The sequence below is a fragment of the Stutzerimonas chloritidismutans genome (assembly GCF_038562055.1).
Classification (GTDB): domain Bacteria; phylum Pseudomonadota; class Gammaproteobacteria; order Pseudomonadales; family Pseudomonadaceae; genus Stutzerimonas; species Stutzerimonas chloritidismutans_A.
Genome location: NZ_JBCFXD010000013.1, coordinates 1 through 112,107 on the forward strand (window position 1 = coordinate 1; position 112,107 = coordinate 112,107).

The window sequence follows — 112,107 nt, forward strand, 5'->3', positions numbered from 1 at the left end:
GATGTTACGTCGACGCCGTGGCCTGCGGATATTCCCACGACGCCGACTCAACATAACCCCGAGCCCCATTATGCGAACTTTTAGCGGCCCCGTGAGCTGCCGTGGTCTGTTCAGCGTCGCTGCACAATCAGCCCCACGCTGTTATCGCCTGAGGCCTGCCGATCAGTTTTTCCGACAGTGACCTTTTAAAGAATCAAAGTCGTCCGATGCGGCGCGCACCGCCTGATGCAACACTTCGCAATCCAGCATGGGCTGCTCAACTTGTGGACCTGTGCAGCCGACCATGGTCCCGGTCGACAATCCCAAACGGACTAAGCGAATCAAGGTGGCTCCTTTGTCAGCGCAAATAAGATGCTTAAGGCGTTGCGCCTGTGAAACGGGCTGCACAAGTCCAGAGCCCCCTGCCGAGGATACTTCGCCTGCTGCGCCATAGGTCAGGGCGCTACTTTTACGCTCGTTCCGGGTCGCCTCATCAGGTGTTCGATAGCGTTGATGAGCGGAATGCCCCCGTACGTCCGCTGGGTGCAGTCAACATCCTAGTCCAGCGGCTGACATACCGCTTAGTCCTGCAGACCGTTCGCAACTAGCTACGCTTCCGCCCAAGCATCAGCATGGACATCACGGCGAAACGCCTACAACTTAGGAACATGACTGACCAACGCTGAGCTAGCGATAACAAATGAAGGAATCATGCCGCGAATTTTCAGTACAACCGTTGATAAGAATATTGACCCGGATGATGACGGTGAAACGACATTCTCTGGATATTCATCCGTCATGCGTGTCTATCTAAAGGGTTCAATCTCCGGTGCCATCCTTAGCCTCCGGCATAGATTAGGGCGGTTGCTGCACTGTCTACCGGCGTTGACGTATGGGCAGCCCTGGTTCACGACTGCCCACCGAGCCGCCAACGATGCAGCCGGGCCGCCCAGGTCTGCGGACGTTTGGCGGTATGTGCACGGCGCCAAGCCTCGGCAACGGCGAGACTGGCTTCGGCCAAGGTCGGATTAATGTGTACGGTACGGCGTAGTTTGTTCAGACCCAGTTTGTGCTTCATCGCCAACACAAACACGGCAAGCGTTTCACTCGCGCCGTCCCCGACAAGCGTGACGCCAATGATGCGGTCACGCCCGCGCTCGGTGAGCACCTTCAGGAAGCCGCTGTTACCAGCGCTCATCTGCGCCGCCTCAAGCGAATCGAGATCGAGCATGGTTACCTCGTATTCCACTTCAGCCAACTTCGCCTGGGCCTCAGTCAGACCCACGCTAGCAATCTCGGGTGAGGTGAAGGCCACACGGGGGACCACTCTGTCACTGACCATGAAACGGCGGAAACCGCTAAATAGTCCATTAGCGACGGCGTACCAGGCATGGTGTTTGGCGCTTTGAAATGAGCTGTCCGGACCTGCCACTGCGCCCACGGCATAGATGTTCGGGTAGCGCGTAGCCAGGTATTCGTCCACTTCCAGACTGCCGTTATCGCGAATGTTCAACTCCAGCCTTTCGAGCCCCAGATCATCCAAATGGGCTTTGCGTCCCAACGCCAAAAGCACCTGATCGAATGCCAGGGTAGATGTTTGCTCGTCAACCAAACAAATCAAGCGGCGCTCGTTCTCGACCACATCGAAATGCTGAGCTGAGACCTTCAACAGAACCTGAACCCCATCGGCACCAAGCGAATCATGAACAGCTTGGCGTGCCTCTGGTTCGGCCGACACCAGCAAACTGTCACCTTCGACGGCCAGCGTTACCTGACAACCGAGGCGCTGAAACGCCTGGGCCAGTTCGCAGGCATTGGCTTCGCCTCCCATGATCAGCAGCCGCTCTGGCCGTTGCTGTAACTCCCAGACGTTCTCGCAGGTCAGCGGCAAGACGTTTTCAAGGCCCGGTATGGGCGGGATCACGGGCTGGCTTCCCGTAGCGATGACGATGGCGCGACTGCGAAAGGTACGATCGCCTACCTGAACCGACCAGGGTGAGGTCAGTTGCGCTCTACCCCGGATCACCTCGAAATCGGTGGTTTTGCAGGATTGTGCCTTGACCTGTTCTTGCGCCTCGTCCAGCGTGCGGCGCACCTGCCTCATGACTTCAGCGAAGTCGACTTCGGTGTGCAGGCGAATGCCCAGCGTACTGCCCTGGCGCAGCGCGTAATTCATGTTGGCTGCCCGCATCAGCGCCCTCGCCGGAACGCTGCCGCTGTGCAGCGCCGCACCGCCGAGGCGCTCGCACTCGACCAATGCCACCCTGGCCTTCATCGACGCTGCAATCCGAGCTGCGGCCAGGCCCCCGCTGCCGCCACCGACGACCAACAGGTTGTGTTCAAAGCTCTTCGGCTTTTGCCAACCGCTATAGACCTTGCGCGCTTTATAGAGCGTCAGCAGCTTGGTCGCGGCCAGCGGAAAGATGGCAAGCAGGGCCAGCGTCCCGATCAAGCTCGGTGAGAGAATGTCGGAAATTTCCCGAATACGCGCCAGTTGGCGCCCGGCACCTACGTAGATCGCGTGCCCCGGCAGCATGCCGGCCTGGGTAGTCCACCAGAACGTCCACATGCTCACGCGCGTCAGACCGAGCGCAGGATTCAATAGAACGAAGGGCACGAGCGGGATCAACCGCAGCGAGAACAGGTAAAAGGCGCCGTCTCGCTCGAGTCCCCGATTGATACTCGCAATCTGTTTGTTGAATCGTCTCTGAATCCAGTCGCGTAACAAAAACCGGCTTATGAGCATCGCGACCAGCGCGCCGATATTGCTGGCGAAGGACACCATCAAGGTCCCGCCAACCAGTCCGAACAAGGCTCCGGCGAGCAGCGTCAGCACCACTGTGCCGGGGAACGACATGACCGTCAGCGCCACGTAAGCGGCAAAGAACACCGAACCGGTCCACCAGGGGTGCGCCTGAACCTCGTCTCGAAGCGCCCCACTCTTCGCCTGGATCGTTTCCAGCGTCAGGTATTGCTCAAGATCGAACCAGAAAAAACAAACCGTCGCGACCACGAAAAACAGCACGATCAGCCAGCGAGTGAGCTTCATGGATGGCTGTGCTCCGCGGCACGGCTGAAGCATATGCGGCTAACAGGCGGACAGGTGAGACGAGCACGAGGCATCGATAGCCTAGGCAGGCAGTTGCAAGGGAAATGGCAAATCATCGGAAAAACTCTAACCAGGGCCTTTAGTTGGAGCTGACTGGTCCAAGGATGTTCCGAATTGGCCGACGATCAGCCTGAGCGAGTCACCTCATACCCAGCTGCACCCGCATCTCATGGGTGATGTGCTGGTCCGCCTCGTCAATCCCCGTCCACGGGTCGTCATCGCCCTGCTCTTCCAAACGCGGAATCAGGTTGCGGATGGTCCAGATGTTGGCGCCCTTGAGATCGGCCAGTTCGTCTCGATGGATAGGCACAGAGACAGCGAGCCCCTCGCGTGCACGTACCGAATAAGCCGCGACAGTGCTCGCGCCCTTACTGTTACGCAGGTAGTCGATAAAGATGCGCCCGACTCGATTCTTCGGCCCGCTGACTGCAGAGAAGTGCTGCGGCATCAACTTCGCCATGTACTGCGCAATCGCCTGGCTGAACGCTTTTACTTCTTTCCAGTTATGTACGGGTTTTAGCGGCACTATGATGTGCAACCCCTTACCACCGCTGGTTTTCAGGTACGACTGCAGTCCGATCTCGTCGAGCAGGGTCTGAGTCAGCTGAGTGGCTTCGAGCATGCGTTTCCAGGGCAGCGCGGGGTCAGGGTCGAGATCGAGCACAAAGCGATCCGGGTGGTCGAGCACCGGCGCCACGGCATTCCAGGTGTGCAGTTCTATCGTGCCCATCTGCGCCGCACTGACGAGCGCTTCAGCTGTGTCGATGGTCATCAATGCTGCATGGTTGGGGAACAGCGAAGTGTCAAGCTGAGTGACATGCGGGATGCTCAGCTTCTCGGTGTGCTTCTGAAAAAACAGCTCGCCGTCGATTCCCTCTGGAGCGCGGACCAACGCAAGCGGACGCTTACTCAGGTGCGGCAGCGCCCAAGGCGCGACCTCGGCATAGAAGCGCGCCAGCTCCATCTTGGTCGCACCGATGGACTTGTCGATGATGCGCTCGGGATTGGAAATCTTGATCTTGCCACCCGCCGTGTTCGGGGCCGGGTTGTTTTTAGCCTTCGCGGTGCCGGTTGCCTTGGCCGCTTTCGCAGCGCGTTCATGGGTGATTGCTTTGGCCGGTTTATCCGAGCGCAGGCCATGAAAGACCGAATGGCGAACCACGCCCTGGCGGGTCATCTCCGCATAGGCGACCTCGCACATCAGCTCGGGCTTTAGCCAGTGCGCGCCACGAACATCGGCGGCGGGCGGTGCTTTGGCTAACGGGCTTTTATCGACCTCTAGCGGCTTGAGCTTGGCGTGCAAGCTTTCCAGGGTGGCGTGGTTGAAGCCTGTTCCTACTTTTCCCGCGTATAGCAACTGATCTTGCTTATCGTGGAGCCCCAGCAGGAGCGCGCCGAACCCGCTGCGGGCGCCCTTGGGATCGGTGTAGCCGACGATGACGAACTCCTGCCTATTCTTGCACTTAATCTTGACCCAGCTGTTGCTGCGCCGGGAGACGTACGTGCTCCCCGCACGCTTGCCGATCAGTCCCTCAAGCTTCATCTGGCATGCGCTTTCAAGCATGCTCTCCGGCTGATCCGTAAAGTCAGCGGAGTACCGCAGCAACTCACTCTCGTCAGCCTCCAGTACTTGATTCAGAGCGACCCGGCGTTCCTCCAACGCAACCTCGCGCAGGTCCATGCCATTCAGATAGGGCATGTCGAACAGGTAATAGATGATCCTGCCGCTGCGCCCTGCTTCGAAGGCGTTCTGTAGTGCCTGGAAATCTGGCGTGCCGTCTTCATCGGGCACTACCACTTCGCCGTCCAGCCAGGCCGACGCCAGACCTAGCCCGGCCAGCGCTTCGGCTTGCTGTGGCATCTTGTGCGTCCAGTCATGGCCGTTACGCGTGAATAGCTGGACCTTGCCAGCCTCGATGCGCGCCGTGATGCGATACCCGTCGAATTTGATTTCATAGCGCCAGTCACCGTCAGGCACCGAGTCAACCAGCGTAGCAAGCTGCGGTTTCAAGCTTTCCGGCAATGGAGCCTGTTTGGCGCCGGACAGCGTCGCGTTTGGTTCATCCTTGCGGCTGCGCCGAGGAGCAGGCGTCTTGACGGCTTTGGTTGCCGCCGGGGGCTTGGCTTTACCTCGCTTACGGGGAATCACGGTTCGATCGCTCAGCACACTGTTTGGCTGCTCTTCGACGATGTTGTAATCGCTCTCTGGCTTGGCTGCATCATCATTGGATTTGATCAGAAACCACTGTTCCTTCCCGCCCTCCATGCGGGTGCGAACCAGATTCCAGGTGCCGCTGAGTTTTTCCCCTTCAAGGCTGAACTTGAGCTTGCCTTTGCGATAACCCTCTTGCGGATCTCCCTCCGGAACCCACACGCCGCGATCCCAGACGATGACATCGCCCGCGCCGTAATGCCCTTTCGGGATGCTGCCTTCGAACGTTGCGTATTCGAGGGGATGATCCTCGACATGCACGGCCAGACGCCGGGATTTCGGGTCGAGCGAAGGCCCTTTGGGAACAGCCCAGCTTTTCAGCATCCCGTCGAGTTCCAATCGGAAGTCATAGTGCAGCCGAGTCGCGTCGTGCTTCTGGATGCAATATTGCAAGGCATGGGCTTTGCGGCGTTTGCCAGTACCGCTCTCACCGCCAGGCTCGGGGGTCGCGCTGAAGTCGCGCTTTCTGTTGTATTCGTCCAAGGCCATGGCAGCGACTCCATTATCGTTTTGGTCGAGCGGCACGCCTTCTGCCAAGCGGTTGCGCTAGGGTGTTTACATCTCGGCGAGGCCTGCTAGCGTTTGTAGAGGTTGAAAAACCAAGCCTGCGCCGACTCGGCGCGAGCCATTCACCACATGCGGACATCGATGGGAGAAAGGATCATGGGTACACGTCTACCTCTACCCACCATAGAGAACATCCTTCGAGACTATCTCCACCCTTTCCGCTGTGACTGTCATGCGCAGGAAGATAGCCATCTCACCGTGCGACTCTATGAAGACATCGCTGAGGGTGAAGAACTCACGGTGTTCGGCATTACCGACGACCAGTGCCGGGATGCCGCAAACCTGGTCCGCCTGGCTCAGGAGCTGCGTTTCGAACTCTATGCCACCCGCAGCGGTATGCCGGTCGCTGCGGGTGTCGCCAAGGCTGTCGGCAGCTAGCCATTCGGCATCGCATCACCGACATTCCGGCGGCCTGCGCTATCAGCGCTTCGCTTCTGCATGCGGTTCGGCAGATCGGGTCAGGTAGGCCTGAGTCAGTTCGGCCAGGTGGCTGCGCATCCACTCGGCCATGGCAACTTCTTCACCAAGGATGCGGGTGCAAATGTCGGCGGTATCGGTGTCGCCAACCGCCTTGGCTGCAGCGATGAGGATCTCGTATGAGGCGATTTCAAGGTTCTCGAAGACGTAGCCCATTTGCGCGCCTTTGACGATTTCGTCATTGACCATCATGCCGCCCATGGCTTGCCCCATCGCCATCATCTTGCCGCCCAGATCCTTGAAACCTGAGTAGGACTTGTCGTAACGCTGGAGGCAGCTCTCGATAAGCTTCGCCTGATTTTGCGTCTCGGTAATGTGCTGCTCGATTCGCGCCTTGAGCTGCGGATAATGCTCGATGCGGCTGGCCTGCTTGTTGAGCATCGTTTCCGCCTGCGCTTCCATGGCATGCGCGTCGCGAAGCCATTCGATCAATCGTTCAATGCGGACGTCATTTCCCGTCTGAGCGCTTTGCATGTTTCTCTCCCATTGGTTTGGATAGCCATCAGGGCGTTATCGCCGCCCTGTTGTTATGTGTGAGAGATGGCCGGCCAGGGGAGTTCCGCGGACCCGACTGGCTGCACTGCCATGAACTTTGCATAGGGCAACCAGTCCCTCATGCAACGATTAGACGGAGCTGAACTCATCGAATTTCTAGATCCACTCTTTCAATGGGAAAACTACATCACCGAGCCGGCTCTACGCACGGTGCTGGCGTCCGCCTTTGTCGTGGTCTTGCTTAGTGTCTTCAGTAGGGTGCTGACGGCCGTGATGCTGCGGTTGGGCCGTGGGTTTCTGTTTACAAAAGCCGTGTCGGAGCAGCTGGAAAAGCCTATCCGCGTATTGCTGCCGTTGCTTGGCCTGCAAGCAGTGCTGGCGGCGGCCAGTGACGAATTGACCTTGATCAGCCTGGCTCGTCGACTTACCGCATTGGTCATGATCGCCTGCTTCACCTGGCTGGCCATGCGACTGATGCGCGGGCTTGAACAGGCCGTGCGGCTTAGAAACCCCGTCGACGTCAGCGACAACCTGCGTGCGCGCCAGATCCAGACGCAATCGCGGGTGCTGTTGCGGACGCTGAGCTTCTTCATCCTCTTGATCGGTGCCGCCGGAATGCTCATGACGTTTCCGGGTGCTCGCCAGTTCGGCGCCAGTCTGCTCGCGTCGGCAGGCCTCGCCGGCCTGGCCGTCGGCTTCGCTGCGCGTCCGGTGCTGGCCAACCTGATTGCCGGTATACAGATCGCAATCACTCAGCCAATTCGCCTGGATGACGTGGTGATCGTTGAAAACGAGTGGGGGCGGATCGAGGAAATCACCGGAACCTACGTCGTGGTGCGGATCTGGGATGACCGCAGGCTGGTGGTGCCACTGCAGTACTTTATCGAGAAGCCCTTCCAGAACTGGACACGCCGTAATTCCAGCATCATCGGCTCAGTGTTTCTCTGGGTCGATTATTCGCTGCCACTGGAGCCTGTGCGCGAGGAGCTGCGCCGCCTGTGCCGTGAGGTGCCTGAATTATGGGATGGGCGCGTGATCGTGCTGCAGGTAACCGACACCAGCGAAAAATCAATTCAAGTGCGGGTACTGGTCAGCTCACCAGACTCATCGCGTGCCTGGGACTTGCGCTGCCACCTTCGCGAGGCCCTAATCCACTTTATCCAGCGCGAGTATCCCGGCTGCTTGCCGCAGTTGCGCGCCGACCTCAACGTTGGCCGGAAAACAAATGTCGAACATCCCGTTCCCGACCATATCGAGCCCGAACGTCAGCCGCCGGTCTGACCGCAGGGTTCGTGACGACAGCGCTCCAATATGGGGCGTTTTGTTACGGACTGATATCTGTCGGTGCGCGTAGGAAGTCAATGCGAAGTCATTCACGCTCGCGCAGTTTACGCAGCAGCTGTTCGTGCTTGCTCGGCAACTGCTCTAGCCCGTAGCGAGCTGCCTGTTTACGAATGGCCGCGCGGTCTCCTTCGAACTGAACGGTCTCGCTGATGCTTACTTGGCGCTCCCCTTGCATCAGTGCATAGGCGTAACACTGTGTGCCGCCGGCATCCTCTCCGCTGTCGTCGGCCACACCGGTGTTGGCAATGGCGATATCGGCAACGCTGGCGTTCAGCGCGCCGATGGCCATTTCGGTGGCGACCTCTTCGCTGGTAAGGCCAAAGGTTTCGATGGTTTCGAAACTGACGTGCAACAGCTGGTTCTTCGCCTTTGGCGAGTACACAACGAATCCGCTGTCGAGCACTCTGCCACAGCCCGGAATGTCGCCTAACAAGGAGGCCATCAGGCCGCAGGTGCAGGATTCCGCAGTGGTCAACATCATCTGTTTGTCACGAAGAAACCGCACGATTTCAGCAAGGTCTTGCATGGTCTTGTCTCCGGCTTTCGACTCGAAAATTGCTACCTTCGGTCAGATTTCCGAGGCGATTCCTGAATGCAAAGTTCCAACGCCCCGCATTCCGCCTAAAGACGAGAACTATTTCACGGCGTCCGGGTCTTGTTTCAAGGTAGGGCCAACGCAGCTCTACGCCGCTCCTAGCGCGGCCTCAATACAGATAATTCAGCTTTGTCGTGCTCATGGTTTGCGGCGCCCCGCAGGTGCTGCATGGAAGAAACGTGCTTGTAGCAGGCTTGGCAAAGAGGCCGGCCGCATGGGGAGAGGTAAATTATGAGTATTGCTGCTGTCAACGCCCGGCCCGTCAGATTGAACACCGCACAACGACTGGCACCGCCAGCAGAGCGTCCCCTGTTGCAATTGCGTAGCACCCAGGACGACAAGAAGAAAATTCTTTTCGTGACGTCCGAGCTGACCGACCTGATCAAGACCGGCGGCCTGGCTGATGTGTCTGCAGCCCTCCCCCGAGCCCTGAGCGATCGACACGACGTGCGGGTGCTCATCCCCGGCTACACCCAAGTGATGCAGTGCGGCGAGCCGATACGGATTGTGGGCAGCGTAATTTCCCACGCTGACCTGCCGCCGAGCCGCATCGGCCGGCTGGACATGCCTGACGGCCTGATCATCTACGTGGTGATCTGCCCGGAACTCTACGAGCGTGACGGCCTGCCGTACGGCGATGAGCATGGCCAGGACTGGCCGGACAACCCGGTGCGCTTCGCCCGCCTGTGCATGGCAGCGACCGATATCGCCGACGGCACGGCGGGCATTCGCTGGACGCCCGATTTGGTCCATGCGCACGACTGGCCGACCGGGCTGACACCGGCCTACATGCACTGGCGCGGCCTCAGCACGCCCAGCGTTTTCACCATTCACAACCTGGCGTACCAAGGCAACATCGACATGAGCCTGCGCCGCTCGCTGGCCATTCCTCTGGAAGGCTGCGGCCCCGAGCGCATGGAGTTTTACGGCTCGCTGTCGCTGCTCAAGGCCGGCATCGCCTATGCAAACCAGGTCACCACCGTCAGCGCGACCTATGCCCATGAAATCACCACGCCGGAGTTCGGTTGCGGCATGGAAGGTTTCCTCAGCATGAAGGCACGCCAAGGCCTGCTCAGCGGCTTACTCAACGGCATCGAAGAAAGCTGGGAGCCGCGCAGCTGTTCTCATCTGGTCAGCCCGTTCGGCCCGAACGACTGGTCCGGCAAGCAGGCCAATGCGGCGCACGTTCGCGAACTGTTCGCCCTGGACGCAGGTGATGGCCCGCTGTTCTCGGTGGTTTCTCGTCTGGTGCACCAGAAAGGTATCGACCTGACCATCGCGGTTGCCGAAACCATTGTGGAGCGCGGCGGCCAGCTGGCCATCCTGGGTCGTGGCGAGCCCCTCATCGAAGACGAAGTTCGCCGCCTGGTCGAGCGTTTCCCCGGCCGTGTCGGTGCGCATATCGGCTTCAACGAGACCGATGCCCGACGCCTGTTTGCCGGCAGTGACTTCCTGCTCATGCCATCGCGCTACGAGCCGTGCGGCCTTAGCCAAATGTACGCACAGCGCTTTGCTTCGTTGCCGATAGCCCACCGCACTGGCGGCCTAGCGGACAGCATCGACGACGGCGTCACCGGGTTCCTTTTCGGCGAAGCCACCGTAGACAGCTATCGCGGCGCAGTCGAACGCGCCCTGGCGGTGCATCAGAACGCCCAATTACTCAATGCGATGCGTTGCCGTGCCATGAGTGGGGGATTTTTCTGGAGCCACGCGATCGAACCCTATGACCGGTTGTACCAACGCCTGCTGTGCGGACGACGCGAGGTCAGTGCCACTATCTAACGAGGTTGATCAATGCAGAATAGGCCTGCCCGCAACGGGCAACACGGACCGGTGCTACTGGAAAAGTCCCGTACCCGGTTCAGGCTCTGGGCGCCAGACGCGCAAAGCGTCAGCCTGGTGATAGTTGGCAGCGATCCGCTGCCAATGCAGGAAGGTAAAGACGGCTGGTACAGCATCGAGGCAGATGTCGGCGCCGGCACTCACTACAGTTTTCTCATCGACGGTGAACTTCAGGTGCCCGACCCTGCGTCCCGGGCGCAGTCGGCTGATGTGCACGACCCGAGCGTAGTCGTCGATCCTGCAGCCTACACGTGGCGCAACGCGGGTTGGCAGGGCCGCCCCTGGCACGAAACCGTACTCTACGAGCTGCACGTCGGCACTTATGGCGGGTATGCCGAGATTGAGCAGCGGCTTCAGGAACTGGCGAATCTTGGCGTAACGGCCATCGAACTGATGCCGCTCGCCGAGTTTCCTGGCAACCGCAACTGGGGCTACGACGGCGTTCTGCTCTACGCGCCAGAGGCGTCCTACGGCACACCCGATCAGCTCAAGCATCTGATCGACACCGCCCATGGTCTGGGGCTGATGGTGTTCATCGATGTGGTCTACAACCACTTCGGGCCGGACGGGAATTACCTGCACAGCTACGCCAAGCACTTCTTCCGTCACGACCAGCAGACGCCCTGGGGAGACGGCATCGATTTCCGTCGTCGCGAAGTGCGCGATTTCTTCATCGATAACGCCCTGATGTGGCTGATGGACTATCGCTTCGACGGGCTGCGCATGGACGCTGTCCACGCGATTCCAGACCCAACCTTCCTACCCGAATTGGCCGAACGCGTTCGAGCGGAGGTCGAGCCGGGTCGCCACGTGCATCTGGTACTGGAGAACGAACACAACCTTTCCAGCCTGCTCTCCGATGATTTCACCGCCCAGTGGAACGATGACGGCCATAACGTCCTGCATACCCTGCTCACCGACGAAAGTCAGGGCTACTACGGCGATTACCACAACGACTCAACCAGCAAACTGGTGCGCTTTCTCGGTGAAGGCTTCGTCTATCAAGGGCATGAGAATCGCCGTGGTGAATCGCGCGGCGAGCCCAGCGGTCATCTTCCCCCGACTGCCTTCGTCCTGTTTTTGCAGAACCACGACCAGACCGGCAACCGCGCCTTCGGCGACCGGCTGACCAACCTGGCGCCACCCGATGCACTGAAAGCCGCGACCACCGTGCTGCTACTTTCGCCCATGGTGCCGCTGCTGTTCATGGGCGAGGAATGGGGCGCACGCGAGCCCTTCCTGTTCTTCACCAGCCACCACGGCGAGTTGGCCGATGCCGTGCGTGAGGGGCGTCGGGGTGAATTCGCGGAATTTGCCGAATTCGCCGACGAGCACACCCGTGAGCGTATTCCCGATCCAAACGCGGTCGAGACGTATGAGGCTTCCAAACCTGACTTCAGCAAGCGCAACGAGCCTAAGCATGCCGAATGGCTAACCCTGTATCGCCATCTGCTGCAGCTTCGCCACACCGAAATAGTGCCGCGGCTGGAAGGCTCGCGATTCCTCGGCGCTGAAGCCTTGGGGGAAGCCGCTGCGATGGCGCAGTGGCAATTGGGTGATAGCAGCCAATTGCGTCTGGATCTCAACTTGAGTGGCAACGACCTTGCCGTTACGCCCCCTGCCTCGACTGCGCGCTTGCTGCACAGCAGCCGTGAAGGCGACTCAGGCGGCACCGACACATTACCTGCGCGCACCGCCAGGATGTATTTGCTCGAATCAGCAGGAGTGTCTCAATGAGCGATGAACGACTGAACCGCCTGGCAAAGGCGGCTGGCCTGTCCATCGAATGGGTTGATGCGGATGGCAAGGATCAACGGGTCAAACCGGATGTCTTGCGCGCCGTGCTCGGCGGGCTGGGGCTGCCAGCCGCTAGCGACGAGGAGATAGAACGCAGTCTGGAAAAACTCGACGCCGGCTCGGGGGCAGCCGGCGTGCCACCGCTGCTGACGCTGGATCAGGGCGCACCGCTGGATCTGAGCCAGTATTTCGAGCCAGGAGCACCTTACAGCCTGACCCTCGAGGACGGTAGCAAGCACGACGGAAGCCTGGATAGCCAGTCGCGTCTTGCGGCCATCGATACGCCCGGTTACCACCGGCTGAATATCGCTGACCAGCAGCTCACGCTGGCCGTATCCCCAGCCGCCTGCCCCAGCGTAGAGGACGTGGCCGGACCGGGTGCATGGGGCGTTACGGTGCAGCTTTATGGATTGCGTCGCCCCGGTGATGGCGGACTCGGCGATACCCAGGCGCTTGAAGCGATGGCGCGTAATGCAGCTGCACATGGCGCTGACGCGCTGGGCATCAGCCCGGTGCATGCGATGTTTACCGGCAACAGCGGCCAATACAGCCCGTATTCACCTTCCAGCCGGCTGTTCTACAACATTCTGCACAGCGCACCCGGCACCGTGCTGGGTGAGAAGCCACTGCGCATGGCAATCGAGTCCTGCGGCCTTGCCGAGGAGATGCAACGCCTGGAGGCGCTCGAGCTGATCGACTGGAGCGCCGCCTCGCACGCTCGCCAGTGCCTGCTGCGCACGCTCTACGAAGATTTCACCACCGGTGGTAACGCTCAGCAGGCGGATTTCGACAGTTTCCGCGATGCCGGCGGCGAAGCATTGGAAAACCATTGTCGCTTCGAGGCTCTGCATGCAGCCCTCCTCGGCCCGGAAGGTTTCCCACAGCACTGGCGTAACTGGCCCGATAAATACCGCACGCCCCAAAGCCCCGCCGTTGAACAGTTCGCGCAAGAAAACGCCCATGAGGTGAGCTATTACGCCTTCTGCCAATGGCTGATCGCCCGTGGGCTTGAGCGTGCCCAGATTGCCGCCTGCAGCGCGGGCATGAAGATCGGCCTGATCAGTGACCTGGCCGTGGGTGCCGATGGTGGCGGCAGCCAGGCGTGGAGTCGCCAGGATGAAGTACTGGCTGCGCTAAGTGTGGGTGCACCGCCCGATGTCATCAATCGCCAGGGACAAAGCTGGGGAATCTCCGCGTTCTCCCCATGGGGCCTCAAGGCACACGGTTACCGCGCGTTCATCGAAATGGTTCGGGCCAACCTGGCGCATGCCGGCGGTATACGCATCGACCATGTGATGGGCTTGATGCGTCTGTGGGTGATGCCCGCAGGTGCCGGCCCCACCGAAGGCGCCTACCTCAATTACCCCTTTGACGACCTGCTGCGCCTGCTCACGTTGGAAGCCTGGCGGCGCAACGCTGTGGTGCTGGGCGAAGACCTCGGGACGGTGCCCGAAGGGCTGCGCGACAAGCTGGCGGCACGCAGGCTACTGGGCATGCGCGTGCTGTTTTTCGAACGCGACAACAACGGCACTTTCAAACCGCTCGATGAATGGCCCGACAGTGCGATCGCCACGTCCACCACGCATGACCTGCCGACCATCGAGGGATGGTGGACTGCCCATGACATTGACTGGCGTATCCAGGTCGGCCAGCACCGCGAGGACGAACGCCCGGCACAGTTGGAGGAACGCGAACGCGAGCGTGGCGGGCTACTCAGGCTGTTACGTGAATACGCACCGAGCATCGAGGGCGATCTCACCGATCCAGACGTACTCGCCGACGCTTGCGCCGTATTCCTCGGCCGCACGCCGGCTCCGCTGGTGCTGTTGCCGGTCGAGGACGCCCTGGGCCTGCTCGAACAACCGAACCTGCCCGGCATCATCGACACCCATCCTAACTGGCGCCGACGCTACCCCAGCGACAGCGCCACCCTGCTTGATGACCCCGCTTGCTCGCACCGCCTGGAGCTGCTTTCCAGCGCACGCAAGCAGGCCACTGGAAGTAAACATCGATGAGAGACCTTAGCGCCACGTTGCGACTGCAGTTCCATCGTGACTTCACCCTCGACGATGCCACCGCGCTGGTCGACTACTTCGCCGACCTTGGTATCAGCCATCTGTACGCGTCCCCGCTGCTGACGGCGCGGCCTGGCTCAATGCATGGCTACGACGTCATCGACCCGACCCGTATCAATCCAGAGCTGGGCGGTGAGCCGGCGCTGCGAAGACTGGTCGATGCACTGCGCGCCAAGGGCATGGGCCTGATACTGGACATTGTCTCCAACCACATGGCGGTTGGCGGCTCCGGCAACGCCTGGTGGCTCGACGTGCTCGAGTGGGGGCGCCGCAGCCCCTACGCACAATTTTTCGATATCCAGTGGAATTCCCCCGATCCACTGCTGGAAGGCCAGCTATTGGTGCCTTTCCTTGGCAGTGACTACGGCGATGCGCTGCAGGAAGGCAAGATTCCCCTGCGCCTGGATATCGAAAATGGCGCTTTTTACGCCAAGCACTACGAGCACCGCTTCCCCATTTCGCCACCCACTTACGGCGAGATCCTGCGCCTGACCGATCAACCTGAGTTGCGTAGCCTGGCGCAGCATTTCGATGCCTTGAAAACCGAGCCGGCGCCTTATCAGACTGCGCGTGAATTGCGTGCCGACCTGGCCCGACTGCTGGAGGACAGCAATACTCGGCAAACGCTGGAACAAGCAATCAGACACTACGACTCGACCACCGAAGAAGGCTTCAAACGCCTGCATGGTCTGCTCGAACGACAGAACTATCGCCTCGCCAGCTGGCGTACCGCGGGAGACGACATCAACTGGCGGCGATTCTTCGACATCAATGAGCTGGGCGGTCTGCGCGTCGAGCGCCCCGTTGTGTTCGAGGAAACCCATGCCAAGATCTTCGAGCTGATCAGTGAAGGGTTGGTTGACGGCTTGCGCATCGATCACATCGACGGGCTGGCCAATCCACGCGGTTACTGCCGGCGCTTGCGGCGTCGTGTCGATCGACTCAATGCCGCGCGGCCCGAGGATGCGGAACAGGATCATGTGCCGATCTACGTCGAGAAGATTCTCGCTGAGGGCGAACATCTCCATGACGACTGGGGCGTCGACGGCACTACTGGCTACGAATTCATGAACCAGCTGTCGCTGCTGCAACACGACCCGGCCGGTAAATCCGTGCTGTGTACGCTGTGGAGCGAAACTGCCGAGCGCCCGGCCGATTTCATGGAGGAAGTCCGGCAGGCGCGACAGCTGGTGCTGACCGGACCGCTGGCCGGCGACTTCGAAACCGTTGCCCAAGCGCTGCTGCAGGTCGCGCGCCATGACGTGATGACCCGCGATATCACACTCGGCGCGATCCGCCGCGGGCTGCTCGAGTTGATCGTGCATTTCCCGGTGTACCGCACCTACATCGCGGCCCGCGGCCGACGCGAGTCTGACGAGCCATTCTTCCAGCAGGCGCTGGCGGGAGCGCGCACCACACTTGGCGAAGCCGACTGGCCGCTGCTGGATCAGCTTGATCGCTGGCTCGGCGGGGAAGACCTGCGCTCCTTACCGCCGGGACCTGCACGGCGGATTCGCCGCTATGCCTGTACCCGCTTCCAGCAGCTGACCTCGCCTGCCGCCGCCAAGGCCGTGGAAGACACCGCCTGCTACCGCTCCGGCACGCTGCTGTCGCGCAACGATGTCGGCTTCGACCCGCAGACCTTCAGCGCACCGGTCGACACCTTCCATGCCGAGTGCCTTGAACGTGCGGAGCACTTCCCGCGCAACTTGCTGACCACGGCTACCCATGATCACAAACGCGGCGAAGACACCCGTGCGAGGATGACGGTGATCAGCGAACGTGCCGAATGGTTCGCCAGCAAAGTCAAACATTGGCGTCAGCTCGCCTACGGCCAGCGCCAGGAGCTGCCGGAGGGACCAGCGCCTTCGCCGGGCGACGAAATGTTGCTGTATCAGGTGCTGCTCGGCTGCTGGCCGCTGGACCTGAAGGCGGACGACAAGTCGGCCATGGAAACCTTCTGCGAGCGGATGATCCAATGGCAGGAAAAGGCTGTGCGCGAGGCCAAATTACGCAGCACCTGGACCGATCCGAACAGTGATTACGAAGGCGCCTGCCAGCACTACCTGCGCGCCCTGCTTCTGGGGGACGAATGCAAGACGCTGCGCGACGACATCGCCGCAGCTGCCGCCGAGCTGGCCCCTGCCGGCGCACTCAACAGTCTTACCCAGACTTTTCTGCGCATGACCACGCCGGGCGTGCCCGACCTCTATCAGGGCGCGGACTACTGGGACTTCAGTCTGGTCGACCCCGACAACCGCCGTCCCGTCGATTTCGACCGTCGTCGCGCTACCTTTAGCCTGGACGCACAGCCAGCCGAGCTCATGGCGAACTGGCAGGACGGTCGCATCAAGCAATGGCTGATCGCGAACACACTGAAACTGCGTCGTGCGCACCCGCGTCTGTTTACCGAGGGCCGCTATCTTCCTTTGAAGGTCGAAGGCGAGCATGCCGAACGTGTGATTGCCTTCGCTCGTGAGCTCGACGGCCACTGCGTGATTGTGATTGCCGCACGTCTGGCCTACGGCTTGCTTGGCGACAGCCAGACACCACAGGTTCCGATCGAGCGCTGGGGCGACACACATGTCCGATTGCCCGATGCGCTGAGCGGTAAAGCAATGGAGCGACTTTTCGACGGAATGACAGTCAGACCCAAACAAGAAGGTTTAAGCGTGCCCGATGTTTTGCAGCACCTGCCCTTTGCGCTTTTACAGCTAACAATGAGTTCAACAGGAGAATCAGAACGATGACCAAACAAGAGCAGCGCATCCGCGAGTTGGCCTACGACATTTGGGTTTCGGAAGGCCGCCCGCACGGGCAGGACGAACGTCATTGGGAGATGGCCCGCAAGCTGGCTGAAGCGGAAAACGATACCTCCGAATCAAAGCCGGCAGCCCGCGCGCGTAAAGCAGTCACAAAACCAACGGATGCCACCCCTGCTGACAAACCCGCCAAAGCGACTAAGGCAGCCAAGCCTGCGAAGGAAGCCAAGGAGCCAAAAGACGTCAAGCTAGCCAAGCCTGCGGTCGCTCCGGCCAAGGGGACTGCACGTCCCAAAGCCAAAGCAGGTACCAACGCAGCCGAGGGCACCCCGGAAGGCGTGAAAAAACCTCGTGCACCACGGGTCAAGAAAGACAGCTGAACGACACCGCGCCATGCCACCGAGCCGGCTCCATCCGGGAGCCGGCCAGTCGTGGTCCTTCATCGCCCTGCACAGCCATTGGGCAGAGTAGCCATCGGAGATTTCATGAGTAGAAAAAAACCTGCGGCGCCTCAAATTCTGGTGCCTTCGCGTATTCGCGAGGGACAGCCCTTCCCGCTTGGCGCCACCTGGGACGGATTAGGGGTCAACTTCGCGATCTTTTCCGCGAATGCCACAAAGGTTGAGCTGTGCCTGTTCGATGCCGATGGCGAAACCGAGCTCGAGCGCATCGAGCTGCCGGAATACACCGACGAAATCTGGCACGGTTATCTGCCCGATGCCCATCCAGGGCAGATCTATGGCTACCGCGTGCATGGCCCGTATGCGCCGGATGCCGGACACCGCTTCAACCCGAATAAGTTGCTGATCGACCCCTATGCCAAGCAACTGGTCGGTGGGCTGAAATGGTCCGAGGCGCTGTTTGGCTACACCATTGGCCATGCCGATGCGGACCTGAGCTATGACGAACGCGACAGTGCGCCCTTCGTACCGAAGTCCAAGATCATCGACCCTGCTTTCACATGGGGGCATGACCGCCCGGTACAGGTACCCTGGGATCGCACGATCATCTACGAAACCCACGTGCGGGGTTTCACAATGCAGCACCCGGCTGTTCCCGAGGACATGCGCGGCACCTTTGGCGGTTTCAAAACGCCGGAAGTGATCGACTACGTGCGCAAGCTCGGTGTTTCATCCATCGAGTTTCTGCCGATCCACGGTTTCGTGCAGGATCAGCATCTGCTCGAAAAAGGGATGAGCAACTATTGGGGTTACAACAGCATCGCCTTCTTCGCACCGCACCCGAAATATTTGGCGAGCGGCAAGATCAGCGAATTCAAGGAAATGGTCGCCCACCTTCACAACGCGGATCTCGAGGTCATTCTCGACGTGGTCTACAACCACACCGCCGAGGGCAACGAGCTGGGCCCAACGCTTTCCATGCGCGGCATCGACAATGCCTCGTACTACCGGCTGATGCCCGACCAGAAGCGCTACTACATCAACGATTCAGGCACCGGCAACACGTTGGACATGAGTCACCCCTGTGTCCTGCAAATGGTGACTGACTCCCTGCGCTACTGGGCCGAAGAGATGCATGTCGATGGCTTCCGCTTCGATCTGGCGACCATCCTCGGCCGCGAGCACGACGGTTATGACGAACGCCACGGGTTCCTGGTCGCCTGCCGTCAGGACCCGGTGCTGGCAAAAACCAAACTTATCGCCGAGCCCTGGGACTGTGGCCCCGGCGGTTATCAGGTCGGTGGCTTCCCGCCGGGCTGGGCCGAGTGGAACGACCAGTATCGCGACACCGTGCGCGCGTTCTGGAAAGGCGACGAGGATCAGCTGCCGGACTTTGCAGCGCGCCTGACCGGTTCTGGGGACCTGTTCAATCAGCGTGGCCGCCGCCCATTCAGTTCGGTGAACTTCATCACCGCGCATGACGGCTTCACCCTGAATGACCTGGTGTCGTACAACGACAAGCACAACGAGGCCAATGACGAAGACAACCGTGACGGCAGCAGCAACAACATCTCCTGGAACCATGGCACGGAAGGCCCGACTGACGATCCGGAGATCAACGAGTTGCGCTTCCGTCAGATGCGTAACTTCTTCGGCACGCTGCTGTTCTCCCAGGGCACGCCGATGATCGTGGCCGGTGACGAGTTCGCGCGCACCCAGAACGGCAATAACAACGCGTATTGCCAGGACAGTGAAATCGGCTGGGTCAACTGGGATATTTCCGAGGATGGCCGCACGCTGCAGGCCTTCGTGCGCAAGCTGATCCGGCTGCGTCAACGCTATCCGATGCTGCGTCGCGGACGTTTCCTCGTCGGTGCCTATAACGAAGAACTGGACATCAAGGACGTCACCTGGCTGGCGCCACATGGCGAAGAAATGACCATCGAGCACTGGGAAGATGGCAACAACCGGTGCATGGGCATGCTGTTGGATGGGCGTGCGCAGCCCACCGGTATCCGCAAGGCCGGCTCGGACGCTACCCTGCTGCTGATCGTCAACTCCCATCACGACGTGGTCAATTTCACGCTACCCGAGGTGCCTCAAGGCATCTACTGGAACCGCCTGATTGATACCAACAACCCCAACGCCCGGTCCGAGCGTTTCGACTTCAACAACGAGTACGCCCTCACCGGCCGTTCGCTGTTGCTGTTCGAACTGATCAAGGAAGAGGAATAACGGGCGAGCAGGCACCGACCTGACCACTATTGCTTTCAAGGCCCCGGTTTCCGGGGCTTTTTTGTCTCTGAGGCAGAACAACCGCGCCATTACTCAACCGTTCGTTTGAACTCGACGTGCGGTAGTGAACCCCGCCAAGCGACTCCAGTCCCAACCCACAGCGCGGCGTTCATGAACCTACGGATTTGTTCCTGCCAGTCGCGGGCAGAGTGTCCCTTCCGTGACGGACCACTTCTTTATGCATCTCATTCGGCTGATCATTTCCTCCGTTCTGCTGACCTTCTGCTCCATCGTTGCCCTGCCCTCACATGCCGGCGGCACCATCAGTAATGCGACGTTGCCCGCCACCAAACCGGGCACCGTAAAACTGTTCGTCAACCGCATCGGCTCGGGCAAAGCGATGGACGTTCGCAACGACACCGACGTTCCGGTCGAAGTCGTGTTGCGCCTGACGCACATGGTCAACGTCACTGGCGTTGGCAAAGGCGTAGTCCGCAAGACAGTGCCAGCACGGACCCGTATGCGCGTCGCCACATTGCGCAAACGCCAGCCCGGCTATCCGCTGATGTACCAGCATTCGTTCAGCTACTCGCTGATCTACTCACCTGAGCCGGGCAAAAAGGGTTCCGTTGGCGGTTATGCCTATGCCCTGCCCTGGAAAGGCGGCCCGTTCTCCATTTCGCAGGGCGCAGGCGGGGACTACAGCCACACGTCGCCCAAGGGCCGTTATGCGGTTGATATCGCCATGCCGCAGGGCACCCCCATCGTGGCGGCGCGTGCGGGAACGGTGTTGAAGGCTCATGATGGGCAGCACGGGCGGATGCCCAACCCGGCCGGCAACTACGTGCGAATCCTGCACGACGACGGCACGCATAGCGCATACCTGCACCTGAAGCGCGGCTCAGTGAAGGTCAAGTCGGGGCAACAGGTAAAAGTCGGCAGTCTGCTTGGCCAGTCCGGCAATACCGGCCGTAGCACCGGCCCACACCTGCATTTCGTCGTGCAAAAAGCTTATGGCGACTCGATGCTGTCGATTCCTTTCCGCTTTTCACAACCGGTCAGCACGCTGCCTAACTTCGCCAGCAACAACTGATCGCGACAGCACCTCAGCGCTGCCAGACAAAATTGAACGTCTCGTCGGCTGACATGCGCTGCAGGTGGTCAGCCACAACGGCTTCCATCCGCGCCAGCTGTTCATCGTTCGTGGTCTGCAAGGTCGCGGTCAGGCTGCTTTCTCCGGCCGTCAGCGAGCACTGAGTGTCGCCCGAGTCGATATGGCCATGTCGGTCATCGAAATCCACCTCGAACTTGTGCCTCCAGTGTTTGCAGAGCCTACGGATCAGGCGGCTGGGATCGGATGTCTGGATCTGTACGGTAGATTTGTGCATGAAGAGACCTCTCTGCTAAATGGACTGATGGATCAGTCAAACCGGTAGGCCGACAGCGTCGTATGCATGACGCGATCGGTGAATACCTTGCGTCCCGCCCCGTCCGCCGCAGCGCCAGCCGCCACCATCAGCGGCAATAGGTGCTCTTCGCCACGGGGCGGATGGCAGAGCCGCGCTGAAGGCGCCTGCTCCCAACGTTCCAGCAGCGCTTCACGATCACGGGGCGGCGCGCTGACGGCAGCGCTCAACCAGTGATCGAACGCATCCGATATTGGCGCGAAACGCGGATCGCCATAGCCCCGCATGTTGTGAAAGCTCATGCCACTGCCGACGATCAACACGCCTTCGCCGCGCAGCGGGGCGATGGCGCGACCGATAGCGAGGTGGGCATCAGCGTCCAGATCGCGTTGCAGTGACAACTGCACAACCGGCACGTCTGCCTCGGCAAACATCAGCTTCAGTGGAATGAAGGTGCCGTGGTCGTAGCCGCGCTGCCCGTCCTCGCCCGCTGCAATGCCAGCCTCACCAAGCAACTCGACCAGCCGTGCCGCCAACGTTGGATCGCCTGGTGCCGGGTATTCCAAGGCATAGGTGTGCGCGGGAAAACCGTTGTAGTCGTAGATGAGTTCAGGTCGTGCATTCGCCGTAACCATGACGCGGGGCTCCAGCCAATGCCCGGAAATCAGCACGATCGCACGGGGGCGCTGCGGCAACGTTGCGGCGACAGATTTCAGAAAAGCAGCCATCTCATCCCATGCATCGGCAGGGTTCCAGTCCATGAAGAAACACGGTCCGGCACCGTGCGGCACGAACAGCGTGGGCATCCTCATATTGGCGTGGTTCTGCATGGCATCTTGATCCTGAGGGGGCGGACGCACAGTATGGATTACGGTTGTTTTGAGCTGAACAAGGCAATCTAGATCAACAGTTTCAACTGAGAGTAGGAGCTGTAATGCTCGACCGAATCACAGGAATGCGAGTGTTCACCCGTGCAGCCAGTGCTGGCAGCCTGTCTGCCGCTGCGCGTCATCTGGGCTTGTCACCGGCCATGGCAACCAAGCATGTGGATGCGCTGGAAGCACGCCTTGGGGTCAAGCTGTTCCACCGCAGCACCCGTCGGCTAAGTCTCACGGCCGCAGGCAACAGTTACCTCGAGGCGTGCCTGCGGATCCTCCCGGAAATCGACGAAGCCGAGGCCAGCGTCGCCTCACAGCGGGTCGAGGCCTCAGGCCTGCTGCGCATGAACGTGCCTCTGTCGTTCGGTACCCGTTTCATCGCGCCATTGATGCCGGACTTCAGTCAGCGCCACCCAGCGGTCAAAGTCGAACTGGGGCTCACCGACAGCCAGGTCGACCTGATCGATGGGAGCTGGGACATGGCCGTGCGAATTGGCCGGCTGACCGACAGTCCGTTGCAGGCCAGGCGCCTGACTGACTGCCGGATGCAGGTCTGCGCCTCGCCCGGCTATCTGGCTCGGCATGGCGTGCCAAAACGGGTAAGCGATCTGTCGCACCACAATTGCTTGGGTTACAGCCTGTCGAACCTGCTGGGCGGTCGAGAATGGGCATTCGGTCTTGAGGGTGAATTCCGCGTACCGATTCAGGGCAACTTGGTGGCTAACAACGGCGCAGCGCTGGTCGCGGCCGCCGTGGGTGACCAAGGGCTGATCTATCAGCCTCAGTTCATCGTAGCGGCGGCCCTCAGCCGAGGTGAGCTGGAAATCATCGAACTCGATCAGCCGCCGCTGGGCCTCGGCGGGATCCATGTCGTCTACCCGCCAGATCGCCGTCCGCCCGCGAAAGTACGCGCCATGATCGACTATCTGGTCGAAGCGTTCGCGGGCGAGCTGCCATGGGAGCGCCCGTTTCGTTGACCCCGCGGTGCCTTTCACCTCGGCACCGCGCTTTCAACAAGCGGTAACTCCCGATACTGAGCGGTCCCGGCTGCGCTGCAGCGGAAAAAAAGATGAACCGGGCAAGCCGCCGTCAGTCCGAATGAAGGGAGCAGATTGCGTAAGCAGCGTGCTGTGGATCGCGCCGCCCGCACAGGCAGGCGCATGCCCAAGGATTCTTCAGCCCAGCTGCTCCAGCCCGGCTGATCTGCTGGATGTCACCCATCATTCATTCAGACCAATCGAAGCCCGGCCAGGCGCGATTGGACCGTTTATGGAGACGCCCATGAAAGCTGTTGTCTATCACGGTGTCGGCGACATACGCCTCGAAGACGTGCCCGATCCCAAGATCGAAGCCCCGACCGACGCCATTGTGCGCATCACCGCCTCTGCCATCTGCGGGACGGATCTGCACTTCGTGCGCGGCACCTTCAGCGGCATGAAACCCGGCACCATTCTTGGCCATGAGGCTGTCGGCATCGTTGAAGAGCTCGGCGAGGACGTGCGCAACCTGCAGATCGGCGACCGCGTGGTGATTCCCTCGACCATCGCTTGCGGCAATTGCTCGTACTGCCGCTCGGGCTATTTCGCCCAGTGCGACGTAGCCAATCCAAACGGTAAGGAAGCCGGCACGGCGTTCTACGGCGGCCCTGCGGCCACAGGCCCGTTCAATGGACTGCAAGCCGAAAAGGCACGCATTCCCTTCGCCAATATCGGGCTGGTGAAGCTGCCGCCGGAAATTAGCGATGACCAGGCAATCCTGCTCTCGGACATTTTCCCGACCGGCTATTTCGGCGCGGAGATGGCCGAGATCGAAGCCGGCGACACGGTAGCCGTGTTCGGTTGCGGTCCGGTTGGCCAGTTCGCCATTGCCAGCGCCAAACTGCTGGGTGCCGGGCGCATCTTTGCCATCGACCAATACGACGACCGGCTGCGCATGGCCCAGCGTCAGGGGGCGGAGATCATCGATTTCAATCGAGAGGACCCGATCGAAACGCTCAAGCGTTTGACCGGCGGGATTGGCGTCGACCGCGTGATTGATGCCGTGGGCGTCGATGCGGAACACGGTTGCTGCGGCGGCAAACCTGCCGACGGCGCCAATGCCGATCAGAACGCCAAGTGGCAACCGGGCGATGCCCCCTCACAGGCGCTCGAATGGGGCGTGCAGTGTCTGGCCAAGGCCGGCACCTTGTCGATCATTGGCGTCTACCCGCCGGATGCCACGACCTTCCCCATCGGCATGGCGATGAACAAGAACATCACCATGAACATGGGTAACTGCCACCACCGCAAATACATTCCCCGGCTGATCGAGATGATCCAGGCGCGGCGCATCGACCCGACGAAGATTCTTACCCAGGTCAAGCCGATGAGCGATGTCATCGCAGCATTCGAGGCGTTCGATCGGCGCGAAGGCGGTTGGATCAAGGTCGAGCTGAAGCCTCAACGAGAGGGCTCGAACGTGCACGGCTCGGAAGAAACGCTGGTCGACGAAGCGGTGGCCGACACCTTCCCAGCCAGCGACCCAACCAGCATGCAGAACCCCCGTTAGGCCACAGGAGCAAGCGATGGCAGCCATCCATATAGGCATTTCCGGCTGGCGCTACGCACCCTGGCGAGGCGACTTCTATCCCAAGGGTCTCGTCCAAAAGAACGAGCTGAAGTTCGCCTCGCGCGCCGTGAGCAGCATCGAGATCAACGGCTCGTTCTACTCGCTGCAGAAGCCAGAGCTCTACGCCGGCTGGTATGACGAGACACCCAAGGGCTTCGTTTTCAGCGTCAAGGCGCCCCGCTACATCACCCATGTGCTGCGCCTTCGGGACGTCGAGAAGCCCATTGCCAACTTTCTTGCCTCCGGTGTTCTTGCGCTCAAGGACAAGCTCGGTCCGATGCTGTGGCAGTTCCCGCCTTCGTTCAAATTCGACCCCGAGCGTTTCGAAACCTTCCTCAGTTTGCTGCCGCATGACACGGCTGCGGCGTTGGAAATGGCAAAAGGCTGTGAACCACGCATGGAGGGGCACAGTTATCTGCAGATTGACCGCAAACGCTCCCTTCGCCATGCGGTCGAAATACGTAACGAGAGCTTTGTCGATCCGGCGTTCGTAGCGCTTTTGCGCAAATACAAGGTTGCACTGGTTGTAGCCGACACGGCCGGCAAGTGGCCATACCGAGAGGATCTCACCAGTGATTTCGTCTACATCCGCCTTCACGGGGCCGAACAGCTCTACACCAGCGGCTACACCGATGAGGCGCTGGATAACTGGGCCCAGCGCATCACCCGCTGGAACAATGGCGGCCAGCCTGACGACGCTCATCTGATCAGCTCCATCAAGCCTCCGGCGCGCAAGCATCGCGCCGTTTATTGCTATTTCGATAACGATGTAAAGGTCCGGGCGCCCTATGACGCGCGACAGCTGTTGCGCCGGCTCGGACTGGATAAAGACCTGGAAACCACTCCAGGCCAGTTGGAAGGAGCATTGGCGTGAATCTGGACAAGACCCACCCCCTCGACAGCCGCGACCTCGACGCGCATATGTCCACGGCCGTCAGCACGGTCCGCCTGCTGACCGTGAACACACATAAAGGCTTCACCGCGCTCAACCGGCGTTTCATCCTTCCGGAGCTGCGCGAGGCAGTCAGGGCGGTATCGGCCGATATCGTGTTTTTGCAGGAAGTCCTCGGCACTCATGAAAAGCATGCCTTGCGCTTTCATGACTGGCCCAAGATGTCGCAGTACGAGTTCCTGGCTGACAGCATCTGGACCGATTTCGCCTATGGCCGCAACGCCGTCTACCCTGACGGCGACCACGGCAATGCCCTGCTCTCTAAATTCCCCATCACGCGCTACGAGAACCTCGACATTTCCATTGCTGGCCCTGAGCGTCGCGGCCTGTTGCACAGCGTGCTGCAGGTACCGGGGCATGACGAGTTCCACGCTATCTGCGTGCACCTGGGCTTGCGCGAAGCTCATCGTCAGCAGCAATTGCGCCTGCTCTGCGACCTTCTTGATTCGCTGCCAGCCGATGCCCCGGTGGTGGTCGCCGGGGACTTCAACGACTGGCGACTCAAAGGTGCTCAGGTGCTGGATCGCTGTGCCGGTATGCACGAGGTTTTCGCGGTAGCACAGGGCAAGGTGGCGAAAACCTTCCCGGCGCGCTGGCCGATGCTGCGGCTGGACCGGATCTATGTGCGAAATGCCACGAGTCACAAACCGAGAATATTGGGTAACAAACCCTGGACACACTTGTCCGATCATCTGCCCTTGGCGGTGGAGATACACCTATGAATTTTCACTGGAGAGACGGGAATCGTCTTCAGTTGCTGGAAAACGGCGAGGAATTCTTTCCCGCTGTGTTCGAGGCCATTGCGGCCGCGGAAAAGGAAGTCCTGTTGGAAACCTTCATCTTTTTCAAAGACAAGGTTGGGCAGGAGCTGCAACAGACACTGATCGCGGCAGCAGAGCGCGGCGTGAGCGTGGACGTGACCGTAGACGGTTATGGCTCGGCTGACCTGGATGGCGATTTTGCTGCGGCGATGGCGCGGGCCGGTGTACGCGTCCACGTATTCGATCCGGGCAAGCGGGTGTTGGGCAAGCGTCTGAACGTATTCCGCCGAATGCACCGCAAGATTGTCGTCGTGGATGGCGATCTGGCTTTCATCGGAGGCATCAACTTTTCGGCTGACCATCTAGGCGATTTCGGCCCAGCAGCCAAACAGGATTACGCGCTTCGGGTAGAAGGCCCGGTCGTACACGATATCCACCGCTTTTCACTCGCGAACATCACGGCCACTTCGACGCACCGACGCTGGTGGCATCGGCGACAACGGACTCAAAGCAACGGTTTTGTCGGCGTCAGCCGAGGAGAAGCCCGCGCTCTGTTCGTGACCCGCGACAACAACGACCACAGCAACGACATCGAGCAGCATTATCTGCAGGCGATCCGCGATGCCCGCTCGCGGCTGCTGATCGCCAACGCCTATTTCTTCCCCGGTTACCGAGTGCTGCGGGAAATCCGCAACGCCGCACGGCGGGGCGTCAGGGTCCGGTTGATTCTGCAGGGCGAACCGGACATGCCGATTGCGAAGTTCGGCGCGCGAATGCTGTACAACTACCTGATGAGAGACGGCGTAGAGATCCACGAATACTGCCGCCGGCCATTGCATGGCAAAGTAGCGTTGGCCGACTACGAGTGGTCCACAGTGGGCTCGAGCAATCTCGATCCCCTGAGCCTGTCGCTCAATCTCGAGGCGAACCTGATCATTCGTGATCACACCTTCAACCGCCAATTGCACGAGAACCTGGACCGACTGCTGCAACAGGACTGCCGCCGCATTCCGTTGGAGCGCATCATCCGTGGCTACTGGTGGCGAGCACCATTAGCTTTCATCATTTTCCACTTTTTGCGTCACTTCCCTCAGTGGGTGGGCCTGTTGCCGGCCCATAAACCAAGGTTGCAGCTGCTCGACCCGGCGCCACTGGAGCCCAGCCCCGCCCCCTTGCAGCGAGAACAGCAATGACAGAGCGACACCACCAGCCACAGAGCGGCTGGCGCCGCCGATGGCCGCTGATCAAGCGGATCCTGACCTACTGCTTCTTCATCCTGGTCGCCGGGCTGTTGATCGGTTTGGCGCGCAACGTCAACTGGAGCGAGGTCTACCAGACACTGCGTAGCTACAGCGCCAAGACCCTGTGGCTGGCCGGCGCAGCCACCGCGGTGAGTTATGCGGTGTACTGTTGTTTTGACGTACTCGGCAAACGCTATGCCCAGCACGACATGCCAATCCGGCAAATCCTCCCGGTGACCTTTGTCTGCTACGCCTTCAATCTCAACCTGAGCGCCTGGGTCGGTGGGATCGCGCTGCGCTATCGGCTCTACTCGAGGTTTGGCCTGCGTACCTCGCAGATCACTCGGGTGTTCACCATGAGCGTGCTGACCAATTGGCTCGGCTATTTGTGGCTGGCGGGGCTGATCTTTTCCCTGGGTTGGATCACGCCGCCCGCTGACTGGGAAATAGGTCATACCGCATTGCGTGTACTGGGCGCTGGGCTGCTGCTGGTCTCGGCGGTCTATCTCTGGGCATGCGGCTTCTCCAAACGTCGCCACTGGACGATCCGCAAGCACGAGATCTATTTGCCGAGCCTGCGTCTGGCTGTGGTCCAGATGCTGCTCGGTGCGAGCAACTGGGCACTGATGGCGCTGGTGGTCTATTTCATGCTGTCGCAACAGACGCCCTATCCCATCGTGTTGGGCATTCTGATGATCAGCAGCGTTGCCGGCGTGATTGCCCATATCCCGGCCGGGCTTGGGGTAATTGAAGCGGTGTTCGTGACAATGCTGGCCGGCGGCGAACTCAGCCAGGCGAGCATCGTTGCGGGGTTGATTGGCTATCGAGTGGTCTACTTTCTAATCCCACTGTTGTTCGCCACGATGGTTTACGTGGCGCTGGAACTACGAGCCAAGAAGCTGCGTTCTCGTGGCCAGGCGCAAACTGACGAAGACCCGCAAGAGGAGCACCCGTCTACAGCGACTTGATAGTGTTGATAATGATCGCGAGTTTGCCCTTTCCTAGGCCACGGCAAGCGTTATAAACAAAAAAGCCGGAGCGATCATCGCTCCGGCTTTTTTGTACCGGCGTCTGGCATCAGGCGCCGGTCTCCAGCCGTTACACCTGGGGTCGAAGGATGATCACACCCAGCGGCGGCAGGGTCAGCGCCAGTGACACGTCCTGACCATGAGCAGGAATCTGCTCGGCCAATATGCCGCCGCCATTACCCACGTTGGAGCCGCCATAGCACTCGGCGTCACTGTTGAAGATTTCCTCCCAGCGACTGTCGACTGGCACGCCAATGCGATAGTTCTCGCGAACGACCGGCGTGTAATTACCCACGATCAACAATGGGTTCCTGTTGGAATCCATGCGCAGCCAGGCAAACACGCTGTTGGCACGATCATCACCAATCAACCATTGAAAGCCGGCAGGATCGGAGTCGAGCTCATGCAGCGCAGGTTCTTTGCTGTACAGATGATTGAGATCGCGCACCAGATTCTGCGCGCCGCGGTGGTCGGGCTCTTCCAGCAGGTGCCAATCCAGCTCGCGGTCATGGTTCCATTCACGCCACTGGCCGAACTCGCAGCCCATGAACAGTAGCTTCTTGCCGGGGTGCGTCCACATGAACGAAAGATAAGCCCGCAGGTTGGCGAATTTCTGCCAGCGGTCGCCTGGCATCTTTTCGATCAACGAGCCTTTACCGTGCACCACCTCATCGTGGGAAATCGGCAGGACGAAGTGTTCCGAGTAGGCGTAGACCATGCCGAAGGTGAACTTGTCATGGTGGTACTGCCGGTTGATCGGGTCTTCCTCGATGTACTGAAGCGTGTCGTGCATCCAGCCCATGTTCCACTTGTAGGCAAAGCCGAGCCCGTCCTCGGACGTTGGCTTGCTCACGCCGGGGAATGCAGTGGACTCCTCAGCAATGACCAGCGCACCAGGGGTTTCCGTCGCCACGACATCATTCAGATGACGCAGGAAGTCGATGGCTTCCAGATTCTCCCGGCCGCCATGACGGTTGGGAATCCACTCACCCTCCTTGCGCGAGTAGTCGCGATAAAGCATCGAAGCCACTGCATCCACTCGCAGTGCGTCGACGTGGAATTCGCGTAGCCAGTGCAGTGCCGAGGCAAGCATGAAGCCATGCACCTCGGTACGCCCCAGGTTGTAGATGTAGGTATCCCAGTCCTGATGGAAACCCTCGAACGGGTGCGCGTATTCGTATAGCGCAGTGCCATCGAACTCGCCCAAACCATGAGCGTCTGTCGGGAAGTGGGCTGGAACCCAATCGAGAATCACACCGATACCGGCTGCGTGGCAGGCATCGATGAAGGCTGCGAAGTCGTGCGCCGATCCATAACGCGCACTGGGCGCGAACTGGGACAGCAGCTGGTAACCCCAAGAGCCACCGAAGGGGTGCTCCATGATGGGCATCAGCTCGATATGGGTGAAACCCAGATCGACCACATAGGGAATCAGCCGCTCGGCCAGTTCATGCCAGTCGTACAAGCGACCGTCGTCGCCGCCGTCGCGACGCCAGGAACCGGCGTGCAACTCGTAAATGCTCATCGGTGCTTTCACCGACTGTTGCTTTGCTCGCTGATCCAGCCAGGCCTCGTCTTTCCATTCGTATTCGAGCGGGTGCGAGACTACCGATGCAGTGCCTGGCGGCAGTTCGGTAGCCAGCGCAATCGGATCGGCCTTCAGTGGCAGGATGCCGTGCGGGCCGAGAATCTCGTATTTGTAGGCCTCGCCCGGCTGCAACCGCGGGATGAAGATCTCCCACACGCCTGACGGAAAGCGCAAGCGCATGGGGTGCCGACGCCCGTCCCAACCGTTGAAGCTGCCAACGACCGATACGCGGCGAGCGTTAGGCGCCCACACTGCGAACCGAACACCTTGAACGCCATCGACCTCCATGGGCTGAGCGCCGAACACGCGGCCGATTTCCCGATGGTTGCCCTCGGAAAACAGGTACATGTCCATTTCGCCGAGCTGGGGACCAAAGCTGAAAGGGTCTTCGGTGACTTGTTCGCCACCCGCCCAGCGGATCTTCAACAGATACGGCTGTTGATTGGTCAACCGGGTGAAGAAAAAGCCCGGCACCTGGCCTTGCTCCATGGCCGCCAGCACCCTTCCCCCGCTGCGTTCGAGCACTTCGACGCCCAACGCATTAGGCAAGTAAGCGCGTACGACCAGCCCATCACCGTCCGGGTGCGGGCCAAGAATGGAAAACGGGTTGCCATGTTCGGCGCGCACCAGCGCATCGACATCAGCATCGGTTGGTAGCAGGTTTTCACCGGGCATTGTCACGGCCGGACGATCATTCATTGGGAACCTCCATCGGAAATCTGTTGTGCCAGCGTCGCCAATCCCTGAAGCGGGACGGTCAGCCAAGCCGGGCGGTTCTCTGCTTCATAAGCCACTTCATACGCGGTCTTTTCCAGACTGAACAGGGCCAGCGCCGCATCAGCACCGGCCGAGTCCTTCCAGGCGTGGGGCAACTCGGCCGTTGCCTCGCGATAAGCTTCCAGGAAAACCGCACGTGCGCTGTGTTGATAGGTGTCGGAAATGTTGCGGCGAGCCTGGTCGGCAACATCCGAGCTGTCGCTCGCCTGGGCATTGCGCAGCGTCATGGCGGTGGCGTACTCAAAAGAGCGCAGAACACCGGCCACGTCCTTGAACGGGCTCAGCTTGCTACGCCGCTCCTCGAGCGAGCGCGCGGGCTCGCCCTCGAAGTCGATGAAGTAGGCATCACCCTGCGCAACCAGAATCTGGCCAAGGTGCAGGTCACCGTGAACACGCGTCCGCAGACCACCCAGCGTGCGGTTGGCCAGCCGCTTGACCTCAGCAAGCAGCTGCTTGCGTTGGTCAAGAAGCTGATCAACCTGAGCGGTAGTTTTACGATCCAGATCGCCACGGCGAGCCTGCAGCAGATCAAGCGCGTGTTCGACCTGCCCTGAGATCATCTGCGTCCATTCTTTTGCATCCGAAGCCGTGGTCGGCTCGGCAGCAAAGGCCTGGTTCTCAGTCTGGACCGCCAAGGTCATGTGCATCTCGCCCAAGCGTTGACCCAGCAGCCGGTTGAATGCTTCCAGCTCTTCCAGTGCACTGAACTGGTTTTCATGCAGCGAAACGCCGCCAGCGATCTGGTCGCGCACAGCCCTATCCAAGGTGTTCAGCGTCCACTCCCAGGCGTCGCCTTGGTTGTCGAGGAAGCGCTGCACAACCATCAAGGCATATTGCTCACCGTTCTTATCGAAGCGGCTCACCTGTCCCAGCATCGCAGAGATATGGGTGAAGCCCTGTTCGGTCAGGAAGCTGCCCATCTCCAGTTCCGGGTGCATCCCTGCCGAGACGCGGCGCAAGACCTTGATCATCATGCAGCTGCCAATGATCGCCGAGCTGTTGGATTGTTCGGCAGTCAGGTAGCGCACTTCCGCCTCTGCTGGTAATTCGATTTCAGCGAGCTGCGCCATGGGCTGAAAACGTATTTCGCCTTCGCCGCACGGCAGCACCTGCTCCTCGCGCAACCCCTGAATGACGCCGAGTACGAACTGCTTGAGCGCGAAGGCATCGGTCAGGAGCCCCACTTGTGGCCCGCGACGAACCCGCGCCATTGCCAGTTGTTGGGGCAGCGCAATATCGAAGTCACCTTCATCGAGGAAGCCCAATGGCAACTGATAGCGATCGCTACGTCCGCCTGCATCGACCGCGATCTCACTCAGGAGCACGGGGCGTTGCGGGTCGCCGAACGGCACGCTGTAGCAGATCTTGATCGAATTGATCGTCGCATCCTTGCTGGCGAACCAGCGACGCTTCGGCAGGTACGCCGGCAGCGATTCGGTTTCCAGAATCCGTTTGTTGGCCGCATTGAGCGTATCCAGGCGCTTGAGCACCAACGTTTGAAAATCAGGCATGGTTTCCACCGGTTCTTGGTGCCAGCTCGGCATCTGGTGACTGGTTGCCAGCTGGAACCAGTAGAAGCCGTAGGGGGGTAAAGTCAGCAGGTACGGCAGTTGGCCAATCGGCGGGAAGGCACTGCCGCCCACCATTTCCACCGGCACCATGCCGGCGTAATGCGACAGCTCCAGTTCTGCGGCCTGTGCCGAGCGCGACACGTTGGCGACGCAGAAAATCACCTCCGTCTCGCCGGTTGCCGTCGTGAACTCGCGGATATAAGCAAGAATGCGTCGGTTGCTCGGCGCCAGCATTTTCAGGGTGCCACGGCCGAATGCCTTGAACTGCTTGCGGATCGAAAGCAGCCGTCGCGTCCAATTGAGCAGTGAATGCGGGTCACGCTGCTGAGCCTCGACGTTGATCGCCTGATAACCGTAGAGCGGGTCCATGATCGGCGGCAGCACCAGGCTGGGCGGGTCGGCGCGGGAAAAACCGCCGTTGCGGTCGACCGACCATTGCATCGGCGTGCGCACACCGTCGCGGTCACCGAGGAAAATGTTGTCGCCCATGCCGATCTCATCGCCGTAATAGATCACCGGCGTACCGGGCATCGAAAGCAACAGGCTGTTGAGCAGCTCGATCCTACGGCGGTCCCGTTCCAGCAGTGGCGCCAGGCGACGTCGGATACCGAGGTTGATTCGCGCGCGCTTGTCCGAGGCGTAGTAATTCCAGAGGTAGTCACGCTCCTTGTCGGTCACCATTTCCAGCGTCAGCTCGTCATGGTTGCGTAGGAAGATCGCCCACTGGCAGTTCTCGGGAATGTCCGGTGTTTGCCGGAGAATGTCGGTAATCGGGAAACGGTCTTCCTGAGCGAGCGCCATGTACATGCGCGGCATTAACGGGAAATGGAACGCCATGTGGCATTCGTCACCGAGCCCGCCGTCCTCGCCGCCGAAGTACAGCTGCGTGTCTTCCGGCCATTGATTGGCTTCGGCCAGCAGCATGCGGTCGGGGTAGTTGGCGTCGATCTCGGCGCGGATTTTCTTCAGCACCACATGGGTTTCGGGCAGGTTCTCGTTGTTGGTGCCGTCGCGCTCTACCAGGTAGGGAATCGCGTCCAGACGCAGTCCGTCGATGCCCAGGTCCAGCCAGTAGCGCATGACACTGAGAACGGCCTTCATCACCTGCGGGTTGTCGAAGTTGAGGTCCGGCTGGTGAGAATAGAAACGGTGCCAGAAGTACTGCTGTGCCACCGGGTCCCAGGTCCAGTTCGACGCCTCGGTATCGAGGAAGATGATTCGCGTGCCGTCATACTTCTCGTCAGTGTCGGACCACACGTAGAAATCGCGTGCGGCTGATCCCTTCTTGGCCTTGCGCGCACGCTGAAACCAGGGGTGTTGGTCGGAGGTGTGGTTGATGACCAGTTCGGTGATGACCCGCAATCCGCGCTTATGCGCCTCAGCGATAAAACGGCGGGCATCGGCCATCGTGCCGTAATCCGGATGCACACCGCGGTACTCGGCAATGTCGTAACCATCGTCACGACGCGGCGAGGGATAGAACGGCAGTAGCCAGATGGTGTTCACGCCGAGGTCGGCGATGTAATCGAGCTTGTCGATCAACCCCTGAAAGTCGCCTACACCGTCGTTGTTTGAATCGAAAAAGGACTTCAGGTGGACCTGATAGACCACCGCATCCTTGTACCAAAGAGGGTCCTTGATAAAGGCAGCAGGTTTGCGCGCTCTGGCCATGGTCTCGTTCCTTTCATCTGCCTCCTGACTGACCCACACAAATGGCCAGCAGAGGCGGAAAAGTAAGCCAGCTAGTCTATAAACGAGATGAGCTAATGTTTATAAACAACTGATAAATAGCTTTTTCATACCCCTCTTAATAAATCACTTTAAGTCAGGATCCATGGCATCCGAACTGATGCGCCAAATGCCGAAGGGCAAGTGCCAGGGCTCAATCCGCATAAACTGAGTCTTGCCGTACCAGGTCCAGCGATGCCCGTTCATCAAATCTTCGCCTCGCGTCTCGCCATCGTCCGGGAGCCCCATCTCCCACAGCGGCAGCTCGAAATGCGCTTCCTGCGCGTTATGCGGATCGAGGCTGACGGCAATAAGAATGAAATTCTTGAGATCCGGCGTACGCTTGCCAAAAAAGAAGATGTTGTCGTTATAGGCCGTATAAGCCTTGAATCCCAGATGGGTCTGCAGGGCCGGGTTTTGCCGGCGAATTCGGTTGAGCTGCGCAATCTCGGCCACGATGTTGCCCGGTGCGTGATAGTCCCGAACGCGAATCTGATACTTCTCGGAATCCAGGTACTCCTCCTTGCCCGGAATCGCCGCCGACTCACACAGTTCAAACCCCGAGTACATACCCCACAGCCCGGAACCCATGGTCGCCAGCGCCGCGCGAATCAGGAACCCAGCGCGCCCGGAGTCGTGCAAGAAGAACGGGTTGATGTCCGGCGTGTTGACGAAGAAGTTAGGCCGGTAGCAATCGCGAAGCGGATGCTCGTTGAGCTCGGTGAGGTATTCGCTGAGCTCCGCCTTGTTGTTACGCCAGGTGAAGTAGGTGTAGCTCTGGTTGAAGCCGACCTTGCCCAGCCGAGCCATCATCGCCGGCTTGGTGAAGGCCTCGGACAGGAACATCACGTCCGGGTCGCGCTCGCGGATATCGGCAATCATCCACTCCCAGAACGGCAGCGGCTTGGTGTGAGGGTTATCGACGCGGAAGATCTTCACGCCCTGCTCCACCCAGTGCCAGATCACATCGCGCAGGGCGATCCACAGATCGGGCATGGCGTCTTCGGCATAGAAATCGACGTTGACGATGTCCTGGTATTTCTTCGGCGGGTTCTCTGCATAGCGGATGGTCCCGTCGGGTCGCCAGGAGAACCAGCCCGGATGCTCGCTGAGCCAAGGGTGATCCTGGGAACACTGAATCGCAAAGTCGAGTGCGATTTCCAGACCGTGCTCCTGAGCAGCGGCGACCAAGGCGCGGAAATCGTCGAGCGTACCCAGCTCAGGGTGTACAGCATCGTGCCCGCCGGCTTCGCTGCCGATTGCATACGGGCTGCCTGGATCATCCGGGCCGGCATGCAGAGTGTTGTTCGGGCCTTTGCGGTGCTGTCGGCCGATGGGGTGAATCGGCGTGAAATACAGGACGTCGAAGCCCATGTCGCGGATCGACGGCAAACGCTTGTGCACGTCATGGAAGGTGCCGTGACGGTTCGGGTCATCGGTTTCGGAGCGGGGGAACAACTCGTACCAGCTGGCAAACAGTGCAAGCGGTCGCTCAACCTCCACCGGGTAGACATCGCTCTGGCTGCAATGCTCACGTGGGTCTGCATCCGCCATGGCCGCGGCGGTTTCACTGGCCAGCATCACCGACACGCGCTCGTCGTCCAGATGCGCCGCGCTCAGGCGGTGCAGCAGATCCTCCAGGATGGCCTTGGTTTCGCCCTGCGCGCGCTGGCTGGCGCGTTCGAGCAGCAGTCGTCCTTCTTCCAGCTCGAGCTGCACCGGAACGCCTGCAGTGTGCTTCTTCGAAAGCTCGTAACGGTAGGTCTCGTAGACATCCCACCAGGCTTCGATCATGAACTCATGTGATGCAACCTGGGTTGGGGTGAACTGCCCCTCCCAACTGTCGTTGCCGATCAACTTGAGCCGTGCGCGGCGCCAAGTGGTTTCATCCTTGGTCCGCCAGCAGATGGTTGCAGCGAGCTGATCGTGCCCATCGGAGAAGATCTTGCTCGTGACGTTGATCGGGTGCCCAATGGTTGCCTTTGCGGCGAATCGCCCCCCTTCCAGGACGGGTTGGGTCGATTCAATGGCAATACGCGGCATCCGCAAGGCCTGTTCTAGTCGGGGGTGAATCACCGGATGGGGCTTTGCATCGGTCATCGAACGGGGCTCCTAAGCGAAATGACAGCGAAACGGCAAAACCTCCCCGCTCGGGATTGGCAATCGAGCGGGACTGGCTATACCGGCGGAAAACCTTCACGCGGGCTTTCTCGGGCTCTGTTCTTTCCGAACCAGAGGAGGCCTGAAAAGTTCAGCAAGAAGGCCGCTACCACTTGTCACGGCCAGCGCTGTGATTGTTTTCAGGCAAACGCCGGACAGAAGGTCCGGCGCGTGGATGCGTTGCTCCAACAGGAGCCGGTTTGCGGGCGGCCCGATGCGCATTTGATGTGCCTGCTGCTCCCATAGGTGCACGTCTGAGGCATAGCCCGGTGCGCTAGTCACCACCGACGATCAGCAACGGGTTGTAGCCGCTACGGTCGTATTCGCCCTGCTCGGCCAGCAGCATATCGAGCGCAAGGCTGGCAATGTCGTCTGCCACCGGGTCAGCGCGCCCGTGCTCCTCGCGCAACATGACCTTGAGATAGCTGTGACATTCGCCGCACGACTCCGCCTGAACCGGCATAGCCGGCTTGCCTTGCTCGTTATCCAACGTCACGTACAGCAGCTTCGCACCGCTGTCACAGACACTGCACTTGAGTCGCTCCAAATGCCACTCAGTAGCGCACAGCGAGCAATGCAGATAACGCACGCCTGCGCGGTTACGTTCGTTGTGAATGACGCTGGCGACCGGTGGGGAACCGCAGCACGGGCACACCCCTTTCGCTTCGCCCACGGGTTTTTCGGGGGGCCGAGGCAACGCCATCGCCAGCCTCATCCAACTGATCTGCAGGGCGGCGGCGACCAGTGGCAGCAACGGCCGGCTTGTTTCATCACCGGGTCGGGCCTCGAGAACGTCGTCCGCCAACGCATCGAGCTGCTCACGCGAGGATTCCCGGAGTCTCTTGAGCAACGGTCGTTGAATCTCGCCTACGTGAAGCTCCATCGCATCAAGCATCGACAAGAGGTCTTCATGCCAGGGCACGTCACGCTTCAAGGCCTGAAAGCCGAGTGGCGGCAGCCCATGCTTCAACGCTTGATCGAATGCGTCCTCAGCCGGACGCCAACCTGGTTCACGCTCAATCAGTACCTGGTGCTGGGCTTGCACCAAGCGCGCCATGAAGGCGAGAAACTCATCCAGCGGTGGAACCTGCTGGACGAGTTCCCGCAGCCGCGTTGCACGCTTGCTGAACACTTTGGCGTTCGGCAACACCACATTTGGCGCCTCCATGATTCCCGATGGCGCACTTCCAAAAGAGTGGTTCACTGCAGCTCCTTACGTTCGTTTCGAAGGTACGTCCCGGTTGGGCGACAGACCGCCCGGATCCTCATGCCCTCCCTTGCGGCGTACCTCGTCATACCAGAGACCGTGGTGGTGACGCGCCCAGGCGTGGCTTACACGTCCCTGCGTCATCGCGCGTATAGACCCCTTCACCCAGATCGCCGAGTAGATATGGATCACCAGTGTGATGATGGCAATGAAGGCGGTGTAAGCATGGATGGTGACCGCCCAGCGCAGCGCCCAGACCGGCATGTCATCGGCGATCCATGGGCGCCAGAGAACGATGCCGGTGATCAGCAGCACCGGCACAGTGGCGAGGAAGATCCAGTACACCAGCTTCTGCCCGGCGTTGTTCTTGCCTACCGGCGGCAGCCGCTCGTCGCGGTTGGCCAGCACGTCGCGGACCTGCTTCATCCATTGCACATCGTGACGACGTATCAGGTTGTCGCCAAAAAAGCGCACCGCCTGGATGACGAAGAACAACGACATGAACACGCCGATGTACGGGTGCACGATGCGCGTCGGCTCAGGCCCGCCGAACAGCGCGGTCAGGCCGAAGAAGAACGGGTAGAACAACGCCAACCCGCTCAGCACGAGCAGCACGAAGCTGATCGCGATGAGCCAGTGATTCACCCGCGTCCACCAACTATAACGCAGGATGCCGTGTTTGACATTCGAGTGGCTCATAGCCGGTCCTCCCCGCGCTTGTCGATTTCACGGGCATCACTGGCTTTATCCGGCTCAGGATCGTCTTCCGGCTCCTCTTTCGGCCCCTTCATCACGTAATGGAAGAAGCCCGCCAGCACGGACATGCCCAGCGCCACCGACATGATCGGCTTGGTCACCCCTTTCCACAGTTCGACCGTGGGCGCGATATGGGGATCACGAGGCAACCCGCTGTAAAGCTCCGGCCTGTCGTTGTGCTGCAGCACATAGACCACGTGAGTGCCGCCAACGCCTGGCGGATCGTAGATTCCGGCGTTTTCGTAACCACGCCCCTGCAGGTCCGCGACCCGGTGAGCGCCGTAGTCGAGCATGTCTTCCTTGGTGCCGAACATGATGGCCGAGGTCGGGCAGCTCTTGACGCAGGCCGGCTCCAGACCGTTGTAGACCCGATCCGAACACAGGGTGCACTTGTACGCCTTGTTGTCCTTTTTCGAGATTCGCGGAATGTCGAACGGGCAACCCGCCACGCAATAACCACAGCCAATACAGTGCTCGGAATTGAAATCGACGATGCCGTTGGCGTACTGCACGATGGCGCCGGGTGACGGGCAGGCCTTGAGACAGCCCGGCTCGGCGCAATGCATGCAGTTGTCCTTGCGGATCAGCCATTCGAGGTTGCCCTGCTCGTCCTCGTATTCCGAGAAGCGCATGACTTCGAATGACTCCGGCGAAAGGTCCTGAGGGTTGTTATAGGTACCGTCGCACTCGCCAACCTCGTCGCGCAGGTCGTTCCACTCCGAGCAGGCCACCTGACAGGCCTTGCAGCCAATGCAGACCGATACGTCGATCAATTTGGTGACCTTCTCCACACCCCCATGGCGTACCTGTGGCGAAGGCGTGGTCGTCGCCGAACGCGCGATGATGTTCTGCAGATTGATCTGGTCGCCTCTCATCAGAGGAGCCCTCCGACTTTTTCCACGTTCACCAGGAACGACTTGAACTCTGGCGTCTGCGTATTACCGTCGCCCACGAACGGAGTCAGGGTGTTGGTCAGATGCGCCTTCTTCGCCACACCCTTGAACCCCCAGTGGATCGGGATGCCGATCTGATGCACGGTGCGACCGTCGATCTGCAGCGGCACCAACCGCTTGGTGACCACCGCCACGGCGGTGATATAGCCGCGTTTGGAGCTGACCTTGACCCGATCGCCGGCCGCAATGCCCAGTTCGCCGGCGAGCACCTCACTGATTTCAATGAACTTCTCTGGCTGAGCGATCGCATTGAGCCGCGCATGGGTGGTCCAGTAATGGAAGTGCTCGGTCAGGCGATAGGTCGTCGCCGCATAGGGGAATTCCGTGTTCGAACCGAACGAGTCGCGGTCCTGCTCGAACACCCGGGCGATGGGGTTATGCAACGCCAAGGGGTTGTCCGGGCTCAGCGGATTGCGGTCGATCGGCGTCTCCATGGGCTCGTAATGCTCAGGGAAAGGCCCTTCGTTCAACCATTCGCTGGCGAAGAGATGCCCACGTCCGGTCTGGGTGACGATAAACGGACCCACCCCTTGTGAGGGCGGCGAAGTCACAGGGAAGTCGGGCACATCCGCGCCTGTCCAGCGCTCGCCGTTCCACCAGATGAACGCCTTGTTCGGTGCCCATGGCGTACCGTCGGGGCGCGCCGAAGCGCGGTTGTAGAGCAGCCGCCGATTCATCGGCCAGGCCCAGGCCCAACCCAGGGTATTACCGGTGTTGTAGGGGTCCGAATTGTCGCGACGGGCCATCATGTTGCCCTGTTCGGTCCAGGCGCCGGAATAGATCCAGCAACCACAGGCGGTCGATCCGTCCGCGCGCAGCTCACTGAAATCCTGTAACTGCTCGCCTTTGCGCCGAATGACCTTGCCGCTGTCATCGGTAATGTCCGCCAATGCGCGACCGTTGTACTCCATGGCCAGTTCGGACGCTTTGGGATACTGCGGCACCTTGTAGTTCCAACTCAGATTCAGGATCGGATCGGGGAAGGCACCACCTTCCTCCTGGTACATGAGCTTCAGGCGCAACATGAGCTCACCGAGAATTTCGGTATCGGTCATGGCTTCGCCTGGGCCAGGTACAGCCCGCTCATGCCATTGCAACCAGCGCGCACTGTTGGTGATGGAGCCGTCATCCTCCGCAAAGCAAGTGGTCGGCAACCGGAACACCTCGGTGGGGATCTGTGTCGGGTCGACATCGTGGTATTCGCCGAAGTTTTTCCAGAACTCGCCGGTCTCTACGGTGAGCGGGTCCATGATCACCAGGTATTTAAGCTTCGACAGACCGTCCATGACCTTCGCCTTGTTCGGGAACGCCGCCAGAATGTTAAAGCCCTGACAGAATGCGCCGGTCATCTTGCCGAGCGTCATGTCGTTGATGGCGTACAGCACGTCATAGATGGGTTCAGACAGTTTTGGCAGCCAGTCGTAGCACCAATTGTTTTCCTTGGTTGCCACATCGCCGTACCAATCCTTCATCAAACTGACGAAGAACCGCTCATAGAACTTCCAGTAGGAGACTTCGCCTTCGAGCAGCGGCAGCTTGATGCGGGTCTTCATGTAGTCCTCGTAGGACTGCAGGTTCACCGACGGCAGATTCATGTAGCCGGGGAGCAGGTTGGACAGCAACCCAATGTCCGTAAGCCCCTGAATGTTCGAATGCCCCCGCAGCGCATTCACGCCGCCGCCCGGCATTCCCATGTTGCCCAGCAGCAGCTGCACCATGGCCCCGCAGCGGATGATCTGCGAGCCGATGGTGTGCTGTGTCCAGCCCAGGGCATAGAGGATGGTCATGGTCTTGTCGGGCGCTGAAGTGGTCGCCATCAGGTCCCAGAGCTCAAGCACCTTGGCCTTGGGTATGCCGCAGATGTTTTCGACCTGATCGACGCTGTAGCGGCTGTAATGCTGACGCATCAATTGCAGGACACAACGTGGATGCTGCAGTGTGGGGTCGGTCCGGGCAAAGCCGTTCTCGTCCAGCTCGAAATTCCAGGTTTTCCGGTCGTAGGTACGATCAGCTGGGTTATAACCGGTGAACAACCCTTCCTCGAAGCCAAACCCTTCGGCCACGATCAGGCTGGCGTCGGTGTACTCGCGCACGTACTCATGGGCATAGCGCTCGGTTTCGATCAGATAGTTGATGAAACCACCAAGGAACACGATATCCGTGCCAGTACGAAGCCAGGCGTGATAGTCCGCCACCGCCGTGGTGCGGTTGAAGCGTGGGTCAATCGAAATAAGGACAGCATTGCTGCGCTGTTTGGCATGCATGACCCAGCGGAAGCCCACCGGATGCGCTTCAGCCGAATTGCCGCCCATCGACAAGATGACATTGGCGTTGGCAATGTCGGTCCAGTGATTCGTCATGGCACCGCGACCAAATGTTGGGGCAAGACCTGCCACCGTTGGTCCGTGTCAAACGCGCGCCTGGTTGTCTATTTTGAGGATGCCGAGCGCTCGGGTGATCTTCTGCGTGAGATAGGCCGTCTCGTTGGTACAGGCCGAAGCCGCTACCATCGATGTGGTCATCCAGCGGTTGACCAGCCGGCCCTGCTCGTCATGCGTCTCGAAATTCCGGTCGCGGTCTTCTTTCATGTGCCGGGAGATACGCGCGAAGGCTTCATCCCAGCTGATGCGCTTCCACTCATTGGTGTAAGGCTCACGGACCTCGGGGTATTTGACCCTCGATTCGCTCTTGATGAAGTCGAGTACACCTGCGCCGCGTGGGCACAGCGAACCGCGGCTGACCGGGTGATCCGGATCGCCTTCGACGTGGTAGATCTCATCGATCACGTTGATCGCGCCATCGCCACGGGAGTAAAGCAGCATGCCGCAGCCTACCGAGCAGTAGGTGCAGATATTGCGGGTCATTTTTGCGCCGGTCAGCTTGAAGTGACGTATCGACGCGAAGGCTTCATCAGGCGCAAATCCCATCATGGCCATGCTCGAGGCGCCTACACCAGCCGCACCGAACTTCAGGAACTGTCGCCGGGATACTCGCACGGTCATCGGTATCTCCTGTTACTTATTGTGTCTGTCCATCTAACAGGTCGACTGGACCGCTCTGGAATGGTTCCTCCAAAGGAACAGGCGGGCCTCACAGTCGCTACGCTTGAGAGGCTAGTCCAGGACCTCGGCCATCGACAGGTCACCCGTCGCGTCACTGGCGCGCAGCGAGGTCTTTCAACAGTCGGGCGGAGAGGGTTTGACGGGTCGCAGGGTAATCGGCCCAGGGATCGCGCTTCAGGTTATCGAGGCGCTCATGCAGGTTGAGGATATTCCACTGATCGGCGCCGTTGATCTGCTGCAGTTCTTCCCGAGCGATGGGTACGGAAACCGGCAGACCGGGCCTCGCCCGCGCGGAAAAGGCCGCGACCGTGCTAGCGCCCCGCTGATTACGCAGATAATCGACGAAGATCTTGCCGACCCGGTTCTTCGGCCCCATTTTTGCGACGATTTGCTCAGGCGCCTCCTTTGCCAGCCGGACCGTAACGCCACGGGCAAATTCATTGGCGCAATCCCAGCTGTGACGCCGATCGATGGGGACCACGACGTGTACGCCCCGGCCTCCGCTGGTTTTGAGGAATGCCCGAAGGCCGAGTTCGTCGAGCAGGTCGAGGGTCATGCAGGTGGCTTGCACCATGTTCGACCACGGCAGTTCCGGGTCGGGATCAAGATCGAAAACGACCCGATCCGGCTTGTCGATCCGATCGCTACGCGCATTCCAGGTGTGGAATTCTATGGTGCCCATCTGCACCGCCTCGACCACGGCAGTCACGCTGTCCGCCTGAATCAGACGGGCGTGTTCGGGATCGAGTGATTTATCCAGCACGCGCATGTGGGGCATTTTCAGGCGCCCACAGTGACGTTGGAAGAAGCTGTCTCCTGCGACCCCCTCTGGTGCGCGAACAATCGACACGGGGCGCTGGGCCAGATGAGGCATTAGCCATTGGCCAACTGCCAGGTAGTACTCAGCGAGCTGCAGCTTGGTGGCGCCGCTGGCCGGGTCGATGACCCGCTGCGGATTACTGATGCCTATACCGCCCACGTCGGGGCGGGTCTTGGCCTTTTTCTCAGCCATGCGCACTCCCCCGTGAGCTCAGCTCGCCTTCTTGCTGCTGGATTTGCTGGCTGCCGGTTTGCTGCTGGTCTTGCGCGCCGTCGAGGTTTTGCTGGTCGTGCTTTTACTGGCTGTCGACTTGGCAGGAGCCTTGGCCTTGCTGGCGGCACTTTTGCTCGTGGTCCGCTTGGCGGGTGCCGCGGCCTCTTTGCTGTCATCGTCATCGACGTCTTCGGCTGGCGCAGCTTTCTTCGCTGATGATTTACCCGCCAGGCTGCGCTTGAGCAGCTCGGTCAGGTCGATGACATCGGCGCTGCGACGATCCACGGACTCCTCTGGCCCGCCCACCGTTTCGAGCTTGCCTTCGCGTGCCTTGGTCTCCACCAGATCCATGATCTGATCTTGAAAAGTGTCCTTGTACTGTTCGGGGTTCCACTCCTCGCTCATGTCTTCGACCAGCCGTTTGGCCATGTCCAGCTCCTTTGGATTGAGGTCAGGGTTGAGCGCCTCGTCCTTCATCTCGAGGTATTCAACGCCGCGGACCTCATCCGCCCAGCGCAGGGTATTCATGACCAACGCCTTGCCCAGCGGCATGACCACGGCCAGATGCTGTTTGTTGCGCAGCACGACGTTGGCAATGCCGACCTTGCCGGTCTGAATCAGGGTCTCGCGCAGCAGCGCATAGACCTTTTCACCCCGTCGATCCGGGGTGAGGTAGTACGGCGTGGCGATGTACAGGAAGGAAATATCCTTGGCGTCGACGAAAGCAACGATGTCTACCGTCTGCGTGGCTTCCGGGTGCGCCGCCTTGATTTCCTCGTCGCTGATAACGACGTAATTGCCCTTTTCGTACTCCACGCCTTTGACGATGTTCTCGCTGTCGATGTCTTCACCGGTGGTCTTGTTGATGCGCTTGTAGCCGACCCGGTCCATGCTGCGCTTATCCAGCCAGTCAAAATCGATGCCCGAGCGCGTGGTCGCGGGTACCACAGCGACAGGTATGTGAACCAGACCGAAACTGACGGCGCCTTTCCAAATTGTGCGGGGCATAGACTTTCTCCTGATCGGCTGACCGTCAGCCGTTGACTACCGTACCGCCATTGACGTGAATCACCTGGCCGCTGACATAGGACGCGTCACTGCTGGCCAGATACACGTAGGCCGGCGCGACTTCGTCAGGCTGGCCTGGGCGCTCCATGGGCGTATTGGCGCCGAAGTGCTTGACCTTTTCCTCGTCGAAAGTCGACGGAATCAATGGGGTCCAAATTGGCCCAGGCGCTACGCCGTTCACGCGGATGCCGCGGTCGGCGATGTTCATCGACAGCGAGCGAGTAAAGGCCGTGATGGCACCTTTGGTCGACGAATAGTCGAGCAGCTTAGGACTCCCCTTGTAGGCCGTAACCGAGGTGGTATTGATGATCGATGCGCCTTTTTTCAGATGCGGCAGTGCAGCCTTGGTCATCTGGAACATGCCGAAGATGTTGGTGCGAAACGTCTTTTCCCACTGCTCTTCGCTGATGTCCTCGAGCTTTTCCTGCGGGTGCTGCTCGGCGGCGTTGTTGACCAGAATGTCGAGCTTGCCGAACGCGCCCAGCGTTTCGTCAATCACCTTCTGGCAAACATCGCGGTCCGCCACGTCGCCGGCAAACGTCAGGCATTTGCCGCCCTGCTCTTCTACGACGCGTTTGGTTTCTTCAGCGTCCTGATGTTGATCGAGATGGAGAATGGCTACATCAGCGCCTTCACGGGCGAACAACACAGCAACCGAACGGCCAATACCACTGTCGCCCCCGGTAATGATCGCCACCTTGCCCTTGAGCTTGCCCGCCGCCTTGTAGTCTTCGCCACGGTACTCAGGGCGCGGGGTCATCTCGCTTTCTGTGCCAGGCTCCGGTTGCTGTTGAGGGGGGAGCGTCTGGTTGTCATCGGGCATGCTGGATCCTCCGTAAGAGCCTGAAAGCTGTATTCGGAGGACTTGACGCCGGGAGGAAAAGTTTCTGTGAAGCGATGAGAGGCCCCTGCGCTGGGGCCTCGGACAATCAGTCGACGCGAAGTGCGACCCGACCCCGTGCGGCACCGCTCTCAACGTATTCGTGCGCTGCCACCACCTCGTCGAAAGCGAACACCTTGTCGACCTGCGGAGTGACCAGGCGATCGGCCGTGAGCTGGTTGATGTGCAGCAAGGCACGCTGGACCGCCTCGCGATCCTGCTCGATGCCCAGTTCGGGCTGGCCAGTAAAATCACAGAGGCAATGCAGGAAGAACTTGAAGTTCTTCTTGAACGCTGCGCAGGCGGGAAACGCGGTCTCGTTACCACCGTTAAGCCCATAGAGGATCAGTTTGCCGCGTGGTGCGATGACGTCGCCCAGCAGTTTCATCTGCGAGCCGCCGCAACCGTCGAGTACCACTTCGACGCCAGCCCCACCGGTAATCTTCTGCAGCCGCCCGACCAGATCTTCCTCTTCGGTAACGATGACCGTCTCGGCCCCCAGTTCACGCAGGAAGTCACGATCATCCGCCGTCTCGCAGGTGGCGATCACCCGACCACCGAGTGCTTTCGCCAGCTGCACCGCAGATGGGCCGGTGCAATGCCGGGCCTGGGTCACCAGCACGTATTGTCCGGGTTCGAGCTGAGCCAGTTCGATCAGGGCGAAATAAGACACCAGTGCCGGCGTGTAGTGGACGCAGGCCTCGATTGCGCTGAGCATTTCTGGATAGTGGACCAATGCCGCCTGCGGCAGCAGGACCTGCTCGCCGTACAGGGGGTACTGGTTGAGATCGTGCGCAGGAAAACTGGCGACACGATCACCCACCGTGAAACCGTCGACGTCATCGCCTACCGCACGCACGGTGCCGGCGATCTCGCTTCCCAGCCCGGCCGGGAGCTTGGCGTGACGCGGTGCCAGGTCCTGGCGCCAGAGCACGTCGTTCCAGCTGACGCCAATCGCGCTCACGTCGACAAGCACCTCGCCGGGGCCAGGCTTTGGCACGTCGCGCTGTTCATAGCGCAGCACTTCGGCTGGCCCGAACTGGTGAAAACGGATAATGCGGGACATTGAAAGACCCCTCGATTACTGCTGTGTCTGTGACTTTATCTGCACCCTAGGCACAACTCCAGCAGCGATCCCTGCATTCCGCTCGATAGTCCCTATGCGCGGCAATGATGATGTGCCGAATGTAAGGCTGCTCTCACGGCTGCAGGTTTGTGTCATTGCAAAACGGGAATGGACATGCGGATGTCGCTCCGATCTGTCTAGAATGCAGACGCAACCCTCATTTCGTCAGCCGCATTCTGTTGTCTGACTCCAGCTTGAAGTGAAAGGCATGAATCGCAACGACCTTCGCCGGGTGGACCTGAACCTGCTCATCGTTTTCGAGACGCTGATGCATGAGCGCAGCGTGACACGCGCCGCTGAAAAGTTGTTCCTCGGACAGCCCGCCATCAGTGCCGCCCTGGCACGGTTGCGCACGCTGTTTGATGACCCTCTGTTCGTGCGTACCGGGCGCAGTATGGAGCCCACCGCACGCGCGCAGGAGATCGCCGGGTTGCTGTCGCCAGCGCTGGACTCAATCTCCACGGCCGTCAGCCGCGCATCGGAGTTCGACCCGGCCACCAGCGAACTGGTGTTTCGCATCGGCCTGACCGATGAGGTTGAATTTGCCCTGCTACCGCAATTGCTCAGGCGCGTCCGGGCCGAAGCGCCGGGCGTGGTGCTGGTGGTGCGCCGTGCCAACTATCTGCTGATGCCGGGCCTGCTCGCCTCCGGCGAGATCTCCGTGGGGGTCTGTTACACCGAGGAATTGCCGGCCAACGCCAAGCGCAAGGTATTGCGCAGGCCGAAGCCCATGCTGCTACGTGCCGACAGCATCCCCGGCCGTATGACGATGGAAGACTACTGCTCGCGCCCGCACGCCATGGTTTCCTTTGCTGGCGACCTGAACGGCTATATCGATGACGAACTGGCGCTGCACGGCTGCAAGCGAAAAGTCGTGCTGGCGGTACCGCAGTTCAACGGGCTGGCGAGCCTGCTGGCCGGAACCGATCTGGTCGCGACCATGCCGGATTATGCCGCCGCGGCACTCGCCGCCAACGGTGGTGTGCGCGCCGAGCCGCTGCCATTCGAGACCAGCCAGGACTTCGAACTGTCGATGGCCTGGCGCGGCGCCCAGGACAACGATCCCGCCGAGCGCTGGCTGCGCTCGCGTATCCAGATGTTCGTAGGCGATCCGGACAGTCTCTGAACCCAGATCGCCATGATGTCCAGCACGGGTTGCCGCTCGGGCGCAGAGGCCCCCTGTAGCTGCAATTGATGACGCCTTTTACTCTCTTCTGCTCCTTAATGTAGCCAGCGCGGCCGGGCTTGGGGCGGGCTGAAGCTCAACCTGCAGCGCCATCCATGACAAATGCTGCAACATCATCCCGAATGATATTCACATTCGCCTTGTTCGATTTCTGCTTGAGCAGCCCTGCCGCCACACTTCCGCCATCAAAAAAACGAGTTGCGGAGTCAAGCATGGATCGTTCACTCAAAGCCTTGCGTTACCCATTGGTTGCGGTCGCTGCGGCCCTTGTCGGCGCATGTGGCAAAGCACCGGAAGCCACCGAAGCGGCCATGCCGGCGCCCGCGGTTAGCGTCGCCGAGGTTATCGAGCAGCAGGTTATCGAATGGGACGAACTGACAGGACGCCTGGAAGCGCCTGAGTCGGTGGATATCCGCCCGCGCGTGTCGGGCTTCATTGACAAGGTCGCGTTTGAAGAAGGCTCGCTGGTGAAAAAAGGCGATCTGCTGTTCCAGATCGACCCGCGCCCGTTCGAAGCGCAGGTCAAACGCTTGCAGGCCGAGTTGCAACAGGCTCGCGCCACTGAGCGCCGGACCGCAAGCGAAGCCGAGCGCGGTGAGCGATTGCGCACTAATAACGCGATTTCGGCCGAATTGGCTGATGCGCGAGCCAGCGCCGCGAGCGAAGCGAAATCCGCGGTTGCCGCCATCCAGGCACAGCTCGATGCCGCCAAGCTGGACCTCGGCTTCACCCGCGTGACGGCGCCTATCGATGGCCGGGTTGGCCGCGCGCTGATTACCGCAGGCAACTTGGTCAATGCGGGCGAAGCGTTGCTGACAACGCTGGTGTCGACCGACAAGGTCTATGCCTACTTCGAGGCAGATGAGCGCACTTACCTGAAATACCGCGAACTGGCCCGCGACGGCGAGCGTGGCGAGGAAACACCCGTGTACCTCGGGCTGTCCAGCGAGGAAGGTCACCCTCATCTGGGCCACATGGACTTCATCGACAATCAGGTCGACCCACGCACCGGCACCATTCGCGGACGCGCCGTGTTCGATAACCGTGACGGGCGCTTCACACCGGGGCTGTATGCCCGCCTCAAGCTGGTCGGCAGCGCCACCTACGACGCGGTACTGATCAAGGATGTCGCGGTCGGAACCGATCTGGGCAAGAAGTTCGTCCTGGTACTCGGCGAGGACGACACCGTCAACTATCGCGCCATCGAGCTGGGTCCGAAGCTGGAAGGCCTGCGCATCGTGCGCAGCGGTCTGAAGGAGGGTGAAACCATCGTCGTAAACGGCCTGCAGCGCGTGCGACCCGGTAATGCCGTACAGCCACAGGACGTACCGATGGCAGATGCGGACACCCTCGCCGCGCTGAAAGAACAGAGCCGCGCCATTTCCGCCGCGATGAACCCCCAGGTGGTCGACCGGACCCTGGCGCGTAGGCCCAGCAGTTGACGTTCAGCACGTTCCCCTGACCGGCGCCAAGGCGCCAACTCAAACAACACCGATTCCGTCAGGGCGCGTCGCGCGCGCCCTCTCCCCCGGAGTGCGTCATGAATTTTTCGCAGTTCTTCATCCAGCGGCCAATCTTCGCCGCGGTGCTATCCCTGATCATCCTGATCGGGGGCGGCATATCGCTGTTCCAGCTGCCCATCAGCGAATATCCCGAAGTCGTGCCGCCGACTGTCGTAGTGCGCGCCAGCTTCCCGGGCGCCAACCCGAAAGTGATCGGCGAAACCGTCGCGTCGCCCTTGGAACAGGCCATCACCGGCGTCGAAGGCATGCTCTATATGTCGTCGCAGGCGACCGCCGACGGCAAGCTGACGCTGACCATCACCTTCGCCCTGGGGACCGATCTGGATAACGCCCAAGTACAGGTACAGAACCGCGTCACGCGTACCCAACCGACGCTGCCGACCGAAGTGCAGCGCCTTGGCGTGACGGTAGACAAGGCCTCGCCGGATCTGACGATGGTGGTGCACCTGACATCACCGGACGAACGCTACGACATGCTCTATCTGTCCAACTATGCGGCGCTCAACGTCAAAGACGAGCTGGCTCGGCTGGACGGAATTGGCGATGTGCAGTTGTTCGGCATGGGTGATTATTCGCTGCGCGTCTGGCTCGATCCGAACAAGGTCGCTTCGCGCAATCTCACGGCAACCGACGTGGTTAACGCGATCCGCGAGCAGAACCGTCAGGTCGCCGCGGGTTCGCTGGGTGCGCCACCCGCGCCGGGCGCGACGGACTTCCAGTTGTCGATCAACACCCAGGGCCGACTGGTCAGCGAAGAAGAGTTCGAGAACATCATCATTCGCGCCGGAGAAGACGGCTCGATCACCCGCTTGCGCGACATCGCCCGTATCGAACTGGGTTCCAGCCAGTACGCACTGCGTTCACTGCTCAACAACCAGCCCGCCGTGGCCATTCCGGTGTTCCAGCGCCCAGGCTCGAACGCCATCGAGATCTCCGACTCGGTGCGTGCCCGCATGGCCGAGCTGAAGAAGGATTTCCCCGAAGGCGTGGACTACGAGATCGTCTACGACCCGACCATCTTTGTGCGCGGCTCCATCGAGGCGGTGGTGCATACCCTGCTTGAAGCGATTGTGCTGGTGGTGCTGGTGGTGATTCTGTTCTTGCAAACCTGGCGCGCCTCAATCATCCCGTTAGCCGCCGTGCCGGTCTCACTCATCGGCACATTCGCCGTGATGCACATGCTGGGCTTCTCGCTCAATGCGCTGTCGCTGTTCGGCCTGGTGCTGGCAATTGGCATCGTGGTGGATGACGCCATTGTGGTCGTGGAGAACGTCGAGCGGAATATCGGCCTGGGCAAGTCGCCGGTGGAAGCCACCAAGCAGGCCATGAAGGAAGTGACCGGGCCGATCATTGCCACGGCGCTGGTGCTCTGCGCCGTGTTCATCCCCACCGCGTTCATTTCCGGGCTCACCGGGCAGTTCTATCAACAGTTTGCCCTGACCATTGCGATCTCGACGGTGATCTCGGCGTTCAACTCCCTGACCCTTTCACCCGCGTTGGCGGCCGCGTTGCTGCGCAGCCATGACGCGCCGAAAGACAGCTTTTCGCGATTGCTGGACAGGCTGTTCGGCGGCTGGCTGTTTACACCCTTCAACCGGGTATTCGAGCGCGCCAGCCACGGCTACGTGGGTGCGGTGAAGCGCATTCTGCGTGGCAGCGGCATCGCCCTCGTGATTTATCTGGGACTGGTAGGGCTCGGTTATATGGGCTTTGCCAGCACACCGACCGGTTTCGTGCCGCCGCAGGACAAGCAGTACCTGGTGGCCTTTGCACAACTGCCGGATGCCGCCACGCTGGATCGCACGGAAGACGTCATCAAGCAGATGTCCGAGATCGCTGGCAAGCATCCCGGCGTCGAGAACACCATCGCTTTCCCTGGTCTGTCGATCAACGGGTTCACCAACAGCCCGAACAGCGGCATCGTTTTCGTTGCGCTGAAGGACTTTGACCAGCGCAACGAAGAAAACATGTCCGCTGGTGCCATCGCGGGCGAGTTGAACGGTCAGTTTGCCGGTATCCAGGAAGCCTACCTCGCGATCTTCCCACCGCCCCCCGTACAAGGGCTGGGCACCATCGGCGGCTTCCGCGTGCAGGTGCAGGACCGTGGCAACCTTGGCTACGAGGAGCTGTACAAGCAGGTACAAAACGTCATTGCCAAGAGCGCGGACTACCCCGAGCTGGCCGGGCTGTTCACCAGCTATCAGGTCAACGTGCCGCAGATCGATGCCGACATCGACCGGGAAAAGGCCAAGACTCACGGCGTGGCTATCGACCAGATTTTCGACACCATGCAGGTCTACCTCGGCTCGCTGTATGCCAACGATTTCAACCGCTTTGGTCGCACCTATCAGGTCAACGTCCAGGCCGAACAGAAGTTTCGCCTGACGCCCGATCAGATCGGCCAGTTGAAGGTGCGCAACAACCGCGGCGAAATGGTCCCGCTGTCCACCTTCGTCAAGGTCAGCGACAGTTCCGGCCCGGATCGCGTGATGCACTACAACGGCTTCCTGACCGCTGAAATCAACGGCGCGGCCGCGCCCGGCTACAGCTCCGGTCAGGCCGAGGCAGCCATGGAGCGGCTGCTGCAGGCCGAGCTGCCGAATGGCATGAGCTTCGAATGGACCGAGCTGACCTATCAGCAGATCCTGGCGGGGAACACGGCAATGTTCGTCTTCCCACTCTGCGTGCTGCTGGCCTTCCTGGTATTGGCAGCGCAGTACGAGAGCTGGAGCCTGCCGTTGGCCGTGATCCTGATCGTACCGATGACCCTGCTCTCGGCCATCACCGGGGTAATTCTGTCGGGCGGCGACAACAACGTGTTTACCCAGATCGGCCTCATCGTGCTTGTCGGTCTGGCCTGCAAGAACGCGATCCTGATCGTCGAGTTCGCCAAGGACAAACAGGAAGAAGGCATGGACCGTCTATCCGCTGTGCTCGAAGCCTGCCGCCTGCGGCTGCGCCCGATTCTGATGACCAGCTTTGCTTTCATCATGGGGGTGGTGCCGTTGGTGCTCTCCTCCGGCGCGGGTGCCGAGATGCGTCATGCCATGGGTGTTGCGGTGTTCAGCGGCATGCTCGGCGTGACCTTCTTCGGGCTGTTGCTGACGCCGGTGTTCTATCTGGTGATTCGCGCGTACGTCGAACGGCGCGCAGAGAAAAAAGCAGTACTGAAGGAGGCGCACGCATGAAGGCTGTCATTAGCACACCGCTTCTGCTCGCGGCCGCTCTAGCCTTGAGCGCCTGCGCGGTGGGGCCGGATTACCGCGCCCCGGACGTCGCTCCGGCGCACATCGAACGGGCCGCAGCGGCTGGCTTCGACCAGTCGCGTTTTCAGGCGGCTTGGTGGCGGCAGTTCGACGACCCGACACTGGATGCGCTGGTGGGTGAAGCACTGTCCGAAAACCGCGAGCTGCGCATCGCCTTTGCGCGACTGCGCGCCGCTCGCTCGATTCGGGAGGATGCAGCCAACGACCGCTTTCCAACTGTGACTGCAGGGGCCGGCGCTGAATACGGTAAGGCCCAGCAGCCTGGCTTCAGCGAGGAGCGCAGCAGTATCGAGCGCTACGATCTGGGGCTGGATATGGCCTGGGAACTCGACCTGTTCGGCCGGATACAGCGGCGCATCGAAGCCAGCGAGGCGCAGAGCGAAGCCGCGGAAGCCGAGCTCTACCAGCTACAGGTCAGCCTGATTGCCGAACTGGTCGATGCCTACGGTCAGCTGCGCGGCGCGCAATTGCGTGAACGAATCGCCAGGGAAAACCTCAAGAATCAGCGCAACTCACATCGACTGACTGAACAGTTGCGCGATGCTGGCGTGGGTAGCGAGCTCGACGTGCTGCGTGCTGATGCCCGCCTTGCAGCGACCGAGGCCAGCTTGCCGCTACTGCAGGCCCAGCAGACGCGGGCCACCAATCGCATCGCGACCCTGCTCGGCCAGCGTGCCGACAAACTCAGCGTTGACCTGACGCCCCGCGAGTTGCCTGCCATTGCCAAGGCTCTGCCGATTGGTGACCCGACCGAGCTGCTTCGGCGCCGGCCAGACATTCTGGCGGCCGAAAGGCAGCTGGCAGCGGCCACTGCCAACGTGGGCGTTGCGACGGCTGACTTGTTTCCGCGGGTGAGCCTGAGCGGTTTCCTGGGTTTCATCGCCGGGCGCGGTTCGCAGATCGGCTCAAGCGCGGCGCAGGCCTGGGGCGTCGCACCGAGCATCACCTGGGCGGCTTTCGACATGGGCAGCGTTCGCGCCCGACTGCGTGGGGCAGAAGCGGACGCCGACGGCGCGCTGGCCAGTTATGAGCAGCAGGTTTTGCTGGCGCTGGAGGAGTCGGAAAACGCGTTCAGTGACTACGCTCGCGCCCAGGAGCGGCTACTCGCACTGCTGCGTCAGTCCGGCGCCAGCCGCGCGGCAGCGGAGCAAGCGGCCATCCGCTACCGGGAAGGCACGGTGGACTTTCTGGTGCTGCTGGATGCCGAGCGCGAGCGCCTTGCGGCGGAGGATGCGCAGGCGCAGGCCGAGGTCGAGGTCTATCGCGGTGTTGTGGATCTCTACAAGGCACTTGGCGGCGGTTGGCAGCTCGCCAGCAACTGACGAGAAGCTGCTCTGCGCCGCTGAATTGCGGCGCAGAGTGGTCACTCTTAGCGGCCAAAGTGTGACCTGTTGCAACTCCCGCTTCCTCAATTATGAATTCTGTGAGAAAGCCCTTTTTACGGTGCGGCTTATTTGGCATAACGCTTCATTGAAGCTCAATCACATCCGCCTCACGGATGTCATGCCAACCCACCAAAAATAAAGAGCCTTTTCATGATCAAGCCGATCATCACCCTCGCCGGCCTGGTGCTGGCGTTGACCGCGACCGCGGTCGAAGCTGAGCCGATCGTCATCAAGTTCTCGCACGTTGTCGCTGAAGACACCCCGAAAGGCAAGGGTGCCCTGCTGTTCAAGAAACTGGTTGAAGAGCGTCTGCCCGGCCAGGTGAGCGTCGAGGTTTATCCCAACTCGACACTGTTCGGCGATGCCAACGAGCTCGAGGCATTGGCCAACGACGAGGTGCAGCTGCTCGCGCCGTCGTTAGCGAAGTTCGAGAAGTACACCAAGCAGGTGCAAGTCTTCGACCTGCCGTTCCTGTTCGACGACCTGGAGGCCGTCAACCGGTTCCAGAAACGAGCCAAGGGCCGCCAACTGCTGCGCTCGATGGAAAAGGAAAACATCACTGGCCTGGCTTACTGGCACAACGGTATGAAGCAGCTATCGGCGACAAAGGCACTGATGCTGCCGAGCGATGCAATGGGACTGGCATTCCGTATCCAACCCTCAGCCGTTCTGGAATCGCAATTCGCCCAGGTAGGCGCACCCACCAAGAAAATCCCCTTTGCTGAGGTCTACACCTCATTGCAGAACGGTACCGTCCAAGGGGCGGAGAACCCCTGGTCGAACATCTACAGCAAGAAGATGCACACCGTGCAGCCCTACATCACTGAATCCAATCATGGCGTGCTCGACTACATGCTGGTCAGCAACACGCGATTCTGGTTCGGTATTCCACACCAGATTCGTACCGAGCTGGAAGGCATCATTGACGAGGTCACCTTCGAAGTGAACCGTGCCGCGGAAGAAGCGAACCAGGCCGACCGTGAGCGCATCCGCAAAGCGGGCACCTCGGAAATTATCGAACTGACGCCCGAACAGCGTGAAGCCTGGCGCGAAGCCATGCGACCGGTCTGGCAGGAATTCGAACCTGTGATCGGCGCCGACATCATCAAGGCGGCTCAAACGGTCAATCGCAAGCAGCGCAACTGATCACGCCCCGCCTCTGCTCCCAACCGCGGCAGCAACGCCGCGGTTTGCCAACGCCGCTCGGCGAGTCTCCAGGTTCTTAGTCTTCCACTAATCCCTCAGCGTGCAACCTGCTCGCCGGAAGACGGTTTGCCTCCACGCGTTGGTTGACTGTCAGCGTTCAGACGTCTCCCGCACGGATTCGAAATCCAGCTTCGCCTCGTCCCATCCGCCGCCTAGCGCCGCGATTAGTTGAACGCTGGCGGCGAGCTGATCACCCAGCAGCGTCAGATAGGTCCGCTCGTTATTCAGCGCACTGGTTTGCACGGTGGCAACGCTGAGGAAGTCAACGGTGCCCGCGCGGTACTGATTCTGGATCAGGCGCAGCGATTCCTGCGCGGCCTCCAGTGCCTGCCTTTGAACCACAGCCTCGGCCGCGAGAACACGCAGTTGCACCAGGTTGTCCTCGACCTCACGGAAGCTGTCGAGCACCGTCTGACGGTAGTTAGCCACTGTCAGGTCATAGTTGGCCTCGGCAGCTTCGAGATCGGCACGCCGGCCACCAAAATCAAGCAATGTGACTGCCAGCTGCGGGCCGAGCGACCAGAACCGGTTCGGAAGGCTGATCAGGTCAGTAAAGCGGCTGTTTCGATAGCCGCCGCTCGCGCTCAGTGTCAGGTCCGGGTACCAGGCCGTTTCGGCCACGCCGATCTGTGCATTGGCGGCGATTACCTGACGTTCGGCCGACGCAATATCCGGGCGACGCTCAAGCAACTGCGAAGGCAGTGCCAGCGGCACTGCCGGCAGCTTCGGAATGTCGTCGAGTTCGGCAATGTTCAGCTCCGCCGGCGGCACCCCGATCAGCACCGCGATAGCGTGCTCCATCTGTGCTCGCTGCCACTGCAAGTCGATGGCCTGAGCCTCGGTACTTCGGAGCTGAGTCAGTGCCTGGGTGACATCGGACTTCGGCACGATGCCTGCGCGATACTGGTTTTCCGTCAACCGCAGCGAGCGAGCAAAGGCTTCGACCGTCTGGTTCAGCAAACGCTGCTGTTCATCCATCACGCGCAATCGAAGGTAGGTCTGGACGAGCTCGGATTGCAGGCTCAAGCGGACCGCAGCCAGGTCCGCCGCAGTGGCTTGCATATTGGCTCGGTTGGCTTCCAGATTGCGCCGCAGACGACCCCATACGTCCAGCTCCCAGGCGGCATCGAGCCCCACGCTGTAACTCTCGCTAATACCGCTGACATTGCCGCCGCTCTGTGAGACGGACGTCGTCGAGCGACCCTGCCCGGCACGCGTCGCGCCGGCGCTGCCACCCACTGTCGGGAACAGTTGAGAGCGTGCGCCTCGGACCAGCGCCCGCGCCTGGCGATACTGCGCTTCGGCCGCTGCCAGATTCTGATTGGACAGGTTCAACCGTCCAACCAGCGTGTTCAACTGCGCGTCATCGTATAGCCGCCACCAATCACCGCGCTCCAGCACATCGGCCGGGTTAGCAACCTTCCAACCGTCGGCCTGCTTGAATTGCGCAGCCATTGGCAGCGCTGGACGCTGGTAGTCAGGGCCCAAGGTGCAGGCGCCCAGGGAAAAGGTCATGACCACAAGGGCCAGCGGGCGTAGGGCGTGTTTCAGAGACAACTGACTCATAGCGGATTTTCCAGGGCGGCGTCGGTGCGGACACCGCGCCAGCTGTTGAATCGATGACGCGCGCGGTCCAGATACAGGTAGACCACCGGCGTGGTGTAGAGCGTAAGGATCTGGCTGAGGATCAGGCCACCGATGATCGTCAGGCCCAGCGGCTGGCGCATTTCCGCACCTTCAGCGCCGCCCATTAGCAATGGCAACGCACCGAGGATCGCCGCCATAGTGGTCATCAGGATCGGCCGAAAACGCAACAGGCAGGCCCGACGAATCGACTCATCCGGCGGCAGGTGATCGTTACGCTCGAACTGCAGCGCCAGATCGATCATCAGGATCGCGTTCTTTTTCACCACACCGATGAGCAGGAACAGCCCAAGCAAGGAAATCAGACTGAACTCCTCGCCCGTCAGGATAATTGCCAACAACGCGCCGACCCCGGCAGAAGGCAGCGTGGAAAGGATCGTCAGCGGGTGGATATAACTCTCGTACAGCACCCCAAGCACAATGTAGACGAGCAGCAATGCCCCAAGGATCATGAACGGCTGGCTCTCCTGAGCCGCCTTGAAGACGTCACCCGTGCCACCCAGGCGACCCTGCACCTCACTGGGCAGTCCGATCGCGGCCACTGCCCGCTCGATTGCCCGCGTCGCTTGATCCAGGCTGACACCTGGGGCCAGATCAAAATCGATGTTCTCGGCGGCGAACTGCCCATCATGGCTGACCCGGTCTTCCTCAAGACTCCGCTCGTAACGGGCAAAGGCCGAGAGCGGCACGCGTCGTCCGTCGCTGGTGATCACCTGGATCTGCTCCAACACTTCAGGGTGTTGGGCATAGCTCGGGTCGATCTCCATGACAACCCGGTACTGGTTGAGCGACTCGTAAATGGTGGATATCTGCCGTTGGCTGAAGGCGTTGTTGAGCAAGGTCGTCACCGTGCTCATATCGATGCCAAGCCGCTTGGCCGCGTCACGGTCGATCTTCAGGCTGATCTGCTGGGCGCCCTCGCCTTCGTTGGCGTCGATACTGGTGAGCTCCGGCAAAGCCTTGAGCGCCTGGGTCACTTGCGGCACCCAGGTGCGGAGATCAGCCAGATCGCTGGCCAACAGATTGTAGGAATACGCTGAGCTGCTCTGCCGCCCGCCGCCGAATTGCAGATCCTGATCGGCCATCAGGAACATCCGCCCACCCGGCACTTTTGGCTGGTTCTTACGAATACGCTCGATCACTTCCTGCGCAGAAATCTTGCGCTCATCCAAAGGCTTTAGCCGGACGATCATGAACGCATTGTTGATTCCGCCTTGGCCACCGATGAAGCCCGCCACGCTTTCCACGGCCGGGTCGGCCAGTACTGCCTTGCGGTAGGTTTCCATCTTTGGCTGCATGACCTGAAACGACAAGCCATCGTCGCCGCGAATGAAGCCGGTCAGCTGACCGGTGTCCTGCTGTGGCAGAAAGGTTTTCGGAACCTCGATGTACAGAAAAACATTGAGCCCGATGGTCGCCAGCAGCGTAATCAGGGTGATCCGATGATGGCGCAGCGCCCAGCCGAGAGACCTGTCGTAATGGCCTAGCAGCCATTGGTGGGCATCGTGACTCCAGCGATGCAGGCGACCGTCATGCTCAGGCTGGTGGGGCTTGAGCCAACGTGCGCAGAGCATGGGTGTCAGGGTCAGCGACACCAGCAACGACACCAGAATGGCAGCTGCCAGGGTGATGGAAAACTCTCGAAAAAGCCGTTCGACGAGGCCGCCCATGAACAGAATCGAGACGAACACCACCACCAGCGACAGGTTCATCGACAGCAAAGTGAAACCAACTTCACGGGTACCAATATAGGCGGCACGCATCGGCGGCACACCCTGGTCGATATGGCGTGCAATGTTCTCCAGGACCACGATGGCGTCATCGACCACCAGCCCCGCAGCAAGAATCAAGGCCATCAGCGACAGCACGTTGAGCGAGAAACCGAACAGGTACATCACGGCAAAGGTGCCAACCAGCGATACCGGCACCGCCAGGGCCGGGATCAACGCGGTCCGCACTTTGCCAAGGAACAGGAACACCAGCACGATCACCAGCCCGACAGCGATGAGCAAGGTCCGCTCGGCCTCATGCAGCGTGGCGCGGATCACCGGTGAGCGATCCATTGCGACGGCCATGTTGACACTGCCCGGTACGATCGCCTGCAAGGCCGGCAGCTCGTTGCGGATTCCCTCGATGGTTTCGATGATGTTGGCGCCGGCCTGGCGGTTTATGACCAGCAGCACGGCGCGATCGTTGTTAAAGAAGCCGTCGTTGTAACGATCTTCCACGCCGTCCCTGACCTTTGCGACATCGCTCAAGCGAAGTGCCGCGCCGTCCTGATAGCGAATGATCAGCGGCAGGTAATCTGCGGCTTCATACAGCTGGTCGCTTGCCTGCACCTGCCAGTGGCGGTCGTCGTCTTCGACCATCCCCTTGGGACGCCGGACATTGGCGTTGGCGATGGTTTGGCGGACCTCATCGAGCGAGACGCCGTACTGCTCCAGTTGCTGTGGTTGCAGCTCGACCCGGACGGCAGGCAGCGAACTTCCTCCCACCTGCACCTCGCCCACCCCTGGGACCTGCGATAGCTTCTGCGCCAGAATCGTCGAGCCGATGTCGTAAAGCTGCCCCTTGTTGAGCACCTCGGACGTCAGCGACAACACCATGATTGGTGCCTGTGCCGGGTTGATTTTTCGGTAGCTCGGCATGCTGCGCATCCCGCTGGGCAGCAGATTGCGCGAGGCATTGATCGCCGCCTGCACATCGCGGGCGGCACCGTTGATATCCCGTTCCAGGTCGAACTGGATGATGATTCGCGTCGAGCCCTGGCTGCTACGACTGCTCATCTGACTGACGCCTGCGATGCTTCCCAGGGAGCGCTCCAGCGGCGTCGCCACGCTCGAGGCCATGATCTCCGGGCTGGCGCCTGGCAGGCTTGCCTGCACGGTGATCACCGGGAAATCCATGTTTGGCAGTGGCGAGACCGGTAAGAGACCAAAGCTGACGCTGCCCAGTAGCAGGATTGCCAAGCTCAGCAACATGGTCGCGACCGGACGCGCGATGAAGGGAGCCGAGAGGTTCATGGCTGCGGGTCGCCGCAAACTGGAAAAGCTCGCTCTGCTGCCAGCGTCATGTACGCGCTTCCTGCACAGGCAGCGGCTTGCGGTCGAACCGTTGGCCCAGTCGATCGAAGAACAGGTAGATCACGGGTGTGGTGAACAGCGTCAGCAGCTGGCTAAGCAGCAAGCCGCCAACCAGTACCAGGCCCAGCGGCTGACGCAGCTCGGCACCGGAGCCTGATGCCAGCATCAGCGGCACTGCACCGAACAACGCTGCGAGCGTCGTCATCAGGATCGGCCGGAAACGCAGCAAGGCCGCACGGTAGATCGCATCCTGTGGGCTCATGCCCTGGTGTCGCTCGGCTTCCAGCGCGAAGTCGATCATCATGATGGCATTTTTCTTGACGATGCCAATCAGCAGGATGATCCCGATGATCGCAATCAGCCCCAGGTCGTTGCCGGTCAGCAGCAACGCCAGCAAAGCGCCGACCGCAGCCGAGGGCAGTGTCGAGAGAATGGTGATCGGGTGGATATAGCTCTCATAGAGCACACCGAGCACGATATACATGGTCACGACTGCCGCCAAAATCAGCAGCAATGTGCTCGAAAGCGACGCGCGAAAGGCTTCTGCCGCGCCCTGGAACCGGCTCTGGATTCCTGTTGGCAAGCCGATTTCCGCCTCGACGCTTTCGATGACTTCCACCGCCTTGCCCAGCGAAACGCCGTCGGCCAGGTTGAACGACAACGTTACGGCGGGGAACTGACCAATGTGATTGATCACCAGCGGTGCGCTGCGTTGCTGTAGCGTTGCCAGGCTGGACAGGCGAACCGGGGTTCCGCCCTCGCTCTGCACGTACAGCTGCTCCAGCGCCTGCGCGCCAAGGCGGTTGCCTGCCTCTGCTTCGAGCACAACGCGGTACTGGCTGGCCTGGGTGAAGATCGTTGAAATCTGTCGCTGGCCGAAGGCGTCATAGAGCGCATCGGTTATCGCCGAGATCTCTATGCCCAAGCGGGCCGCGGCATCTCTGTCGATATCCAGGAAGATTTGCAGCCCGTCGCTTTGCAGGTCGCTGGCCACATCGGTCAGCTCCGGGCGTTCACGCAACGCTGCCACCAGACGTGGCGTCCACTCCTGCAACAGTTCACCATCGGGTGATTCCAGGCTGAACTGAAACTGCGTGCGGCTGATCCGATCCTCAATGGACAAATCCTGCACGGGCTGCATGTACAGCGCAATGCCCGGCAGCTTTGCCAGCTCGGGACGCAGGCGGTCAATGACCTGGCTGGCGGTGACATCACGCTCACCGTGGGGTTTGAGGTTAATCAGCATGCGTCCGCTGTTGAGCGTTACGTTGTCGCCATCGACGCCGATGTAGGACGACAGGCTGGCCACTGCTGGATCCGCCAGGATCACGCGCGACAACGATTGCTGACGCTCGCTCATGGCGCGGAAGGAAATTGACTGCGGCGCTTCGCTGATGCCTTGAATCACACCGGTGTCCTGCACCGGGAAGAAGCCCTTCGGCACTGCCAGATACAACACCACGGTCAGCCCCAGCGTGCCCACGGCGACCAACAGCGTCAGGGTCTGATGACCCAGCACCCAGATAAGCCAGCGGGAATAACCGCCTATAAGGCGCTCGACCCAGTCCGGCTTGGACTTTTCAACGGCTGCGGGCTTGAGCAACTTGGCGCACATCATTGGGGTAAGCGTCAGCGAGACCACCAGCGAAATCAGGATCGCCACCGCCAGGGTGATGGCGAACTCGCGGAACAGCCGCCCCACCACGTCCTGCATGAACAGCAGCGGAATCAGTACGGCAATCAGTGACAAGGTCAGTGAGATCAACGTGAAGCCGATTTGCCTGGCACCTTTGAGTGCGGCCTGCAACGGCGTCTCACCCTCCTCCACGTGGCGTGCGATGTTCTCGAGCATGACGATGGCGTCATCCACGACGAATCCCGTCGCAATGGTCAGCGCCATCAACGTCAGGTTGTTCAGCGAGAAACCGGCAAGGTGCATCACCGCGAAAGTGCCGATCAGCGACAGCGGGACTGCTATGGACGGAATGATGGTCGCCGACAGGCGCTTGAGGAATACAAAGGTGACCATGACAACCAGAAAGGTCGCCATCAACAGTTCGTGCTGGACATCGGTGATTGCCGCTCGGATGGTCTGCGTGCGATCAGTCAGCACCACCACGTCGAGGCCGGTCGGCATGCTGGCGGTCACCTCAGGCAACAGTGCCTGAATCCGCTCGACCACCTCGATCACGTTAGCGCCAGGCTGGCGCTGGATGTTCAGCAGCACGGCTTGACTTTGGTTCGCCCAGGCGGCCAGGCGCTCATTCTCAGCGCCGTCGATGATATCGGCGACATCCTTCAAGCGCAGTGTCGCGCCGCCCTCGTAGGTCAGAATAAGCTCAGCGTATTCCTCCGGCGTTTTCAGCTGATCATTGGCATCGAGCATCGACACACGGGTCGGTCCATCGAAATTACCCTTGGGTTGGTTGACGTTGGAGCTGGTCACCAGGGAGCGCACGTCAGCCAGCGACAGGCCGTAAGACGCAAGCGCCTCCGGATTGACCCGTATACGCACTGCTGGTCGCTGGCCGCCGGCGATGCTGACCATACCGACGCCGCTGATTTGCGCCAATTTCTGCGCCATGCGGGTATCGACCAGGTCATGCAACTCCGGCAGGGCAAGGCTTTCCGAGGTCACCGCCAGCGTCATGACCGGCGTGTCCGCCGGGTTGACCTTGTTATAAACCGGCGGTGCTGGCAGATCATTGGGCAGCAGATTGCTTCCGGCGTTAATCGCCGCCTGAACCTCCTGCTCCGCTACGTCGAGCTCCACGTCAAGCGAGAAGCGTAAAGTGATTACCGATGCGCCGCCGGAGCTGGTGGACGACATCTGCGTCAAGCCGGGCATCTGCCCGAACTGCCTTTCCAGCGGCGCAGTCACTGCGCTGGTCATGACTTCCGGACTGGCGCCGGGATACAGCGTCATCACCCGGATGGTCGGATAATCCACCTGGGGCAAGGCGGAAACCGGCAGCATGCGGTAGGCAATCAGCCCGGCCAGCAGAATCGCGATCATCGTCAGGGTTGTGGCCACCGGCCGAAGGACGAACAGCCGCGAGATGTTCATCGCGCCGGACGCTCCTTGGTGCTCTGAGTATCGGCCTCTGGATTCGCAGCCGCTTCGTCTGCAAGTTTCTGACGATCCACCACTTCGACTTCGCTGCCGTCACGCAGGCGGTCGGTGCCCTCCATGACGATTCGCTCGCCGGGGTTCAAACCGTTCACCACGACGGTCCTGTCGCCATTGCTCGGGCCGACTTCGAGCACCCGCAGCTCCACCTTAGAATCCTCACCGACGACATAGGCGTAGTTGCCGCGCGAGCCGAACTGCAGTGCTGCCGAAGGAATCAAAACCGCATCTGGCAAGGTTTCCACACGCAGGCGAACGTTGACGAACTGGTTGGGTATCAACAGCTCGGCCTCGTTATCGAAGCGAGCCTTCATCTTCAGCGTGCCAGTGGTCGTATCGATCAGATTGTCGAGGCTTTCCAGTACGCCTTCACCGAAGAGAGTGCGCTCGCCTCGGTCCCAGGCCTGGACTGAGAGTTCTTCACCGCGGCGGAACCGGGAGATGACTGGAGCCAGCTCATTTTCGGGCAGCGTAAAGGTGATTGCCGTGGGCTGGGTCTGGGTGATCACCACCAACGGCGTAGCCTCGTTGGCACCGACAAGGTTGCCCTGATCCAGCTGACGAAGACCGACGCGACCATCTATTGGCGCGCGAATCTTGGTGAACTGCAGGTTCAACTTGGCCTCGTTGACAGCGGCCTGGTTGGCGGCAAGCGTTCCCTTGTATTGATTGACCAGTGCCTGCTGCGTATCAAGCGTCTGCTTGGCGATGCTGTCGTCGGCGAACAGACCACGGTAACGGTCAAGGTCCAGCTGTGCGTTCTGCAATAGGGCGCGGTTTTGCTGGAGGGTGCCTTCGGCTTGCTGCAGTGCCACTTCATAAGCGCGAGGATCGATGACGGCCAGCAGGTCGCCGGCCTTGACTCGCTGGCCCTCCTCGAAGTGAATCTCCACCAGTTCACCGGCCACGCGGCTGCGCACGTTGACGGTATTGAGCGGTGTAACGGTGCCGAGCGCCTTGACGTAGACCTCAAACTCACCTCGTTCCACCGGGGCAACCCGCACGGGCGTGGGGCCACCAAATGCGCCGAAAGCCGGACGTCCACCCGCCTGCTGAGGCGGTGTCTCGGCGGCGCTTGGCCATAGCCACGAGAGCAGCAGCACAATGGCTACCACCACACCGCCGATGATTAGCCAACGCCGCATGGAGCCCGCAAAAGAAGTAGTAGCCTCGGACATGAACTGGGTTCGCCTGAAAATGAGCGTGAACCATAAGCAGTCGCGCTCCGCTCGCAAAGGGGATTTACGGCATTTTTACGTATCCGGCTTTGTCTCGATCCAAACCAAGATGCCAAACGCTCCGCCCCGGCGCAGGAACCATGCCTGAGCCATTCAGTCTATATATCGTTCGACGGGACGCTGGCCAATGTGGCGCAATGGAATCGTCCCGTATTCGATGAGGCATGCCGCTATTTTTCAGGCCGTCCGATAATGGTCTGCACAGGATCAAGGAATGAACGCATCACTGGTCATCCTGGCGTTAACCGTCGCCAGCTTTCTATTGGGTTTTCTACGCGACCTGTTTATCGCCAAGTCTTTCGGACTGAGCTGGGAAGCGGACCTGATATTTGTCGCACTCATCCTGCCGATGTTCTTCGAGAACTTCCTCGGCCTCGCCCTGCGCGATGCGATGATTCCGTACCTACAGAAGCTACGCAGCCAGTCCGAAGCCCTGTTTGAGACTGTCAGCCGCTGGCTCTACTGGCGAGTGATGCTTATGGGCGCGGCGGTTAGCGCAGTCGCCATTGTCGGAAGTTATTGGATTCTCAACGTGCTGGCGCCCGGCTGGACAGACGTCCAGGTTGCTTCCGGCCAGATCGTGTTCTGTGTTGGGGCGCTTCTGGTCGCTGTTCAGGCGGTCCTCTATTGTCAGGGTGCGTTACTCAATATGGACGAGGTATTCGTCCTGCCAATGACGCGTACGGTGCTCCTCAACGCCGGTGCGATCATTGGCATCCTGTTGTTTGACCCCACCGGCATGGTGATCTTCATCGGCATGCTGCTGCCTCAATTGGCCTTGATTCTGGTGCAGCATCGACATATCGCGTACCTACGAGGCGACAGCAAAGTCGAGACAAAGGGGCATGCAGGTGGCTTCGGCCTAGCGTTCGCACCCGTACTGCTGGCAGCCGGCGCGCAACAAGGCTGCATTCTTGCCGAGCGGATGTTCGCCTCCTTCCTGGAGGAAGGCAGTATTACCATGCTGTCGTTTGCATTCCGTATCGTCACCATTCCGCTCACGCTTTACGCCTTGTCGGTGCTTTCGGTGCTCTTCCCCCGCTTCGTCTCGAGCTGGAACGATGTGGATCTCAGTGGCCATGCTGCCGTGATTCGCAAAGGATTGCTGGCGACACTGCTGTTTCTCGTTCCAGCGTCCGTGGTGCTCTGTTCATTCCCCCAACCGGTAGTCTCAGTATTACTGGAACGGGGTCAGTTCGGCGCAACACAAACCGACGCTACGGCCTCGCTGGTGGTCCTGTATGCTCTCGGCCTCCCCGCGATGGGCTTGGCGCTGCTATGGGGACGCGCGCTCCTGGCGCAGCATCAATCACGGTTGTTCCTGATGATCATGCTGGTCAGTTCTGCCTTTACGATCGGCCTCGATGCGCTGCTCTACGGCCCCTATGGGGCCGAAGGTCTGGCCATTGCGTTTACCTGCGGCGTGACCCTGCAGGCGCTCTTCATGGGACTGTACGTCTACCGTGCCTCACCAGCAGGTCTTGCACCTGGCGTACTGGGCCGCTGGCTCATTACCGCCGTCGCGATCGCAACCGCACTGCATTGGTTGCCTTCCCCACACGGGCTCCTGCAGCTGTGCATATATATCGCCCTGGTGCTCTGTGCCTTCGCCCTGGGCGTAGTGCTTCTCGGCGAACGGGATCTGTTCAAGCCGGCGTACTGGTCCATGAAAAAAGCCTGACGGCAATTTTTGCTGTCACTTAGTCCCATAGCGCCCAGCTTTGTCTGTAGATACATGATGTGCTACTTTTAACTCTACAGACACAGCCAGGTAGCTTAACTATGGCAGCAGTTCTTCAAGCACAGGCATTCACGAAGGACCAGTGCGCAACCGGTCTACGGGCTGCGGTGAACATTCTGGAAAAATGGCAGGCAACTACCGATCAGGCCTGCACGATTCTTCGGATATCACGTAGCACCCATAATCGCGCTAGGTCAGGCGATGCTAGTTGGTCGGTCAGCCTCGACCAGGACCAGATGCAACGCATCAGCTTCGTCCTGAACATACATGCCGCGCTTCGGCTTGTTTTCGATAATCCGGAGAACATGTATGGCTTTCCGGCGATGGCCAACCATAACGAGTTCTTCAATGGCCGCTCACCGCTGGAAATCATGGCTCAGGGTGACATGGTCTCTCTGTACGAATCGTTCCGCCGCATCGATAGCCTACGAGGCGCTCAGTGGTAAGCCCGAGTCAGCTGCCCAGACTAGCTGATGTCGAACAACAGGCCTATCGGCTGGTTAACTCGAAGTTTCCGCCCATTGCTTTGTTCGATGATGTCGCCGATGCCGACGAGTTCGAAACGCTCTACCAGTTACAAGCCCTGACCAATCCACGGTTACGAAACGAGACGGGACACCTGGAGCTGATCGCGCGCGCTGAAATACCCTTCGGCATACCCGGCTGCTCATACGCCACAGCGCCGTTTACCCATGTAAACCCGGCCGGCTCGCGTTTCAGCGACGGCAGCTTTGGCGTGCTTTATCTGGCCAGTACGATGGATACGGCGCTTGCTGAAGTTCGCCATCACCAGGACCTCTATTGGTCGAAGGTGGTTGGACTGAGCTATGAGCGCTTTGTTTTCCGAGGCTTGTCGTGCCACTTCAGCGAAGCCGGGATGCTCGATGCAATGTCAATCCCAATGACGGATCCGCTCTATGACCCTGACGACTATTCGAGCGGTCATCACCTGGGGCAACTACTCAGAAAAGGTCGCACCCCCGGCTTGCGTTATCACTCCGTTCGCAAAGCAGGCCAACACTGCTGGGCATTGATGACACCAAAGCCGGTCACTTCGATCATTCAAACCGAACATTACGAGATGGTCTGGAACGGTCGCATCTCAAGCGTCAGCTCAATTACTGCCATCTAAACCACCTTGCAGACCGACCGCACGCCTCGGGCACAGAACCATATCGGAAGCAGTAGAGAAACCGCTAAAGCGCCCAGCGCACCCTCCCCTGAGTTTTGCCAATACCGCACACCCCAAAGCCCATGCAGCAGAACGCGCCTCGGGCTGGTCCGATCCATAACGGGCGGCTCAGTCTCGCCGAATTGTCAGGGGAGACAGACATGCAACACCTTGATCTGCAGGTGATCAATCAGGCGCTTAAATGGGCCTCGGACGGACATGACATATGGTTTTGTACCGTGTTGTCGACCTATGGCTCGGCGCCGCGAGCACCGGGCGCCCTCCTGGCAGCCCGGGCAGACGGTGCCCACATTGGCTCATTGTCCGGCGGTTGCGTCGAGGAGGAGTTTCTCGCCTGCCTGGCGCAAGGCGAGTTGCAAGCGCCGGCCCAAATCATTCGCTACGGCGAAACCGATGATGACCGGCGGCGCCTAAAGCTGCCGTGCGGCGGCATTCTGCAAGTACTGGTGGAGCGCCACGCACCGAGCGCAACATGGCGGACTCACTTAATCACGCTACAAGCCGCCCTACAAGGCCAGCAGCGTTTGCTGCGACGAGTAGACCTGACGACCGGCGCCGCTGAACTGCTGCCCGACCGAGGTGGTGAGCAGACCCTCCTTGAGGGTGAGCAAGTAGATATCCGTATCGGCCCTGCGCTTCGGCTGCTGCTCGCAGGTGTATCGCCTGTTGCACAGGCGTGCGCGAGCTTTGCTCGGGCGCTTGGTTGCGAAGTTATTGCCTGTGATCCCCGCGACGAAATGCAGGGCACGCTGATCGAAGGCATCGAAGTGCAGCCGGTATTGCCCTCCGTGTTTATCGCTTCCGGCGCGTGTCACGAGGCCACCGCAGTGGTCGCGCTAACGCACGATCCACGCATTGATGACCTCGCGCTTATGGAAGCGGTACGAACTCCAGCGTTCTATATCGGTGCTATGGGGTCGCAACAGACCTCCGCCAAGCGAGCCGAACGGTTGCAGCGCGTGGGTGGACTCGACGAACAGCAAATTGCGCGCATCCACATGCCCATCGGGCTGGATCTCGGCAGCAAGACACCCGCTGAGATTGCCCTCTCGGTGATGGCTGATGTGCTGCGGGTCTATCGAGGTAAAGCTCGAGACGCGCTTTGAAAAGAGGTGTCGGAAACCATCAGCGCTGCTAGCAACGAGTGTCCGCTGTAGGACACTTGCAGGCGACTTCCTGCGATTGAATCACTGTCATAAACATCTGAGTTTTTCAGCGAGGCCGTGAAAGCCCCGCCGCGCTTGCCCTGCGCGCGTTATCCACAAAAGCTGTGGATAAGTCTGTGAACAGATGATGGATGATTCGCTCAAACGCCCGACTGACGTGGCTTTGGTACAGATCGTCGAGTTTTCAACCATAACCAAAAAAAGCTTTTAATTCAGTCACTTAAACTAATTTGCATAGCAGTCAAAACGATGCAGGCTTTAACCAGAGAGCTTTCCGCCCTCCGTGTGCATAACAATTCTTGTCAACGACTTTTTTAGACAAAATTTGCACTTGTAGCCTAGACACAGCTCCCAATTTGCTCTCTACGATTTCGCCTTGATGGCAGCTCAATAAATCGCCACGCCGGCATAACAAGCCAAAATGCCACCACTGAACGATCATCCAGCCGCTCTTGCCGACTCGATCCGTCGCACTTTGGAGTATTGCCAGCGTTTGCCCGGCCAAAAGCTCGTGATTAAAAAGACAGGGCCTAGCGTCTGCCCAGTCGCTGGCGAAGCTGTGGGGGCAATAGATAACCCGGCTAAGCAGAGAAATGCTCTTTGAGCCGTAAAGAGGCACAGCGGATTTTGATGAAAGCAGTCCGGGATTAACGCGCGCAGAGACGCAGAAATCGAAGGGCCCCGATTCTCATTTCCCAGATACGCGAAAGCCCCGATTAACGGGGCTTTCAGCGTTTTAGATGGTGCGGACGGAGAGACTCGAACTCTCACACCTTGCGGCGCCAGAACCTAAATCTGGTGTGTCTACCAATTTCACCACGTCCGCAAACTTCTAAACGAAAACGCCAGGCTGCGCCTGGCGTTCCGGAATATGGGGTGGACGATGGGGTTCGAACCCACGACCGCAGGAGCCACAATCCTGTGCTCTACCAACTGAGCTACGCCCACCATATTGCCTTGCTTGTGCCAGAGCCCAAAATGGCGCACCCGGCAGGACTCGAACCTGCGACCATCCGCTTAGAAGGCGGATGCTCTATCCAGCTGAGCTACGGGCGCTTTATATCTGCATCCAGCTGAGCGCAGACTTCAAGCTCCGGCCAGTGAAGGCGTGGCCTTCAAAAGCCGCCTTACCCAGCAGCAAGCTGTGCTCGACAAGCGGGGCGAATCTTAATGGCCTGGCTTCACCTCGTCAACAGCTAAACCAAAAAAAATTCAGCCTGGTAAAGGAGTTACGGGAATCCCCCACCGTGTCGCCTTTGCCGAACGGTGCCGCCGTGCGAGAATGCGCGTCCTTTTTCAGTCCTTCTCGATGGTTAATCACGCGTCATGACCGCAAAACTGATCGACGGTAAACAGATCGCTGCCAATGTCCGCCAGCAGATTGCCGGCCGGGTTGCCGAGCGCTCCAAGCACGGGTTACGAGTACCTGGCCTGGCAGTGATTCTCGTGGGCACGGACCCGGCCTCCCAGGTCTATGTGGCGCACAAGCGCAAGGATTGCGAGGAGGTAGGATTCAAGTCCACCGCTCATGATCTGTCCGCTTCGACCAGCCAAGATGAACTGCTGGGTTTGATCGATCAACTCAACGATGACCCTTCGATCGATGGCATTCTCGTGCAGCTTCCGTTGCCTAAGCATCTGGATGCATCGCAACTGCTCGAACGTATTCGACCGGACAAGGACGTGGATGGATTCCATCCCTACAACATCGGCCGTCTCGCCCAACGGATGCCTTTGCTACGCCCCTGCACACCCAAAGGCATCATGACCCTACTCGAGAGCACTGGCGTTGACCTTCATGGCCTCAACGCAGTGGTGGTGGGTGCGTCCAACATTGTCGGCAGGCCCATGGCACTGGAGCTATTGCTGGCAGGCTGTACGACGACCGTCACCCATCGCTTCACCAATGACCTGGATGACCACGTCAAGCGCGCCGATCTGATCGTGGTCGCGACCGGCATAACAGGTCTTGTCAAAGGTGAATGGATCAAGGAAGGGGCCATCGTGATTGATGTGGGAATCAACCGCCAAGCCGACGGCAAGCTAGTGGGTGATGTCGAGTTCGATGTGGCAGTGCAACGCGCTGGCTGGATTACCCCGGTTCCCGGCGGTGTGGGCCCGATGACCCGTGCGTGCCTGTTGGAAAACACGTTGCATGCCGCTGAACACCTCCATGACTGAAGCCGACGCCTAAACCCGAAGCTTATGTCAAGCAAAACGGCACCCCCCAGGTGCCGTTTTTTTACCCGCTAATCGCGTCTATCGCGCCTGCTCCCAAGACTTGATCAGCTCGTCATAGCTGACGGTCTGCCCTTGTGGTTTTTCATTGTCCAGTTTGGGCTTAGGCGCCCCGGCTTGGCTCAGCCAGTACTCCGGATCACGCGGTTCGTTCAGTTTGGGCCCACATTTAGGTTGCACATTGGCGCGTTCCAATCGAGCCATCATGGTGTCCTGCGCTTCGGCAAGTCCGTCCAGCGCTTCCTGGGGCGTCTTGTCGCCACTGGCCGCTTCGGCAATGTACTGCCACCAGAGCTGCGCCAGACGTGGGTAGTCCGGCACATTGGTTCCGGTCGGTGTCCACTGAACGCGTGCCGGGCTGCGATAGAACTCAACCAGCCCACCCAGTTTTGGCGCTGCCTCGGTCATGGCTTGCGAGTTGATGTCGGACTCGCGGATCGGCGTCAGCCCCACCAACGTCTTTTTCAAGGACACCGTTTTGGCCACGGTAAATTGCGCGTAGAGCCAGGCGGCCAGACGTCGTTCCTCGGGCGTTGAAGTCAGGAACGTCCAGGAGCCGGCATCCTGATAGCCGAGTTTCATGCCCTCCTCCCAGTAAGGCCCTTTGGGCGACGGCGCCATCCGCCACTTTGGCGTACCGTCTTCGTTCACCACCGGCAGCCCCGGTTTGGTCATGTCAGCTGTAAAAGCGGTGTACCAGAAGATTTGTTGGGCGATGTTGCCTTGCGCCGGAACCGGGCCCGCTTCCGAAAAAGTCATGCCCTGAGCTTCGCGCGGTGCGTACTCACGCATCCAATCGACATATTTCTGCGTTGCATAAACCGCCGCAGGGCCATTAGTGGCGCCACCGCGCGCCACGCTTGACCCGACCGGGTGACAATCTTCAACGCGGATGCCCCATTCGTCCACCGGCAACCCGTTTGGAAGCCCTTTGTCGCCGGCACCCGCCATGGAGAACCAAGCATCGGTGAAGCGCCAACCAAGCGAAGGGTCCTTCTTGCCGTAGTCCATATGGCCGTAGACCCGCTGCCCGTCGATCTCCTTTACGTGTTTGCTGAAGAACTCGGCAATGTCTTCATAGGCGGACCAGTTCACAGGTACACCAAGCTCATACCCGTAGCGCTCTTTGAACTGCTTTTTCAGGTCAGGCCGTTCGAACCAGTCAGCACGAAACCAGTACAGGTTGGCGAATTGCTGAACCGGCAACTGGTAGATCTTGCCGTCGGGACCGGTGGTGAACGAGATACCGATGAAGTCGTCCAGATCGAGCGTTGGGAGTGTGTAGTCTTTGGCCTCACCTTCGATCATGTCGCTGATGGCCACGGCCTTGCCATAACGGAAGTGCGTGCCGATCAGATCCGAGTCGTTGATGTAGCCGTCGTAGATATTTTTGCCAGACTGCATCTGTGTCTGCAGCTTCTCAACGACATCGCCCTCCTGCATCAGGTCATGCCGCAGCTTGATGCCAGTGATTTCACTGAACGCACGGGCCAAGGTCTTGGACTCGTATTCGTGCGTGGTGATGGTTTCCGAGGCGACATTGATTTCCATGCCGCGGAACGGCTCGGCCGCTTTGATGAACCAGCGCAGCTCTTCCATCTGCTGCTCAGGCGACAGGGTCGACGGATTGAATTCGGATTCGATCCATTTCTTCGCCGCATCTTCATAGGCATCGGCCCAAGCCGATCCTGAAATGCCGGACAACGTCAGCAGGGCCGCGAGCGCCATGCCATGTCGGGTGTTGTTTTTATTCTCGAACATACACACCTCCTTTGGGTTTTTCGGAGGGATGAACCCGAAGGCTCAGCCCCAGCGCATCACTGCAAACAACCAGACGAGAGACAGCGCGGACGCTATCCAGATGCTCCAGTCGGTCAGGCCTATCAGCAGAAGATGCCAATAAGCGCTGCCTAAAAGTCCAATAAACAGCCGATCGCCGCGCGTGGTCACGATTGGCAGAAAGCCTTTACGCGGCAGACAGGGCCTCCTCAGTTCCCATGCGCTCATCAACGCCAGCATCACGCCAATCACAGCGAAGAAGGCTGCCGTAGGGGCGGTCCAGGCCATCCAGTTCATCTGCGAACTCCTATACCCGGCCAAGGGCAAAGCCCTTGGCAACATGATTGCGAACGAACCAGATCACCAGCATGCCGGGCAGAATTGTCAGCACGCCGGCGGCGGCCAGAACACCCCAGTCGATCCCCGATGCGGAAACAGTTCGTGTCATCACCGAAACGATCGGCTTGGCGTCAACCGAAGTCAGCGTGCGCGCCAGCAGCAGCTCCACCCAGGAAAACATGAAGCAGAAGAAAGCCGTGACGCCGATGCCTGAGCCAATCAGCGGAATGAAGAGCTTCACGAAAAATTTCGGAAAGCTGTAGCCGTCGATGTAAGCCGTTTCATCGATTTCCTTGGGTACACCGGACATGAACCCCTCAAGAATCCACACCGCCAATGGCACATTGAACAGGCAATGCGCGAGCGCCACGGCTATATGCGTGTCGAACAGGCCGATCGATGAGTAAAGCTGAAAGAACGGCAACAAGAAGACGGCCGGTGGCGCCATCCGATTGGTCAGCAGCCAGAAGAACAGGTGTTTGTCACCGAGAAACCGAAACCGGGAAAAGGCATAGGCGGCGGGTAGTGCGACAGCCAGCGAAATGATCGTGTTCAGGCACACGTAATACAGCGAGTTTATGTACCCGCTGTACCAGCTCCGGTCGGTGAAGATCACCCGGTAGTTTTCCAGCGTAAACCCCTGCGGCCAGAGCGTCAGCCCACCGAGAATTTCGGTGTTGCTCTTGAACGACATGTTGATCAGCCAGTAGATCGGCACCATCAGAAACAAGATGTAGACGATCAGCACCACTCGCTTACGCAGGTTCATCAGCAGACCCTCATTTTTGATCGCCATGGGTCATGGCCGTGTAGAACAACCAGGACACCAGCAGGATGATCAGGAAGTAGATCAGCGAGAACGCCGCAGCCGGCCCCAGATCGAACTGGCCGACCGCCATTTTGGTCAGGGTCTGGCTGAGGAAGGTCGTTGCATTGCCCGGCCCACCACCGGTGAGCACGAAAGGCTCGGTATAGATCATGAAGCTGTCCATGAAGCGCAACATCACGGCGATCAGCAGCACGCTCTTGAGCTTGGGCAGCTGTATGTAGCGGAACACCGCCCAGCTCGACGCCCGGTCGATGCGAGCCGCCTGGTAATAGGCATCGGGAATGGCTCGCAGGCCCGAGTAACACAGCAGCGCGACCAGCGATGTCCAGTGCCAGACGTCCATCACCAGCACCGTCAGCCAGGCATCTCTTGTATTTGATGCATAGTTGTAGCTGATGCCCAGCTCGCGAAGGCTGTAACCCAGCAAACCGATATCCGCGCGGCCGAAGATCTGCCAGATGGTTCCCACCACGTTCCATGGAATCAACAGTGGGATCGCCATCACGATCAGGCACAGAGAAGCCCAGCGCCCACGTGTCGGCATCGCCAGCGCAACCGCAATCCCGAGCGGAATCTCGATCAACAGCACGCAGCCCGAAAAAATGAACTGCCGCAGCAGCGAATCGTGCAGCCGGGGATCATTGAGTATCTGCCGGTACCAATCCGCGCCAACGAAGAAGCGTGTCGAGGAGTCGAAGATGTCCTGCACCGAATAGTTCACCACGGTCATCATCGGCAGGATGGCGCTGAAGGCGACCAGCAGGAAAACCGGCAGGACCAGCCACCATGCGCGATTGTCATGAGTCTTTGTCATGGCAGCTCCTCCACCAGCTTGTCGTCGGCATAGAGCATCAACCACTGCGCCGGGAAACCCACCCAGGCCTCCCCTTTCGGAACCGCTTGATCCTCAGGCAAACGTGCCTTGATCAGATGCCCTTGCAGGCGAAGCGTGAGGATCTTGTATGTACCCAGATCCTCCACGCGTACGGCCTCGGCCCGCATTGCACCAGCACCCGGCTCCTCACTGACCTGAACGAACTCGGGGCGAATGCCAATCTGCAGGCGCCCCGTGGCCAGGCTCGGGAGTCGCGCGGCCAGCGCAGCCGAAAGTGGGAGGCGCAGACCACCGAAACTGACACCATCGTCCTGGGCATCCACTTCGATAAGGTTCATCCCCGGGCTGCCCACGAAATAGCCTACAAAGGTGTGCTGGGGCCGCTCGAAGAGTTCTCGCGGCGTACCGAACTGGACGATCTGCCCGCCGTACATCACTGCAATCTTGTCAGCGAAGGTCGACGCCTCCAGCTGGTCATGCGTGACGTAAATCATGGTGATATTGAACTGCTCATGGATCTGCTTGAGCTTGCGTCGCAGCTTCCACTTGAGGTGGGGATCGATGACCGTAAGCGGCTCGTCAAAGAGGATCGCCGAGACGTCGTCCCTGACCAGGCCCCGCCCCATCGAGACCTTCTGCTTCTCATCGGCCGTCAGGTTGTGAGCCTTTCGTTTGAGCAGCGGATGGAGATCCAGCACCTCGGCTATTTCATGCACTTTGCTGGTGATGCGCGCCTCGGCGATGCCTTGATTGCGCAGCGGGAAGGCCAGATTGTCGAAGACAGTCATGGTGTCGTAGACGACCGGAAACTGAAAAACCTGGGCGATGTTGCGTTGCTGCGGCGTCAGGGTGTTCACCTTGCGCGTATCGAACAGCACCTCGCCCTCGGACGGGCTGAGCAATCCCGAGATGATGTTGAGCAAGGTCGACTTGCCGCATCCAGACGGACCCAGCAGCGCATAGGCGCCGCCCTGCTCCCACACGTGGTCCATCTCACGGATCGCATAGTCGGCAGCGCCCTGCGGCTGGCTGCTATAGCTGTGCGCAAGATTCTGCAAACGAATTTCTGCCATAACGATGCCCTCAGCCGCGTCGAGACGGTGCCTGGGCCAGCCGGCCCGAGGCATCGAAGACGAACAATTTGTGAGTCGGGATATACACGCGGATCGGCGAATCGACGTGATAGTCGTGAACGCCTTGCAGGTGCAGCACCAGGCTGAGGTGCTCGTTGCGCACATGTAGAAAGGTTTCCGAGCCGCTGATTTCTGCCAACTCGACAAGGCCAGACACTTCCAGATCATCGTCATTGGACGGCACCAGACCGATATGACTGGGCCGAATCCCGAAGCGGTACTCGCCCTTGTCCAATCCACTCAGGTCATTGTTGAGCGGGAAATGCATGCGGTCCTGAAAACTTACCTCGTTCGCCGCGATCCGCCCCGGTAACAGATTGATCGGAGGCTCGGAAAACAGCTCGGCACTGAGCACTTGGTTGGGGCGGTGATACACCGCTGACGTCGGTCCGCTCTGTATCACTCGACCTTCGTGCAAAACGGTTGCGGTCCCGCCTAGCGCGAGAGCCTCGTTCGGTTCAGTGGTTGCGTACACCGCGATGCTGCGGCGAGTTTTGAACAGCTCGCGCATTTCCTGACGGAGCTCTTCACGCAGTTTGTAGTCGAGGTTCACCAACGGCTCGTCAAACAGGACCAGATCGGCGTCTTTAACCAAGGCCCGCGCCATGGCTGTTCGCTGCTGCTGCCCCCCGGAAAGCTCGAGCGGGTGTTTGTGCAGGAAGGCTTCGATGTGCAACATCTCGGCGGTCTCGCGCACCTTGCGTTCGATCTCCGCTTTCCCCACACCGGCCTGTCGCAACGGTGACGCGATGTTCTCGTACACAGTCAAGGTGGGGTAATTGATGAACTGCTGGTAAACCATCGACACATTGCGCTTGCGCACAGGCACGCCGGTTACATCGGCGCCGTTCATCACGATTCGACCGCGAGTCGGCTTGTCGAGACCCGCAATGAGCCGCATCAGCGAGGTCTTGCCTGACAGCGTTCGCCCGATCAGGACATTGAACGAACCGGGTTCGAAACTGATGCTGGCGTCGTCGATGTGAATCTGACCGTCGACAGACTTCGTTACGTGTTCCAGGGTGAGGGACATGCCGCATCCTTCTAGTTGTTATGGAAGGACCCTGAGCGATATCCATGCCAGCTACGCTCTACCGCTCTAGCGCGCATCCCTGTGCGCAGACAGCTGTTGTTAAGTGTTCAAAATGAACAGTTCTGAACATTGACAGTGAACAGAAATGAACAAGACTGTTCATGGCACCGATGGCGGCAACACCAAAACAACAAGAATATGCAGCGATAAGAGGCGATATGGCCAACCCAGCCCAGCCCATCTCACACCAAGCTCTGGTAGAAGGTTCCTGGAGCCGTTGCGAACGCTACGGACTCAACCCGCTCAGCATTCCAAGCTTCGGCGACCCGACGGAGCGAGACGTCAGCGTACTGCTGGAGCGTCAGCGAAGCCTGGTCCAGACCACACAGCGCGAAGTACTTCCTTATTACGAGAATATCCTTTCGAATTCGAGCTGCCTGATCCTGCTGGCGGACAGTGCGGGCCAGCTGCTCGAATCCTGGGGCGACCGGCGTTTCGTCGAGCCTGCACAGCAGTGCGGATTCAAACCGGGCGCCAGCTGGATGGAACGGGATACCGGAACTAATGCGATCGGCACCGCGCTGGCCAGCGGGCAGGCGGTACATATCCAGCGAGACGAGCACTTTCTCAAGGCCAATCGTTATCTGTCCGGCGCGGCGTCACCGATCTACGACGCACAACGCCAGCTGATCGCCGTGCTCGACGTATCCAGCGACAGCTATCTGCCGCCGTCGCATACGCTGGGCATGGTCAAGATGATGAGTCAGTCGGTGGAAAACCGACTGATCCTCAACCTGTTCCGCGACGACTATTTTCAGCTGACCTTCAATACCGGCCAGGACAATCTTGATAGCCAGTGGGCCGGGTTGCTGGTCTTCGACGAGTCCGGGCTAATCGTCTCAGCCAATCGACGTGCAGACAATTTGCTTGGCATGGCACTGGCCCGGAGTCGAATCGACAGGTTGTTCGACGTCCCCCTGCAACAGCTGCTCAGTCAGCTAGAAGATCAGCCGATGCTGCTGAGAACAGCCGGCAATCACCGTTTTCATGGCCTGGTTCGACGCCCACAAAAGCCCTCGATCCAAGCTCGTGATTTCCGGAAAACAACAAGCAAACCAGAGCGTACCTTAGACCTCTCTAGCCTCGACCACGGCGACCCACAGGTTCATAAAGTAATTCGCCAGGCACAGCTCATGCTGGAAAAGGACATTCCGATTCTGGTCAATGGCGAAACGGGCGTCGGAAAGGAAGTGCTGGTCAAAGCACTGCATGCTGCCAGCTCAAGGGCAAACGCTCCGTTGATCGCCGTTAACTGCGCGGCGATTCCCAGCGAGCTGATCGAATCCGAACTCTTCGGCTACGAAAAAGGCGCGTTTACCGGCGCACATCAGAAAGGAAGCCTCGGCCTGATCCGCAAAGCAGACGGTGGCGTGCTGTTTCTCGACGAGATCGGGGATATGCCGCTGAGCTTGCAGGCGCGCCTGTTGCGCGTCTTGCAGGAGCGCAGCGTTCAGCCACTGGGCGGTGGTGAGCCCTATCCAGTCGACTTTCGATTGATCTGTGCAACCAACCGTTCGCTGCGCAAGGAGGTTGAGAGTGGTCATTTTCGTCAGGACTTGTTTTATCGGGTCAGCGGCCTAAGCGTTGAATTGCCACCCCTTAGAGCGCGCCACGACAAGCATGCGCTTTTCCAGCAGATATGGGAGCAGTACCGGGAGCCCCAGCAGTGGGCAGGGTTCAGTCCAGAAGTGCAGCGTGTGCTGCACAGTCACCCTTGGCCGGGAAACATCCGCCAGTTAAGCAGTGTCGTGCAGGTTGCGCTGGCATTGGCTCAGGATCAACCGATCCGTCTGGAACATTTACCGGATGATTTTCTTGCTGATACGGACTTAAGGCCGACGAACCAAAGCAATGCCGGGCCTACTCCACCGACAGGCACGATGCCGTCCTTTCAGATAGCTGCGAATGAGCCGCTCCGGGCACAGTTCGAAGCTTGTCGCGGCAACGTTTCGCACCTGGCGCGGCATCTCGGCGTGAGCCGTAACACCCTATACAAGCGCTTGCGGGCCGAAGGGCTTTATCCAACATAAGTTTGCTGGGAGGCGAGCTTCCCACAGAAATGAGAATGACCTAACCAAGGAGCCGAATGCGCCAGCATGCCGCCTGAACGGTTATCACAGCGAACATCGTAGACAACGAATGAAAAGACCGCATCCAGGCGCGTGCAGCCTGAAATGCGGCCTGTAACTGACAGTGCGCTTTAGTCGCCAAGTCGCCAGATTGTGCCGCCTTTCCCATCTTCGAGAACGACACCCATGGCGGTCAGCTGGTCGCGAATCCGGTCTGACTCCGCCCAGTTCTTGTCAGCGCGAGCCTGGAGGCGCGCGGCAATCAGTGCTTCTACCTCAGCGGCATCCACTTTGCCCGCTGCTCCTGCTTGCAGGAACACGTCTGGATCCATCTGCAATATACCGAGCACGTTGGCGAGCGCCTTGAGTCGCGTGGCAAGGCAAGCCGCAGCCTGCAAATCCGCATCGCGTAGACGGTTGATCTCGCGAACCATCTCGAACAAGACCGCGCAGGCTTCGGGTGAGTTGAAGTCATCATCCATTGCCTCGCCAAAGCGAGCCGCGAAGGTATCGCCACCCTGCGCCGTTGCCTCAGGCAGGCCTCTGAGGGCGGTATAAAACCGCTCCAGGGCGCCCTTGGCTTCCTTCAAACTGTCTTCGGAGTAATTGATCGGGCTGCGATAGTGGCTTGAGACGAGCAGGTAGCGAACCACTTCCGGCTGGTACTTCTCCAGCACTGCTCGGATGGTGAAGAAGTTGCCTAACGACTTCGACATCTTCTCGCCGTCGACACGCACGGCACCGGCATGCATCCAGGTATTGGCGTATTGCTTGCCAGTTGCAGCCTCACTCTGGGCGATCTCGTTCTCGTGATGCGGAAATACGAGGTCAGGCCCACCGCCATGAATATCAAACGTGTCGCCCAGGCAGCAGGTGGACATGACGGAGCATTCGATGTGCCAGCCCGGACGGCCTGCGCCCCAAGGCGATCCCCAACTCGGCTCGCCCGGCTTGGCGGCCTTCCAGAGCACGAAATCCAACGGATCTTCCTTGGCTTCGTCGACCTCGATACGCGCGCCGATCTTGAGGTCTTCGATCTTGCGCCGCGACAACTTGCCGTAGCCGGCAAACTTGCCAACCCGGTAGTACACGTCGCCATTGCCCGGGGCGTAGGCAAAACCCTTGTCGATCAGCGTCTGGATCATGCCGTGCATGCCAGCAATGTGGTCGGTAGCCCGAGGTTCGATGTCCGGACGCAGCACGTTGAGCCGTGCCTCGTCGTCATGCATGGCCGCGATCATGCGGCCTGTCAGCGTCTCGAAGGTTTCGTCATTCTCCTGAGCTCGGCGAATGATCTTGTCGTCGATGTCGGTAATGTTGCGCACATAGGTCAAGTCGTAACCGCTCTGACGCAGCCAGCGCGAGATGACGTCGAACGCCACCATGACCCGTGCATGTCCGATATGGCAGAAGTCATAGACAGTCATGCCGCAGACATACATACGCACCTGGTTTCCGCTCAATGGCTTGAGCGGTTCCTTGGTTTTACTCAGCGTGTTGTAGATCGCCAGCGCCATTACTGGCCTCCCCAGGAATCACGCAGCGTTACAGTACGGTTGAATATCATAGCGTCCGGCCGGCTGTCCTTGCGGTCAACACAGAAGTAGCCTTCGCGCTCGAACTGGAAGCGATCCTCAGCCTCGGCAGAGGCCAGCGATGGCTCGGCGCGACAGCCCTTCAGCACCACTAGCGAATCGGGGTTGATGTTGTCCAGGAAGCTGCCGCCGTCCTCATCCTTCTCGGGATTGGCTGAGCGGAACAGGCGATCGTACAAACGCACTTCGCATTCGACGCTCTCAGCAGCCGGCACCCAGTGAATAACACCTTTGACTTTGCGGCCCTCCGGGTTGTTGCCCAGGGTGTTTTCGTCGTAGGTGCAACGCAGCTCGATGATGTTGCCCTGCTCGTCCTTGAGCGCTTCATCGGCACGGATCACATAGCTACCACGCAGACGCACTTCCCCGCCCGGAATCAGCCGTTTGAAACCGGCCGGCGGCACCTCTTCGAAATCGGTGGCGTCAATGTAGATTTCCCGCGAGAACGGCAGCTGGCGCACGCCCATGTCGTGCTTTGGATGGCGCGGCAGCTCCAGATTCTCGGTCTGACCCTCGGGATAATTGGTGATGACGACCTTCAACGGATTGAGTACGCACATGGCCCGCGGCGCGTTGGCGTCCAGATCTTCACGGATCGCAAATTCGAGCATACCGATATCGACCACGCCGCCCGCGCGGTTCACGCCGATCATGTCGCAGAAGGTACGAATCGACGCTGGGGTATAACCGCGTCGACGATAGCCTGTGAGCGTCGACATGCGCGGATCGTCCCAGCCGCTGACGTGCTTTTCATCAACCAGCTGCTTGAGCTTGCGCTTGCTGGTGATGGTGTAATTCAGATTCAGCCGCGCGAATTCATACTGGCGCGGACGTGCCGGAACCGGGAGGTTCTCCAGAAACCAATCGTAGAGCGGGCGATGGTCTTCAAACTCGAGTGTGCAGACCGAGTGGGTGACGCCTTCGATGGCATCTGACTGGCCATGGGTGAAGTCGTAGCTCGGGTAGATGCACCAGTCGTTTCCGGTCTGGTGATGATGGGCATGGCGAATCCGGTAGAGGATAGGATCGCGCAGATTCATGTTCGGCGAGGCCATGTCGATCTTGGCGCGCAGCGCCTTGGCGCCGTCCGCAAACTCTCCGGCCTTCATCCGCGCGAACAGATCCAGATTCTCTTCCACCAAGCGATCGCGGAACGGGCTGTTCTTGCCCGGTTCGGTGAGGCTGCCGCGGTACTCTCGGGCTTGCTCTGGCGTCAGGTCGCACACGTAGGCCTTGCCCGCCTTGATCAGCTCGACAGCCCAATCATGCAGCTGGCCGAAGTAGTTCGAAGCGTAACGCTCTTCGCCCGCCCACTGAAAACCGAGCCACTGAACATCGCTCTTGATCGCATCGATGTATTCCTGGTCTTCTTTCGCCGGGTTGGTGTCATCGAAACGGAGATTGCACTCGCCACCAAACTCCTTCGCCAGACCGAAGTTCAGGCAGATCGACTTGGCATGGCCGATATGCAGGTAGCCATTGGGCTCTGGCGGGAAGCGGGTGATGATCTTGGCATGCTTACCCGATTCCAGGTCGGCCTGGACGATCGGGCGGAGAAAATTGGTGGCTGCGGTAGTCTCAGGCTTGCTCATGGTGTCCTTAACGATCTGCGAGTGTGCGGCTCAGGGTAGGCCCGCCAAATCAAAGCGCCTATCATAGCGGACCCGTCAACCCCCTGACAGAGCAAAGCGCCTGCCGTGCAGCGCCCTTCAGCCGCAGCGCTTACCCATTGTCGGCACGACGCGACCTTCCCTCTTCTTCATTAGGACGACTTTCAATGATCAAGCTTCATACCAATCACGGCGTTATCACTGTCAAGCTTTTCGAAGACAAGGCGCCCGAGACAACCGCCAACTTCAAGGAATACGTCAAGAGCGGCCATTACGACGGCACCATTTTCCATCGCGTGATCAGCAATTTCATGATTCAAGGCGGTGGTTTCGAATCCGGCATGAAGCAGAAAGCGACCCGCGCCCAGATCAAGAACGAAGCCAATAATGGCCTTTCCAACAAGACAGGCACGCTGGCCATGGCACGCACGATGGAGCCGCACTCTGCGTCCGCCCAGTTCTTTATCAACGTCAAGGACAACGATTTCCTCGACCACACCGCGCCGACCGTTCAGGGCTGGGGTTACGCGGTATTTGGTGAAGTGGTTGAAGGCATGGACGTGGTCGAAAAGATCAAAGGCGTGCCCACCACCATGAAGTCCGGCCATCAGGACGTTCCGGTGGAAGACGTAGTGATCGAGAAAGCCGAGATCGTCGAGTAACGTGCATTGATCCTATTGATCTCAGATCTGCATCTCGAAGAAAAGCGCCCGGATATCACCCGGGCGTTTCTTCGTTTCCTAGAGACACGTGCAGCCCAGGCCGAGGCGCTCTATATCCTTGGCGACTTTTTTGAGGTATGGGTCGGCGATGACGGCATGTCGCCGTTCCAGCATGAGATAGCCCGAGCATTGAATGCACTGAGTCAGGGCGGGACGCGTGTCTACCTGATGCACGGCAACCGCGACTTCATGATCGGCAAGGCGTTCTGTCGCGAGGCCGGCTGCACACTGCTGGTCGATCCGTATATTGCACAGCTTGGTGGCGAGCGGGTATTGCTGACCCATGGCGACAGTCTGTGCACACGTGACGAAGGCTATATGCGGTTACGACGCTGGCTGCGCAATCCGGTCAGCCTCTTCATCCTGCACAATCTTTCCCTCGCCAAGCGTCAGAAGCTGGCGCAGAAACTGCGCTCAAGCAGCAAGGAAGAGACTCGCATGAAGGCCAGCGACATCGTCGATGTGACGCCAGACGAAGTCATAAAGATCATGCAGCGTCACAAAGTCCGCACCTTGATCCACGGCCACACCCACCGACCAGCAACCCATTCGATGCAGATCGACGGTCAAGCCGCCATGCGCATCGTGTTGGGTGACTGGGACCGTCAGGGCTGGGCGCTGCAGGTCGACGAGGCAGGCCTTCACCAATCGCCATTCGACCTGACCTGAGCCGTCAGGCGGCGCTCGGTACGCCGCTGTGGAAGCGGAACTCGGAATCAGGACTTTCGATCAGTTCGCGCTCACGTTCACGAACGCGAACGATGGTTGCATCGATGTCCGCCGCCTCTCCATAGAGATATGCCAGCTTCAGGTAATCCTGAAAGTGCCTCGCCTCGGACTTTAGCAACCCGTGATAGAACCGCCCGAGCTCGTCGTCGAGGTGTGGCACCAGCATGGCAAAACGCTCACAAGAGCGAGCTTCGATGAATGCGCCAATCACCAGCGTATCGGTTAGTCGGTAGGGCTCGTGGTTGCGCACCAACTCGCGCAAACCTGCCGCATAACGGGACGAGCCAATATTGCGCAAACCGATTTCGCGCTTGCGGATGATCGAGAGCACCTGCTCGAAATGCCGCAGTTCTTCTCTGGCCAAACGCGACATTTTGTTCTGCAAGTCGGGCTTATCGACGTAGCGAAACATCAACTGGAAGGCCGCGCCCGCAGCCTTCTTCTCGCAGTTGCCATGATCGATCAGCATCACATCCTGGTTCTGCAGCGCAACGTCGACCCACGCCGAAGGTGTCACACAGCCAAGGAATTCATTCAGTTCAGGGAGCATGAGGTCTTGGTATTCATGAAGGAAATGAAAGCGGCAAGCCGCATGAAGTCGTTCGCCCGCCGCGCATTATACGAGCCCGACAATCAACGACCAGCGCTGCTTGATATGGATCAGTGGCTGTCGTGCAACCCTTGTCTATAGTGAAACCGTCCGATCACCCAAACGGAGCCGATCATGCAAGCCATACGCTGCATCCTCGTGGTAATTGACCCGAAACTTTCCGAAAACCTGGCGTTGAAAAGAGCGCGACTGATTTCCAGCGTCAGCCAGTCCCGGTTGCACTTGCTGATCTGCGACGCCAAACAGGACCACAGCAGCTACCTTGAGAGCTTGCGTCAAGAGCTCGAAGACCAGGGCCACGCCGTCACGGCAGGTCAGGCCTGGCATGAGAACCTTCACCAGACCATCATCAGCGTTCAGCAAGCCGAAGGCTGTGGCCTGGTGATCAAACAGCATATTGCCGACAACCCACTGAAACGCGCCCTGCTGACGCCTAATGACTGGAAGTTATTGCGCTATTGCCCGTGCCCGGTGCTGATGGTCAAAACCGAAGCGCCGTGGACGGGCGGCAACATTCTCGCCGCAGTAGATGTTGGCAATGCCGACATCGAGCATCGGACACTTCACTCCAGCATCATCAACTATGGCTACCAGATTGCCTCGCTCGCCGAGGGCACTTTGCATGTGATCAGCGCTCATCCGTCGGCGATGCTGTCCTCTGCTGATCCCGCGTTTCAGCTCAAGGAAACGATAGAAGCCCGCTACCGCAACGCTTGCCGGCAATTTCAGACCGAGTTCGACATACCTGACGGTCAGCTGCACATCGAGGAAGGGCCTGCGGATGCCCTGATCCCTCGCGTGTGCCACCAGCTTCAGGCTGCCGTCACGGTCATCGGCACCGTCGCCCGAACTGGATTCTCCGGGGCACTGATGGGCAACACGGCGGAAGTCGTACTCGACACCCTGGAAAGTGATGTCTTGGTGCTCAAGCCAGAAGACATCATCGACCACCTTGAAGAGCTTGTGGCCCGTCGCTAGGGTCATCAGCCGAGGCTGGCCAACACCTTCCTCGGCTATATCGAGCCCTAGCGCGCCATGTCCTGAAGAAATCGGGGGGCGATGTAACGCTGATAGTGGGCTTCAGAAAGGAGAAAGAACTCCCGATCGATCGCATCGCGGAGCTCGGGCAGGGACCAATCGCGAAATTCCGGCAGTAGCACGACGCCGTAAGCTTCGAGTTGCTGAATGACCCTCGCGCCGCGTGCGATCAGGTGATACGCCCAACAGTAGGCCGACTGGTCTGCAACGAAGCGAATCTGTCGGCTTTCCAGCTGACAACGCAGCAGCGTCGCATCGAAGACTTCCAGCTTGGCCGCCATCACCTGCGCAAGCAGTACCTCCAGGCGCTGCCAGACTGAGCGTTTAACTTCTTCGCTATAGCCATTCCAGCTCACCACTTCATGATGAAACCGTTTGCATCCGCGGCAGACGAGATCGCCATAAACAGTGGAGCAAAGGCCGACGCAAGGTGTTTTGATTCGCTGATTTGACATGGCGGGTGATGGATCGATGAACAGCGCCGCATCTTAGACTTTTGTCCAAGCCGGGTCACTGACCAATCCGAGCCACGCCTTCAAAAGAGGCCCTGCAGCCCACGGATCACGGGCTGCAGCCGAAACAGCCAGCGACCACCTGTTAGCCTCGCCACGGCCGCGTCGTGGCGTTTCACTTAACTTTGCGGGCCCGTTCCAGTAGAATCGGCCCGCCGTTTTAGGCGCCACAATCCGCAAGAAGCTGTTTTCAAAGCGTCACGAGCACAGTTAACCGGCTACTCCGCCGGGAGCGCAGATCCCTCTAACCTGCGCTCCCGGCTCTCAACCCGGCGTAAAACTTTGAAAACAGCTTCCGGATGCGCGTCCCGAGACACCCATGGGACCAATGATGAGGGTATAAAACTGTGCTTGAAGCCTATCGCAAACACGTAGAAGAGCGTGCCGCTCAGGGCGTCGTGCCCCAGCCGCTGAACGCCGAGCAGACCGCGGGCCTGGTCGAACTCTTGAAAAACCCGCCTGCCGGCGAAGAACAATTTCTCCTTGATCTGATCACCAACCGCGTTCCTGCGGGCGTGGACGAAGCCGCTTACGTCAAGGCCGGCTTCCTGGCAGCCATCGCCAAAGGCGAAGCTACCTCCCCGCTGATCAGCAAGCAGCACGCTGTTGAGTTGCTGGGCACCATGCAGGGCGGTTACAACATCGTCACGCTGGTCGACCTGCTCGATGACGCCGAACTGTCCGACACCACTGCAGCGCAACTCAAGCACACCCTGCTGATGTTCGATGCTTTCCACGATGTCGCTGAAAAAGCCAAAGCTGGCAATGCCAACGCCAAAGCTGTTCTCGAGTCTTGGGGTGAAGGCGAGTGGTTCAAAAACCGCGCACCCGTTGCCGAGAAGGTCACTCTGACTGTATTCAAGGTCACTGGTGAAACCAACACCGACGACCTGTCCCCGGCACCAGACGCCTGGTCGCGCCCGGACATCCCGCTGCACGCGCTGGCTATGCTGAAAATGGCTCGCGACGGCATCAACCCCGACGTTCCTGGCTCGGTTGGTCCGCTCAAGCAGATGCAAGAGCTGCAAACCAAAGGCTTCCCTGTCGCCTACGTGGGTGACGTGGTCGGCACCGGTTCTTCGCGCAAATCCGCTACCAACTCGGTACTGTGGTTCTTTGGCGACGACATCCCGAACGTGCCGAACAAGCGTGCCGGCGGTTTCTGCTTTGGTACCAAGATCGCGCCGATCTTCTACAACACCATGGAAGACGCCGGCGCACTGCCGATCGAGTTCGATTGCTCCGACTTGGCAATGGGCGACGTAATCGACGTCTACCCGTACAAAGGCGAAGTCCGCCGCCATGGTAGCGATGAGCTGGTCACCACTTTCCAGTTGAAAACTGACGTCCTGCTCGACGAAGTGCGCGCTGGCGGCCGTATTCCGCTGATCATCGGTCGCGGTCTGACCGAGAAAGCACGCGCCGAACTGGGCATGGGGCCGACTGACCTGTTCAAGAAGCCGGAAGCGCCGGCAGAAAGCAACAAGGGCTTCACGCTCGCCCAGAAGATGGTCGGTCGCGCCTGCGGTCTGCCGGAAGGCAAAGGCGTCCGTCCGGGCACCTATTGCGAACCGAAGATGACCACCGTCGGCTCCCAGGACACCACTGGCCCGATGACTCGCGACGAGCTGAAGGACTTGGCTTGCCTCGGCTTTTCTGCCGACCTGGTAATGCAGTCCTTCTGCCACACCGCGGCTTATCCGAAGCCGATCGATGTCACCACTCACCACACCCTGCCGGACTTCATCATGACCCGCGGCGGTGTTTCCCTGCGTCCCGGCGACGGCATCATCCACAGCTGGCTGAACCGCATGCTGCTGCCGGATACTGTCGGAACCGGCGGTGACTCACACACCCGTTTCCCAATGGGCATCTCCTTCCCGGCCGGTTCCGGCCTGGTCGCCTTCGCCGCAGCCACCGGTGTCATGCCGCTGGACATGCCGGAGTCGGTACTGGTTCGCTTCAAGGGCAAGATGCAGCCCGGCATAACCCTGCGCGACCTGGTTCATGCGATTCCGTATTACGCGATCCAGAAAGGTCTGCTGACCGTAGAGAAGAAAGGCAAGAAGAATATCTTTTCCGGCCGCATTCTCGAGATCGAGGGCCTCAACGAGCTGACCGTAGAACAGGCGTTCGAGCTGTCTGACGCCTCGGCAGAGCGCTCGGCTGCCGGCTGCACCATCAAGCTGCCGGAAGCGGCGATTGCCGAATACCTGCAGTCGAACATCACCCTGCTGCGCTGGATGATCAGCGAAGGCTACGGCGATGCTCGTACTCTGGAGCGTCGCGCACAGGCTATGGAAGCCTGGCTGGCCAAGCCGGAGCTGCTGGCTGCCGACGCGGATGCCGAATACGCCGAGATCATCGAGATCGACCTGTCCGAAGTCACTGAGCCTGTGCTCTGTGCACCGAATGACCCGGACGACGCTCGCCTGCTCTCGACCGTTCAGGGCGAGAAGATCGATGAAGTGTTCATCGGTTCGTGCATGACCAACATTGGTCACTTCCGCGCCGCCGGCAAGCTGCTGGACAAGGTTGAAGGCGCTCTACCGACGCGCCTGTGGCTGTCGCCTCCGACCAAGATGGACCAACATCAGCTGACCGAAGAAGGTTACTACGGCATCTACGGCCGTGCCGGTGCGCGCCTGGAAATGCCGGGCTGCTCGCTGTGCATGGGTAACCAGGCACGTGTTGAAACCGGCTCGACTGTCGTCTCCACCTCGACTCGTAACTTCCCCAACCGCCTCGGCGACGCGACCAACGTGTACCTGGCTTCTGCCGAACTGGCAGCAGTTGCTTCGATTCTAGGTCGTCTGCCGACTGTCGAGGAGTACATGGTGTATGCAGCTCAAATCGACACCATGGCGGCTGACGTTTACCGCTACCTGAGCTTCGATCAGATTGCCGAATTCCGCGAGTCTGCGGCGAAGGCAAAGATCGACGTGGTCGCCGTTTGACGGTCGAGTGACAACGCTCACATCGCAGGCTGTCTAGAACAGCCTGACGACGAAGCGGTAGATGAGTGAGCGCCCCGACTGGTTCGGGGCGTTTGCTTTTGTGCACCTCATACAACTGCCGGCGCAGCTATGCGACAATAGCGGCACTGTCTGGCATGAACCCCTACCTTTATCCCAATAGCTCGGCCATTGCGCACGAATGCTGCTGCTCAAGTACGCCCGCGCACCAACAGCTGAGGGGGCTTTGGGCGAACGAGCTACAACGTTCGCTCCAAACATGTACCAACCGATACCTAACACTCTGAAACCCGCGAGATAGAGCTTCTTGATTTCTACAGCTAACATCACCATGCAGTTTGGCGCCAAGCCGCTGTTTGAAAACGTCTCCGTCAAATTTGGCAATGGCAATCGCTACGGCCTGATCGGCGCCAACGGGTCTGGCAAGTCGACGTTCATGAAAATCCTAGGTGGCGATCTTGAGCCGTCCGCAGGCCAGGTCATGCTCGAACCCAACGTGCGCCTCGGCAAGCTGCGGCAGGATCAGTTCGCCTACGAAGACTTCAATGTCATTGATACGGTGATCATGGGCCACGAGGAGCTGTGGAAGGTCAAGGCTGAACGCGAGCGCATCTATTCCCTGCCAGAAATGAGCGAAGACGACGGCATGGCGGTAGCAGAATTGGAAACCGAGTTCGCCGAGATGGACGGCTACACCGCCGAGTCCCGCGCGGGTGAGCTGCTGCTGGGTCTGGGCATACCGCTTGATCAACATTTCGGCCCGATGAGCGAAGTCGCCCCAGGCTGGAAACTGCGGGTGCTGCTGGCGCAGGCGCTGTTTTCCGACCCAGAAGTGCTGCTGCTCGACGAGCCAACCAACCACCTGGACATCCACACCATCCGCTGGCTGGAAAACGTACTCACGGCGCGCAACAGCACCATGATCATCATTTCCCACGACCGCCACTTCCTGAACAGTGTGTGCACGCACATGGCGGACCTGGATTACTGCGAGTTGCGCCTGTTCCCCGGCAACTACGACGAGTACATGACCGCGGCGACCCAATCACGCGAGCAGCTGCTGTCGGACAACGCAAAGAAAAAGGCTCAGATCGCCGAACTGCAGACCTTCGTCAGCCGCTTCTCGGCCAACGCCTCCAAAGCCAAGCAGGCGACTTCACGGGCCAAGCAGATCGACAAGATCCAACTGGCCGAGGTCAAGCCGTCCAGCCGTGTCAGCCCCTTCATCCGCTTCGAGCAAACCAAGAAGCTGCACCGCCAGGCTGTGACCGTGGAGCATGTGGCCAAAGGCTTTGACGGCAAAACGTTGTTCAAGAATTTCAGCTTCACGGTAGAGGCCGGAGAGCGCGTAGCCATTATCGGCCCCAACGGGATTGGCAAGACCACCCTGCTGCGCACGCTGGTTGGCGAGCTGCAACCCGATGCGGGTTCGGTGAAGTGGACCGAGAGCGCCGAACTCGGCTACTACGCTCAGGATCACGCCGATGACTTCGAAGACGATGTCACGCTGTTCGACTGGATGAGTCAATGGACGCAAGGTGGCGAGCAGGTCGTGCGCGGCACCCTCGGTCGCATGCTGTTCTCCAACGACGAAATCCTGAAATCCGTCCGGGTGATATCCGGTGGCGAACAGGGCCGCATGCTCTTCGGCAAGTTGATCTTGAAAAAGCCTAACGTGCTGCTGATGGACGAACCTACGAACCACCTCGATATGGAATCGATCGAGGCGCTCAACCTTGCACTGGAGAACTATCCGGGCACTCTTATCTTCGTCAGCCATGACCGGGAATTTGTCGGGTCGCTAGCGACCCGCATTATCGAGCTGTCGGCTTCGGGCGTGACCGACTTCAGCGGAACGTACGATGACTACCTGCGCAGCCTTGGCGTGATCTAAAGGTCCGCAACGCACGAAAGCGCCCCGCTAAGCCGGGGCGTTTTTGTATCTGCTGTCGTTGGTTTTATGTACTTAGAACTGCGGAAGGAGTCGATACATGCTCTGGAGATACAGATAGTCCAGCCACGCGGCCTGATGAACGATAACGATCAGCCAGAACACCAGCTGGTAAGAGAATTTACGCGTCTTGTGGCGCAATGTCTGCTGAGCGATCAACGCACCCGGCCAGCCACCCAGCAACTCAACCAGATGCAGGCGGGCCTCGGGTGTACGCCAGCCGCTACGCAGTGCGCTGCGCTTGTCGTGCAGGTAGAGCCCAAAGGCCAACAGGCTACTCAAGAGATAGGCATAGAGCGGCCAGTAGCTACCCTGCCCCGCCATACGAAAAAGCCCGAGCGCCGGTAACAGACAGACCAGAATCAATCCCAGGAGTTTTGGTAGCGGCCACCTTATCGCCCCGTTGCGCCGAGGCCTTGCTTTGGACTTGGGCCTTGGTTGGGTGCTTCTATTCTGCGCGGTCTGGATCGCTACCCCAGGCGGCTTTCGTCGAATGGCCGGCTCGTCTAAAGACAGCCCTGCGTCCAGGCGGATATGCGTGGCGCGCAGGCGTCCGTTTTCGTCCCGTTCACTGATGTAGAGCACCCGGTCGCCCTGCACCGGACGGCGAGCGCCGCGCATGGCCGAAATATGCGCGAAGATTCCCTCGCTACCCTGTTCCGGCCGAATGAAACCGAAGCCCTTCTGATCGTTCCAGCTTTTCAGCTGACCGCGTAATTCCATGGCAAGTGATCCGGCGGGAAAACCGGGGATTCTAGCCGCTTACCTCTGGCGCTACGAGCAGCTAGCCGCTATCGGGCCTGGGTGTAGCGGCGCTCAAGAAAACCGAGAAGAAGCCTGTTGACCTGCTCGGGCTGCTCGCTCTGTATCCAATGACCACAGTCTTCGACGATGTGCTGCTCAAGGTCCGATACCCAGCTGGGCATTTTCTGCAGCGTATGGGCTTCCAGAGTGCCGACCGGGTCCTTATCGCCCAGCAGAAAAAGTGCTGGCTGCTCAACCTTGCGCTCGGCTAACGGCGCGGTGCGCTCCCAGTTGCGCTCAAAATTGCGATACCAGTTCAGTGCGCCATGAAAGCCGCGCCCCTCGAACGTAGCGAGGTAGACGGCGAACGCGTCAGAATCGCACCAGGCTGGCGGCGCGCCGGGATCTCGCATGCCTTGATAGAGCGAGCTGCCGACCGGTTTGTCCTGTAGAAAGAAATCCTTGGGAACCGCTGCGGAAGTGTTGTGCATCATCATCCGCAATGTGCGCGGGATGTCCTGATCCAATTCGGTCTCGGCAACACCAGGCTGCTGAAAGTAAAGGATGTAGTTGAACCGATCAGCGAACTGGCTGCGGATGATCTCTATAGCAGGTCTTTTCGGACGACCACCATAGGGCACGGCCATGGCGGCGATAACTCTGACTCGCTGCGGCTCGAGTAACGCCAGATGCCAGGCGACCGGTGCGCCCCAGTCGTGCCCCACCATTGCTACCGAGCGCTGACCCAGTAGGTCCATCGCCGCCTGGATGTCTGCGCACACGGTCATCAGGTCATAGCTGGAGACATCGTTTGGAGCGCTGGTCTGCCCGTAGCCGCGCATTTCAGGGACTACCACCCTATACCCGGCGTCAGCCAGCATCCGTATCTGGTGGCGCCACGAATACCAACTTTCAGGAAAGCCGTGCAGCAGCCAAACTACAGGCCCATCCAGGGGACCCGCGCTGTAGATGCTGAGTGTGATGCCGTTGACTGATAGAAGCTGATGTTCGAACGAATGCACGTAAGCGCTCCTTGGCTATCTGTTCAGGCGTGCTCAGCCAGCCGCCGTACTCCAGTCGATCAGGCTGAATTGCCAGGTTCCAAGGATGATGATGCCGAAGATGATTCGATACCAGGCAAATGCCGCATAGCTATGGTTGCCTATAAATTTCAGCAAGGCTCTGACAGCCAGCATCGCGAAAATGAAGGATGTAACGAAACCGATAGCAAACACCGGCAAATCAGCCGGCTGAAAAAGATCTCGATACTTGTAACCCGAATACGCCGCAGCACCGACCATGGTTGGCATGGCCAGGAAGAACGAGAACTCCGTGGCGGCCTTACGGGACAGCCCGAATAACAGTCCACCAATGATCGTCGCGCCCGAACGCGAGGTGCCAGGTATGAGTGCCAGGCACTGTGCGAAACCCACCTTCAGGGCCTGGCTCCAGTGCATGTCATCAACCGTTTCGGCCTGCACTTCATGCGCTCGCTTTTCAGCCCAGAGCATCACTACGCCGCCAATTACCAGCGCAGCAGCTACCGTGATCGGGTTAAACAGGAATTCATGGATGAGGTCCGCAAAAGTGACACCAAGCACCACCGCCGGAAAAAAAGCGACCAGCAGATTACCGGTAAACTTCTGGGCCTGCTTCTGTTTCGGCAGGCCGACGACCACGCCGACTATCTTGCGACGGTATTCCCATACGACCGCCAGGATGGCGCCCAGCTGAATAATGATGTTGAAAGCCAGCGCTCTTTCACCGCCGAAGCCGATCAGGTCAGCGACGATGATCTGGTGCCCGGTACTGGATATCGGTAGAAACTCCGTGATGCCTTCCACCACCCCAAGTAGCAACGCCTGAAAGGCAATCCATAGGTCCATCTATTTCCCCAATATAACGCTGCAATCTATCGCGGCTGAATATGCCACAAAGGTATATGTCAGATAGCCATCTGAGCGCTGTTCTGACTCGCTTGAGCCAAGTAAATTCATTGGTGAACGCGGCCGCCCTCATCTTTTTCCACTGACTGCCGAAACGCTATTCATGAGCCATGACCAACATCCACTGCCTTAACCGTTTTTTAGGGCAGACCGTGTCGCCGCGCTCCACTCACTATTCGAATAATAAAGAACACAAGGCATTAACAGGAGCTTACAACCTTATGAATCTGCTAAGAAACTTCCCGATCAGTAAGCGCCTTTGGCTGATTCCGCTGGTGGCGGTTGTCATGCTCTTCGTGCTTGGCCTGCTGATGATCCAGCAGGTGCGTACCGACTTGTACAAGGGCAAGCAGGTCATGACGCAAAACATCGTCGAGACCGCGCGAGGAGTACTGACCTATTACCAGCAGCTCGAAACGAACGGGAGCATGACGACTGCCGAGGCACAGAAAGCCGCAATGGATCAGGTTCGTCTGATTCGCTATGGCCAGAACGACTATTTCTGGATCAACGACATGCAGCCCACCATGATCATGCATCCGATGAAACCGGAGCTAGAAGGCCAGAATCTGTCCAAGGTTAAGGATCCGAACGGTAAAGAACTGTTCAACGAGATGGTCAAGGTTGCCCAACTCAAAGGTGCCGGCCTGGTTGACTATCAATGGGCGAAGCCCGGCGAGAAAGACCCCGTACCGAAGATCTCCTATGTCGAGCTGTTCAAGCCATGGGGCTGGATCATAGGTTCGGGCATCTACGTCGACGACGTCGAAGCGGAGTTCCAAAATTATCTCGTACGTTTCTCGATTATCGGCCTCGCAATTGCTGCGCTGATGGCGGTGCTGGTCGCCATTCTTATCCGCAGTATCACCCAGCCGTTGCGCCACTCCATGCAGGCCATGGCCAACATCGCCAGCGGCGAGGCCGACCTGACGCGCAACCTCGACGTGTCGGGTAATGACGAACTGACCACACTTAGCCGTGACTTCAACACCTTCACCGACAAGCTTCGTTCGGTGATCGGGCAACTGTTTGAGACCTCCGGCGCGCTGGAAACCTCCTCTAACGCACTCGGCGGACTGGCCGGACAGGCGCACAAGCAGAGTCAGCAACAGTCGCAACAAATGGAGCTGGTTGCCACAGCCGTCAACGAGGTCACCTACGCTGTTCAGGAAGTGGCGAAGAATGCCGAACAGGCATCCAGCGAAGTCGGAGATGCGGAGAAACAGGCGGGCCTGGGGCAACGGAATATCGAAGCCAGCTTGCAGCAGATAGACCAGCTCTCAACCACCATCAACGAAGCGGTCGGGGTCATCCAGTCGCTAGCGGATGAGACGACCAAGATCGGATCGGTTCTAGAGGTCATTGGGTCGATCGCCGATCAGACCAACCTGCTCGCACTAAACGCCGCGATCGAGGCAGCACGCGCAGGCGAACAAGGTCGGGGGTTCGCAGTGGTGGCCGATGAAGTTCGCCTGCTTGCGCAACGCACCCAGACCTCAACGGCCGAGATTCACACGATGATCGAGCGCCTGCAGAAGAACTCGGGTGCAGCCGTCACGGTGATCATGGAAAGCAGCCGAGCTTCCCAGGCCACCGTGGAGCAAGCGAGTCAGGCCGGGGAAAGCCTCGGCCAGATCGCCCAGGCGCTGCGCAACCTGTCGGGATTAAACGCATCGATAGCCAGCGCGACATTGCAACAGACGCACGTAGTCGAAGACATCAACCAGAATGTCACTCAGGCAGCTGGGTTGGCGCAACAAAGTACCCAGGCCGCCGAGCAGTCGAGCGCGGCCGGAGATCGGCTCGGTGAGCTAGCTGAGCAGTTGAATCGCTTGCTCAGGCAGTTCAAGGTATAACTACGCAGGATCAGCGCAGCGCTTTGTATACAACGGCTAGATCCTGAACTTGGATCTGGCCGTTTTGTTTTTTGACTTCGGTTGCGGCCTTTCGCCACACCCGAACAATACTAAACGCAGTGGTGAACCGGCATCTACATGTGGCCGCTGGAAGCTAGATCAACTAAAACAATAACTTAGCTTGCAATTAAGCCGAGAATGCAAGCGACACCTAATGCTAGACCTTTGGCTAATTGCAAAAAAAACTGTAAAACACGAAACAACCCTGTGACTTATCAGTCCTCTGTGTACATCAATGGATATGTAAGGCCAACGCCGACAGCTTGGCGGCAGGCTCATATCCGATTTTTGGTTATCACACAGAGAGACATGCCTGATGAACAGCCCGCTTCGCTTTAACGACGCCCTCCTGATTACTGACCGTGCGTTTAAACCGTTCCAGTGTGTGGCCTGGACGCTACTCGAAGGCAACGGCGAGCTCAGCATTACAGTTCTGGATGGCAGCGAATCGCGCACAGTAGGCCATTGCAAGCTGGCTAGCCACGTCTATTCCGACCCGATCAAGCTCGGCCAGTCACTGGAGCAGGCACGCGCCGATCTGAGTCGTCAAGGCGTACATCTGGCCCCTTGGCACATGCCCGACTAACCCCCCCCCCGTTTTCAGACAAGGCTCGGCTGCGCAAGCGCCGGGCCTTTTTGCTTTCAAGTCCCCCGACCCCGCGATGGTGCTCCGCTGAGCAGACGGACCCATTCGGCGGTTCGACGGTCCCAGCAATAAGCCAATAAATAAGGAGCAGCCCATGAAAGGTGCAGAAGCCTACGTTAACGATCAGTGGCATAGCAGCGGACTGGCCAATCTGCCGGAGGGTGAACAAGGCCATTGCATCACCCTCAAGTTCATCATTCCCCGCGATACGCAGTCCACGGGGTTGATCAACCATGTCTGCGAGGTCGCGCAGCAACGCCTGGCCGACTTCTACAAAGGCCGTAAGGTAACGCACAAACCGGTACAGGGGTCAGTGGTGGGTGACGGCAGCGGCGATGGAATCAATCTCATCTTCGACGTTGCACCCGCGAAATGAGCAATTTCCATGGAGCACGATGATGACAGTGCCAATCCTTGGACTTGATGAAGCCAGGCTCATCTGTGAAATGGCGTTCCTGCCCTGCCATGCATCAACTCAAGTCGACCACGCGGACAGCAGCTTCTCGCTAAGGGTGACCACAGCGACGGGTGACGAAGCCCTATCGATTTTACATATCGCTCGATCTCAGTATGCGGACCCGGCCCACCTGGCCGGTTTGCTGGAGGCTGCCCGACTCGAGTTGAGCAAGGATGGCGTGCAATTGGGCGCATGGTCCATGCCCGCACAGCCCGGGATTACTGACTAAGCATGACTCGATGCCCCCAAATAGGGAGTATCGGAGCCGAATGCAACCAATCTTCCCCCGATCACCTGCCGCAATGATCTCGGTGGAGGCGCCGCTACTGGCAGGCGGCACGGCATTGGCAACAACACAAGAAACAAGATTGAGCCGTTCATTCTGCGTCGATTCGCAGCCAGAACCCCTGTCGTCCGTGTCGGTCTGTTATTGAGACACACCATGCTTGTGTCAGCACCCTTCTCGTTCGAACCCAGGAGCGCCTATATGATCGGAGACTATTCCTCGATAAATGACCATCTGGAAAGTGCACGACGACTGGCAGACAGTGCCGAAACAAAGGCAGATCCGGCTATCTATCGCGAGGCAATTGACGAACTGGTCGCCGCGATACGGCTGCTGATGCGTAACAGCCAGGAAAGCGAAGACTGACTCCGGCCTCCCCCCTGCAAGTCGCCAATATCCACCAAGAACAGCCTGGCTGCACTCACTCCATAATCATTGACGCAGCCGGGCTTAGAACGCCGGGCAGTCGCTTTCAGGAGCATGCATGCTGATCAATCAGAGCATCGAGACAGCTCCGCAATTGGCGGAGGGCGTTCGCCCGCAACCGGCGGATGAAAAGTTGGATACCGACACGGCCCTCTGCCCTGAGCTACCCGCCGATCTGCACTATGTGGACGATCACGGGCCAGGTATTAGCCGGCGAAGGCTCAGAGGCAAATTCGCTTATTTCCTGCCGTCGGGCGAGCGCATTCGTGATCCGCAGGAAATCGCCCGCATCGATAAGCTGGCCATCCCGCCCGCTTATTCTGACGTCTGGATTTGCCCGGATCCTCAAGGCCATATGCAGGCGACTGGACGCGATGCTCGCGGTCGCAAGCAATATCGTTATCACCCTCGCTGGCGAGAGATCCGTAACAGCAGCAAGTACGAACGCGTCCTGTCATTCGGCTCTACTCTGCCGCGAATGCGTGAGCGCTTGCACCGGCAGTTGTCCTTGCATGAGATGCCGCGGGAAAAGGTAATGGCGCTGTTGGTGCAGTTGCTCGAATCGACCCTGATCCGTGTTGGCAACTCGCGTTACGCAAAGGAAAACCGCTCCTATGGACTGACCACACTGCGAACCCGCCATGTCGATGTACGGGGTGCTGCGATCCGTTTTCAGTTCCGAGGCAAAAGCGGTGTAGAGCATCGTGTGACACTAAAGAACCAACGTCTGGCGCGCATCATCCGTCGCTGCATGGAGTTGCCAGGTCAGCATTTGTTTCAATACCTGGACGAACAAGGCGTGCGCCGACCAGTCACCTCCGGTGACGTTAACGCATTCATACAGGAGATGACTGGGGGCGACTTTACAGCCAAGGACTATCGAACCTGGGCCGGAAGCGCCTTGGCGCTGGAATACCTGCGCAAGCGAGAGTGGCAACCGGACACAGTGGCGCGTCGCAACCTGGTCGATGCGGTTACCCAGGTTTCTCGCCAACTTGGTAACACGCCCGCCGTGTGTCGCCAGTGCTACATCCACCCTGACGTGCTTGACGCCTTCGCCGCTGGCGAACTGGCGCAACTGAGCAAGGCGAGAAAGCGCAAGTGGATGAGCAGTGAGGAAGTCACTTTGCTGAAATTTCTGAGCGCCCGCACGGCACCCTAGCGGTACAGCGTCACTTGATTGCGCCCTGCGGCTTTTGATGAATACAGTGCGTTGTCTGCGCGCTCGATCAGTTGCGCATAACCACTGGTTGGCTGGCTAAGGTCCGCAATTCCCAGACTGACGGTGAAGCGGATGCTGTGCCCGTCATAGATGACTTCATGCGCCTCAATGGTTTGCCGTAACCGTTCAGCAAAGGTCACTGCGCCCTCACTGTCGGTGTCCGGCAGCAGCACCACGAACTCCTCGCCGCCGTAGCGTCCGGCAATGTCTGCGTCGCGCATGCACTGCCGGACAAGCTCGGCAGTTTGCTGGATCACGGCATCGCCGGCCTGATGGCCGTAGCTGTCGTTGATCTTCTTGAAGTGGTCGATATCGAACATGACCAAGGCTGCATTGCGCTCATAGCGAAGATGTCGCGCATAGTCCTGACGCAGCATCTCCTCCCAATGGCCTCGATTGAACAGGCCTGTCAGACGGTCGGTGCTGGACAGGCGCTGCAGCTCCTGATTCGCCGCTTGCAACTGGCGACGGTTGGTAGCCACATCGGTAACGTCATAGATGATCAGGCAGATCTGCTCGATCCTGCCGTTGAGGGCCTTCAATGGCATCAACGTGGTGTTCTGGTACATGAAATCTTCCAGTCCGGTAATCGGCTGGTAGTTTTTGAATCGCAACAGGTAAGGCCGCTGCTCCCAAATGGTGAACGATGGCGTACCGAGCGTAGCCACGTTCTCCACCTTGCGACGAAACCAGTGCTCGTCGACTTCGGGAAACAGCTCAAAGAAGGTTTTCTTGCGCGCTTCTTCAGGCAACCGTCCAGAGCGGTTCTCCATGAACGTATTCCACACGTCGATGCGGTACTCGCGGTCAAGCACCACCACACCCACATCGATACTCTGGACGATGGCCAGTAACCAGTGAAGTTCGCTTAGATCGTTCGGCTCGGACATGTTCAGCTCATCAACGGGACGAGTTTGCGTGACAGCAGCTCAACCGAGTCTTCGGTGAACAGCAAGAGCAGGTCGAAATGGATGTCATGACCTTCCAGGCTGTAGCTGATTTCAACCGCCAGCGTGTTTTTCCAGCGTTTGCGGTTGAGACGTATCAGTTCGTCGATTGAAGCATGCTGGCCCAACACCTGCGGGTGCCCCTGAGAAAAAACCACATCGATCTGGTCTGCTATACCGCTCAGACATGCGCTGATCAGTAGACTGGAAAGGTCGAGCAGCATCTCCAGTTCGAGGTAATCATCGGCACGCATCAGACGCGCCATGTCAGCAATCTCGGAATCGTGGAAAATCAGCAGGGCCTCGCCAGCGATGCCGCCGCCGATATAGCCCTGGCAAACCGCCGACAGCTTGTCGCCTTGAGCGGCATCAGCCAGCGCCATGTGCAACTCGCCAACTTCGAGGATGTTCACATTGGGGATGGGCAGCTGCACGAACACCCCTAGCACCTTGGCGAGCAATGCCGCCGCTCGCCCCATCGCTACGTTAACCACCTCACGAAAGGCATCGCGGAACGCAACCGGACCGGCGTTTCGCTCTCCGAGCGCCGGCAGTTCGCTACCGACAACCCCAAGCCCCGCCAGGGTCTGCTGCAAATGTACGGGATCGGCAGGCTTGCGAATGAACGCCAGCGCTCCCAGTTCGAGCACCCGGCGCACGGCCTCTTCTTGGACGTCTGCCGAGATCACGATGACTTTGCAATCCAGCTGCTCGTGGCGAAGGGCAGCCAAAAGCCCATAGCCGTCCATGTCTGGCATGGTCAGATCGAGCAGCAAGACATCAATGTCCCCCTCACGAATTTTTTCAAGCGCCTCGCGACCGCTGGCAGCCTGAGAAATATCCAGCGGCCACTCGGCCGGCAGTGCGCGCAGCAATTGCTTGCGCGCCATGCTGGAATCATCGCAAATCAAAAGGGAAACGGCAGACATGCAGCGCTCGCTCACTTGGCCAGGCCTCTGGATCCAGAACAGCTTATCTCAGCTAGCGGGCGCTGTGGGGGCAATGCGAAAAGATAGTGGCACTCAGCTATCAAGCTGGCCGAAACAGCCACCCTTTAGGCCGTTACCACTCAATAATAGGCATTGTCGCGGTTGGTGTGGTCGGTCACATCACGCACGCCCTTCAGTTCCGGGATCCTTTCCAGCAAGGTTTTTTCAATACCTTCCTTGAGGGTTACATCAGCCTGACCACAACCCTGGCACCCACCTCCGAACTGCAGCACTGCCACGCCTTCATCCACGACATCGATCAAAGTCACCTGCCCGCCATGGCTGGCAAGTCCGGGATTGATTTCGGTCTGCAGGTAATAATTGATGCGATCATTGAGCGGGCTGTCGTCATTGACCGTCGGTAGCTTGGCGTTGGGTGCCTTGATAGTCAGCTGTCCGCCCATGCGGTCAGTGGCATAGTCAACCAGCGCGTCTTCCAGGAAGGGTTCGCTGGTATTGTCGATCCAAGCGGTGAAGCTCTTAAGAGAGACCGCGATGTCGTCCGGCTTTTCCTCTCCCGGTTTGCAATAGGCGATGCAGGTTTCAGCGTAAGGCGTGCCTGGCTGAGTGATAAAGACCCGGATACCGATCCCGGTAGTGTTCTGTTTCTCAAGCAGGTCGGCCAAATAATCGTGTGCAGCTTCGGTAATGGTAATGGCGCTCATGGGAACTCCTCTCATACATGGCCAGCAGTGTACGCCAACCACCGCCCCGGATAAAGTCCTAGTATTTTAGTAGGACTTACCTTCCTCCGCCCGCGTCTGCCACTGATGAGTAGCCGATTTACATGAGCGCTGCTCATGTAAATCAGCCAATGATCAAAAAGCGTGCAGCTTTGCTATTATTCGCGGCCCTCGCAACCAGCTTCAGGTAGTTCTCATGCTCGACCGCAATGCCCGTCTCCAGGCACTCCAGCAGGCCCTCAAGGAGCGCATCCTGATTCTTGACGGCGGCATGGGCACGATGATCCAGAGTTACAAACTGGAAGAGTCCGACTACCGCGGCGAGCGCTTCGCCGACTGGCCGCAGGATCTCAAAGGCAACAACGACCTGTTAATCCTCACCCGGCCAGACGCCATCAGCGCGATTGAAAAGGCTTACTTTGACGCAGGCGCTGACATCGTCGAGACCAACACCTTCAATGCCACGCGTGTATCCCAGGCGGATTACGGCATGGAAGAGCTGGTCTACGAGCTGAACGTTGAAGGCGCCCGCCTAGCCCGCCAGGCCGCAGACGCCAAAACGGCTGAAACGCCCGATCGCCCGCGCTTCGTTGCCGGCGTGCTCGGCCCCACCAGCCGTACCTGCTCTCTGTCCCCGGATGTGAACAATCCCGGCTATCGCAACGTGACCTTCGACGAGCTGGTCGAAAACTACACCGAAGCCACGCGCGGCCTGATCGAAGGCGGGTCCGACCTGATCCTGATCGAGACTATCTTCGACACGCTCAATGCCAAAGCGGCGATCTTCGCCGTGCAACAGGTGTTCGAGGACATCGGCTTCGAGCTGCCGATCATGATCTCCGGGACCATCACTGACGCTTCGGGCCGCACCCTTTCCGGGCAGACCACCGAAGCTTTCTGGAACTCGGTGCGCCATGCCAAGCCTATCTCGGTCGGCCTCAACTGCGCCCTGGGTGCAAAAGAGCTGCGCCCCTATCTGGAAGAGTTGTCGAACAAGGCCGAAACCCATGTCTCGGCGCACCCCAACGCAGGCCTGCCGAACGCCTTTGGTGAATACGATGAAAGCCCGGCAGAAATGGCCCGGGTGGTCGAGGAATTCGCCTCCAGCGGCTTTCTTAACATTGTCGGTGGCTGCTGCGGGACGACGCCTGCGCATATCGAGGCGATTGCCAAAGCCGTTGCGAAATACGCGCCGCGCGCTATTCCCGACATTCCAAAGGCCTGCCGCCTGTCCGGTCTCGAGCCCTTTACAATTGATCGCAGCTCGCTGTTCGTCAACGTCGGCGAACGCACTAACATCACCGGCTCGGCCAAGTTTGCCCGGCTGATCCGTGAAGAGAATTACACCGAGGCGCTGGAAGTTGCCCTGCAGCAGGTCGAGGCCGGCGCACAGGTGATCGACATCAACATGGACGAGGGCATGCTGGATTCGAAGGCAGCCATGGTCACCTTCCTTAATCTGATCGCCGGCGAGCCAGACATCTCACGCGTGCCGATCATGATCGACTCGTCCAAGTGGGAAGTGATCGAAGCGGGCCTCAAGTGCATTCAAGGCAAAGGCATCGTCAACTCGATCTCCATGAAAGAAGGCGTTGATGCCTTCAAACATCATGCGCGGCTGTGCAAACGCTACGGCGCAGCCGTGGTGGTCATGGCCTTCGACGAAGCCGGTCAGGCCGATACCGCCGCGCGCAAGCGCGAAATCTGCCAGCGCTCCTACGACATTCTGGTGAAAGAAGTGGGCTTCCCGCCGGAAGACATCATCTTCGACCCGAACATTTTTGCCGTCGCCACCGGCATCGAAGAACACAACAACTATGCCGTGGACTTCATCGAAGCCTGCGCCTACATCCGCGACAACCTTCCCTACGCCCTGACCTCCGGCGGCGTATCGAACGTTTCGTTCTCGTTCCGCGGCAATAATCCGGTGCGCGAAGCGATCCACTCGGTGTTCCTCTACTACGCCATCCAGAACGGCCTGACGATGGGTATCGTCAACGCCGGACAGTTGGAAATTTACGACGAAATCCCAAAGAAGCTGCGCGATGCGGTCGAGGACGTGGTACTCAACCGCACGCCCAACGGCACCGAAGCGCTGCTGGCCATCGCCGACGAGTTCAAGGGCGACGGCAGCGTCAAGGAAGCGGAAACTGAAGAATGGCGCGGCTATACCGTCGAGAAGCGCCTTGAGCATGCGCTGGTCAAGGGCATCACCACCCACATCGTTCAAGACACCGAAGAGTTCCGCCAACAGTGCGCGCGGCCCATTGAGGTCATCGAAGGCCCCCTGATGTCGGGCATGAACGTGGTGGGCGATCTGTTCGGCTCGGGCAAGATGTTCCTGCCGCAGGTAGTCAAGTCCGCGCGCGTGATGAAGCAGGCCGTTGCTCACCTGATCCCCTTCATCGAAGCGGAAAAAGGCGACAAGCCGGAAGCCAAGGGCAAGATTCTGATGGCGACCGTCAAGGGCGACGTTCATGACATCGGCAAGAACATCGTCGGCGTGGTGCTCGGTTGTAACGGCTATGACGTGGTTGATATGGGCGTGATGGTCCCGGCTGAGAAGATCCTGCAGACTGCAATTTCCGAGAAGTGCGACATCATCGGCCTGTCCGGTCTGATCACACCGTCGCTCGACGAGATGGTCCACGTCGCCCGTGAAATGCAGCGCCAGGACTTTCACTTGCCACTGATGATCGGCGGAGCGACCACGTCTAAAGCGCATACGGCGGTGAAGATCGACCCGCATTACAAGAATGATGCAGTGGTCTATGTCACCGACGCCTCGCGCGCCGTAGGGGTGGCGACCACCTTGCTCTCGAAGGAGCTGAAGCCGGTCTTCGTTGAGAAGACTCGCGAAGAATACGCGATGATCCGCGAGCGAACCGCTAATCGCAGCGCGCGCACCGAGCGCCTGACTTACCCCGAAGCGATTGCAGTTAAGCCCAAGTTCGATTGGGCCGATTACTCGCCAGTCAAACCAACCTTCACCGGCCGCAAGGTGCTGGAAGATATCGACCTGCGTACGCTGGTCGATTACATCGACTGGACACCCTTCTTCATTTCATGGGATCTCGCCGGTAAATATCCACGCATTCTTCAAGACGAAATCGTCGGCGAAGCCGCCACGTCGCTGTTCAACGATGCCCAAGCGATGCTCACCAAGCTGGTCGATGAAAAGCTGATCAAGGCGCGGGCCGTGTTCGGCTTCTGGCCGGCCAATCAGGTAGACGAAGACGATATCCAAGTCTATGGCGACGACGGCGAAGCCCTCGCCACACTTCACCACCTGCGCCAGCAAACAGTGAAGACAGACGGCAAGCCGAACTTTTCGCTGGCTGACTTCGTCGCACCGAAAAGCAGCGGTGTGACCGACTACGTAGGTGGCTTCATTACCACTGCCGGCATTGGCGCTGAAGAAGTAGCCAAGGCCTATCAGGACGCCGGCGATGACTACAACTCGATCATGGTCAAGGCTCTGGCCGATCGCCTCGCCGAGGCCTGTGCCGAGTGGTTGCACCAGCAGGTCCGTAAGCAATGGTGGGGCTACGACCCAGAAGAACAGCTGAGCAACGAAGAGCTCATCAAGGAGCAGTACAAAGGCATCCGCCCAGCTCCGGGCTATCCAGCCTGCCCGGACCACACGGAAAAAGGCACGCTGTTCCAGCTACTCGATGCCGACGGCATCAGCCAGGTGACTCTGACCGAGCACTACGCGATGTTCCCGACAGCTGCAGTCAGTGGTTGGTATTTCGCCCATCCTCAGGCGCAGTACTTCGCAGTAGGCAAGATCAACAAGGACCAGGCCGAGCGCTACAGCGCTCGCAAGGGCCAAGAGATCACTGTCACAGAGCGTTGGCTGATGCCGAACCTGGGTTACGACAACTGAGCATATTGGCCGCGCAGCCGCTGCTGCGCGGCCCTCTTCGCTCCAATACAATCACTAAGTGAAGCCTGCCATGCCTACCGAAACCCGCTACCTGCTCGATGAACTCGAGACCGCCGACATGCTCGAAGTCGACGGACTGCACGCCTGGCAGTTCACCCTTAACGATGACCTGCTCGACCGCGCCGAAGCCGCTGCGATAGCCGGTGAACCTTTCGCCAGCGATGAGATTGTTGTCCGCATCGAATCGGTCGATGGCCGTGAGCGGCGGCAGTGGTCGTTCAGCTACAACGCCGTTATGGAAGCGCTGTACAGCGAGGATGAGCAGTGCTGGACGGTCGGCGAGGCGCCGCACGCTCGCGTGCGATGCCTGGGCGCAATCATTACGAGCGCAGACGACGAATAAGCGACTGCCGCTCAGTCGCGCTAGTGCACCGCTGGCCTAACGGCTCAAGATCATGGGCAGAACCAAGAATCACCCGAATCGCCGTGCGCCCGGACAGCTAGACAGCCGTCTGGCTCAGTGAGGGTTTGCACCCCGCCGCAGCAGCAATACGATAGCCAACACCACCAACACACTGCCCGGCAGCCAGTGCCAGCCGATCCGTTGTGGTTGGTTGATGAACAGCAGCAGCATCGATACGAACGGGACCAGGTAGCTATACGCGGTTACTGCTCCCGGCGTGAGCGCCGCCGTCGCTCGCTGCTGCAGAAAGAAGGTCATGCCACTGGAGAACACGCCCAGATAAACTACTAGCGCAACATCACGCCAGTCCATCCGCGCCAGGGCCGAAGGCTGTTCCCAGAAGAGCCCTAGCGCGCCAATCAGGATGGCCCCAATGAGCAGGCTCCAGAACGTGCGCAAGCCCGCTTGTGGTGCGAGTACGCCACGCCGCAGCCCCCATTTGCTTAGCACCGGGTACATTGCAGAAGCAATACAGCCGAAGAAGAACGCCAGCTCGCCAACGCCGAACTCCAGCTGCGCAAGGTTTCCATTGCTTTCGGCGACAGCCAGCCCGAGCGCACCCAGCGCACCCAGTGCCAGAATCGCCAACAGCCGACCCGCAGGTTGTTCGACACCCAAGCCCCGGCCGATGCAATAAGCCAGCAGCGGTACACTGACGAACAGCGTAGCCATCGACAGCGCGCTGATACGGTGTGCGGCCCAGAACATGGTGCCGAAGAAACCGGCCAGGCTCAGGCCCATCAACGCATACAAAAGCAGCCCCGGCAGGCTTGGCCAACGTTCGTTCTGGCGCAACAACAGGGGCAGCAATGCCAACGCGGCAATGCTGAAACGAATGGCGGTCAATAGCAGCGGCGGCAAGCCTTCACTCATCAGCCCCACAGCTGGGAAAGACAGGCCAACGAACAGCGCCCAAAGCAGCATGCCGAGGTGCGCACCTGTTGTGCCACCTTTTGCCTCAGTCATCGCCCTGCTCCTCCAAGGACCGCAATAGGATGCGAAGGCCGCTCGCCATGGCTTGTCTCTGCTCCTGATCGAGTGGCGCCTGTAGACCATTCAACGTGGCCAGATATTCATCGAGGCAGCCGAGCAATACGGTCTGCCCTTCACTGGTGAGGCGTATCAACAGACTGCGCCTATCGTCCGGATTGGGTACGCGCTGGATCAGCCCGGCGGCCTCGAGGCGGTCGAGCCGATTGGTCATGGCACCTGAGCTAAGCACGGCGGCGTGCCGCAAGGCGTTCGGCGTAAGTCCTTGCGGTTGGCCGCTGCGATAGAGCGTCGCGAGCAGATCGAATTCGCCATCATGCAGACCGTGCTTACGAAAAACGTTGGCAACGCGTCTGTTGAGGTATTTGGACAGTCGGTACACACGCGTAAAGATCGCCATTGGCGATGCGTCGCCTTCAGGGCGGACGCTTTGCCATTGAGCGAGCACACCATCGACATGATCACCGCCTTTGGGCTTGCGCATACTTACCTCCACAAAAAGAATCTTTATGTGAAGCTAATTAAACGAATTACCGAAGGCAAGCTAATACGTCGCAAGGGGCGCGGCAATCGACGAGTGACGTTTGATCAACCAGCATCCTGGCGGCAGCCGAGGCTGCGCACCGGATAGAAAGGGTTACTTCAGCTCAGACGGCGAATTGCGGACGATCTTGATCGAGTGGGTAAGCGTCGGCTTGCGGGTAACACTGATGGCCTTACGCGTCACCGTGTCGATGGTGATGTTCCAGAAGCCGGTGTTGGGCACATTGATCTTCGCTGGAAACTTGTCGAAAGCGCCGCCGTGATAGGCATGACGGCCGCCGTTCTTGAAGCTGCGGAAATTCTTGTCGTTCATCAGGCGGATGTTGCAAGGTTGCGAGCACTCGATGATCACGAAGTCGTCTTCGTTGAGGTGTTCGCGCTGGTGAATGAACTTCATGTACCGCTCCGGGGCCGCATGTTGGCAAACGCAAAGATTACCATGAGTGTCTTGCTGGCTGGATGGTTTGAGCCGACTGCATCCGACGAGATCTTGCGACGCCGGCGCCTATCTCTCGGCTCTCGCTGCGGTTCTTTGACAGAATGCGCGCCGCGACCTCGAGGCAATGCACGAGTGAGCGTCGCCCCCGTCTAGAGCAAGGAACCCTGAACATGCCTACGGCCGCAAAGCCCCTTGATGCCACCTCCGCCATCGCGCGCCGGGCGACACGTGTCGGCTTTTTCATGGCCGGGTTCGGTCTGTCCATCTGGGCACCGCTGGTGCCGTACGTGCGCGAGCGCATTGAAATGAGCGACGCGCTGTTCGGCACCCTGCTGCTGTGCATCGGTATCGGCTCGCTGACCTGGATGCCGCTGTCCGGCCTCCTGGTGACACGACGCGGAATCCGCCCAGTTGTGCTCAGCAGCGTCGTCTTGCTGCTGTTTGCCCTGCTTGGCATTGCCTTCACCCAATCGATTGCATTGCTGGCTGTGGCGCTTTTCTGTTTCGGCGGAAGCCTTGGTGTGATCGACGTCGTGCTGAACATTCAAGGCGTGGTGATCGAGCGCGACACCGGCAGGCGCCACATGTCGAATTTCCACGGCATGTTCAGTCTGGGCTCGATCAGCGGCGCGCTGTCGCTTACCGGTGCACTGACCCTGGGCCTCGCCCCAGCAACCGGCACCCTGCTGATGATCGCGGTCATCGCGCTGGCCAACATCGCAGTGATGCCCGGCTATTTGCGGGACAAGGCGCCAGCCGGAGGCGTCGCCTTCATCCGGCCGACAGGTGCGGTGCTGCTGGTAGGCGCCATGACCTTCGTGGTGTATCTGGCAGAAGGTGCAGTGCTGGACTGGAGCGCGCTCTATCTGACCGGGCAAAAGGCGCTGGAAACCGCCAAAGGCGGCCTGGGCTATGCCAGCTTCGCGCTCATGGTGACCGTAGGACGCTTCGCCGGGGCACCAGTAGTGAACAGTTTGGGTACCGCCAGAGTGATTGGCCTGGGTGGGCTGCTGGCTGCCTTCGGCATCGCCCTGACCCTTGTCACCGACTACTGGGGATGGGCCCTGCTCGGTTATGGGCTTTGCGGGCTTGGCTGCGCCAACGTCTCTCCTGTTTTGATCTCATCGCTTAGCCGTCAGCACACGATGCCCGTCCATCAAGCCATCACCGCAGCGACCACCATCGGTTTTGCAGGGGTCCTCGCAGGCCCCGCGCTGATCGGCGTGATTGCTCACTACGCAACGCTGACGCTGGCGTTCGCCCTGCTTGCGGCGCTGTTGATCGTAATGGCACTGGGAAGCCCTCGGTTCCGGGACTGACCGCTTGGTGAAACGCCATGGTCCGCGCTTAAAGTCGCGCAACAGGCTACAGACCGGTTGATGACGTTTGGCTAGAATGCGCGCCCTATGCGCATTCAAGATATTCACCAACAGCTCGCCTCCATTGGCGCCAAGCCTATCCACATCGGCCGGGTAACACGCGCCTGGCTGAATGGCAGGCCGCTGGATACGGGCACGCGTCATCAGCGGACCGAAGACTTCCTTCCTCTGTCAGTACGTAACGGCTTGCCAAGGGTGAACGAGACAATCGATGGTCTCGCCCGCCTGCGCTCCGAGCATCCAGCTACCGATGGTTCCGCGCGGCTGTTGGTAACGCTCGCGGACGGCCAGCTGATTGAAAGCGTGCTGTTGCCCCGCGATGGCTTGTGCGTATCGAGTCAGGTCGGTTGCGCAGTGGGCTGCGTGTTCTGCATGACCGGCAAGAGCGGTCTGCTCCGCCAACTGGGCAGCGCTGAAATTGTCGCCCAGGTCGCCCTCGCGCGACGCTTCCGCCCGGTCAAGAAAGTCGTGTTCATGGGAATGGGCGAGCCTGCACATAATCTGGACAGCGTGCTCGAGGCCATCGAGCTGCTCGGCACCGAGGGCGGCATCGGCCACAAGAACCTCGTTTTTTCCACCGTCGGCGATCCTCGGGTGTTCGAGCGGCTGCCTCAGCAGAGGGTGAAGCCGGCGCTGGCCTTATCGCTGCACAGTACCGACGCGACGCTGCGCCGAGAGCTGCTACCGAGAGCGCCCTACTTCGACCCCGCTGAGCTTGTCGAGCTCGGCGAAGCCTACGCCCGGCTTGTCGGTTACCCAGTTCAGTATCAGTGGACGCTACTCAAGGGGATCAACGACAGCCAGCAGGAGATGGACGGGATCATTCGGCTGCTTCGGGGCAAGTTCGCGATCATGAACGTCATCCCTTACAACAGCCTCGATGACGACGAGTTTCAGCGACCTGAGGCGGATCGCATTCACCAGATCATGCGCTACCTGCACGAGAACGGCGTACTGACCAAGGTACGCAACTCGGCAGGACAGGATATCGATGGCGGCTGCGGCCAACTGCGTGCGCGTGCCGAGCGCGTCGTACGCACACGCACCAGACCGGCCGAAACGCCCGTGCCAGACGCGATTGAACCGCTAACACCGGGCATTGTCCTAGCGCATTGACCCTATCCCCGGCATCCGACCGGATGCGAGAGCCCTCATGCATACGCTGGCACAACTTGAACGAGGCGAACTCGCCGGGACAACCCGGCTGGATCTGTCCGAACAGCTTGAAACGTTCCCCCGAGCGATTTTTCACCTGGCCGACAGTCTGGAAGTGCTCAACCTCTCCGGCAACCAGCTCAGCAGCCTGCCTGATGACTTGTCGCGGCTGCACAAACTGCGCGTCCTGTTTTGCTCGGACAACCTGTTTACTGAACTGCCCGCCTCGATCGGCCGCTGCCCGAATCTGGAGATGGTCGGGTTCAAGGCTTGTCAGATTCGCCACCTGCCCGCCGAAGTGCTGCCGCCCAAGCTGCGCTGGTTGATTCTCACCGACAACCAGCTCGAAAAGGTGCCTGACGAGATCGGCCGCTGCAGCCGTCTGCAAAAGCTGATGCTCGCGGGCAATCGGCTTGATGCGTTACCCGAAACGCTTGCCAGCTGCCGCCAGCTGGAATTATTGCGCATCGCAGCCAATCGCTTGCCAGCATTGCCGCAGTGGCTGTTGTCCATGCCGCGCCTGAGCTGGCTGGCGTTTGCCGGAAACCCGTTCAGCGATGCGCTGGAGGCGCAGACCTTGGCGCAGCACCCGCTGCCACCGGTCGACCGCGAGCAGGTCATCCTCAGAGAAGTGCTTGGTCAGGGCGCGTCCGGCGTCGTTCATCGTGCCGATTGGCAAGCGCCTGGCCAACCTACGCAAGCCATGGCGGCCAAGCTGTTCAAAGGCAGCCTGACCAGCGACGGGCTACCCCATAGCGAGATGGCAGCCTGCATAGCCGCTGGCAAACACCACAACCTGATAGGTATTGCCGGGCCACTGGCTGAGCGTGCCGATGCGCTACCGGGTTTGCTGATGGCACTCATCGATCCGTCGTACCAGGTGCTCGCCGGTCCACCATCGTTGGCGAGCTGCACCCGGGACTGCTATGCACCTGCGCAGCGGTTTTCCGCAGACAAACTGCTGAGGATCGCGACAGGTGTCGCATCGGCGGCCAGTCATCTTCACGCGCGAGGCATCCTGCACGGCGACCTCTACGCGCACAATCTGCTGGTCGATTCGCGTGGCCAAACGGTGCTCAGCGATTTCGGTGCGGCATCGTTTTTCGATCCAGACACCTCTGAGGGCCTGGCACTGCAGCGCCTCGAAGCCCGTGCGTTCGGATGCTTGCTTGAGGAACTGCTGGAACACTGCGATGTTAGCGGCGTGCAAGAACGGCTTTCTCACCTTGCCGCCCTGCAGCGTCAATGCATGCAGGAAGACCCCAGCCAACGACCAGATTTCAACCAGTTGATCGAGCAGTTGGAACATATGACATCGCAACGGAGCGTTTCGGCCGGGTAGTTGCATGAGTCATCGTCCCTCTCGCTTTTCGACGGCAACCTGACGCTATGCTCGCTCCAGAATCAAAACCCGATAACGCCTCTGAACGCTACGCCAGTGCCTACAACAGCGACACGCTGGATCACGACCCCTTCGTTGTAGGGCTCAAGGAACGGCTTCCTGCCGAACTGCGAGAAAGCTTTACCCCGCAGCAGTTGGACGCGTTACGCAATGCTTTCGCGACCCGCTCGTGGGCCAGGCACAAGCTCGACTGGCGCGGAACCTTCAGTCTGTGGAGAAACCAGTATTACTTCGTGCTGGTTGGCGGGCGAAACAAGCGCAGCCTGAGCCGAGCGCAGCGGAGTCTGTCACTTGCGGCCAAGGCCGGCGCGATCACCGCGTTTCTGTTCTTTTCAGCACTGGTAGGCCTGGTCGCTCTGTATCTGGTGAAGTCGGCGCTCGGGATCAACCTGCTGCCAAATTACTCGCTGGGATTGTGGGACTGGTTCAAGGGCTGAGCCCGGTACATGGCCCCGGAATGATGCGGCTACAGCACGCCTTAATCGCCGATCAGGATCAGCTTGCCGGTAGCCGGATCACGGAAAACCTGACCGACGCTTTGCAGCCCTTTTCCGCCATCACCCTCAAGGCTGTCCGGCAGTTTGGGTAGCTCCCGTCCGCGTTCGACGGCAACCGGCTGCTTCGCTGCATTCAGTTGTTGGAGCAAATCCGTCTGGGCGACCAGCGCCGCAATCAGTCCGCAGGCGAACACCAGCACGACGTCGACCATGTTGGCTAGCGGCCCCAGCGGATCGTCGTCGCCGGCCGCGAAACGACTAGAGCGCCAGCGCCGACTCATTATCGCGCTCCTTGACTGCTTGGGCTTCCAGTTCGTCCAGCAGCTCGTCGTACCAGCGCCTACGTAAGCGTCCCAGTGCGAAGCCCAGCACGCCGATCAACAAACCCAGCACCGTCGTGTCGAAGGCTACGCGCATGGCCACGCTGAGAATCTGAACATTGCCATCGCCCAGGGCAGCCAAGCCAGGGCCTAACGGGATTAGCGTTCCCATCAGCCCCAGCATGGGGCCTACCCGTGCCACCAGGTCGGCTCGATCGAGCCGTGGGGGGGGGGGGGGGGGGGGGGGGGGGGGGGGGGGGGGGGGGGGGGGGGGGGGGG

The 112,107-nt window shown here is 59.6% G+C and carries 86 protein-coding genes and 3 tRNA genes; 43 read left to right on the forward strand and 46 right to left on the reverse strand.

Annotated elements, in window-relative coordinates; all coding sequences use genetic code 11:
- Positions 1-886 precede the first annotated feature (886 nt).
- Both AAGW23_RS17640 and ligD (AAGW23_RS17645) read right to left on the reverse strand, forming a co-directional pair.
- Positions 887-3,028 carry an FAD-dependent oxidoreductase gene (locus tag AAGW23_RS17640; RefSeq protein WP_342407638.1) on the reverse strand — a complete coding sequence of 714 codons (2,142 nt, stop codon included), beginning with the start codon at positions 3,026-3,028 and terminating at the stop codon, positions 887-889.
- Positions 3,029-3,227: 199 nt separating this feature from the next.
- Positions 3,228-5,789: a DNA ligase D gene (gene ligD, locus AAGW23_RS17645; RefSeq protein WP_342407639.1), complete on the reverse strand. Its 2,562-nt coding sequence runs from the start codon at positions 5,787-5,789 to the stop codon at positions 3,228-3,230.
- Between the two features lie 174 nt (positions 5,790-5,963).
- Between ligD (AAGW23_RS17645) and AAGW23_RS17650 the strand changes: the two genes are divergently transcribed.
- On the forward strand, positions 5,964-6,245 hold the full coding sequence (locus AAGW23_RS17650) for a DUF1652 domain-containing protein (RefSeq protein ID WP_342407640.1): 282 nt from the start codon (positions 5,964-5,966) through the stop codon (positions 6,243-6,245).
- A 42-nt stretch (positions 6,246-6,287) separates the two neighbouring features.
- Here AAGW23_RS17650 and AAGW23_RS17655 read toward each other — a convergent pair whose 3' ends face one another.
- A complete protein-coding gene (locus tag AAGW23_RS17655) occupies positions 6,288-6,818 on the reverse strand; it encodes a ferritin-like domain-containing protein (protein WP_342407641.1) in 531 nt (176 codons plus the stop codon).
- A gap of 141 nt (positions 6,819-6,959) precedes the next feature.
- Here AAGW23_RS17655 and AAGW23_RS17660 point away from each other — a divergent pair, with 141 nt between their 5' ends.
- Positions 6,960-8,120, forward strand: coding sequence for a mechanosensitive ion channel family protein (locus AAGW23_RS17660; RefSeq protein ID WP_342407642.1), 1,161 nt, complete (start codon positions 6,960-6,962; stop codon positions 8,118-8,120).
- An 88-nt stretch (positions 8,121-8,208) separates the two neighbouring features.
- Here the strand turns inward: AAGW23_RS17660 and AAGW23_RS17665 are convergent, their stop codons facing one another.
- The gene (locus AAGW23_RS17665; RefSeq protein WP_342407643.1) at positions 8,209-8,709 is read right to left on the reverse strand and encodes a CinA family protein; all 501 of its coding nucleotides are present in this window, start codon (positions 8,707-8,709) and stop codon (positions 8,209-8,211) included.
- 300 nt (positions 8,710-9,009) lie between these two features.
- On the opposite strand from AAGW23_RS17665, the gene glgA reads away from it, so the two are divergent.
- The 7 genes from glgA to AAGW23_RS17700 all read left to right on the forward strand — a co-directional run bounded on the left by glgA (position 9,010) and on the right by AAGW23_RS17700 (position 20,983).
- On the forward strand, positions 9,010-10,560 hold the full coding sequence (gene glgA / locus AAGW23_RS17670; protein WP_342407644.1) for a glycogen synthase GlgA: 1,551 nt from the start codon (positions 9,010-9,012) through the stop codon (positions 10,558-10,560).
- A gap of 12 nt (positions 10,561-10,572) precedes the next feature.
- Positions 10,573-12,357 carry a malto-oligosyltrehalose trehalohydrolase gene (gene treZ / locus AAGW23_RS17675; protein ID WP_342407645.1) on the forward strand — a complete coding sequence of 595 codons (1,785 nt, stop codon included), beginning with the start codon at positions 10,573-10,575 and terminating at the stop codon, positions 12,355-12,357.
- Positions 12,354-14,432, forward strand: a complete 2,079-nt coding sequence (gene malQ, locus AAGW23_RS17680; RefSeq protein ID WP_342407646.1) for a 4-alpha-glucanotransferase — start codon at positions 12,354-12,356, stop codon at positions 14,430-14,432. Before treZ ends, malQ begins: the two co-directional genes overlap by 4 nt.
- The gene (locus AAGW23_RS17685; RefSeq protein WP_342407647.1) at positions 14,429-17,242 is read left to right on the forward strand and encodes a malto-oligosyltrehalose synthase; all 2,814 of its coding nucleotides are present in this window, start codon (positions 14,429-14,431) and stop codon (positions 17,240-17,242) included. The genes malQ and AAGW23_RS17685 overlap by 4 nt, the downstream gene beginning before the upstream one ends.
- Positions 17,239-17,634 carry a DUF2934 domain-containing protein gene (locus AAGW23_RS17690; RefSeq protein WP_342407648.1) on the forward strand — a complete coding sequence of 132 codons (396 nt, stop codon included), beginning with the start codon at positions 17,239-17,241 and terminating at the stop codon, positions 17,632-17,634. Before AAGW23_RS17685 ends, AAGW23_RS17690 begins: the two co-directional genes overlap by 4 nt.
- Positions 17,635-17,739: 105 nt before the next feature.
- Positions 17,740-19,890: a glycogen debranching protein GlgX gene (gene glgX / locus AAGW23_RS17695; protein WP_200636801.1), complete on the forward strand. Its 2,151-nt coding sequence runs from the start codon at positions 17,740-17,742 to the stop codon at positions 19,888-19,890.
- 238 nt (positions 19,891-20,128) lie between these two features.
- A complete protein-coding gene (locus tag AAGW23_RS17700; protein WP_342407649.1) occupies positions 20,129-20,983 on the forward strand; it encodes a M23 family metallopeptidase in 855 nt (284 codons plus the stop codon).
- Between the two features lie 13 nt (positions 20,984-20,996).
- Here AAGW23_RS17700 and AAGW23_RS17705 read toward each other — a convergent pair whose 3' ends face one another.
- Complete coding sequence (locus AAGW23_RS17705) at positions 20,997-21,278, reverse strand: DUF2218 domain-containing protein (protein WP_342407650.1); 282 nt, start codon at positions 21,276-21,278, stop codon at positions 20,997-20,999.
- Positions 21,279-21,310: 32 nt separating this feature from the next.
- Positions 21,311-22,126, reverse strand: a complete 816-nt coding sequence (locus AAGW23_RS17710; protein ID WP_342407651.1) for a class III extradiol ring-cleavage dioxygenase — start codon at positions 22,124-22,126, stop codon at positions 21,311-21,313.
- A 104-nt stretch (positions 22,127-22,230) separates the two neighbouring features.
- Here AAGW23_RS17710 and AAGW23_RS17715 point away from each other — a divergent pair, with 104 nt between their 5' ends.
- From AAGW23_RS17715 to AAGW23_RS17740, 6 genes are all read left to right on the forward strand, one after another.
- Positions 22,231-23,151 carry a LysR family transcriptional regulator gene (locus tag AAGW23_RS17715; protein WP_342407652.1) on the forward strand — a complete coding sequence of 307 codons (921 nt, stop codon included), beginning with the start codon at positions 22,231-22,233 and terminating at the stop codon, positions 23,149-23,151.
- Between the two features lie 304 nt (positions 23,152-23,455).
- Complete coding sequence (locus tag AAGW23_RS17720; protein ID WP_342407653.1) at positions 23,456-24,721, forward strand: zinc-dependent alcohol dehydrogenase; 1,266 nt, start codon at positions 23,456-23,458, stop codon at positions 24,719-24,721.
- A gap of 16 nt (positions 24,722-24,737) precedes the next feature.
- On the forward strand, positions 24,738-25,655 hold the full coding sequence (locus AAGW23_RS17725) for a DUF72 domain-containing protein (RefSeq protein WP_342407654.1): 918 nt from the start codon (positions 24,738-24,740) through the stop codon (positions 25,653-25,655).
- Positions 25,652-26,455, forward strand: a complete 804-nt coding sequence (locus tag AAGW23_RS17730) for an endonuclease/exonuclease/phosphatase family protein (RefSeq protein WP_200636811.1) — start codon at positions 25,652-25,654, stop codon at positions 26,453-26,455. Before AAGW23_RS17725 ends, AAGW23_RS17730 begins: the two co-directional genes overlap by 4 nt.
- Complete coding sequence (clsB, locus tag AAGW23_RS17735; RefSeq protein WP_342407655.1) at positions 26,452-27,687, forward strand: cardiolipin synthase ClsB; 1,236 nt, start codon at positions 26,452-26,454, stop codon at positions 27,685-27,687. Before AAGW23_RS17730 ends, clsB begins: the two co-directional genes overlap by 4 nt.
- Positions 27,684-28,703, forward strand: coding sequence for a lysylphosphatidylglycerol synthase domain-containing protein (locus tag AAGW23_RS17740; RefSeq protein ID WP_342407656.1), 1,020 nt, complete (start codon positions 27,684-27,686; stop codon positions 28,701-28,703). Before clsB ends, AAGW23_RS17740 begins: the two co-directional genes overlap by 4 nt.
- 130 nt (positions 28,704-28,833) lie before the next feature.
- On the opposite strand, the gene glgB is transcribed toward AAGW23_RS17740, so the two are convergent.
- The 11 genes from glgB to AAGW23_RS17795 all read right to left on the reverse strand — a co-directional run bounded on the left by glgB (position 28,834) and on the right by AAGW23_RS17795 (position 46,612).
- Positions 28,834-31,050: a 1,4-alpha-glucan branching protein GlgB gene (gene glgB / locus AAGW23_RS17745; RefSeq protein WP_342407657.1), complete on the reverse strand. Its 2,217-nt coding sequence runs from the start codon at positions 31,048-31,050 to the stop codon at positions 28,834-28,836.
- Positions 31,047-34,370 (reverse strand): maltose alpha-D-glucosyltransferase, encoded by a 3,324-nt coding sequence (gene treS / locus AAGW23_RS17750; protein ID WP_342407658.1) that lies wholly within the window; start codon positions 34,368-34,370, stop codon positions 31,047-31,049. The genes glgB and treS overlap by 4 nt, the downstream gene beginning before the upstream one ends.
- Before the next feature lie 144 nt (positions 34,371-34,514).
- Positions 34,515-36,527, reverse strand: a complete 2,013-nt coding sequence (locus AAGW23_RS17755) for an alpha-1,4-glucan--maltose-1-phosphate maltosyltransferase (RefSeq protein ID WP_342407659.1) — start codon at positions 36,525-36,527, stop codon at positions 34,515-34,517.
- A 334-nt stretch (positions 36,528-36,861) separates the two neighbouring features.
- Positions 36,862-37,755 carry a formate dehydrogenase accessory protein FdhE gene (gene fdhE / locus AAGW23_RS17760; protein ID WP_342407713.1) on the reverse strand — a complete coding sequence of 298 codons (894 nt, stop codon included), beginning with the start codon at positions 37,753-37,755 and terminating at the stop codon, positions 36,862-36,864.
- Between the two features lie 45 nt (positions 37,756-37,800).
- Positions 37,801-38,493, reverse strand: a complete 693-nt coding sequence (locus AAGW23_RS17765) for a formate dehydrogenase subunit gamma (RefSeq protein WP_342407660.1) — start codon at positions 38,491-38,493, stop codon at positions 37,801-37,803.
- Positions 38,490-39,425, reverse strand: a complete 936-nt coding sequence (gene fdxH, locus AAGW23_RS17770) for a formate dehydrogenase subunit beta (protein ID WP_342407661.1) — start codon at positions 39,423-39,425, stop codon at positions 38,490-38,492. Before fdxH ends, AAGW23_RS17765 begins: the two co-directional genes overlap by 4 nt.
- Positions 39,425-42,499, reverse strand: a complete 3,075-nt coding sequence (gene fdnG, locus AAGW23_RS17775; protein ID WP_342407714.1) for a formate dehydrogenase-N subunit alpha — start codon at positions 42,497-42,499, stop codon at positions 39,425-39,427. Before fdnG ends, fdxH begins: the two co-directional genes overlap by 1 nt.
- A 157-nt stretch (positions 42,500-42,656) precedes the next feature.
- Complete coding sequence (gene ligD, locus AAGW23_RS17780) at positions 42,657-43,577, reverse strand: non-homologous end-joining DNA ligase (RefSeq protein WP_342407662.1); 921 nt, start codon at positions 43,575-43,577, stop codon at positions 42,657-42,659.
- Positions 43,578-43,595: 18 nt separating this feature from the next.
- Complete coding sequence (locus tag AAGW23_RS17785) at positions 43,596-44,606, reverse strand: Ku protein (protein WP_342407663.1); 1,011 nt, start codon at positions 44,604-44,606, stop codon at positions 43,596-43,598.
- 25 nt (positions 44,607-44,631) lie between these two features.
- Positions 44,632-45,489, reverse strand: coding sequence for an SDR family oxidoreductase (locus AAGW23_RS17790; RefSeq protein ID WP_342407664.1), 858 nt, complete (start codon positions 45,487-45,489; stop codon positions 44,632-44,634).
- Positions 45,490-45,595: 106 nt separating this feature from the next.
- Positions 45,596-46,612, reverse strand: coding sequence for a zinc-dependent alcohol dehydrogenase family protein (locus AAGW23_RS17795; RefSeq protein WP_342407665.1), 1,017 nt, complete (start codon positions 46,610-46,612; stop codon positions 45,596-45,598).
- 268 nt (positions 46,613-46,880) lie between these two features.
- Here AAGW23_RS17795 and AAGW23_RS17800 point away from each other — a divergent pair, with 268 nt between their 5' ends.
- Entirely contained in the window at positions 46,881-47,798 is a 918-nt protein-coding gene (locus tag AAGW23_RS17800; protein ID WP_342407666.1) for a LysR family transcriptional regulator, read from the forward strand.
- Between the two features lie 136 nt (positions 47,799-47,934).
- Here the strand turns inward: AAGW23_RS17800 and AAGW23_RS17805 are convergent, their stop codons facing one another.
- Positions 47,935-48,072 (reverse strand): hypothetical protein, encoded by a 138-nt coding sequence (locus tag AAGW23_RS17805; protein WP_200636824.1) that lies wholly within the window; start codon positions 48,070-48,072, stop codon positions 47,935-47,937.
- Here AAGW23_RS17805 and mexE point away from each other — a divergent pair.
- The 4 genes from mexE to AAGW23_RS17825 all read left to right on the forward strand — a co-directional run bounded on the left by mexE (position 48,071) and on the right by AAGW23_RS17825 (position 55,178).
- A complete protein-coding gene (mexE, locus tag AAGW23_RS17810; RefSeq protein WP_342407667.1) occupies positions 48,071-49,300 on the forward strand; it encodes a multidrug efflux RND transporter periplasmic adaptor subunit MexE in 1,230 nt (409 codons plus the stop codon). The two genes, AAGW23_RS17805 and mexE, sit on opposite strands and share 2 nt — an antisense overlap.
- 98 nt (positions 49,301-49,398) lie before the next feature.
- Positions 49,399-52,569: an efflux RND transporter permease subunit gene (locus tag AAGW23_RS17815; protein ID WP_342407668.1), complete on the forward strand. Its 3,171-nt coding sequence runs from the start codon at positions 49,399-49,401 to the stop codon at positions 52,567-52,569.
- Positions 52,566-53,969, forward strand: a complete 1,404-nt coding sequence (locus tag AAGW23_RS17820) for a TolC family protein (protein WP_342407669.1) — start codon at positions 52,566-52,568, stop codon at positions 53,967-53,969. The genes AAGW23_RS17815 and AAGW23_RS17820 overlap by 4 nt, the downstream gene beginning before the upstream one ends.
- A gap of 216 nt (positions 53,970-54,185) precedes the next feature.
- Positions 54,186-55,178, forward strand: a complete 993-nt coding sequence (locus AAGW23_RS17825; protein WP_342407715.1) for a TRAP transporter substrate-binding protein — start codon at positions 54,186-54,188, stop codon at positions 55,176-55,178.
- A gap of 150 nt (positions 55,179-55,328) precedes the next feature.
- Here the strand turns inward: AAGW23_RS17825 and AAGW23_RS17830 are convergent, their stop codons facing one another.
- The 4 genes from AAGW23_RS17830 to AAGW23_RS17845 are packed head-to-tail and all read right to left on the reverse strand — an operon-like array spanning position 55,329 to position 64,273.
- Positions 55,329-56,804 carry an efflux transporter outer membrane subunit gene (locus AAGW23_RS17830; protein WP_342407670.1) on the reverse strand — a complete coding sequence of 492 codons (1,476 nt, stop codon included), beginning with the start codon at positions 56,802-56,804 and terminating at the stop codon, positions 55,329-55,331.
- Complete coding sequence (locus tag AAGW23_RS17835; protein ID WP_342407671.1) at positions 56,801-59,905, reverse strand: efflux RND transporter permease subunit; 3,105 nt, start codon at positions 59,903-59,905, stop codon at positions 56,801-56,803. Before AAGW23_RS17835 ends, AAGW23_RS17830 begins: the two co-directional genes overlap by 4 nt.
- Positions 59,906-59,951: 46 nt before the next feature.
- The gene (locus AAGW23_RS17840; RefSeq protein WP_342407672.1) at positions 59,952-63,032 is read right to left on the reverse strand and encodes an MdtB/MuxB family multidrug efflux RND transporter permease subunit; all 3,081 of its coding nucleotides are present in this window, start codon (positions 63,030-63,032) and stop codon (positions 59,952-59,954) included.
- Positions 63,029-64,273 carry an MdtA/MuxA family multidrug efflux RND transporter periplasmic adaptor subunit gene (locus tag AAGW23_RS17845; protein WP_342407673.1) on the reverse strand — a complete coding sequence of 415 codons (1,245 nt, stop codon included), beginning with the start codon at positions 64,271-64,273 and terminating at the stop codon, positions 63,029-63,031. The genes AAGW23_RS17840 and AAGW23_RS17845 overlap by 4 nt, the downstream gene beginning before the upstream one ends.
- 274 nt (positions 64,274-64,547) lie before the next feature.
- Between AAGW23_RS17845 and murJ the strand changes: the two genes are divergently transcribed.
- The 4 genes from murJ (at position 64,548) to AAGW23_RS17865 (ending at position 68,372) form a co-directional block, all read left to right on the forward strand.
- Positions 64,548-66,014 (forward strand): murein biosynthesis integral membrane protein MurJ, encoded by a 1,467-nt coding sequence (gene murJ / locus AAGW23_RS17850; RefSeq protein WP_342407674.1) that lies wholly within the window; start codon positions 64,548-64,550, stop codon positions 66,012-66,014.
- 101 nt (positions 66,015-66,115) lie between these two features.
- Positions 66,116-66,520 (forward strand): antitoxin Xre-like helix-turn-helix domain-containing protein, encoded by a 405-nt coding sequence (locus tag AAGW23_RS17855; RefSeq protein ID WP_342407675.1) that lies wholly within the window; start codon positions 66,116-66,118, stop codon positions 66,518-66,520.
- Positions 66,514-67,206, forward strand: coding sequence for an RES family NAD+ phosphorylase (locus AAGW23_RS17860; protein WP_342407676.1), 693 nt, complete (start codon positions 66,514-66,516; stop codon positions 67,204-67,206). The genes AAGW23_RS17855 and AAGW23_RS17860 overlap by 7 nt, the downstream gene beginning before the upstream one ends.
- A 200-nt stretch (positions 67,207-67,406) precedes the next feature.
- Positions 67,407-68,372, forward strand: coding sequence for an XdhC family protein (locus tag AAGW23_RS17865; protein ID WP_342407677.1), 966 nt, complete (start codon positions 67,407-67,409; stop codon positions 68,370-68,372).
- A gap of 801 nt (positions 68,373-69,173) precedes the next feature.
- On the opposite strand, the gene AAGW23_RS17870 is transcribed toward AAGW23_RS17865, so the two are convergent.
- The 3 genes from AAGW23_RS17870 to AAGW23_RS17880 all read right to left on the reverse strand — a co-directional run bounded on the left by AAGW23_RS17870 (position 69,174) and on the right by AAGW23_RS17880 (position 69,488).
- Positions 69,174-69,258, reverse strand: a tRNA-Leu gene (locus AAGW23_RS17870).
- Between the two features lie 46 nt (positions 69,259-69,304).
- Positions 69,305-69,380 (reverse strand) — tRNA-His (locus AAGW23_RS17875).
- Positions 69,381-69,411: 31 nt separating this feature from the next.
- Positions 69,412-69,488 (reverse strand) — tRNA-Arg (locus AAGW23_RS17880).
- A 270-nt stretch (positions 69,489-69,758) separates the two neighbouring features.
- Here AAGW23_RS17880 and folD point away from each other — a divergent pair.
- Positions 69,759-70,613: a bifunctional methylenetetrahydrofolate dehydrogenase/methenyltetrahydrofolate cyclohydrolase FolD gene (gene folD / locus AAGW23_RS17885; protein ID WP_342407678.1), complete on the forward strand. Its 855-nt coding sequence runs from the start codon at positions 69,759-69,761 to the stop codon at positions 70,611-70,613.
- Between the two features lie 78 nt (positions 70,614-70,691).
- On the opposite strand, the gene AAGW23_RS17890 is transcribed toward folD, so the two are convergent.
- From AAGW23_RS17890 to AAGW23_RS17915, 6 genes are read right to left on the reverse strand one after another with little or no spacing between them, the layout of a single operon-like run.
- Entirely contained in the window at positions 70,692-72,431 is a 1,740-nt protein-coding gene (locus tag AAGW23_RS17890) for an ABC transporter substrate-binding protein (RefSeq protein WP_342407679.1), read from the reverse strand.
- A 42-nt stretch (positions 72,432-72,473) separates the two neighbouring features.
- Complete coding sequence (locus AAGW23_RS17895) at positions 72,474-72,746, reverse strand: DUF2160 domain-containing protein (protein WP_342407680.1); 273 nt, start codon at positions 72,744-72,746, stop codon at positions 72,474-72,476.
- Between the two features lie 10 nt (positions 72,747-72,756).
- Positions 72,757-73,557 (reverse strand): carbohydrate ABC transporter permease, encoded by an 801-nt coding sequence (locus AAGW23_RS17900; RefSeq protein ID WP_342407716.1) that lies wholly within the window; start codon positions 73,555-73,557, stop codon positions 72,757-72,759.
- 10 nt (positions 73,558-73,567) lie between these two features.
- Positions 73,568-74,431, reverse strand: coding sequence for a carbohydrate ABC transporter permease (locus tag AAGW23_RS17905; RefSeq protein ID WP_148924154.1), 864 nt, complete (start codon positions 74,429-74,431; stop codon positions 73,568-73,570).
- Positions 74,428-75,525: an ABC transporter ATP-binding protein gene (locus AAGW23_RS17910; protein ID WP_342407681.1), complete on the reverse strand. Its 1,098-nt coding sequence runs from the start codon at positions 75,523-75,525 to the stop codon at positions 74,428-74,430. The genes AAGW23_RS17905 and AAGW23_RS17910 overlap by 4 nt, the downstream gene beginning before the upstream one ends.
- Before the next feature lie 10 nt (positions 75,526-75,535).
- Positions 75,536-76,618 carry an ABC transporter ATP-binding protein gene (locus tag AAGW23_RS17915; RefSeq protein WP_342407682.1) on the reverse strand — a complete coding sequence of 361 codons (1,083 nt, stop codon included), beginning with the start codon at positions 76,616-76,618 and terminating at the stop codon, positions 75,536-75,538.
- Positions 76,619-76,836: 218 nt separating this feature from the next.
- Between AAGW23_RS17915 and AAGW23_RS17920 the strand changes: the two genes are divergently transcribed.
- Positions 76,837-78,708 (forward strand): sigma-54-dependent Fis family transcriptional regulator, encoded by a 1,872-nt coding sequence (locus AAGW23_RS17920; protein WP_342407683.1) that lies wholly within the window; start codon positions 76,837-76,839, stop codon positions 78,706-78,708.
- Between the two features lie 170 nt (positions 78,709-78,878).
- Here the strand turns inward: AAGW23_RS17920 and cysS are convergent, their stop codons facing one another.
- Positions 78,879-80,264, reverse strand: coding sequence for a cysteine--tRNA ligase (gene cysS / locus AAGW23_RS17925; RefSeq protein ID WP_342407684.1), 1,386 nt, complete (start codon positions 80,262-80,264; stop codon positions 78,879-78,881).
- Positions 80,264-81,934 (reverse strand): glutamine--tRNA ligase/YqeY domain fusion protein, encoded by a 1,671-nt coding sequence (locus AAGW23_RS17930; protein ID WP_342407685.1) that lies wholly within the window; start codon positions 81,932-81,934, stop codon positions 80,264-80,266. Before AAGW23_RS17930 ends, cysS begins: the two co-directional genes overlap by 1 nt.
- Positions 81,935-82,119: 185 nt before the next feature.
- Here AAGW23_RS17930 and AAGW23_RS17935 point away from each other — a divergent pair, with 185 nt between their 5' ends.
- The gene (locus tag AAGW23_RS17935; protein WP_019339172.1) at positions 82,120-82,614 is read left to right on the forward strand and encodes a peptidylprolyl isomerase; all 495 of its coding nucleotides are present in this window, start codon (positions 82,120-82,122) and stop codon (positions 82,612-82,614) included.
- A gap of 6 nt (positions 82,615-82,620) precedes the next feature.
- Positions 82,621-83,343: a UDP-2,3-diacylglucosamine diphosphatase gene (gene lpxH, locus AAGW23_RS17940; protein WP_342407686.1), complete on the forward strand. Its 723-nt coding sequence runs from the start codon at positions 82,621-82,623 to the stop codon at positions 83,341-83,343.
- Positions 83,344-83,347: 4 nt separating this feature from the next.
- On the opposite strand, the gene AAGW23_RS17945 is transcribed toward lpxH, so the two are convergent.
- Positions 83,348-83,953: a tRNA-(ms[2]io[6]A)-hydroxylase gene (locus AAGW23_RS17945; RefSeq protein ID WP_342407687.1), complete on the reverse strand. Its 606-nt coding sequence runs from the start codon at positions 83,951-83,953 to the stop codon at positions 83,348-83,350.
- Between the two features lie 174 nt (positions 83,954-84,127).
- On the opposite strand from AAGW23_RS17945, the gene AAGW23_RS17950 reads away from it, so the two are divergent.
- The gene (locus tag AAGW23_RS17950) at positions 84,128-84,991 is read left to right on the forward strand and encodes a universal stress protein (protein ID WP_342407688.1); all 864 of its coding nucleotides are present in this window, start codon (positions 84,128-84,130) and stop codon (positions 84,989-84,991) included.
- A gap of 47 nt (positions 84,992-85,038) precedes the next feature.
- Here the strand turns inward: AAGW23_RS17950 and AAGW23_RS17955 are convergent, their stop codons facing one another.
- A complete protein-coding gene (locus AAGW23_RS17955) occupies positions 85,039-85,506 on the reverse strand; it encodes a DUF1289 domain-containing protein (protein ID WP_342407689.1) in 468 nt (155 codons plus the stop codon).
- Positions 85,507-85,910: 404 nt separating this feature from the next.
- Between AAGW23_RS17955 and acnB the strand changes: the two genes are divergently transcribed.
- Together acnB and AAGW23_RS17965 are read left to right on the forward strand one after the other, a co-directional pair.
- Positions 85,911-88,520 carry a bifunctional aconitate hydratase 2/2-methylisocitrate dehydratase gene (acnB, locus tag AAGW23_RS17960; protein WP_342407690.1) on the forward strand — a complete coding sequence of 870 codons (2,610 nt, stop codon included), beginning with the start codon at positions 85,911-85,913 and terminating at the stop codon, positions 88,518-88,520.
- Positions 88,521-88,845: 325 nt separating this feature from the next.
- Positions 88,846-90,432 (forward strand): ABC-F family ATPase, encoded by a 1,587-nt coding sequence (locus AAGW23_RS17965; protein WP_342407691.1) that lies wholly within the window; start codon positions 88,846-88,848, stop codon positions 90,430-90,432.
- A gap of 72 nt (positions 90,433-90,504) precedes the next feature.
- Here the strand turns inward: AAGW23_RS17965 and AAGW23_RS17970 are convergent, their stop codons facing one another.
- From AAGW23_RS17970 to AAGW23_RS17980, 3 genes are all read right to left on the reverse strand, one after another.
- Positions 90,505-91,212 (reverse strand): DUF1294 domain-containing protein, encoded by a 708-nt coding sequence (locus tag AAGW23_RS17970; RefSeq protein WP_342407692.1) that lies wholly within the window; start codon positions 91,210-91,212, stop codon positions 90,505-90,507.
- A 68-nt stretch (positions 91,213-91,280) separates the two neighbouring features.
- On the reverse strand, positions 91,281-92,255 hold the full coding sequence (locus tag AAGW23_RS17975; RefSeq protein ID WP_342407693.1) for an alpha/beta hydrolase: 975 nt from the start codon (positions 92,253-92,255) through the stop codon (positions 91,281-91,283).
- Between the two features lie 33 nt (positions 92,256-92,288).
- Positions 92,289-93,119 carry an undecaprenyl-diphosphate phosphatase gene (locus AAGW23_RS17980; RefSeq protein ID WP_342407694.1) on the reverse strand — a complete coding sequence of 277 codons (831 nt, stop codon included), beginning with the start codon at positions 93,117-93,119 and terminating at the stop codon, positions 92,289-92,291.
- Between the two features lie 281 nt (positions 93,120-93,400).
- On the opposite strand from AAGW23_RS17980, the gene AAGW23_RS17985 reads away from it, so the two are divergent.
- The 6 genes from AAGW23_RS17985 to AAGW23_RS18010 all read left to right on the forward strand — a co-directional run bounded on the left by AAGW23_RS17985 (position 93,401) and on the right by AAGW23_RS18010 (position 98,072).
- Positions 93,401-95,035 (forward strand): methyl-accepting chemotaxis protein, encoded by a 1,635-nt coding sequence (locus AAGW23_RS17985; protein WP_342407695.1) that lies wholly within the window; start codon positions 93,401-93,403, stop codon positions 95,033-95,035.
- A gap of 376 nt (positions 95,036-95,411) precedes the next feature.
- Entirely contained in the window at positions 95,412-95,681 is a 270-nt protein-coding gene (locus tag AAGW23_RS17990) for a hypothetical protein (protein WP_342407696.1), read from the forward strand.
- A 154-nt stretch (positions 95,682-95,835) separates the two neighbouring features.
- Positions 95,836-96,117, forward strand: a complete 282-nt coding sequence (locus tag AAGW23_RS17995; protein ID WP_342407697.1) for a hypothetical protein — start codon at positions 95,836-95,838, stop codon at positions 96,115-96,117.
- 22 nt (positions 96,118-96,139) lie between these two features.
- Positions 96,140-96,427 (forward strand): hypothetical protein, encoded by a 288-nt coding sequence (locus tag AAGW23_RS18000; protein ID WP_342407698.1) that lies wholly within the window; start codon positions 96,140-96,142, stop codon positions 96,425-96,427.
- Between the two features lie 258 nt (positions 96,428-96,685).
- On the forward strand, positions 96,686-96,850 hold the full coding sequence (locus AAGW23_RS18005; RefSeq protein ID WP_164863208.1) for a hypothetical protein: 165 nt from the start codon (positions 96,686-96,688) through the stop codon (positions 96,848-96,850).
- Positions 96,851-96,968: 118 nt separating this feature from the next.
- Positions 96,969-98,072, forward strand: coding sequence for a DNA topoisomerase IB (locus tag AAGW23_RS18010; protein ID WP_342407699.1), 1,104 nt, complete (start codon positions 96,969-96,971; stop codon positions 98,070-98,072).
- Here the strand turns inward: AAGW23_RS18010 and AAGW23_RS18015 are convergent.
- From AAGW23_RS18015 to nfuA, 3 genes are all read right to left on the reverse strand, one after another.
- The gene (locus tag AAGW23_RS18015; RefSeq protein ID WP_342407700.1) at positions 98,069-99,022 is read right to left on the reverse strand and encodes a diguanylate cyclase; all 954 of its coding nucleotides are present in this window, start codon (positions 99,020-99,022) and stop codon (positions 98,069-98,071) included. The two genes, AAGW23_RS18010 and AAGW23_RS18015, sit on opposite strands and share 4 nt — an antisense overlap.
- A gap of 2 nt (positions 99,023-99,024) precedes the next feature.
- Complete coding sequence (locus AAGW23_RS18020) at positions 99,025-100,008, reverse strand: response regulator (protein ID WP_342407701.1); 984 nt, start codon at positions 100,006-100,008, stop codon at positions 99,025-99,027.
- 140 nt (positions 100,009-100,148) lie between these two features.
- Positions 100,149-100,733 carry a Fe-S biogenesis protein NfuA gene (gene nfuA / locus AAGW23_RS18025; RefSeq protein WP_342407702.1) on the reverse strand — a complete coding sequence of 195 codons (585 nt, stop codon included), beginning with the start codon at positions 100,731-100,733 and terminating at the stop codon, positions 100,149-100,151.
- A 214-nt stretch (positions 100,734-100,947) separates the two neighbouring features.
- Here nfuA and metH point away from each other — a divergent pair, with 214 nt between their 5' ends.
- Together metH and AAGW23_RS18035 are read left to right on the forward strand one after the other, a co-directional pair.
- The gene (metH, locus tag AAGW23_RS18030; protein ID WP_342407703.1) at positions 100,948-104,640 is read left to right on the forward strand and encodes a methionine synthase; all 3,693 of its coding nucleotides are present in this window, start codon (positions 100,948-100,950) and stop codon (positions 104,638-104,640) included.
- 70 nt (positions 104,641-104,710) lie between these two features.
- Positions 104,711-105,043 (forward strand): DUF5629 family protein, encoded by a 333-nt coding sequence (locus AAGW23_RS18035; RefSeq protein ID WP_342407704.1) that lies wholly within the window; start codon positions 104,711-104,713, stop codon positions 105,041-105,043.
- 114 nt (positions 105,044-105,157) lie between these two features.
- Here AAGW23_RS18035 and AAGW23_RS18040 read toward each other — a convergent pair whose 3' ends face one another.
- The 3 genes from AAGW23_RS18040 to AAGW23_RS18050 form a co-directional block, all read right to left on the reverse strand.
- Positions 105,158-106,069 carry a DMT family transporter gene (locus AAGW23_RS18040; RefSeq protein WP_342407705.1) on the reverse strand — a complete coding sequence of 304 codons (912 nt, stop codon included), beginning with the start codon at positions 106,067-106,069 and terminating at the stop codon, positions 105,158-105,160.
- Positions 106,062-106,577: a MarR family transcriptional regulator gene (locus AAGW23_RS18045; RefSeq protein WP_342407706.1), complete on the reverse strand. Its 516-nt coding sequence runs from the start codon at positions 106,575-106,577 to the stop codon at positions 106,062-106,064. Before AAGW23_RS18045 ends, AAGW23_RS18040 begins: the two co-directional genes overlap by 8 nt.
- Before the next feature lie 153 nt (positions 106,578-106,730).
- The gene (locus AAGW23_RS18050; protein WP_342407707.1) at positions 106,731-107,033 is read right to left on the reverse strand and encodes a DUF1883 domain-containing protein; all 303 of its coding nucleotides are present in this window, start codon (positions 107,031-107,033) and stop codon (positions 106,731-106,733) included.
- Between the two features lie 212 nt (positions 107,034-107,245).
- Here AAGW23_RS18050 and AAGW23_RS18055 point away from each other — a divergent pair, with 212 nt between their 5' ends.
- The 4 genes from AAGW23_RS18055 (at position 107,246) to AAGW23_RS18070 (ending at position 111,448) form a co-directional block, all read left to right on the forward strand.
- The gene (locus AAGW23_RS18055) at positions 107,246-108,394 is read left to right on the forward strand and encodes an MFS transporter (protein ID WP_342407708.1); all 1,149 of its coding nucleotides are present in this window, start codon (positions 107,246-107,248) and stop codon (positions 108,392-108,394) included.
- Positions 108,395-108,481: 87 nt separating this feature from the next.
- On the forward strand, positions 108,482-109,570 hold the full coding sequence (locus tag AAGW23_RS18060) for an RNA methyltransferase (protein ID WP_342407709.1): 1,089 nt from the start codon (positions 108,482-108,484) through the stop codon (positions 109,568-109,570).
- A 37-nt stretch (positions 109,571-109,607) separates the two neighbouring features.
- Positions 109,608-110,951: a leucine-rich repeat-containing protein kinase family protein gene (locus AAGW23_RS18065; protein WP_342407710.1), complete on the forward strand. Its 1,344-nt coding sequence runs from the start codon at positions 109,608-109,610 to the stop codon at positions 110,949-110,951.
- Between the two features lie 47 nt (positions 110,952-110,998).
- Positions 110,999-111,448, forward strand: a complete 450-nt coding sequence (locus AAGW23_RS18070) for a 3-phosphoshikimate 1-carboxyvinyltransferase (protein ID WP_342407711.1) — start codon at positions 110,999-111,001, stop codon at positions 111,446-111,448.
- A 41-nt stretch (positions 111,449-111,489) separates the two neighbouring features.
- On the opposite strand, the gene AAGW23_RS18075 is transcribed toward AAGW23_RS18070, so the two are convergent.
- Together AAGW23_RS18075 and AAGW23_RS18080 are read right to left on the reverse strand one after the other, a co-directional pair.
- Positions 111,490-111,789: a DUF2149 domain-containing protein gene (locus tag AAGW23_RS18075; protein ID WP_148924129.1), complete on the reverse strand. Its 300-nt coding sequence runs from the start codon at positions 111,787-111,789 to the stop codon at positions 111,490-111,492.
- Entirely contained in the window at positions 111,767-112,030 is a 264-nt protein-coding gene (locus AAGW23_RS18080) for a MotA/TolQ/ExbB proton channel family protein (protein WP_342407712.1), read from the reverse strand. The genes AAGW23_RS18075 and AAGW23_RS18080 overlap by 23 nt, the downstream gene beginning before the upstream one ends.
- Positions 112,031-112,107 lie beyond the last annotated feature (77 nt).

Excerpts from the sequence above, each read along its gene's own strand:
- AAGW23_RS17660 (WP_342407642.1), top strand. The coding sequence starts at position 6,960 with ATGCAACGATTAGACGGAGCTGAACTCATCGAATTTCTAGATCCACTC.
- AAGW23_RS17935 (WP_019339172.1), top strand. The coding sequence starts at position 82,120 with ATGATCAAGCTTCATACCAATCACGGCGTTATCACTGTCAAGCTTTTC.
- AAGW23_RS17820 (WP_342407669.1), top strand. The coding sequence starts at position 52,566 with ATGAAGGCTGTCATTAGCACACCGCTTCTGCTCGCGGCCGCTCTAGCC.
- ligD (WP_342407639.1), bottom strand. The coding sequence starts at position 5,789 with ATGGCCTTGGACGAATACAACAGAAAGCGCGACTTCAGCGCGACCCCC.
- AAGW23_RS17855 (WP_342407675.1), top strand. The coding sequence starts at position 66,116 with ATGGCAGCAGTTCTTCAAGCACAGGCATTCACGAAGGACCAGTGCGCA.
- AAGW23_RS17845 (WP_342407673.1), bottom strand. The coding sequence starts at position 64,273 with ATGTCCGAGGCTACTACTTCTTTTGCGGGCTCCATGCGGCGTTGGCTA.
- treS (WP_342407658.1), bottom strand. The coding sequence starts at position 34,370 with ATGGCCAGAGCGCGCAAACCTGCTGCCTTTATCAAGGACCCTCTTTGG.
- fdhE (WP_342407713.1), bottom strand. The coding sequence starts at position 37,755 with ATGGAGGCGCCAAATGTGGTGTTGCCGAACGCCAAAGTGTTCAGCAAG.
- treZ (WP_342407645.1), top strand. The coding sequence starts at position 10,573 with ATGCAGAATAGGCCTGCCCGCAACGGGCAACACGGACCGGTGCTACTG.
- AAGW23_RS18000 (WP_342407698.1), top strand. The coding sequence starts at position 96,140 with ATGACAGTGCCAATCCTTGGACTTGATGAAGCCAGGCTCATCTGTGAA.
- AAGW23_RS17970 (WP_342407692.1), bottom strand. The coding sequence starts at position 91,212 with ATGGAATTACGCGGTCAGCTGAAAAGCTGGAACGATCAGAAGGGCTTC.
- AAGW23_RS18040 (WP_342407705.1), bottom strand. The coding sequence starts at position 106,069 with ATGACTGAGGCAAAAGGTGGCACAACAGGTGCGCACCTCGGCATGCTG.
- AAGW23_RS17705 (WP_342407650.1), bottom strand. The coding sequence starts at position 21,278 with ATGCACAAATCTACCGTACAGATCCAGACATCCGATCCCAGCCGCCTG.
- cysS (WP_342407684.1), bottom strand. The coding sequence starts at position 80,264 with ATGGCGCTGGCGATCTACAACACGCTGAGTAAAACCAAGGAACCGCTC.
- AAGW23_RS17980 (WP_342407694.1), bottom strand. The coding sequence starts at position 93,119 with ATGGACCTATGGATTGCCTTTCAGGCGTTGCTACTTGGGGTGGTGGAA.
- AAGW23_RS18075 (WP_148924129.1), bottom strand. The coding sequence starts at position 111,789 with ATGAGTCGGCGCTGGCGCTCTAGTCGTTTCGCGGCCGGCGACGACGAT.
- AAGW23_RS18060 (WP_342407709.1), top strand. The coding sequence starts at position 108,482 with ATGCGCATTCAAGATATTCACCAACAGCTCGCCTCCATTGGCGCCAAG.
- AAGW23_RS18010 (WP_342407699.1), top strand. The coding sequence starts at position 96,969 with ATGCTGATCAATCAGAGCATCGAGACAGCTCCGCAATTGGCGGAGGGC.
- AAGW23_RS17650 (WP_342407640.1), top strand. The coding sequence starts at position 5,964 with ATGGGTACACGTCTACCTCTACCCACCATAGAGAACATCCTTCGAGAC.
- AAGW23_RS17840 (WP_342407672.1), bottom strand. The coding sequence starts at position 63,032 with ATGAACATCTCGCGGCTGTTCGTCCTTCGGCCGGTGGCCACAACCCTG.
- AAGW23_RS17685 (WP_342407647.1), top strand. The coding sequence starts at position 14,429 with ATGAGAGACCTTAGCGCCACGTTGCGACTGCAGTTCCATCGTGACTTC.
- AAGW23_RS17930 (WP_342407685.1), bottom strand. The coding sequence starts at position 81,934 with ATGAGCAAGCCTGAGACTACCGCAGCCACCAATTTTCTCCGCCCGATC.
- AAGW23_RS17700 (WP_342407649.1), top strand. The coding sequence starts at position 20,129 with ATGCATCTCATTCGGCTGATCATTTCCTCCGTTCTGCTGACCTTCTGC.
- AAGW23_RS17815 (WP_342407668.1), top strand. The coding sequence starts at position 49,399 with ATGAATTTTTCGCAGTTCTTCATCCAGCGGCCAATCTTCGCCGCGGTG.
- glgA (WP_342407644.1), top strand. The coding sequence starts at position 9,010 with ATGAGTATTGCTGCTGTCAACGCCCGGCCCGTCAGATTGAACACCGCA.
- AAGW23_RS17915 (WP_342407682.1), bottom strand. The coding sequence starts at position 76,618 with ATGTCCCTCACCCTGGAACACGTAACGAAGTCTGTCGACGGTCAGATT.
- AAGW23_RS17830 (WP_342407670.1), bottom strand. The coding sequence starts at position 56,804 with ATGAGTCAGTTGTCTCTGAAACACGCCCTACGCCCGCTGGCCCTTGTG.
- metH (WP_342407703.1), top strand. The coding sequence starts at position 100,948 with ATGCTCGACCGCAATGCCCGTCTCCAGGCACTCCAGCAGGCCCTCAAG.
- folD (WP_342407678.1), top strand. The coding sequence starts at position 69,759 with ATGACCGCAAAACTGATCGACGGTAAACAGATCGCTGCCAATGTCCGC.
- AAGW23_RS17665 (WP_342407643.1), bottom strand. The coding sequence starts at position 8,709 with ATGCAAGACCTTGCTGAAATCGTGCGGTTTCTTCGTGACAAACAGATG.
- ligD (WP_342407662.1), bottom strand. The coding sequence starts at position 43,577 with ATGGCTGAGAAAAAGGCCAAGACCCGCCCCGACGTGGGCGGTATAGGC.
- AAGW23_RS17920 (WP_342407683.1), top strand. The coding sequence starts at position 76,837 with ATGGCCAACCCAGCCCAGCCCATCTCACACCAAGCTCTGGTAGAAGGT.
- mexE (WP_342407667.1), top strand. The coding sequence starts at position 48,071 with ATGGATCGTTCACTCAAAGCCTTGCGTTACCCATTGGTTGCGGTCGCT.
- AAGW23_RS18065 (WP_342407710.1), top strand. The coding sequence starts at position 109,608 with ATGCATACGCTGGCACAACTTGAACGAGGCGAACTCGCCGGGACAACC.
- AAGW23_RS17995 (WP_342407697.1), top strand. The coding sequence starts at position 95,836 with ATGAAAGGTGCAGAAGCCTACGTTAACGATCAGTGGCATAGCAGCGGA.
- AAGW23_RS17910 (WP_342407681.1), bottom strand. The coding sequence starts at position 75,525 with ATGGCAGAAATTCGTTTGCAGAATCTTGCGCACAGCTATAGCAGCCAG.
- AAGW23_RS17765 (WP_342407660.1), bottom strand. The coding sequence starts at position 38,493 with ATGAGCCACTCGAATGTCAAACACGGCATCCTGCGTTATAGTTGGTGG.
- fdxH (WP_342407661.1), bottom strand. The coding sequence starts at position 39,425 with ATGAGAGGCGACCAGATCAATCTGCAGAACATCATCGCGCGTTCGGCG.
- glgX (WP_200636801.1), top strand. The coding sequence starts at position 17,740 with ATGAGTAGAAAAAAACCTGCGGCGCCTCAAATTCTGGTGCCTTCGCGT.
- AAGW23_RS17790 (WP_342407664.1), bottom strand. The coding sequence starts at position 45,489 with ATGCCCGATGACAACCAGACGCTCCCCCCTCAACAGCAACCGGAGCCT.
- murJ (WP_342407674.1), top strand. The coding sequence starts at position 64,548 with ATGAACGCATCACTGGTCATCCTGGCGTTAACCGTCGCCAGCTTTCTA.
- AAGW23_RS18050 (WP_342407707.1), bottom strand. The coding sequence starts at position 107,033 with ATGAAGTTCATTCACCAGCGCGAACACCTCAACGAAGACGACTTCGTG.
- AAGW23_RS17985 (WP_342407695.1), top strand. The coding sequence starts at position 93,401 with ATGAATCTGCTAAGAAACTTCCCGATCAGTAAGCGCCTTTGGCTGATT.
- nfuA (WP_342407702.1), bottom strand. The coding sequence starts at position 100,733 with ATGAGCGCCATTACCATTACCGAAGCTGCACACGATTATTTGGCCGAC.
- AAGW23_RS17950 (WP_342407688.1), top strand. The coding sequence starts at position 84,128 with ATGCAAGCCATACGCTGCATCCTCGTGGTAATTGACCCGAAACTTTCC.
- AAGW23_RS18055 (WP_342407708.1), top strand. The coding sequence starts at position 107,246 with ATGCCTACGGCCGCAAAGCCCCTTGATGCCACCTCCGCCATCGCGCGC.
- AAGW23_RS17740 (WP_342407656.1), top strand. The coding sequence starts at position 27,684 with ATGACAGAGCGACACCACCAGCCACAGAGCGGCTGGCGCCGCCGATGG.
- AAGW23_RS17755 (WP_342407659.1), bottom strand. The coding sequence starts at position 36,527 with ATGACCGATGCAAAGCCCCATCCGGTGATTCACCCCCGACTAGAACAG.
- clsB (WP_342407655.1), top strand. The coding sequence starts at position 26,452 with ATGAATTTTCACTGGAGAGACGGGAATCGTCTTCAGTTGCTGGAAAAC.
- AAGW23_RS17725 (WP_342407654.1), top strand. The coding sequence starts at position 24,738 with ATGGCAGCCATCCATATAGGCATTTCCGGCTGGCGCTACGCACCCTGG.
- AAGW23_RS17710 (WP_342407651.1), bottom strand. The coding sequence starts at position 22,126 with ATGCAGAACCACGCCAATATGAGGATGCCCACGCTGTTCGTGCCGCAC.
- glgB (WP_342407657.1), bottom strand. The coding sequence starts at position 31,050 with ATGAATGATCGTCCGGCCGTGACAATGCCCGGTGAAAACCTGCTACCA.
- AAGW23_RS17785 (WP_342407663.1), bottom strand. The coding sequence starts at position 44,606 with ATGCCCCGCACAATTTGGAAAGGCGCCGTCAGTTTCGGTCTGGTTCAC.
- AAGW23_RS17990 (WP_342407696.1), top strand. The coding sequence starts at position 95,412 with ATGAACAGCCCGCTTCGCTTTAACGACGCCCTCCTGATTACTGACCGT.
- AAGW23_RS18070 (WP_342407711.1), top strand. The coding sequence starts at position 110,999 with ATGCTCGCTCCAGAATCAAAACCCGATAACGCCTCTGAACGCTACGCC.
- AAGW23_RS17795 (WP_342407665.1), bottom strand. The coding sequence starts at position 46,612 with ATGTCCCGCATTATCCGTTTTCACCAGTTCGGGCCAGCCGAAGTGCTG.
- AAGW23_RS17655 (WP_342407641.1), bottom strand. The coding sequence starts at position 6,818 with ATGCAAAGCGCTCAGACGGGAAATGACGTCCGCATTGAACGATTGATC.
- AAGW23_RS17640 (WP_342407638.1), bottom strand. The coding sequence starts at position 3,028 with ATGAAGCTCACTCGCTGGCTGATCGTGCTGTTTTTCGTGGTCGCGACG.
- AAGW23_RS17715 (WP_342407652.1), top strand. The coding sequence starts at position 22,231 with ATGCTCGACCGAATCACAGGAATGCGAGTGTTCACCCGTGCAGCCAGT.
- AAGW23_RS17955 (WP_342407689.1), bottom strand. The coding sequence starts at position 85,506 with ATGTCAAATCAGCGAATCAAAACACCTTGCGTCGGCCTTTGCTCCACT.
- AAGW23_RS18020 (WP_342407701.1), bottom strand. The coding sequence starts at position 100,008 with ATGTCTGCCGTTTCCCTTTTGATTTGCGATGATTCCAGCATGGCGCGC.
- AAGW23_RS17865 (WP_342407677.1), top strand. The coding sequence starts at position 67,407 with ATGCAACACCTTGATCTGCAGGTGATCAATCAGGCGCTTAAATGGGCC.
- AAGW23_RS18015 (WP_342407700.1), bottom strand. The coding sequence starts at position 99,022 with ATGTCCGAGCCGAACGATCTAAGCGAACTTCACTGGTTACTGGCCATC.
- AAGW23_RS17800 (WP_342407666.1), top strand. The coding sequence starts at position 46,881 with ATGAATCGCAACGACCTTCGCCGGGTGGACCTGAACCTGCTCATCGTT.
- AAGW23_RS17905 (WP_148924154.1), bottom strand. The coding sequence starts at position 74,431 with ATGACAAAGACTCATGACAATCGCGCATGGTGGCTGGTCCTGCCGGTT.
- malQ (WP_342407646.1), top strand. The coding sequence starts at position 12,354 with ATGAGCGATGAACGACTGAACCGCCTGGCAAAGGCGGCTGGCCTGTCC.
- AAGW23_RS18005 (WP_164863208.1), top strand. The coding sequence starts at position 96,686 with ATGATCGGAGACTATTCCTCGATAAATGACCATCTGGAAAGTGCACGA.
- AAGW23_RS18045 (WP_342407706.1), bottom strand. The coding sequence starts at position 106,577 with ATGCGCAAGCCCAAAGGCGGTGATCATGTCGATGGTGTGCTCGCTCAA.
- AAGW23_RS17720 (WP_342407653.1), top strand. The coding sequence starts at position 23,456 with ATGAAAGCTGTTGTCTATCACGGTGTCGGCGACATACGCCTCGAAGAC.
- AAGW23_RS17690 (WP_342407648.1), top strand. The coding sequence starts at position 17,239 with ATGACCAAACAAGAGCAGCGCATCCGCGAGTTGGCCTACGACATTTGG.
- AAGW23_RS17895 (WP_342407680.1), bottom strand. The coding sequence starts at position 72,746 with ATGAACTGGATGGCCTGGACCGCCCCTACGGCAGCCTTCTTCGCTGTG.
- AAGW23_RS17900 (WP_342407716.1), bottom strand. The coding sequence starts at position 73,557 with ATGAACCTGCGTAAGCGAGTGGTGCTGATCGTCTACATCTTGTTTCTG.
- AAGW23_RS18035 (WP_342407704.1), top strand. The coding sequence starts at position 104,711 with ATGCCTACCGAAACCCGCTACCTGCTCGATGAACTCGAGACCGCCGAC.
- AAGW23_RS17890 (WP_342407679.1), bottom strand. The coding sequence starts at position 72,431 with ATGTTCGAGAATAAAAACAACACCCGACATGGCATGGCGCTCGCGGCC.
- AAGW23_RS17945 (WP_342407687.1), bottom strand. The coding sequence starts at position 83,953 with ATGCTCCCTGAACTGAATGAATTCCTTGGCTGTGTGACACCTTCGGCG.
- AAGW23_RS17835 (WP_342407671.1), bottom strand. The coding sequence starts at position 59,905 with ATGAACCTCTCGGCTCCCTTCATCGCGCGTCCGGTCGCGACCATGTTG.
- AAGW23_RS17805 (WP_200636824.1), bottom strand. The coding sequence starts at position 48,072 with ATGCTTGACTCCGCAACTCGTTTTTTTGATGGCGGAAGTGTGGCGGCA.